Source organism: Thioalkalivibrio sp. ALE23, assembly GCF_000378545.1.
GTDB lineage: Bacteria > Pseudomonadota > Gammaproteobacteria > Ectothiorhodospirales > Ectothiorhodospiraceae > Thioalkalivibrio.
This window is the reverse complement of record NZ_KB900033.1, coordinates 340,820-449,267: the sequence shown is the minus strand read 5'-3', so window position 1 is coordinate 449,267 and position 108,448 is coordinate 340,820. Positions and strand designations below refer to the sequence as shown.

The 108,448-nt window shown below is 68.1% G+C and carries 89 protein-coding genes, 2 tRNA genes and 1 pseudogene; 64 read left to right on the top strand and 28 right to left on the bottom strand.

Annotated features, from left to right (window positions below):
• From F573_RS0108795 to F573_RS0108780, 4 genes and pseudogenes are all read right to left on the bottom strand, one after another.
• Window positions 1-500, bottom strand: a pseudogene (locus F573_RS0108795) (hypothetical protein); the annotation flags it as partial.
• The gene (locus F573_RS0108790; protein ID WP_019022267.1) at window positions 497-3,139 is read right to left on the bottom strand and encodes an McrB family protein; all 2,643 of its coding nucleotides are present in this window, start codon (window positions 3,137-3,139) and stop codon (window positions 497-499) included. The gene F573_RS0108790 and the pseudogene F573_RS0108795, both read right to left, overlap by 4 nt.
• Before the next feature lie 179 nt (window positions 3,140-3,318).
• A complete protein-coding gene (locus tag F573_RS0108785) occupies window positions 3,319-4,050 on the bottom strand; it encodes a DUF3320 domain-containing protein (RefSeq protein ID WP_026300867.1) in 732 nt (243 codons plus the stop codon).
• Window positions 4,051-4,055: 5 nt separating this feature from the next.
• Window positions 4,056-5,051 (bottom strand): hypothetical protein, encoded by a 996-nt coding sequence (locus F573_RS0108780; RefSeq protein WP_019022265.1) that lies wholly within the window; start codon window positions 5,049-5,051, stop codon window positions 4,056-4,058.
• 146 nt (window positions 5,052-5,197) lie between these two features.
• On the opposite strand from F573_RS0108780, the gene recA reads away from it, so the two are divergent.
• The 6 genes from recA to F573_RS0108750 all read left to right on the top strand — a co-directional run bounded on the left by recA (window position 5,198) and on the right by F573_RS0108750 (window position 11,317).
• Window positions 5,198-6,247, top strand: a complete 1,050-nt coding sequence (gene recA, locus F573_RS0108775; RefSeq protein WP_019022264.1) for a recombinase RecA — start codon at window positions 5,198-5,200, stop codon at window positions 6,245-6,247.
• Entirely contained in the window at window positions 6,228-6,722 is a 495-nt protein-coding gene (locus tag F573_RS0108770; RefSeq protein ID WP_019022263.1) for a regulatory protein RecX, read from the top strand. The genes recA and F573_RS0108770 overlap by 20 nt, the downstream gene beginning before the upstream one ends.
• A 169-nt stretch (window positions 6,723-6,891) precedes the next feature.
• Window positions 6,892-9,507, top strand: coding sequence for an alanine--tRNA ligase (gene alaS, locus F573_RS0108765; protein ID WP_019022262.1), 2,616 nt, complete (start codon window positions 6,892-6,894; stop codon window positions 9,505-9,507).
• A 91-nt stretch (window positions 9,508-9,598) separates the two neighbouring features.
• The gene (locus F573_RS0108760) at window positions 9,599-10,849 is read left to right on the top strand and encodes an aspartate kinase (RefSeq protein ID WP_018871231.1); all 1,251 of its coding nucleotides are present in this window, start codon (window positions 9,599-9,601) and stop codon (window positions 10,847-10,849) included.
• Between the two features lie 62 nt (window positions 10,850-10,911).
• Entirely contained in the window at window positions 10,912-11,115 is a 204-nt protein-coding gene (gene csrA / locus F573_RS0108755; RefSeq protein ID WP_019022261.1) for a carbon storage regulator CsrA, read from the top strand.
• Between the two features lie 111 nt (window positions 11,116-11,226).
• Window positions 11,227-11,317: transfer RNA gene (locus F573_RS0108750), tRNA-Ser, on the top strand.
• A gap of 71 nt (window positions 11,318-11,388) precedes the next feature.
• On the opposite strand, the gene F573_RS0108745 is transcribed toward F573_RS0108750, so the two are convergent.
• The 4 genes from F573_RS0108745 to flgA all read right to left on the bottom strand — a co-directional run bounded on the left by F573_RS0108745 (window position 11,389) and on the right by flgA (window position 13,751).
• Window positions 11,389-12,105 (bottom strand): flagellar brake protein, encoded by a 717-nt coding sequence (locus F573_RS0108745; protein WP_019022260.1) that lies wholly within the window; start codon window positions 12,103-12,105, stop codon window positions 11,389-11,391.
• 80 nt (window positions 12,106-12,185) lie between these two features.
• A complete protein-coding gene (locus tag F573_RS0108740) occupies window positions 12,186-12,668 on the bottom strand; it encodes a flagella synthesis protein FlgN (RefSeq protein WP_019022259.1) in 483 nt (160 codons plus the stop codon).
• A 4-nt stretch (window positions 12,669-12,672) separates the two neighbouring features.
• Window positions 12,673-12,990, bottom strand: a complete 318-nt coding sequence (flgM, locus tag F573_RS0108735) for a flagellar biosynthesis anti-sigma factor FlgM (RefSeq protein ID WP_019022258.1) — start codon at window positions 12,988-12,990, stop codon at window positions 12,673-12,675.
• A 92-nt stretch (window positions 12,991-13,082) separates the two neighbouring features.
• A complete protein-coding gene (gene flgA / locus F573_RS0108730; protein WP_019022257.1) occupies window positions 13,083-13,751 on the bottom strand; it encodes a flagellar basal body P-ring formation chaperone FlgA in 669 nt (222 codons plus the stop codon).
• Between the two features lie 235 nt (window positions 13,752-13,986).
• Between flgA and F573_RS0108725 the strand changes: the two genes are divergently transcribed.
• The 14 genes from F573_RS0108725 (at window position 13,987) to F573_RS0108660 (ending at window position 27,648) form a co-directional block, all read left to right on the top strand.
• Window positions 13,987-14,916 carry a chemotaxis protein gene (locus tag F573_RS0108725; RefSeq protein ID WP_018871225.1) on the top strand — a complete coding sequence of 310 codons (930 nt, stop codon included), beginning with the start codon at window positions 13,987-13,989 and terminating at the stop codon, window positions 14,914-14,916.
• A gap of 195 nt (window positions 14,917-15,111) precedes the next feature.
• The gene (locus tag F573_RS0108720; RefSeq protein WP_019022256.1) at window positions 15,112-15,927 is read left to right on the top strand and encodes a protein-glutamate O-methyltransferase CheR; all 816 of its coding nucleotides are present in this window, start codon (window positions 15,112-15,114) and stop codon (window positions 15,925-15,927) included.
• Window positions 15,928-16,115: 188 nt separating this feature from the next.
• A complete protein-coding gene (gene flgB / locus F573_RS0108715) occupies window positions 16,116-16,523 on the top strand; it encodes a flagellar basal body rod protein FlgB (protein WP_019022255.1) in 408 nt (135 codons plus the stop codon).
• Window positions 16,524-16,544: 21 nt separating this feature from the next.
• Window positions 16,545-16,967 (top strand): flagellar basal body rod protein FlgC, encoded by a 423-nt coding sequence (flgC, locus tag F573_RS0108710; RefSeq protein ID WP_019022254.1) that lies wholly within the window; start codon window positions 16,545-16,547, stop codon window positions 16,965-16,967.
• 10 nt (window positions 16,968-16,977) lie between these two features.
• Window positions 16,978-17,673 carry a flagellar hook assembly protein FlgD gene (locus tag F573_RS0108705; protein ID WP_019022253.1) on the top strand — a complete coding sequence of 232 codons (696 nt, stop codon included), beginning with the start codon at window positions 16,978-16,980 and terminating at the stop codon, window positions 17,671-17,673.
• A gap of 34 nt (window positions 17,674-17,707) precedes the next feature.
• Window positions 17,708-18,964, top strand: coding sequence for a flagellar hook protein FlgE (gene flgE / locus F573_RS0108700; protein ID WP_019022252.1), 1,257 nt, complete (start codon window positions 17,708-17,710; stop codon window positions 18,962-18,964).
• Between the two features lie 35 nt (window positions 18,965-18,999).
• Window positions 19,000-19,740 carry a flagellar basal-body rod protein FlgF gene (gene flgF, locus F573_RS0108695; protein ID WP_019022251.1) on the top strand — a complete coding sequence of 247 codons (741 nt, stop codon included), beginning with the start codon at window positions 19,000-19,002 and terminating at the stop codon, window positions 19,738-19,740.
• A 43-nt stretch (window positions 19,741-19,783) separates the two neighbouring features.
• Complete coding sequence (flgG, locus tag F573_RS0108690; RefSeq protein WP_019022250.1) at window positions 19,784-20,572, top strand: flagellar basal-body rod protein FlgG; 789 nt, start codon at window positions 19,784-19,786, stop codon at window positions 20,570-20,572.
• A 4-nt stretch (window positions 20,573-20,576) separates the two neighbouring features.
• Window positions 20,577-21,278, top strand: a complete 702-nt coding sequence (gene flgH / locus F573_RS0108685; protein ID WP_019022249.1) for a flagellar basal body L-ring protein FlgH — start codon at window positions 20,577-20,579, stop codon at window positions 21,276-21,278.
• A gap of 60 nt (window positions 21,279-21,338) precedes the next feature.
• Complete coding sequence (locus tag F573_RS0108680; protein WP_026300866.1) at window positions 21,339-22,514, top strand: flagellar basal body P-ring protein FlgI; 1,176 nt, start codon at window positions 21,339-21,341, stop codon at window positions 22,512-22,514.
• Window positions 22,514-23,599, top strand: a complete 1,086-nt coding sequence (gene flgJ / locus F573_RS0108675; RefSeq protein WP_019022247.1) for a flagellar assembly peptidoglycan hydrolase FlgJ — start codon at window positions 22,514-22,516, stop codon at window positions 23,597-23,599. The genes F573_RS0108680 and flgJ overlap by 1 nt, the downstream gene beginning before the upstream one ends.
• Before the next feature lie 59 nt (window positions 23,600-23,658).
• Entirely contained in the window at window positions 23,659-25,584 is a 1,926-nt protein-coding gene (flgK, locus tag F573_RS0108670) for a flagellar hook-associated protein FlgK (protein WP_019022246.1), read from the top strand.
• Between the two features lie 66 nt (window positions 25,585-25,650).
• On the top strand, window positions 25,651-26,895 hold the full coding sequence (gene flgL / locus F573_RS0108665) for a flagellar hook-associated protein FlgL (protein WP_019022245.1): 1,245 nt from the start codon (window positions 25,651-25,653) through the stop codon (window positions 26,893-26,895).
• 54 nt (window positions 26,896-26,949) lie between these two features.
• Window positions 26,950-27,648 carry a hypothetical protein gene (locus F573_RS0108660; protein ID WP_019022244.1) on the top strand — a complete coding sequence of 233 codons (699 nt, stop codon included), beginning with the start codon at window positions 26,950-26,952 and terminating at the stop codon, window positions 27,646-27,648.
• A gap of 34 nt (window positions 27,649-27,682) precedes the next feature.
• Here the strand turns inward: F573_RS0108660 and F573_RS0108655 are convergent, their stop codons facing one another.
• Window positions 27,683-29,317, bottom strand: a complete 1,635-nt coding sequence (locus F573_RS0108655; protein ID WP_019022243.1) for an alpha-D-glucose phosphate-specific phosphoglucomutase — start codon at window positions 29,315-29,317, stop codon at window positions 27,683-27,685.
• Window positions 29,318-29,432: 115 nt separating this feature from the next.
• On the opposite strand from F573_RS0108655, the gene F573_RS0108650 reads away from it, so the two are divergent.
• On the top strand, window positions 29,433-29,936 hold the full coding sequence (locus F573_RS0108650; protein WP_018871210.1) for a DUF1249 domain-containing protein: 504 nt from the start codon (window positions 29,433-29,435) through the stop codon (window positions 29,934-29,936).
• 12 nt (window positions 29,937-29,948) lie between these two features.
• On the opposite strand, the gene F573_RS0108645 is transcribed toward F573_RS0108650, so the two are convergent.
• A complete protein-coding gene (locus tag F573_RS0108645; protein WP_019022242.1) occupies window positions 29,949-30,440 on the bottom strand; it encodes an Lrp/AsnC family transcriptional regulator in 492 nt (163 codons plus the stop codon).
• Window positions 30,441-30,594: 154 nt separating this feature from the next.
• Here F573_RS0108645 and F573_RS0108640 point away from each other — a divergent pair, with 154 nt between their 5' ends.
• From F573_RS0108640 to F573_RS0108625, 4 genes are all read left to right on the top strand, one after another.
• Window positions 30,595-32,295: a 2-isopropylmalate synthase gene (locus F573_RS0108640; protein WP_019022241.1), complete on the top strand. Its 1,701-nt coding sequence runs from the start codon at window positions 30,595-30,597 to the stop codon at window positions 32,293-32,295.
• Between the two features lie 174 nt (window positions 32,296-32,469).
• Window positions 32,470-32,994 carry a DUF302 domain-containing protein gene (locus F573_RS0108635; RefSeq protein ID WP_019022240.1) on the top strand — a complete coding sequence of 175 codons (525 nt, stop codon included), beginning with the start codon at window positions 32,470-32,472 and terminating at the stop codon, window positions 32,992-32,994.
• A gap of 388 nt (window positions 32,995-33,382) precedes the next feature.
• Window positions 33,383-34,618, top strand: coding sequence for an organoarsenical effux MFS transporter ArsJ (arsJ, locus tag F573_RS0108630; protein WP_026300865.1), 1,236 nt, complete (start codon window positions 33,383-33,385; stop codon window positions 34,616-34,618).
• Window positions 34,619-34,710: 92 nt separating this feature from the next.
• A complete protein-coding gene (locus F573_RS0108625) occupies window positions 34,711-35,877 on the top strand; it encodes a GGDEF domain-containing protein (RefSeq protein ID WP_019022238.1) in 1,167 nt (388 codons plus the stop codon).
• Between the two features lie 314 nt (window positions 35,878-36,191).
• Here the strand turns inward: F573_RS0108625 and F573_RS0108620 are convergent, their stop codons facing one another.
• Complete coding sequence (locus tag F573_RS0108620) at window positions 36,192-37,079, bottom strand: LysR family transcriptional regulator (protein ID WP_019022237.1); 888 nt, start codon at window positions 37,077-37,079, stop codon at window positions 36,192-36,194.
• Between the two features lie 417 nt (window positions 37,080-37,496).
• On the opposite strand from F573_RS0108620, the gene leuC reads away from it, so the two are divergent.
• The 17 genes from leuC (at window position 37,497) to iscR (ending at window position 55,339) form a co-directional block, all read left to right on the top strand.
• A complete protein-coding gene (leuC, locus tag F573_RS0108615; protein WP_019022236.1) occupies window positions 37,497-38,906 on the top strand; it encodes a 3-isopropylmalate dehydratase large subunit in 1,410 nt (469 codons plus the stop codon).
• 3 nt (window positions 38,907-38,909) lie between these two features.
• Window positions 38,910-39,548, top strand: coding sequence for a 3-isopropylmalate dehydratase small subunit (gene leuD / locus F573_RS0108610; RefSeq protein WP_019022235.1), 639 nt, complete (start codon window positions 38,910-38,912; stop codon window positions 39,546-39,548).
• A 150-nt stretch (window positions 39,549-39,698) separates the two neighbouring features.
• Window positions 39,699-40,775: a 3-isopropylmalate dehydrogenase gene (gene leuB, locus F573_RS0108605; RefSeq protein ID WP_196801795.1), complete on the top strand. Its 1,077-nt coding sequence runs from the start codon at window positions 39,699-39,701 to the stop codon at window positions 40,773-40,775.
• A gap of 30 nt (window positions 40,776-40,805) precedes the next feature.
• The gene (locus F573_RS0108600) at window positions 40,806-41,831 is read left to right on the top strand and encodes an aspartate-semialdehyde dehydrogenase (RefSeq protein ID WP_018870826.1); all 1,026 of its coding nucleotides are present in this window, start codon (window positions 40,806-40,808) and stop codon (window positions 41,829-41,831) included.
• A gap of 155 nt (window positions 41,832-41,986) precedes the next feature.
• Window positions 41,987-44,470 carry a FimV/HubP family polar landmark protein gene (locus F573_RS0108595; protein WP_026300864.1) on the top strand — a complete coding sequence of 828 codons (2,484 nt, stop codon included), beginning with the start codon at window positions 41,987-41,989 and terminating at the stop codon, window positions 44,468-44,470.
• Window positions 44,471-44,559: 89 nt separating this feature from the next.
• Window positions 44,560-45,234, top strand: a complete 675-nt coding sequence (locus F573_RS0108590) for a hypothetical protein (RefSeq protein WP_019022232.1) — start codon at window positions 44,560-44,562, stop codon at window positions 45,232-45,234.
• Window positions 45,235-45,271: 37 nt separating this feature from the next.
• Complete coding sequence (truA, locus tag F573_RS0108585) at window positions 45,272-46,099, top strand: tRNA pseudouridine(38-40) synthase TruA (RefSeq protein WP_026300863.1); 828 nt, start codon at window positions 45,272-45,274, stop codon at window positions 46,097-46,099.
• A 57-nt stretch (window positions 46,100-46,156) separates the two neighbouring features.
• Window positions 46,157-46,792, top strand: coding sequence for a phosphoribosylanthranilate isomerase (locus F573_RS0108580; RefSeq protein ID WP_019022230.1), 636 nt, complete (start codon window positions 46,157-46,159; stop codon window positions 46,790-46,792).
• On the top strand, window positions 46,785-47,996 hold the full coding sequence (trpB, locus tag F573_RS0108575) for a tryptophan synthase subunit beta (RefSeq protein WP_018870831.1): 1,212 nt from the start codon (window positions 46,785-46,787) through the stop codon (window positions 47,994-47,996). The genes F573_RS0108580 and trpB overlap by 8 nt, the downstream gene beginning before the upstream one ends.
• Window positions 47,993-48,826, top strand: a complete 834-nt coding sequence (gene trpA, locus F573_RS0108570) for a tryptophan synthase subunit alpha (protein ID WP_018870832.1) — start codon at window positions 47,993-47,995, stop codon at window positions 48,824-48,826. Before trpB ends, trpA begins: the two co-directional genes overlap by 4 nt.
• A gap of 32 nt (window positions 48,827-48,858) precedes the next feature.
• Window positions 48,859-49,824 carry an acetyl-CoA carboxylase, carboxyltransferase subunit beta gene (accD, locus tag F573_RS0108565; protein ID WP_018945734.1) on the top strand — a complete coding sequence of 322 codons (966 nt, stop codon included), beginning with the start codon at window positions 48,859-48,861 and terminating at the stop codon, window positions 49,822-49,824.
• Between the two features lie 4 nt (window positions 49,825-49,828).
• The gene (locus tag F573_RS0108560; protein WP_019022229.1) at window positions 49,829-51,187 is read left to right on the top strand and encodes a folylpolyglutamate synthase/dihydrofolate synthase family protein; all 1,359 of its coding nucleotides are present in this window, start codon (window positions 49,829-49,831) and stop codon (window positions 51,185-51,187) included.
• Window positions 51,163-51,786: an SPOR domain-containing protein gene (locus F573_RS0108555; protein ID WP_019022228.1), complete on the top strand. Its 624-nt coding sequence runs from the start codon at window positions 51,163-51,165 to the stop codon at window positions 51,784-51,786. Before F573_RS0108560 ends, F573_RS0108555 begins: the two co-directional genes overlap by 25 nt.
• A 54-nt stretch (window positions 51,787-51,840) precedes the next feature.
• Window positions 51,841-52,431 carry a CvpA family protein gene (locus tag F573_RS0108550; RefSeq protein WP_019022227.1) on the top strand — a complete coding sequence of 197 codons (591 nt, stop codon included), beginning with the start codon at window positions 51,841-51,843 and terminating at the stop codon, window positions 52,429-52,431.
• Window positions 52,432-52,518: 87 nt separating this feature from the next.
• Window positions 52,519-54,030, top strand: coding sequence for an amidophosphoribosyltransferase (purF, locus tag F573_RS0108545; RefSeq protein WP_019022226.1), 1,512 nt, complete (start codon window positions 52,519-52,521; stop codon window positions 54,028-54,030).
• A gap of 5 nt (window positions 54,031-54,035) precedes the next feature.
• Window positions 54,036-54,611 carry a L,D-transpeptidase gene (locus F573_RS0108540; RefSeq protein ID WP_019022225.1) on the top strand — a complete coding sequence of 192 codons (576 nt, stop codon included), beginning with the start codon at window positions 54,036-54,038 and terminating at the stop codon, window positions 54,609-54,611.
• Window positions 54,612-54,859: 248 nt separating this feature from the next.
• The gene (gene iscR / locus F573_RS0108535) at window positions 54,860-55,339 is read left to right on the top strand and encodes a Fe-S cluster assembly transcriptional regulator IscR (protein ID WP_018936055.1); all 480 of its coding nucleotides are present in this window, start codon (window positions 54,860-54,862) and stop codon (window positions 55,337-55,339) included.
• Between the two features lie 111 nt (window positions 55,340-55,450).
• Here the strand turns inward: iscR and F573_RS0108525 are convergent, their stop codons facing one another.
• Entirely contained in the window at window positions 55,451-56,266 is an 816-nt protein-coding gene (locus F573_RS0108525) for a TIGR01458 family HAD-type hydrolase (protein ID WP_019022223.1), read from the bottom strand.
• A gap of 30 nt (window positions 56,267-56,296) precedes the next feature.
• Complete coding sequence (locus F573_RS0108520) at window positions 56,297-56,908, bottom strand: methyltransferase domain-containing protein (RefSeq protein WP_019022222.1); 612 nt, start codon at window positions 56,906-56,908, stop codon at window positions 56,297-56,299.
• Window positions 56,909-57,018: 110 nt separating this feature from the next.
• Here F573_RS0108520 and F573_RS0108515 point away from each other — a divergent pair, with 110 nt between their 5' ends.
• The 3 genes from F573_RS0108515 (at window position 57,019) to F573_RS0108505 (ending at window position 58,416) form a co-directional block, all read left to right on the top strand.
• Window positions 57,019-57,732: an MBL fold metallo-hydrolase gene (locus tag F573_RS0108515; RefSeq protein WP_019022221.1), complete on the top strand. Its 714-nt coding sequence runs from the start codon at window positions 57,019-57,021 to the stop codon at window positions 57,730-57,732.
• Between the two features lie 64 nt (window positions 57,733-57,796).
• Window positions 57,797-57,873: transfer RNA gene (locus F573_RS0108510), tRNA-Arg, on the top strand.
• 198 nt (window positions 57,874-58,071) lie between these two features.
• Window positions 58,072-58,416 carry a hypothetical protein gene (locus tag F573_RS0108505; protein WP_019022220.1) on the top strand — a complete coding sequence of 115 codons (345 nt, stop codon included), beginning with the start codon at window positions 58,072-58,074 and terminating at the stop codon, window positions 58,414-58,416.
• A 16-nt stretch (window positions 58,417-58,432) separates the two neighbouring features.
• Here F573_RS0108505 and F573_RS0108500 read toward each other — a convergent pair whose 3' ends face one another.
• From F573_RS0108500 to F573_RS0108475, 6 genes are all read right to left on the bottom strand, one after another.
• Window positions 58,433-58,954: an MOSC domain-containing protein gene (locus F573_RS0108500; protein WP_019022219.1), complete on the bottom strand. Its 522-nt coding sequence runs from the start codon at window positions 58,952-58,954 to the stop codon at window positions 58,433-58,435.
• 68 nt (window positions 58,955-59,022) lie between these two features.
• A complete protein-coding gene (locus tag F573_RS0108495) occupies window positions 59,023-59,229 on the bottom strand; it encodes a hypothetical protein (RefSeq protein ID WP_019022218.1) in 207 nt (68 codons plus the stop codon).
• 92 nt (window positions 59,230-59,321) lie between these two features.
• On the bottom strand, window positions 59,322-60,062 hold the full coding sequence (locus F573_RS0108490) for a bifunctional 2-polyprenyl-6-hydroxyphenol methylase/3-demethylubiquinol 3-O-methyltransferase UbiG (RefSeq protein ID WP_019022217.1): 741 nt from the start codon (window positions 60,060-60,062) through the stop codon (window positions 59,322-59,324).
• Between the two features lie 105 nt (window positions 60,063-60,167).
• A complete protein-coding gene (gene treZ, locus F573_RS0108485) occupies window positions 60,168-61,922 on the bottom strand; it encodes a malto-oligosyltrehalose trehalohydrolase (protein WP_019022216.1) in 1,755 nt (584 codons plus the stop codon).
• Window positions 61,919-64,576 (bottom strand): malto-oligosyltrehalose synthase, encoded by a 2,658-nt coding sequence (gene treY, locus F573_RS0108480; RefSeq protein WP_019022215.1) that lies wholly within the window; start codon window positions 64,574-64,576, stop codon window positions 61,919-61,921. Before treY ends, treZ begins: the two co-directional genes overlap by 4 nt.
• A gap of 58 nt (window positions 64,577-64,634) precedes the next feature.
• Window positions 64,635-66,437 carry a glycoside hydrolase family 15 protein gene (locus F573_RS0108475; protein WP_019022214.1) on the bottom strand — a complete coding sequence of 601 codons (1,803 nt, stop codon included), beginning with the start codon at window positions 66,435-66,437 and terminating at the stop codon, window positions 64,635-64,637.
• A gap of 127 nt (window positions 66,438-66,564) precedes the next feature.
• Here F573_RS0108475 and F573_RS0108470 point away from each other — a divergent pair, with 127 nt between their 5' ends.
• From F573_RS0108470 to F573_RS0108445, 6 genes are all read left to right on the top strand, one after another.
• Window positions 66,565-69,210: an AMP-binding protein gene (locus tag F573_RS0108470; RefSeq protein WP_019022213.1), complete on the top strand. Its 2,646-nt coding sequence runs from the start codon at window positions 66,565-66,567 to the stop codon at window positions 69,208-69,210.
• Between the two features lie 205 nt (window positions 69,211-69,415).
• Entirely contained in the window at window positions 69,416-69,988 is a 573-nt protein-coding gene (locus F573_RS0108465; protein ID WP_019022212.1) for a hypothetical protein, read from the top strand.
• 233 nt (window positions 69,989-70,221) lie between these two features.
• Window positions 70,222-71,322: an acyltransferase family protein gene (locus F573_RS0108460; protein WP_019022211.1), complete on the top strand. Its 1,101-nt coding sequence runs from the start codon at window positions 70,222-70,224 to the stop codon at window positions 71,320-71,322.
• Between the two features lie 113 nt (window positions 71,323-71,435).
• Window positions 71,436-73,961 (top strand): VWA domain-containing protein, encoded by a 2,526-nt coding sequence (locus F573_RS0108455; protein WP_019022210.1) that lies wholly within the window; start codon window positions 71,436-71,438, stop codon window positions 73,959-73,961.
• 221 nt (window positions 73,962-74,182) lie between these two features.
• Window positions 74,183-75,184 (top strand): diguanylate cyclase domain-containing protein, encoded by a 1,002-nt coding sequence (locus tag F573_RS0108450; RefSeq protein WP_026300862.1) that lies wholly within the window; start codon window positions 74,183-74,185, stop codon window positions 75,182-75,184.
• 118 nt (window positions 75,185-75,302) lie between these two features.
• Window positions 75,303-77,192, top strand: a complete 1,890-nt coding sequence (locus tag F573_RS0108445; RefSeq protein ID WP_019022208.1) for a DEAD/DEAH box helicase — start codon at window positions 75,303-75,305, stop codon at window positions 77,190-77,192.
• Window positions 77,193-77,241: 49 nt separating this feature from the next.
• Here F573_RS0108445 and F573_RS0108440 read toward each other — a convergent pair whose 3' ends face one another.
• Entirely contained in the window at window positions 77,242-80,811 is a 3,570-nt protein-coding gene (locus tag F573_RS0108440) for a hypothetical protein (RefSeq protein WP_019022207.1), read from the bottom strand.
• Entirely contained in the window at window positions 80,808-82,130 is a 1,323-nt protein-coding gene (locus F573_RS0108435; protein ID WP_019022206.1) for a DNA repair exonuclease, read from the bottom strand. Before F573_RS0108435 ends, F573_RS0108440 begins: the two co-directional genes overlap by 4 nt.
• 152 nt (window positions 82,131-82,282) lie before the next feature.
• Here F573_RS0108435 and F573_RS0108430 point away from each other — a divergent pair, with 152 nt between their 5' ends.
• The 6 genes from F573_RS0108430 to F573_RS0108405 all read left to right on the top strand — a co-directional run bounded on the left by F573_RS0108430 (window position 82,283) and on the right by F573_RS0108405 (window position 89,584).
• On the top strand, window positions 82,283-83,374 hold the full coding sequence (locus F573_RS0108430) for a hypothetical protein (protein ID WP_019022205.1): 1,092 nt from the start codon (window positions 82,283-82,285) through the stop codon (window positions 83,372-83,374).
• A gap of 69 nt (window positions 83,375-83,443) precedes the next feature.
• Entirely contained in the window at window positions 83,444-85,843 is a 2,400-nt protein-coding gene (locus F573_RS0108425; protein ID WP_019022204.1) for a DEAD/DEAH box helicase, read from the top strand.
• Entirely contained in the window at window positions 85,840-87,348 is a 1,509-nt protein-coding gene (locus F573_RS0108420; RefSeq protein WP_019022203.1) for a ribonuclease H-like domain-containing protein, read from the top strand. Before F573_RS0108425 ends, F573_RS0108420 begins: the two co-directional genes overlap by 4 nt.
• A gap of 85 nt (window positions 87,349-87,433) precedes the next feature.
• Window positions 87,434-87,733 (top strand): nucleotidyltransferase domain-containing protein, encoded by a 300-nt coding sequence (locus F573_RS0108415; RefSeq protein WP_018945842.1) that lies wholly within the window; start codon window positions 87,434-87,436, stop codon window positions 87,731-87,733.
• Window positions 87,730-88,251 (top strand): hypothetical protein, encoded by a 522-nt coding sequence (locus F573_RS0108410; RefSeq protein WP_019022201.1) that lies wholly within the window; start codon window positions 87,730-87,732, stop codon window positions 88,249-88,251. Before F573_RS0108415 ends, F573_RS0108410 begins: the two co-directional genes overlap by 4 nt.
• A gap of 7 nt (window positions 88,252-88,258) precedes the next feature.
• Window positions 88,259-89,584 carry an MFS transporter gene (locus F573_RS0108405; protein ID WP_019022200.1) on the top strand — a complete coding sequence of 442 codons (1,326 nt, stop codon included), beginning with the start codon at window positions 88,259-88,261 and terminating at the stop codon, window positions 89,582-89,584.
• Between the two features lie 38 nt (window positions 89,585-89,622).
• On the opposite strand, the gene F573_RS0108400 is transcribed toward F573_RS0108405, so the two are convergent.
• The 6 genes from F573_RS0108400 to F573_RS0108375 all read right to left on the bottom strand — a co-directional run bounded on the left by F573_RS0108400 (window position 89,623) and on the right by F573_RS0108375 (window position 94,878).
• Window positions 89,623-89,889: a hypothetical protein gene (locus F573_RS0108400; RefSeq protein WP_019022199.1), complete on the bottom strand. Its 267-nt coding sequence runs from the start codon at window positions 89,887-89,889 to the stop codon at window positions 89,623-89,625.
• Window positions 89,890-90,013: 124 nt separating this feature from the next.
• Window positions 90,014-90,601 carry a Fic family protein gene (locus F573_RS0108395; RefSeq protein WP_019022198.1) on the bottom strand — a complete coding sequence of 196 codons (588 nt, stop codon included), beginning with the start codon at window positions 90,599-90,601 and terminating at the stop codon, window positions 90,014-90,016.
• The gene (locus F573_RS0108390) at window positions 90,585-90,731 is read right to left on the bottom strand and encodes a hypothetical protein (RefSeq protein WP_231364979.1); all 147 of its coding nucleotides are present in this window, start codon (window positions 90,729-90,731) and stop codon (window positions 90,585-90,587) included. The genes F573_RS0108395 and F573_RS0108390 overlap by 17 nt, the downstream gene beginning before the upstream one ends.
• A gap of 151 nt (window positions 90,732-90,882) precedes the next feature.
• Window positions 90,883-92,307, bottom strand: a complete 1,425-nt coding sequence (locus tag F573_RS0108385; RefSeq protein WP_019022197.1) for a deoxyribodipyrimidine photo-lyase — start codon at window positions 92,305-92,307, stop codon at window positions 90,883-90,885.
• Complete coding sequence (locus tag F573_RS0108380; protein WP_019022196.1) at window positions 92,304-93,860, bottom strand: cryptochrome/photolyase family protein; 1,557 nt, start codon at window positions 93,858-93,860, stop codon at window positions 92,304-92,306. The genes F573_RS0108385 and F573_RS0108380 overlap by 4 nt, the downstream gene beginning before the upstream one ends.
• Window positions 93,861-93,882: 22 nt before the next feature.
• Entirely contained in the window at window positions 93,883-94,878 is a 996-nt protein-coding gene (locus F573_RS0108375) for a MerR family transcriptional regulator (RefSeq protein ID WP_019022195.1), read from the bottom strand.
• 131 nt (window positions 94,879-95,009) lie between these two features.
• Between F573_RS0108375 and F573_RS0108370 the strand changes: the two genes are divergently transcribed.
• The 7 genes from F573_RS0108370 (at window position 95,010) to F573_RS0108335 (ending at window position 107,016) form a co-directional block, all read left to right on the top strand.
• Window positions 95,010-96,938, top strand: coding sequence for a thioredoxin domain-containing protein (locus F573_RS0108370; protein WP_019022194.1), 1,929 nt, complete (start codon window positions 95,010-95,012; stop codon window positions 96,936-96,938).
• Window positions 96,939-97,059: 121 nt separating this feature from the next.
• On the top strand, window positions 97,060-99,582 hold the full coding sequence (locus F573_RS14225) for a type VI secretion system Vgr family protein (protein WP_019022193.1): 2,523 nt from the start codon (window positions 97,060-97,062) through the stop codon (window positions 99,580-99,582).
• Window positions 99,572-100,045 carry a hypothetical protein gene (locus tag F573_RS0108360; RefSeq protein ID WP_231384400.1) on the top strand — a complete coding sequence of 158 codons (474 nt, stop codon included), beginning with the start codon at window positions 99,572-99,574 and terminating at the stop codon, window positions 100,043-100,045. The genes F573_RS14225 and F573_RS0108360 overlap by 11 nt, the downstream gene beginning before the upstream one ends.
• Window positions 100,046-100,158: 113 nt before the next feature.
• Complete coding sequence (locus F573_RS0108355) at window positions 100,159-103,524, top strand: toxin VasX (RefSeq protein ID WP_019022191.1); 3,366 nt, start codon at window positions 100,159-100,161, stop codon at window positions 103,522-103,524.
• Window positions 103,521-104,606, top strand: a complete 1,086-nt coding sequence (locus F573_RS0108350) for a hypothetical protein (protein WP_019022190.1) — start codon at window positions 103,521-103,523, stop codon at window positions 104,604-104,606. Before F573_RS0108355 ends, F573_RS0108350 begins: the two co-directional genes overlap by 4 nt.
• A 97-nt stretch (window positions 104,607-104,703) precedes the next feature.
• Complete coding sequence (locus F573_RS0108340) at window positions 104,704-105,789, top strand: hypothetical protein (RefSeq protein ID WP_019022188.1); 1,086 nt, start codon at window positions 104,704-104,706, stop codon at window positions 105,787-105,789.
• A gap of 240 nt (window positions 105,790-106,029) precedes the next feature.
• Window positions 106,030-107,016: a succinylglutamate desuccinylase/aspartoacylase family protein gene (locus tag F573_RS0108335; RefSeq protein ID WP_019022187.1), complete on the top strand. Its 987-nt coding sequence runs from the start codon at window positions 106,030-106,032 to the stop codon at window positions 107,014-107,016.
• 31 nt (window positions 107,017-107,047) lie between these two features.
• Here F573_RS0108335 and F573_RS0108330 read toward each other — a convergent pair whose 3' ends face one another.
• Window positions 107,048-108,154: a GTP-binding protein gene (locus F573_RS0108330; protein WP_019022186.1), complete on the bottom strand. Its 1,107-nt coding sequence runs from the start codon at window positions 108,152-108,154 to the stop codon at window positions 107,048-107,050.
• Window positions 108,155-108,448 lie beyond the last annotated feature (294 nt).

Below are 108,448 nucleotides of genomic sequence, written 5' to 3'. Positions count from 1 at the left end.
AACCGGCAGGCGATGCGTTGTGGGTGGGTGAGGTTCTCGCGTTGTTGACGCACCATGTCGATACGCCCGCGGACCATGCCCAGGTTGTCCTCGACGTCCCGGTAGTCCTGCAGCATGCCATGGCGAAGTTGGTGATCGAGGAGTTCGGCAAAATGCCGGATGAAGATGTCGAGCAGGAGCGTTTCGCTGTGTGCCAGGCTCGCGGTGCCCATATCCAGCGCATTGAGTTCGCTTCCCCGGCTCAGCAGGGTTAGCAGTGTCGTGCGCTGGTGCGCGGCCGACTGATAGGAGGAAAGCTTGGGCAGGACTTCGATCTGGACATTGTCGAGGCGGACGACGCCACAGAACTGGCGAAACTTGACGCGCTGATGTCCCCATTCGAGGCAGCGCCCAGGCAACTGTGGCTCGGCCTCGGCCAGCAGGTCGGCCTCCCTGCGGTACAAGTCGCCGTGTTCGCCAATCGCGAGCCAGCCGTGTTCGCGGGCGAGAACCTGCCTCATTCGTCCACGTCGTCCACGTTCTCGTAAATCTTGCGGATGGCATCCGGCGCAATGTCCCCGGGCGCCTTGACGTGATAGTCGGGCTTCTCGGGCCCGGGGGCGCCGTCGCCGAACAGATGTAGCGGGTCCAGCGTTGTTCGGGTAATGATCTGGTATTCCTCGGAGACTCCTTCGTCACTCAGCACACGGCGAATTTGTGCCCAGTCGTCGTAGAAGTACTCGGCGAGCATCGGGATGATGTCGTACACCAGTACGTCACGCAGGCCGTCCAGATGCTTGACCTCCGTGAAGTAGGCATGACCGAACGCCTGGTCGCGGTGGAGCAGGTAGCGCAGGCGCCGGTTGATGGTGTCCAGCAGGCGGCGCAGATCCAGTTGCCCGCCTTCATCGTCGGGAATCCGCCCGTCCTGCTGCCCCGCGATGGCCTGCGGTTTCGGCAACATCTCGCGGAAGCGGAACCGGCGGCGCAGGGCTGCATCCATCAGCGCAATGGAACGGTCCGCAGTGTTCATGGTGGCGTAGATGTCGAGATTCTTGGGAACACCGAACCGCTCCCCGGAATACGGCAAGATGACTTCCACGCCCTCGACCCTTTGGCCGTCGCTGTCCCACCAGGCGCGTTTGTCGGGTTCCACGAGCGTGATCAACTCACCGAAGATCCGCGCAATGTTGCCGCGATTGATCTCGTCGATGAACAGGGCGTAGCGGTGGTGCGGGTCCAGACGCGCGCGGTTGCACCATTCCTTGAACACCCCGGGATAGACCTCGTAGCTGATGACACCATCGGTGGTCTGTGGCCGGATGCCTTCGACGAAGTCCTCGTAGCTGTAAGACTGATGGAACGTCACCAGCTGGTGGCGTCGAACCGGAGTGGAATCCTTCCCGGGACCCTCTCTCAGGGTCTGGAGCTTTTGCCGCAGATCGGCACCGGCTTCATCCCAGTCTCCCGTGAAGAACCAGCGGCCATTACCTTTCTTGTCGAAGATCAGGGGAGAACGCCGTCCTTCGATGGACACCTTGACGGTTTCGGACTCATGTACGGCGTGGGTCTGCAGGGCGCTCCAGCAGGTGGAACGCAGGTTCGGATTCCCGATTTGACCCTGGATCCGAGCCTTGGCCTGAAAGAATCGGTTCTCGATCAGCTCGTTGACCGTGGCTTCGCCCCCAAGGTCGGCAAGAGCCAGGGCCACCGCTTCCCACCAGGGGGTGCCGGCCAGCTGTTCGACAAGCCACTCGTCCTCGCTCATGTCTTCAGAGCGGCTTTCGTAAGCCGGCATCAGGTGCTTCTGCAGGTAGTACGTCTTGCCGGTGCCGGGAGGCCCATAATAGATCGCATTCGTGGCACGCTGGATGGTGATGGCTTCCTGCTGGGGTGAGCCGGGTTCCTCGTCAGGGGCGCTGGGTTTTGGCAACTTGGCCCAGAGGGTGCCGACCTGTTTCGCCGCGGCAGGTTTGATCTCGATACCCGATTGCTGAGGGGTCCATTGCTGGTCCGTATTGATCTCGGATTCCAGGCGGTCCAGGGGAAGAATGTCGTCCGCTTTCGGGTCGCGCAGATCGGTCAGTGTGATGTCAACGAATTGGGCTTTCTCGCCTTGTTTGGCGCGCTCCGGATCCCAGTGCTCGCCTTCATACGGGGCGCTGGCGATGTTGCCCTGAGCGATCAACCCGCGCGGCTCCGTGCCCAGACGCATGATGTAGGCCGTATCCCCTTCGCCAACCTGGCCCGAGGCTGTGCTCCAGCGTTTGGTAACGCTCTCCCCCTTGACGACCCGGAGACGATCGTCGAGGAGTTCGTCCCAGGGCCATTTGTGGGGGTTCCAGGCCAGCAACCAGACCTTCTGCGAAGGCTGCCATCGTTCCTTCCAGGGGGATTCGTAAAACGCGAAGGGGTGGCCCGTTTCCTGTTCGAGGCGCTGGCGCAACTCGAACAGGCGCCTGTCGATTTCCTCGAAGGACATGTTTTTGACGCGGGCGGCGGGTAGCTCTTCAAAGTGCTGCACGATGGCCCGTTTGTCGCGCCCGGTGGTGAAATTCTCGAAGGTATCCGGGAACAGTAACCAGTTCAGCATGTGGCGCAGTTGCCGAAAGCCCTCGCGGGGTACATCGGCCAGCCAGCGGGCGAATATCCACGGATCGGCGACAACGTGCCGCCGTCCGTCCCGTGGCTGCTCTTTCATCGCCTTGGCGATGTTGATCATGTAAGCGAGTTCACGCCACCGATGCGTATTGAACGCCGTGCCGGCATGGCCAGCGCCACAAAGGACCTCATCCGTGAGGGCGGGGTGGTCCGCGGATAATGGCGTACCACCGAGTTCCCAGATCTCGAGTACCTGCTGGCGCTCGGTTTCCGGCTTGATGTTCGAGGGGAAGAGCAGGAGCACCCAGTTCAGCTCGGCCATCAGCCGAGCGGCGGTCGGTGGTACGTCGGCCAGCTGGATTTTCAGTTTTTCGGAGTAGCTCTCGCTGCCTTCCTGCGGGTTCTGGGTGAAGGCACGGTCAAGGATGGCCAGATTGTCAGCGGTCCAGAGAGTCTCGTCACCGAAGATGCTGCCGTCATCGATGAGGCAGGTGTCGCGCCACTGCTCCACGGTTTCCAGAAGGGCGGTCGTATCCGCGTGGGGGGTGTATCGGCTCATGCCTTTTCCTTGTCTGCGTCCTGTGCGTATTACTTTCCAACGAGGCCCGAAGGTGTCGCTCGTGTATCAGCCTACGGGAGGCGTTGTTGGTCCGTGAAGCCGAAAAAAGGATGTGGGCGACGGGCCGGCGCAGGCGACGGGTCGGCGCAATGGTGCTGCAAGCCACGGGTGCGGGTCGCCTACGGACCGGTTGTTCGTGGACGTCGGAAGGCGCGGAGTCCGGGCTCGAGATGGGTCTGGCCTTGTACCAGCAGTTGGCGTTTCAGTGCGTGTGACAGAGGGGCGTGGAGCCGCTCGCGGGCGTTGTCGGTGAGGCGGATGAAGCCCATGCGGTGCAGGGCGTCGTTCATGGCCGTGTCGAGGTCCAGCGTTCCGGCTTCGGCGACGGTGCGCACCAGTGAAAGCGTCAGCTCGGTGTCCGGGACGTGCTCCAGCTGTCGCAGCGCATCCGGGAGATCGCTCCAGTCGCGCAGGCATGGCACCGCGAACTGCTCTGCGCGTCCGGAGAATTCGCCATCCAGTTGAATCGCGCCCTGTGCGCCCAGTTCCGCGCGCCGTTCATGGATGCGCGCCTGGATCCGCGAGCCCGCGCGGGCAAATCCCGCGGCCTCCAGCAGCCTGCGGGTGAGTACGAAAAGGTGTACCGGCCCCTCGGTGTCCACGACCTTCAGCAGGGCCCGGTCCAGGGCTTCCTGCGGGATGTCGTCGAAGCGGTCATGTCCGGCCAGCCGCAGTTCGGGCGTGTCGGTCTCCCGGTAAGGTCGTGTGTCCCAGGTGGTGACCCATTCACAGCCGTGTTCGCGGCAGGACGCCCGCCATGCCTCGCAGGTTTCCTCCGGACCGGGGTTCCGGATCAGGTGCTGGTGCACCCGGACCAGCGCATCCAGCGGGTCTGGTGGTGTTTCACTCATCTCGCTCATCGCTCGCCCTCCAGCACCAGTTCCACATCCATGGCCTCGGCGATCAGGTCGATCATCGCTTCCTGCAGCAGGGTCTTGGGCCCGTCCCGCAGGCAGGCATCATCCAGTGCCAGGAGGGTTTCGCCCCGCCAGTCGGACGTTTCGTCCTGCGCCAGGGCCCCGGCCAGGGTCGCCACGATCCCCATGGCCGGTTCCATGTCATCGGGCGGCAGGGTGCCCAGCCAGGTCCGCCAGTGATCACCGGCCGCCTGCACATCTTCCAGCAGAGCGGTTGCGGGGGCCGAAGAAGAGCCGTCGGCTGCGACCGATTCGGGTGACTGTGCCGCACCCCGGCCGAGTGCGAGCAATGCAAAGGCGAGGGCGGCGAGCTGGTCCCGGCCCGGCCAGGTCGAGGGGTCGGCTTCGTGCCGGGCGAGCACCTGTTCTCCGCGAGGCTGCACATCATCCAGCCGGAACCGCGGGCGCGCGGCTTCTTCTTCGGCAAGCTGGCGGCGGGCCTGAGCCGCCCCGGCCATGCGCCCGATGCCGCCGAACAGTCCCGTCAGCAGTCGGAGTATGCCACTGAGCACCCAGAAAAAGCCCGCGAACAGTCCGAACAGTCCCTGAATCGCGGCCGCGTTGTGCCCGCGCACCTGCACCCCCGCGATCTTCGCCGACGAGCGGCCGGGCCGGATCCAGTTGAACGAGCCGATCGGTGTCTTCGTGGAGACGGTGACACCCGATTTCGACAGGTTGAATTTCGCTGCATCCGAACCGTAACGCCCGCGCAGGATGAAGCGGCCGTTCTGGAAGGCGACCTGGGTGTTCCGGGCCAGCCGCGTGGACACGCGCACGCCGTGATTGGTATTGCCCGTCAGATTCACCCCGGCGGCACGCGTCTGTGCCCGCAGGGACAGGCCGCCGGTGCGGCTGGCGCGCAGATAGCGACCGCTGTGCTCGATCCGTTTCTGGCGGCCGTCGCGGTCCTTTTCGCCTGCCTTGAGGAATGCCATGGATCCGAGCTTAGCATCCGCGCGTGGCACGGCTCGCCGACTCGCCGACGGATAAGGGCGAATCCCGTTGTCTTTGGGTCCGCCCCCTGCCTGTGGGATACTCCCGCACCCAACCGCCCGAGCATTATCTATTCCGGAGGCAAACCGTGGACGAGAATCGCAAGAAGGCCCTGACGGCCGCGCTGGGTCAGATCGAGAAACAGTTCGGCAAGGGTGCCGTGATGCGCATGGGGGACCGCCAGGCGGTGGATGTGCCCTCGATCTCCACCGGTTCGCTGGCGCTGGACGTGGCGCTGGGTATTGGCGGCGTGCCGCGCGGGCGCGTGGTCGAAGTCTACGGGCCGGAATCCTCGGGCAAGACGACCCTGACCCTGCAGGTGGTGGCCGAGGCGCAGAAGGCCGGCGGTACCGCTGCGTTCGTGGACGCCGAGCATGCGCTGGACCCGACCTATGCCGAGAAGCTGGGCGTGAACGTGGACGATCTGCTGGTCTCGCAGCCGGATACCGGCGAGCAGGCGCTGGAGATCGCCGACATGCTGGTGCGTTCGGGTGCGGTGGACGTGGTGATCGTCGACTCGGTGGCGGCGCTCACCCCCAAGGCCGAGATCGAGGGCGAGATGGGCGATTCGCACGTCGGTCTGCAGGCGCGCCTGATGTCGCAGGCGCTGCGCAAGCTCACGGCCAACATCAAGCGCTCGAACACGCTGGTGGTGTTCATCAACCAGATCCGCATGAAGATCGGCGTGATGTTCGGCAGCCCGGAAACCACCACCGGCGGCAACGCGCTCAAGTTCTATTCCTCGGTGCGCATGGATATCCGCCGCATCGGTGCGATCAAGAAGGGCGACGAGGTGATCGGCAACGAGACCCGCGTGAAGGTGGTGAAGAACAAGATGGCGCCGCCGTTCAAGGAGGCGCATTTCGAGATCCTGTACGGCGAGGGGATCTCGCGCGTGGGTGAGCTGATCGAGATGGGCGTGAAGGAAGGCCTGATCGACAAGGCCGGGGCCTGGTACAGCTACAACGGCGAACGTATCGGGCAGGGCAAAGAGAATGCCCGGCAGTTCCTGAAGGACAACCCGGACAAGGCCGAGGAGCTCGAACGCAACCTGCGCGAGCGTTATCTGCCGTCGGCCGGCGGCAAGGGTGCGGACGACGCCGAGGCCGCGGTCGAGGATGCCGAAAGCCCGTCGTAAGGGCGGGGCGCCGGTCGACCCGGCCGATCCCGAGGCGGCTCTGGAGGCCGGGCTCAAGCTCCTGGTGCGGCGCGAACACGCGGCACTGGAGCTGGCGCGCAAGCTGGCGGAGCGCGGCTTCGAGCGGGACGCGGTGGATGCCGCACTGGAGCGTGCGCGCGAACTGGATTACCTCAACGAGACCCGCTACGCCGAGTCCATGGCCCGCCATCGCGTCGGGCAGGGGTACGGCGAACAGCGCATCCGCGCCGAGCTCGCGCACAACGGGATCGATGGCGACACCGTGAGCCTCGCCATCGAGGCGCTGGAGGTCGACTGGGTCGAACAGGCCCGCGGCCAGCTCGAACGCCATTTCCGTCATCCCCCCGCGGCCCGCGAGGACGAGGCCCGCATGCTGCGTCATCTGGCCGGTCGCGGCTTTCCCGGCGATGTCGCCCACCGGGCGCTGGCTGCCTGGAAGGACGAGGCCCCATAGGACGCAGGACGCAGGAGGCCAGCCCTCTGGCCGATGGGGCATTATTGACGTCGAATCGGCCAGGGGGCTGGCCTCCTGCAGCATGGCCCGAAGCAGCGGGCGGCAATACGCGGGTCCGGGGCGAGCGTGATACGATTCCGCTTTTGACCCCATACCCGACCGGACACGCATGAAGAGCGCCGACATACGCCGGAGTTTCCTCGATTTCTTTGCGCAGCACGACCACACCGTGGTGCCGTCCAGCCCGCTGGTGCCTGCCAACGATCCCACCCTGTTGTTCACCAACGCGGGGATGGTCCAGTTCAAGGATGTGTTCCTCGGCCGCGAGAAGCGCCCGTACAGCCGCGCGGCGACCAGCCAGCGCTGCGTGCGCGCCGGCGGCAAGCACAACGATCTGGAGAACGTGGGCTACACCGCCCGGCACCACACGTTTTTCGAGATGCTGGGCAACTTCTCCTTTGGCGACTACTTCAAGCGCGACGCGATCCACTACGCCTGGGATTTTCTGACGGATGTCCTTGGCCTGACGCCGGAGCGGCTGTGGGTCACGGTCTACGAGACCGATGACGACGCCTATGACGTCTGGGCCAACGAGATCAAGGTCCCGGCCGAACGCATCATCCGCATCGGCGACGATCCGGACGGTGGCTCGGACAATTTCTGGCAGATGGGTGACACCGGGCCCTGCGGTCCCTGCACCGAGATCTTCTATGACCACGGTCCGGAAGTGGCGGGCGGACCGCCCGGTTCGCCGGATGAAGATGGCGATCGTTACATCGAGGTCTGGAACCTGGTGTTCATGCAGTACGACCGCGACGCGGACGGCACGCTGAACCCGCTGCCGAGCCCGTCGGTGGATACCGGCATGGGCCTGGAGCGTCTGTCGGCCGTGCTGCAGGGCGTGCATTCCAACTACGAGATCGACCTGTTCCAGGATCTGATCGCCGCGGCGCGGCGGGTGACCGGTGCGCAGGAAGCCGATTCCGCGTCGCTGCGCGTGATCGCCGACCATATCCGGTCGATCGCGTTCCTGATTACCGATGGCGTGCTGCCCTCCAACGAGGGGCGCGGCTACGTGTTGCGGCGCATCATCCGGCGCGCGGCGCGTCATGGCTTCCAGATCGGCTCCGAGGATGCGTTCCTCTACCGCCTGGTGCGCCCGCTGATCAACACCATGGGCGAGGCCTATCCCGAGCTGGTCAAGGCCGGCGAGCAGGTGGAGAAGGTCCTGGAGAAGGAGGAGCGCAAGTTCCTCGAAACCCTGGACCACGGCATGAAGATCCTCGAGGAGGACCTGAAGGATCTGCAGGGACGGGTGATCCCGGGCGAGACCATCTTCCTGCTCTACGACACCTACGGCTTCCCGGTGGACCTGACCGGCGACATCGCGCGCGAACGCGATCTGGAACTGGACATGGCCGGTTTCGAGGCGGCGATGGAGAAGCAGCGCGAACGTGCCCGCGCGGCCTCCCGCTTCAGCATGGATACCGGCAACCTGCCGGGGCTGGAAGACCACACGACCGAATTCTGCGGGTATGAATACCTGGAGGGTGAGGGCCGCGTGCTGGCGCTGTTCCGCGAGGGCGAGGCCGTGGAGCGCCTGGAGGTCGGCGAAGAGGGCATCGTGGTGCTCGACCGCACGCCGTTCTACGCCGAGTCCGGCGGCCAGGTGGGCGACATCGGCACCCTGTCGGGCTCCGGCGTGCGCTTCCAGGTGCAGGACACCCGCAAGCAGGCCGCGGCGCATCTGCACGTGGGCCAGGTCCGCGCCGGCACCCTGGAGGTCGGTCAGAGCCTGTCCGGCTCGGTGGAGGGGCCGCGGCGCGAGGCCATCAAGCGTCACCACTCCGCCACGCATCTGCTGCACAAGGCCCTGCGCGACCAGCTGGGCGATCACGTCCAGCAGAAGGGCTCGCTGGTGGACTCCGAGCGCCTGCGGTTCGACTTCACGCACATGGAGCCGCTGACCACCGAGCAGCTGAAATCGATCGAGGATCAGGTCAACGCCGAGATCCTGGCGAACGAGGCCACCGACACGCGCATCATGGACATCGACTCGGCCATGGAGTCCGGCGCCGTGGCCCTGTTCGGGGAAAAATACGGCGACGAGGTCCGGGTGCTGAAGATCGGTTCCTCGGTCGAGCTGTGCGGTGGCACCCACGTGGAGCGCACCGGCGACATCGGGTCGTTCCGGATTACGGTCGAAGGCGGGGTCGCCGCCGGGATCCGCCGGATTGAGGCGGTGGCCGGCGAGGTGGCCCTGCGCTGGATGGACCAGCAGCTGGGGCATCTGGATGCGGTGGCGGACCGCCTGCGGGCCGGCCGCGCCGACGCCCCGGACAAGGTGCGCCAGCTGCAGGAGCGCAATCGCGAGCTGGAGAAGGAGATCGAGCGCCTGAAGGGCAAGCTCGCCAGCCAGGCCGGTGACGACCTCTCCAGCCGTGCGGTGGAGGTCGACGGCCTGAAGGTGCTGGCGGCCCCGGTGGAGGGCGTGGAGCCCAAGGCCCTGCGCGACATGGTCGATCAGCTCAAGCAGAAGCTCGGCCGTGCCGTGGTGGTGCTGGGCACCGCCACCGAGGAAGGCAAGGTCTCGCTGGTCGCCGGGGTCACCAAGGAGGAAACCGGCCGGATCCGCGCCGGCGATGTCGTCGGGCGCGTGGCCGCTCAGGTCGACGGCAAGGGTGGTGGCCGGCCGGACATGGCCATGGCCGGCGGGCAGAGCCCCGAGAAACTCGAGGCGGCGCTGGCCTCGGTGGAGGACACCGTTCGCGAATTGCTGGGCTGACCAAATTCCGGATTGCAAGGGCGGGTTTGCTTTGGATGCAACCCGATTTCGTGTTTAATGCGCCGCCTTCGGGCCGGACAGGGATTCTGCAATGGCGTTGCTGGTACTGAAATTTGGCGGCACCTCGGTCGGGACGACCGAACGCATCCGGGCGGTGGCCGAACGCGCGCTGCATCTGCGCGAGGAAGGCCATCAGCTGGTGATCGTGGTGTCCGCGATGAGCGGCGAGACCGATCGCCTGCTGGGGCTGGCCAACGAGCTCAACCCGCGGGTCGACGGGCGCGAGCTGGATGTCCTGCTGTCCACCGGGGAGCAGGTCACCATCGCCCTGCTGGCGATGGCACTGGAGGCCAAGGGTTGCCCGGCGCGCTCCTATACCGGTGCTCAGGTGACCATCCGCACCGACAGCGCCTACAACAAGGCGCGGATCCGCAGTATCGACGATGCCCGCGTGCGTGACGATCTGGAGGCCGGGCGCATCGTGGTCGTGGCCGGCTTCCAGGGCGTGGACGAGGACGGGGCGATCACGACCCTGGGGCGTGGCGGCTCCGACACCACCGCCGTCGCGCTGGCCGCGGCCCTGAAAGCCGATGAATGTCGCATCTATACCGACGTGGACGGGGTGTACACCACCGATCCGCGACTGGTGCCCCAGGCCCGGCGCCTCGAACGAGTGACCTTCGAGGAGATGCTGGAGATGGCGAGCCTCGGTTCGAAGGTGCTACAGATCCGGGCAGTGGAATTTGCGGGCAAGTATAACGTCCCCTTACGTGTCCTTTCGTCGTTTGGCGAGGGACCCGGGACACTCATCACCACGGAGGAGGATGCAGCGGTGGAACAGGCGCTGGTCGCGGGAATCGCGTTCAATCAGAACGAGGCGCAGCTGACGGTGGGCGGCGTGCCGGATCAGCCCGGGGTCGCGCATCGCATCCTCGGGCCGGTGGCGGATGCCAACATCGAGGTGGACATGATCGTGCAGAACGTCGGCGAGGACGGCCGCACGACCGATTTCACCTTCACCGTGCATCGCAACGACTACGAGAAGGCGCTGGAACTGCTGCAGGGGGCAGCGGACGAACTGGGCGCCCGCGAGGTCTCGGGCGATGTCCACATCGTCAAGATCTCGGTCGTGGGTGTCGGCATGCGGTCGCATGCGGGTATTGCCAGCCGGATGTTCGAGGCCCTGTCGCGGGAAAACATCAACATCCGGATGATCTCGACGTCGGAGATCAAGATCTCGGTGGTCGTGGACGAAAAATACCTCGAACTGGCGGTGCGTGCGCTGCACGATGCCTTTGAACTCGAAGAGGAGCCCGCCGGTCTACCGAAGGAGCAGGGGTGACGACTCAATCAACGGATTCCGGGCGACCGAACTCGTCCGACACAGGTACTGTGGAGAAAAGCATGCTCATACTGACGCGTCGGGTGGGGGAGACCCTCATGATCGGCGATGACGTCTCCGTCACCGTTCTGGGTGTGAAGGGCAACCAGGTCCGGATCGGCATCAATGCGCCCCCGGACGTGGCGGTTCATCGCGAAGAGATCTTTCAGCGGATTCAGGACGAAGATTCGGAACACGGCTCCGGCGACAATCGCGGGAACGAGTGACGTCCGACGCTGCGATCTCCGCGTGGCCCGAATGAAGTTAAAATCATCAATTCGGGGCCGCGCGGGCTTTCATTCCGCAGCGTGAATCCGTATCCTCTGCACCGCAGTCACGGAGAGTTGGCCGAGTGGTTGAAGGCGCTCCCCTGCTAAGGGAGTATGGGTCAAAAGCCCATCGAGGGTTCGAATCCCTCACTCTCCGCCAGAACGCAAAAGGCCCGCACGGCAAGTGATGCTCGTGCGGGCCTTTTTTGTGGGCACGCAAGCCGGGGTCAGTCAGTTCATCGCGCGGCGGCGTTCCTCACGCTGATAGAACAGCAGGGCGACGTTGATGGCACGTTCCAGGCGGGCCGACATCTCGATGATCGCGCAGCCAGCATACGAATGGCCTTCGCGAGTGGAAGGGCGCGAGTTGGCCGGTTTGACGGCGCCGGAGACCCTTTCCTGCACGTCCGGGAGCAGCAGGTTGGTGAATTCCAGGCGGCTGCCATAGGGGATCTCCTGCAGCACTTCATTCGGCAGTTCCACGCACATGCCTTCGGCCGAAAGGTCCACCACCGATCCCTCGATCGGTTCTTCGTGCATCTCGCCCTGGATCTGCAGGGTCGGGCGGTTGCTCAGGGGGATATGAACGCGGAAGGTCTCGCGACGCTGCAGGTATTGCAGTTCGGCGGGATACGGACACTCGTAGAGGTCTCCCGGCGATTCGCTCACGTTCTGGCGGACCTCGGTGGTAAACCGCACGGCCACGCCGCGCAGGGTCGCGAAGACGCGCAGGGGCTGGCCGGGCCGGATCCGCTGGTGGAGGGAAGGGGGTTGCAGCTGGTCGAGGTAGAGACGTCGTGCGTCGGCATCCAGACGAATCAGCGCCGAGGTGTACAGCGGGCCGCTTTCTTCCAGGCGGATACTGACCAGCGTCAGGCCATGGTCCAGGTCGCGCAGTATCTGGCCGATGCGTTCCGGGGTGTCGACGGTATAGTCGTTGTCATCCATGAGGGCACGTCGCGTCCGAAGTGGGTTCGCGCATCATACACCCTGTGACGGAGTTCACGCCTTTCCGGTCCAACTCGGGCTCAGGCGCGGGTGATGGTCTGGCCGGTGGTACGGCGATGACGGGCCTTGCCGTAGGGGTCGTAGGTCGTGGCCGGTCCGTTGTCTTCGCCACGCAGGATCTGCATGGACATCTGGACCCGGCGCTGGTTGCGTTCGATCAGCCGGGCGTTGCCCTGGTTGAGTTCGTTGCAGCGTTCGATCGTCGCCCGCAGCGCCTGCCAGCGGTCGTTGAGGTGCTCCCCTCCCTCCAGACGCGCGAACAGCCGCGCTACCCCTTCCGGGGTGAACTCGGCACCGCGGGCTTCGATCCATTGCTGCTGTTTGCGGGTTTCGGTTTCCAGTGCCTGCAGCAGTTCCTGCTTGCGCTGGACCGCGGCCTGCAGCCGCTCCGGCTCCCGTGACTCGATGGCCCGAGTTTCCTCCAGCAGGATATCCTCCAGCCGTTGTCCGAGACGGATGGATTCCTCCAGGGAAGGACGGATTCCGGTTTCGTCGGTCACCACCGGATCACCGCAGCAGGCCTTCGATTTCCATCATGCGATCGGCCAGTTCCTCGTTGTCGATCGGGTAGTTCCCCTGAGCGATCGCCTCGCGGATCTCGGCCACCTTCGCCTCGTTGAACGGCGCGGCCTCGCTGGCTTCGCCGCTGCCGTTCATGGCCTGGGCGGCACCGGTCAGGGTGACGGCGTCACCGCTGGCGGCCCCGCCGTTGCCGGCGCGGTCCACCCCGTTGCTGCCGGTGCGGGCGTCGTCGTCACGGCCGCGGACCCCGCCGTTCTGGCTGTCGGGGCGCAGGCCATTGATGTTGGGGCCTTTGATATCCATGACTTTGTCCTGTCGTTTGACTGGTCTGCCTCGTGTATCGGCCGGAATGCCCGAAACTGTAGGGTCGGTTGCGGGATTTCCGTCACATTTTACTACAGGGCGACGCGAACCGTGCCCGATGGCTGGACCTCGCCCTCGATCTCGCGTCCGGAGGAGGTGTTGCGCACGCGGATCCAGTCGCCGGCCGTGGCGTCTTCCAGGGCTTCGCCCTGCATGCGGATAGTGACGCTGCCGCTGCTGGCGAGGATGGTAACGCGCTGGCCGCGCTGGATCACCTGACGTTCATTAACGTGCTGCTGGCCGATGACCTGGCCCTGGCGAATCGCGCGGCGGGTCTGCAGACCGACCACCTCGGATGCGTCCTCGAAATAATGGCTGGCCTGGCGCGACGTCTCGATGCGCTCCATGCGCAGATCGCCCGGCCCCAGGGTCTGCTGGCGCGACAGGTTGCGGCGGGCCACCACCACCTCGGCGTGGCGTTCCACGGTGGCCGGAACGTACACCGACCAGGTCACCGGCCCGGGACAGCGGATGTTGACCGCAGTATTGCCCCTCGGGCGGCCGCCGGGCGGCAGCGAGGCCTCCAGGGGTTCTTCGCAGCGCTTGAGGCGCAGGCGGTCGTCGACATGACCGAGTTGCACCTCCACATCGTCGCCGTTGTGGTCCCCAAGCTGCTGGTGCAGGAACCGTTCCGCGCTGTCACGAATGTTCTGCACCGGCTCGATCTCCGCTTGCGCGGTCGGGGCGAGGAGCGCGAGCATCAGAAGAAGCGCACCCCCGCTGCGGCCCCCGCTGCGGCCCGGGCTGCGGTACGGGAGCAAAGCCTGTAACTTGAAAAGGTGCATGTCCGGTCACCGTTGACCCTGTGTCTTCGTCACGGAATACAAGCAGATTCTGTGCCATGGCATCCGGCGCCTGTCCTGCGCGTCCGATGCGTGGTTCAAGCTCCCGCCGGCGCGGCCGTTAGCAGGGAGAACAACCCAGGGGGCGAGAACCGTGAGTCAGTTTATTGACGACGTGAACCAGCGCACGCAGATGGTCGGGCAGAACCGGATGGAGCTGCTGCTGTTCTATCTGGGCGGCACGCAGACCTTCGGGATCAACGTGTTCAAGGTGCGCGAGGTGATTCCGCTGCCGCAGTTGCGCCAGATTCCCGGGTCCGCCGGGGTGGTGCGGGGCGTCACCACCCTGCGCGACAAGACCGTGCCGATCATCGATCTGGCGCGGGCGATGGGCATGCAATCGACCCGGGCCGGGGCGGACGGGCAGCAGAAGGTTGTGATCACGGAGTTCAACCGCTCGGTGCAGGGCTTCATGGTATCGGCGGTGGATCGCATCGTGAACGTCAACTGGGACCAGGTGAAGTCGCCCCCGCGCGGCACCGGTCGCGAGTCGTTTCTGGTGGCGGTCACCGAACTCGACAACAAGCTGGTGGAGATCATCGACGTGGAGCGCGTGCTGTCGCTGGTCAATCCGCTGCCCACCGAGGTGTCGGAAAGCGTGCGTTCCGCGGTGGCCGAGCAGACACCCGAGCGTCGGGAAATCGTCATCGCCGACGACTCGGTGGTGGCCCGCCGCCAGATCGAAAGCGCCATCCAGGGGCTCGAGTGGCCCTACGTGCTGTGCAAGGACGGGCGTGAAGCCCTGGATTACCTGGAGGAGAAAGCCGCCGAGGGTCCGATCCACGACACGGTCGAGCTGGTGATCTCGGATATCGAAATGCCGCGCATGGATGGTTACACCCTGACGGCAAAGATCCGCGAGAACGAGCGCCTGCGACCGCTGCGGGTGCTGCTGCATTCCTCGCTCAGCGGCGAATTCAATACCGACATGGTGCGTCGGGCCGGTGCGGATGCGTTCCTCTCCAAGTTCAACCCGGACGAACTGGCCAGTGCGGTCCTGGAACAGATCAACAAGACCGCCTGAGATGTCGGTGGTTGCCGGGGGCGAACGGTTGCCGGCCCGGCCGGGGCGGGTGGCCGGCGCTTGCCGCCCCTTTGCAGGCTGCGGACTTCCGCAAGGTTGCCTCGAAGCCCTATACTGTGGCGGCATGGAATCATCGAACCGAACAACCAGCGGACGGCGGACGGGCCCGGCACGCGTCAAGGCGGAGATGTGTGCGTGATCGATTCCCGTGACTACGAAGAATTCGCGCGCTTTCTCTCCGAGTGCTGTGGCCTGGTGCTGGGGGACAGCCGCCAGTACCTGGTGTCCAGCCGGCTGTCCCGCCTGCTGGATGAATTTGGCTACAAGGACGTGCCGGAACTGCTGCACGCGCTGCGCAAGGCGCCCAGCCCGAAGCTGCGCACGCGCGTCATCGATGCGATGACCACCAACGAAACCTCCTGGTTTCGCGACGGTTTTCCGTTCGAGATCCTGCGCCACGTGATCCTCCCGGAGCTGGCGTCCACTCGGTCGTCGATCAAGGTCTGGTCGGCCGGGTGTTCTAGTGGCCAGGAGCCCTACAGTATCTCGATGGTGGTCTCGGAATGGGAGGCCTCGCGCCCGCGCCGGGTGGTGCCCGTCAGCATTCTCGGCACGGACCTGTCCGAGGGCGTGCTGGAAGACGCCCGCAAGGGAGTCTATGACGGTCTGAGCATCGTGCGCGGGCTGAGCGAGTCGCGGCGGTCCCGGTTCTTCCAGACCGTGCCCGAGGGGCACAAGATCATCCCCGAGGTGCAGCGCCGCTGCCGGTTCCAGAAACTCAATCTGGTCGACAGCTACGCGGCGCTGGGCAAGTTCGACATCGTGTTCTGCCGTAACGTCCTGATCTATTTCTCCGCCGAGACCAAGCGTCAGGTCCTTGACGGTATTGCGAAGCAGCTCAACCCCGGCGGCTATCTGTTTCTTGGCGCTTCCGAGACGGTCGGGCCCTACAGCAAGGCGTACGAAACCGTGCGCACCGAGTACGGCTCGGTCCTGCGGCTGAAGGGCTGAACCCCTCCACGCCGGGCCTGCAACGGGCCCGGCGCTCGTTCCCTGCGCGGTGATTCGCCGCGTGGCCGGCCGCGTGCCGGTGTCCCTCCCTATCCTTTTTCCCCTTTTGCCGGCAGCCAATGGCACGGCGATTGCATCGTCGTGGTCAGGCAACGGATGCCCGCCATGCGCGGGCCGGACGGAACGGGATGAGCATATCGCTGGACAAGGCGCTCGGGATTCTGCCGGAGTCGGTGAACCTGCGTTCGCAGCGCATGGAGGTTCTGAGCTCGAACATCGCCAATGCCGACACCCCCGGCTACAAGGCGCGCGACCTGGATTTTCGCAGCCAGCTGGAGGCGGCTTCGGGTGGTGGTGGCCAGCTTCAGCTCAGCCAGACCCGCGCGGGTCATCAGGATCCGGGGACGGCTGCCGCGGGCACCGGGGCCGAGCTCAAGTACCGCATCCCTTCGCAGCCGTCTCTGGACGGCAATACCGTGGATCCGCAGATGGAGCGGGCGGCGTTCGCCGAGAACTCGGTCAAGTACCAGAGCAGCCTCGAATTTCTCAATCGCCGGGTTTCCGGCATTCGCGATGCCTTCCGGGGCAATCGCTGAACCTGACGGGAGGCCACTGCCGTGAGTGATCTGTTCAATCTGTTCAATACCTCGGCTTCGGCGCTGACGGCACAGTCGGCGCGGCTGAATACGGTGTCTTCGAACCTGGCGAACGCCAACACGGCGGCCGGCAGCGCCGAGGAGGCCTATCGCGGGAAACACGTGCTGTTCCAGGCAGCGATGGACCAGGCCAGCCGCGACGGTACCGCGACGCCGGTGCGGGTGGCCAGGATCGAGGAGTCGGATGCCGAGCCGCAGATGCATTACGAGCCCCATCACCCGAAGGCAAACGACGATGGCTACATCTTTCGCCCGGCGGTCAGCGTGGTCGAGGAGATGGCCAACATGATGTCGGCCTCGCGCAATTACGAAGCCAACGTTGAAGTCATGGACACCACCCGCCAGTTGATGATGCGCACGCTGCAGATGGGCGGACAAGGCTAGGAGACCGGAAATGAACGGACTGACACCCGACATGCTGGAAGGGGCGGGGATTCGCACTGACCGCCAGGCCCAGCGCGACCGTCAGGAGAAGGAAGGCGGGCCGGATCAGCTGGGACAGGAGAACTTCCTCAAGCTGATGACGACCCAGCTGCAGAACCAGGACCCGTTCGAGCCGATGGAAAACGGGGACTTCATCGCGCAGATGGCGCAGTTCTCGAGCGTCACCGGGATCCAGCAGCTGAACGAGTCGTTCGAGGGCTTCGCCCAGTCGATGGGACAGAACCAGGCGGTGCAGGGCGCAAATCTGGTTGGCAAGGACGTGCTGGTGCCGGTGGAGTTCGGCCAGCTGGGCCCCGAGGGCGGCATGAGCGGCGCGTTCGAACTGGGGGCCTCGGCCGAGTCGGTGGAGGTCGAGATCATGAACGGGGCCGGCGAGCGCGTGCGGCGCATGAATCTCGGCGCGATGGGCGCCGGGCTGCAGGACTTCCAGTGGGATGGCCTGACCGACAACGGCCAGCGCGCGCCGGCCGGGGTCTACGAGGTCCGGGCGACCGCGCGCAGCGGGGAGCGCACCGAATCGCTGGAGACCTTTCTTAACCAGCGCGTGGACAGCGTCTCCATGGGCGGGGAGAAAAACGGCCTGGCACTGAATGTGCAAGGTGTGGGCGAGATCGATTTTTCGGACGTACGCCGGATTTCCGGCTGACGCCCGACACAAAAAACAACCGGAGGAACGGAACATGCCCTTCAACATCGGATTGAGCGGACTGAACTCGGCCCAGGCCGACCTGGACGTGACCGGCAACAACATCTCCAACTCGGGGACCACCGGGTTCAAGCAATCGCGTGCCGAATTCGGGGATGTCTATGCGCAGTCCTTCGGCGGGACCGCGCAGACCGCCACCGGTGCCGGGTCGCGCCTGCTGGCGGTGACCCAGCAGTTCACCCAGGGGCAGACCGAGTTCACCGAGAACGGCCTGGATCTGGCGATCGACGGGGAGGGGTTCTTCCAGCTCAATGACGGCGGCAACACGCTCTACTCGCGCGCCGGCGAGTTTCAGGTGGATCGCGAGGGCTTCCTGGTGAACAGCCAGGGCCAGAACCTGCAGGGATACATCGCCGAAGACGGTGATACCGATCCCGCCGATCTGGGTGGAACCCCGGACAACCTGCGGCTGCAGACCGGCGAGGGTTCGCCACAGGTGACTTCCCGGATCGATGCCCGGCTGAACCTGCAGTCCGATGCGCCGGTAATCGACGATGGCTTCGATACTGATGACGGCGTGGCCGTCCCCGACAGCTACAACTTTTCCACTTCGCTGACGGTGTACAACGGCCAAGGCGAGGCCCAGGACGCGGAGGTCTATTTCACCAAGACCGATGACAACGAGTGGGAGGTCAACGTCGCGGTCAACGGTGAAGTGGTCGAAGATGGGGATTTCCCCGCGCAGCTGCTTTTCGGTAGTAATGGTGAGCTGGTGGATGAAGATGGCGACCCTCCGGATGAGGAGGACGTAACCTTCTCTTTCTTTCCCGGCGGTAACTTCGAGGACGATGATGAGGTCTCTATCGTTTTCGATGGGACGACCCAGTACGGGTCCGACTTCGGTGTCAGCGATCTCAATCAGAACGGGTTTGCCCCGGGCACGCTGACCGACATCGATATCGACAACGAGGGCGTGGTGTTCGCCCGCTACAGCAACGGGCAGTCGGACGTGCTGGGCCAGGTGACGCTGGCCAACTTCGACAACCCGCAGGGCCTTGAGCAGCTGGGCAACAACAACTGGGCGGAGACCTTCGCCTCAGGCGGACCCACGGTGAACGCGCCGGGTGCGGGCGGTACCGGGCAGATCCAGGCCGGGGCCCTGGAGGCCTCCAACGTGGATATCGCGCAGGAGCTGGTGAACCTGATCACGGCCCAGCGCAACTTCCAGGCCAATTCCCAGACCATCTCCACGGCCGACACCGTGACCCAGACCATCATCAATATCCGCTAGGGCGGTAACCGGAGGATCCTGCGGGAGGCCGAACCATGGACCGTTTTCTCTACATCGCGATGTCGGGGGCCCGGGAGGTCGAGCACGCCCAGGCCGTCAACAATCACAACCTGGCGAACGCCAATACCGACGGCTTCCGGCAGGCACTTGCCACCGCGGACACCGTCCCGGTGCGCGGCCCGGTCTACGACACGCGCGATTACGTACAGGTGGGGAACGAGGCGGCCGACTTCTCTCGCGGGACGCTGCGCAGTACGGGGCGTGATCTGGACGTGGCCATCCAGGGCGAGGGCTTCATCGCCGTGCAGGGGCCGGACGGGCAGGAAGGCTACACCCGCGCCGGCAACCTGCAGGTGGACGGCTTCGGTCTGCTGCGCACCGCGGACGGGATGCAGGTGATGGGTGACGGCGGGCCGATCGCGATTCCGCCGGCGGAGAAGGTGGAGATCGGCACCGACGGGACCATCAGCGTCCGGCCCCAGGGCGCCCCGGCGGATGCCCTCGCGGCGGTGGAGCGCATCCGTCTGGTCAATCCGGATGTCGAGGATCTCGAACGGGGCGAGGACGGACTGTTCCGCCTGCCGGACGGTGAAGAGGCCGCGGCAGAAGCGGACGTGACGCTGGTATCCGGCACGCTCGAGAGCAGCAACGTGAACACCGTCGAGGCGCTGACGCGGATGATCGAGCTGTCGCGAACCTTCGAGACCCAGATCAAGATGATGGACACCGCCAACACGCTGGAACAGAGCAGCAACCGGCTGCTCGGCATGGGCTGACCGGGATGATCCCGACGCGGCCCCGACTGACAGGAGAAACGCCATGAACCAGGCACTGTGGATCGCCAAGACCGGACTCGACGCGCAGGACACGCGCATGTCGACCGTGGCCAACAACCTGGCCAACTCGAGCACCACCGGCTTCAAGAAGGACCGGGCGGTATTCGAGGACCTGATCTACCAGACCGTGCGCCAGCCGGGCGCGCAGGCGACCCAGGATCAGCAGCTGCCTTCGGGCCTGCAGATCGGCACCGGCGTGCGCACGGTCAGCACCGAAAAGATGTTCGAACAGGGCAACCTGCAGCAGACCGAGAACTCGCTGGACGTCGCCATCGAGGGCGACGGTTTCTTCCAGGTGCTGATGCCCAACGGTGACATCGGCTACACCCGCGACGGCAGCTTCCAGGTGAATTCCGACGGCCAGGTGGTGATGTCCAACGGCTATCCGCTGCAGCCGGGCCTGTTCGTGCCGGATGATGCCGAGTCGATCGACATCGGCAAGGATGGCACCGTGACCGCGCGCATTACGGGGCAGGCCGAACCGGTGGACCTGGGGCAGATCCAGCTGGCGGACTTCGTGAACCCCGCCGGCCTGGAGGCGGTGGGCGAGAACATCTTCAAGGAGACCGCGGCCTCCGGGGTGGCGCAGCAGGCCAACCCCGGGCTCAACGGCGTAGGCACGGTGATCCAGGGCTCGCTGGAGACCTCCAACGTGAATATCGCCGAGGAGCTGGTGAACATGATCGAGACCCAGCGGGCCTACGAGGTCAACTCCAAGGCCATCTCCAGCGCCGACCAGTCGCTGCAGTTCATCAACCAGACCATCGGGTGATCGCATGAACCGCGCGACGCTGTCCCTCATCCGCTGGCTGGCTCCGCTGGCCCTGGTCCTGCTCGGCGGCTGCGCCAGCATGCCGCACGACACCACCCCCGGCGATGCGCCCGAGTATCACGCCGTGCAGCCGCCGGAACCGGTCCCGCAGGCCCAGAACAACGGCAGCATCTATCATGCTTCGCATTCGCACGGCCTGTTTACCGATCCCAAGGCTGCCCGGGTCGGCGACATCCTGACCGTGGTCCTGGCAGAGAGCACCGACGCGCAGAAATCGTCGTCCACCAGCACCAGCAAGGATTCGGACCTGGATCTGGGCAATCTCGAGGCCTTTGGCGGCGAGGCGACCCGCAGCGGGCGGCCGCTGTTCGGAGTGAGCAATAACAGCTCGCGCGGCTTCGACGGCAGCGGCGATTCGAGCCAGAGCAACCAGCTGGAGGGGGAGATCACGGTGACCGTGGCCGAGGTTCTGCCCAACGGCAACCTGGTGATCCAGGGCGAGAAATGGCTGGGCATCAACCAGGGCGAGGAATACGTGCGGCTGCGCGGGATCGTGCGGCCGCAGGACGTCAATGCCGACAACACGGTGCTGTCGGGACAGGTGGCCGACGCCCGCATTTCCTATGGCGGCAGCGGGTTCATTGCGGACAGCAACACCCCCGGGTGGATCACCCGTTTCTTCAACAGCCCGCTGTGGCCCTTTTAGGACGAGGTGGACATGAACGCACAAATGCGCAACGGGTTTCGTGAGGGGATCCGCGAACGGATGCGTCAGGTCGCGTGGCTGGCGGGCTCCGCCGGTCTCCTGGTGGCCCTCGGGCTGCAGGGTGCGGCCGCGCAGACCGCGATCCAGCAGCAGGCCATGGCACAGCAGCCGAACCACGGCGGTTCGGGCATCGTCGAGCGGGTGAAGGACCTGGCCAGTGTGTCGGGCGTGCGCCAGAACCAGCTGATTGGCTACGGCCTGGTGGTGGGGCTGGACGGCACCGGTGACCAGACGACCCAGACCCCGTTCACGGTGCAGAGCCTCAACAACATGCTGACCCAGCTCGGTCTGACCCCGGACGAGGGGGCCAACCCGCAGCTGCAGAATGCCGCGTCGGTGATGGTAACCGCGGACCTCCCGCCATTCGCCAAGCCGGGCCAGGAGATCGACGTAACGGTGTCGTCCATGGGCAATGCCGATTCGCTGCGCGGGGGCACCCTGCTCATGACCCCGCTGAAGGGTGCCGATGGCGAGACCTACGGCATCGCCCAGGGCAACCTGATCGTCGGCGGGTTCGATGCCGAGGGCGGCGACGGATCGAGCATCACGGTCAACGTGCCGAGTGTCGGGCGCATCCCCAACGGGGCCACGGTGGAACGTGAGGTGCCGACCGCGTTCGCCTCCGGCGATACCGTGACCCTGGATCTCAACCGGCCCGATTTCACCACGGCCACGCGCCTGACGGAGACGGTCAACGAGACCTTCGGCGCGGGTACCGCTCGGGCGCTGGACGGTTCGTCGGTGCAGGTTCGGGCGCCGTCGGATCCCAGTCAGCGGGTCAGCTTCGTCGCGGAACTGGAAAACCTGCCGGTGGAGCGCGGCGAGGCCCCGGCCCGAGTGATCGTCAACTCGCGCACCGGCACCGTGGTGATCGGTTCCAGCGTGCAGGTATCGCCGGCGGCGGTGTCGCACGGCAGTCTCACGGTGACCATTACCGAATCGCCGGAAGTGGTGCAGCCGCTGCCGCTGGCCCCGGGCGAGACCGCGATCCAGCCGGAGACCGACATCGCGATCGAGGAGGATAACAACCCGATGTTCCTGTTCGACGCGGGGACCTCGCTGGACGAGATCGTGCGTGCGGTGAACAACGTCGGGGCGGCTCCCAGCGACCTGGTGGCCATCCTGCAGGCCCTGCGCGAGGCAGGCTCGCTGCGGGCGGAGCTGGTGGTGATCTGATGATCGGGCCGAGCGGAGAAAGCCGGATGCAGGCGCAGTCGGCGATGGCGTCCGATCCGTCGGGGCTGCACGAGCTTTCACGAGCCGCGCGCGGCGGGGGTCGCGAGGGCATGGAAGCGGTCGCGCGCGAGTTCGAGGCGATGCTGGTCGGCCAGATGCTCAAGCAGATGCGCGAGGCTTCGCTGGGCGACGGGATCTTCGAGAACGAACAGACCGAAATGTATCAGGAGATGTTCGACCAGGAGGTCGCGCGGTCGGTCAGTCAGGGTGAGGGGCTTGGCCTGCGCGAGGCGTTGATCCGTGACATGGAGCGCAATGCGCCCACCGATCCCGAGGTCCTGCACGATCCGGAACGCCAGCAGAACCTCGAGGCGCCACGGCGCAACGAGAGCCTGACCCCCATGCGGCCGCGCGGGGACGGGGAACGGCCTGCGGCACCTGCGAATGCGGCGAATGCGGCGGATGCGGTGGATGGGGCGGGCCCCGGCGGGGCGGCGGAACAGGCCGGGGCCGGCGATGCGCCGCGGTCGATGCCGGAGGCGGCCGGCGGGCCCCGGGTCGACTGGCCGCCGCGCAATCCGGACGAATTCCTGGAAAAGCTCGGGCCGGCGGCTGAACGGGCCGCGGCCGAGCTGGGTGTGGATGCATCGGTGCTGCTGGCGCAGAGCGCGCTGGAAACCGGCTGGGGGCAGCATGTGCCCAGCCGTACGGACGGCGAGCCCAGCTTCAACCTGTTCGGCATCAAGGCCGATCGTTCGTGGAGCGGGGAGTCGGTCTCGGTGGGTACCCTGGAGTACCGCGACGGTGTGGCGCAGCGCGAACAGGCGCGTTTCCGCGCCTATGACGATCCGGAACGCTCGTTCGCGGACTACGTCGACTTCATCCGCAGCAATCCGCGCTACGAACGGGCCCTGCAGGCAGGCGACGACGCGACCTACGTGCGCGAACTGCAGGCCGCGGGTTATGCCACCGATCCGCGCTATGCGGAAAAGATCCTGGATCTGCGTGACCGGGTGGCGCAGGCCCGCGAGCCGGTCCATGCTCAAGTCTCGGCCGGCGCGGCCGATAACCCGGTCGAGGGGTGAAGCATGCATAACACGGATCGCGTACAACAGGGTTCCCACCGGCCACGGAGGATGGCGTCATGAGTTCCCTCAACATCGGGACGTCGGGGCTGCTCGCGTATCAGCGGGCGATCAGCACCACCAGCAACAACATCGCCAATGCCTCCACCGAAGGCTACTCCCGGCAGTCGACCTCCCTGGCGAACCGGCCGCCGCAGTTCCTGGGCGGCAACTTCCAGGGGCAGGGGGTGCAGGTCGACAACATCCGCCGGATCTCCGACGAATTCGTGAACCGGCAGCTCACTGACGCGACTACCGCCGCCGCCGGCGCCGAGACCCGGGTGCAGATCGCCAACCGCATCGACAACCTGCTGGCGGACGAGGCCTCGGGGCTGCAGCCTGTGCTGCAGAGCTTCTTCGCCGCGGCCCAGGACGTCAGCAGCGACCCGACTTCCAGCGCCGCGCGCGAAGTGTTCCGCACCGAGGCGGAATCGCTGGTCGAACGCCTCGGATCCATCGACAGCCGCCTGCAGGAGCAGCGCGACATCGTCAACAACCAGATCGAGACCGGGGTGCAGGAGGTCAATGACCTGGCCGAGTCGCTGGCCGACGTGAACCGCGCCATCGTCTCCGGCTCCACCCAGGGATCACCCAATGATCTGCTCGACCAGCGCGACCGCCTGGTCAACCAACTGGCGGAAAAGGTGGATGTGCGCACCGTGGAGCAGGACGACGGCGCGCTGAACGTGTTTGTCGGCAATGGCCAGTCGCTGGTGCTCGGCGGGGATGCGCGCGAGCTGCGCGCCGAGCCGCTGTCGGGGGATCCCGGTCAGCTGGATATCGGCGTGCCCAGCGGCGACGGCACCGCCAGCATCTCGCGGTTCATCCAGGGCGGCGAGCTGGGTGCACTGCTGGAGACGCGCGGCGGCCTGATCGACGAGGCGCAGAACACCCTCGGCCAGATCGCGCATTCACTGGGCGACAGCTTCAACCAGCAGAACCAGCTGGGTCTGGATCTCAACGGCGAGCAGGGCGGGCCGATCTTCTCGCTGGGCGAGCCGCAGGTGTGGGGGGTGGGGGATCCCAAGCCCGGTACCAATCCCGAGGTGAGCATCGAGGACGCCTCGGCCCTGACCACCAATGACTACCGCCTGCGGCGCGACGAAAACGGGGATGAAAACGGGGGTTACGAGCTGCGTCGGCTGCCAGACAATCGGGACATTGATGATTTCGACTACAACAGCGATGAGCAAACCATCCGCGTGGATGGCATGGTCATCGACGTCGGCGAGGTCGAAAACGATGACGTCACGGGGGAGTGGCTGATTCAGCCGACCCGTAGTGGCGCCAGCCAGATGGAAGTCCTGATGCAGGACGGCGACGAGCTCGCCGCCGCGTCGGCCCTGCGGGCCCGGGAGGGCGACGGGAATCAGGGTGATGCCACGGTGACCTCGATCGCGGCTACGGATCCGGATTCCGAGGCATTCGACGAAGATTTCGCTGATGCCGGGGAAGATGGCCTGGAGATTACTTTCGATGGGGACACTTTCAGGCGCAATGGCACCGAAGTGGAGTCTGAGGAAAACGAGGGGGTTTATACTCTCAGCTTCGACGGCTGGGGAATGGAGATCCGCGGCACTCCCGAGGAAAACGACAGCTTTCAGGTGTTCACCAACGAGAACCGCGAAGGCGACAACCGCAACATGCAGGCGATGAACGCGCTGGCCGAGGAGGATATCGTCGAGGGGCGGCGCAATTTCGGCGACGCCTACAACAGCCTGATCGCCAGCGTCGGCACGCAGACCCGTCAGGCGCAGGTGGCGGAGGAATCGGCCAGTGCCCAGCTCGATCAGGCGCGCGAGCAGCGCGAGGCGGTGTCCGGCGTGAACCTGGACGAGGAGGCGGCCGACCTGCTGCGTTATCAGCAGGCCTATCAGGCGTCGGCGCAGGTGATCCAGATCGGCAACAGCCTGTTCGACAGCCTGCTGGGCGCGGTGCGTGGCTGATGCCCCCGCACGCGGGCAGCAATGACAAGAAGCGGACGGGATGCCACGGCATCCGGGGATGAAACGATGCGTGTATCGACGACCCAGATCTTCCAGACCGGAATCGACCAGATCCAGCGCAATCAGGCGGAACTCAACCGCACGTCGCTGCAGCTGGGCTCGGGGGAGCGCATCCTGACGCCCTCCGATGATCCGAGCGGGGCGACCCAGACCAACCAGTTCGAGCGGATCATCAAGGCCACCGAGCAGTACCAGCGCAACATCGACAATACCCAGCCGCGGCTGCAGCAGCAGGAATCCCTGATGCAGTCGGGAACCGATGCCCTGCAGCGGGCGCGCGAGCTGGTCATCGCCGGCAACAACGACAGCCAGACCGACGAGACGCGGCGCTACCAGGCGAACGAGCTGCGCCAGCTGCGCGACGAACTGTTCGAGATCGCCAATACCCGCGATCCCAACGGCGAGTACATCTTTGCCGGGACCAATTCGCTGGAGCAGCCGTTCAAGCAGGATGGCGAGGGGACGGTCCGCTACGAGGGTGCCGAGGGCACCGGCAGCGTGCGTGAGGTCGAGATCTCGCCGACCCGCACGGTTCCCGTCGGCGATACCGGCGCCGACGTGTTCATGAATATCCCGGAGAACGATGGTCGCACCACGGCCGATGTAACCAACCGGGAGGCGGACAGTCTGCTGATCGTCGACAAGGCCGAGGTGTACGACGTACGCGAACTGGACCGCGAGGAATACACCATCGAGTTCACGGAGAATGGCGATGGTGACATGACCTACAGCGTGCTGGATGAGAACGACGACGCCATCGAGGGCCGGGACGGGGAGCTCCTGGAAGATCAGCCGTTCGTGCCGGGTGAATCCATCGATTTCGCCGGGCGTTCGGTGACGATCAGCGGGGATCCGGTCGACGGCGACAAAGTGGTTTCGCGACCGGCCGAAAACAAGGATATCTTCTCCACCCTGGACGACATCATCGCCGCGCTGGAGGAAGGGACGGGGACCCGCGAGGCCCGGGCCAACCTGGCCACCGCCACCAATACGGCGCTGGGCGACATGGACGCCGCCATCGAGAATTTCAATGACATCCGGGCCGACGTGGGCTCGCGGCTGAAGACCATGGACGACCAGACCGAGCTCAACGAGGACCGGCTGCTGGATCTGGAGACCGCGGTTTCGGAGATCCGCGATCTCGACTATGCCGAGGCGATCAGCCGCTTCAACCAGCAGCAGGTGGCCCTGCAGGCGGCACAGCAGACCTACAGCGAGACCAGCCGGCTGTCGCTGTTTGATTTCATTTGACGCGCCGCGAGCCCGGGCCGATGATGCCGGCGGACCTTCCTCGAGATCCCTGACATGGCTCAACATGATTCCTCCGGCAAGGGTGTGGCGGGCTCCACCGGCCGCCCGCCGCGCTATCTTCTGATCCTGCTCGGCCTGGCGATCATCTGGGCGGGCTTCTGGGGCTGGGTGCAGTTGCAGTCCGGCGAGCCGAAGTCCGTGGAACTGGATGTTGTGGAGCAGGAGGCGCTGGACGAGAAGCTGGAGGCCCTGGAACGCACGCGCGAACCGGCGCGGCCGCGCCCGGATGCGGATCGCGGCGAGGCCATCGTGGACCTGGACGATCCCGATGCCGAACCGCTGGTGCCCGAACTCTATGAAGAAGAGCCGGCTGCCCGGCGCATCGCGTTCTCCGAGCGCGAACTCAACGCCCTGATCGCCCGTGATCCGGACCTGGCCAACCGGGTGTCGGTGCGGCTGACGCCGGGGCAGGTCAGCACGCGCGTGCGCGTGGATGTCCCCGCGGACGTACCGCTGCTGGGCGGGCGCACACTGAACGTCAATTCCGGCGTGCATTTCGAGACCACCGAAGACGAAGGCGTGCGTGCGCGCCTGGTCGGGGTCAGCGTGGCCGGGATCCCGCTGCCGGATGCCTGGCTGGGCGGACTGAAGGACGAGGACCTGCTGGCCCTGGAGCCGTTCCGGGGACTGGGCGCCGGGATCGAGTCGGTGGAGGTCGACGAGGGGGCGATGACCCTGCAGCTCGCCCCCTGACTCTTCCGGCCCGGACGGATCAGGCCCTGAAGAGTTAGGTAATCACGTCGGGGCGTTCGCGCCCCGTCAGCGCCGGGATGTCGCCCAGGTCGCCTGCGGCGTCGATCAGTGGCCGCAGCACCTCCTGCGGATCCAGGTCGAGCCTTGCCGGGTCGGTTTCGTGCTGTTCGATGTACAGGCGCAGTGTCGCTCCCTCGGTGCCGGTGCCCGACAGCCGTAAGACGATGCGCGCACCGCTCTCGAACATCACCCGCAGGCCCTGACCTTCGGCCACCGAGCCGTCCACCGGATCGGTGTAAGCGAAGTCGTCGGCGGCCCGGACCGTCTGTCCTGCGAGCGATTGCCCCGGCAGGGTGGCCAGCCGGTCGCGCACGCGCTCCATCACCGCCTCGGCGTGTTCACTGCGGATCCCCTCGTAATCGTGCCGAGTGTAGTAGTGCCGGCCGAAACGCTCCCAGTGCTCGTGCACGATGCTCTCGACCGACTGCCGGCGCACGGCGAGCAGGTTGAGCCAGAACAGGACCGCCCACAGGCCGTCCTTCTCGCGCACGTGGTCGGAACTGGTGCCGAAGCTCTCCTCGCCGCACAGGCGGATGCGCCCGTCGTCCAGCAGGTTGCCGAAGAACTTCCACCCGGTGGGCGTCTCGTAGCAGGGGATGCCGAGGGCCTCGGCCACGGTGTCCACCGCCTGGCTGGTGGGCATGCTGCGGGCGACGCCGCGCAGACCGTCGGCGAAGGCCGGGATATGGTGGGCATTGGCCGCCATCACTGCGAAGCTGTCGGATGGCGTGACGAAGAAATGCCGCCCGAGGATCAGGTTGCGGTCCCCGTCGCCGTCGGAGGCGGCACCGAAGTCCGGGGCGTCGCGGCCGAACATCGCCTCGCGAAGCTGGCGCGCGTGGGCCAGGTTGGGGTCGGGGTGTCCGCCGCCGAAATCGCCCAGTGGTTCTGCCCGCAGGATGCTTTCCGGGGCCGCCCCCAGGCGGTCCACGAGCAGGGTTTCCGCATACGGGCCGGTCACCGCGTGCATGGCATCGAAGCGCAGTCGGAAGTCGCCGGCCAGCAGCTCGCGAATGGCGTGGAAATCGAACAGCTCGTCCATCAGATCCGCGTAGGCGGCGACCGGATCGACCACCTCCACGTCCATGCCGTTCAGGGTGGTCGCCTGCAGATGATCCAGATCCACGTGCACCGCTTCCTTCAGGATGCGGTAGTGGGTGATGGCCTGGCTGCGGGCGTGGATGGCGTCGGTGACCGCGGGCGGAGCCGGTCCGCCCGCTGCGGTGTTGAACTTGATGCCGAAGTCGCCTTCCGGTCCCCCGGGGTTGTGCGAGGCGGACAGGATCAGGGCCCCGGTGGCACCGCGGCTGCGGATGAGGTGGCTGGCGGCCGGCGTGGACAGCAGCCCGCCGCGCCCGACCACCACCCGGCCGACGCCGTTGGCGGCGGCCATGCGCAGGATGGTCTGGATCGCCTCGCGGTTGTGGAAACGGCCGTCCCCGCCCAGCACCAGTTCGGCCCCTTCCAGCGCGGGCTGGCTGTCGAATACGGCCTGGACGAAGTTCTCCAGGTAATGCGGCTGGCGGAAGCGGCTGACGCGCTTGCGCAGACCCGACGTGCCTGGCTTCTGGTCTTCGAACGGATGGGTGGTGACGACGCTGATGTCCATGTGCTGCGTGACTCCCCTGACTTTATCCCGACGGTAGCAGAAACGTACGGGGGTGTCCGCTCTGAGCGCCGGGATGCCGGACGGTGGCGGCGCAGGGCTGTTAGACTCCGCCGCCATGTTGCTGGACAGCCGTACCCCCGCGTACCTCCAGCCGCGGCCCGTCACCTTCGCCGCGTTGATGGAGCTCTACGAGGACAACTATCTGCAGTTGCGCCGCCTGTGTCCCGATCCCGCCGCCGTGGGCGGACGGGCCGTATCGCGCGTGGACGGGGCCCTCGATCTTCATCTGGAGGTGCTGGAGCGCACCCGTTACACCACCACGCTGCGCCTGACCTACCGCTTCGGCGAAGGCGACCGGGTGCGCGAGCAGCCGGACGTGCGGGTGCGCATGTTCCACGACGCCCGCCAGGCCGAGGTGCTGGGGCGCTACTGCCGCAGCACCGGGGAAGACCGCATGATCGATACCCTCGCGGGCCAGCCGGGCCTGGGGTGTCGCTGGCGGCACAACCGTTTCCTGTACAAGTGGCTGCGCTACTGCCTGCGTCAGGGGCATCGTTTCGTGGCCGACGGCTCGGCGGCCCCGGCCGCGCCGGTCAGTGGCGAGACCCCGGAGGTCTGAGCGCCGCCCGGATCATCCCGGGGAATAGTCCAGCGGGAGCGCGGTGCGGTCCAGCACCCGGCGCAGCACGAAGCTGGAGTGCACGCTGTCCACTCCCTCCAGCCTTGTGATGCGCCGCAGCAGGAATTCCTGATAGGCATCCATGTCCGGAACCACCACCTGCAGCATGTAGTCGGCTGCCTGGCCGGTGATCAGGTAGCAGCGCTGCACCTCGGGGTAGGTGGCCACCGTTTCCTCGAAGTGGGCGAAACGTTCCGGGGTGTGCCGATCCATGCCGATATGGATCAGCGCGGTCAGCTCCAGGCCCAGACGTCTCCGGTCCAGCAGGGCCACGCGCTGCAGGATGATCCCCGCATTCTCCAGCGCGCGCACCCGGCGCAGGCAGGGCGAGGGACTGAGCCCCACGCGCTCGGCCAGCGCCTGGTTGGAGATGCCGGCGTCCTCCTGCAGGATCTCGAGGATGCGGCGGTCGTAGCGATCGAGGCGGTGCAGTTCGTTTTCCATGAGCCGAATCTTGCGTACATGGGCTGTCCGGCGCAATCCCATGGCGAAATGGAAGCGCCATGGGGGTAATTCGCAATTCCCTGCGGCGAACTCTGCGTTATTCTGTTGTCCCAACAGGAAAGCCGTAAGCATCCGTATCAGGAGACCGATCGTCATGAGCTTCGATCACACCAAGTACGCCCCCTTCCCGCCGATCGACAAGTCGGACCGGCGCTGGCCCGCGCGCCGCACCACTGCGGCCCCGCGTTTCTGCGCGGTGGACCTGCGCGACGGCAACCAGGCGCTGGTGCACCCGATGAGCGTGGAGCAGAAGATGCGCTTCTTCGAGGTGCTCGTGGACATCGGGCTCAAGGAGATCGAGATCGGCTTTCCGGCCGCCTCGCAGATCGACTTCGACTTCACCCGCCGGCTGGTGGACGAACAGCGCATCCCCGAAGGCGTGTACGTGCAGGTGCTGACGCAGGCGCGCGAGGATCTGATCGCGCGGACCTTCGAGGCCCTGGAGGGCGCGCCGCGCGCGGTGGTGCACGTTTACAACTCCACCAACCCGGCGCAGCGCGAGCAGGTGTTCCGCATGGACCGCGACGGCATCCGCGGCATCGCCGAGAACGGCGCGCGCTGGGTGCGCGACTACGCCGCGAAGTACCCGCAGACCGACTGGATCTTCCAGTACTCGCCGGAGAGCTTCTCCACCACCGAGCTGGACTACGCCGTCGAGGTGGTCGACGCGGTGACGGCGATCTGGCGACCGGATCAGGGCCAGAAGGTGGTCATCAACCTGCCGGCCACGGTGGAGTCGGCCACGCCCAACGTGTTCGCCGACCAGGTGGAGTGGTTCTGCGATCACGTGCAGCGGCGCGAGCACATCTGCGTGTCGCTGCATACGCACAACGACCGCGGCACCGGCGTGGCCGCGGCCGAACTGGGCCTGCTGGCCGGGGCTGACCGCCTGGAGGGCACGCTGTTCGGCAATGGCGAGCGCACCGGCAACATGGACCTGGTCACTGTCGGCATGAACCTGTATTCGCAGGGCATCGACCCGACCATCGACCTGTCCGACATGGAGCGGTTGATGGAGGTGTACAAGGAATGCACCGACATGCCGATCCATCCGCGCCATCCGTGGGCCGGCGAGCTCGTGTACACCGCGTTCTCCGGCAGTCACCAGGATGCGATCCGCAAGGGGCTGGCACATTACCGCGAGCATGGCGGCCACTGGAACGTGCCCTACCTGCCGATCGACCCGGGCGACCTGGGACGGCGTTACGAGGAAGTGGTGCGCATCAACTCGCAGTCCGGCAAGGGCGGGGTGACCCACGTGCTGGAGCGCGACTACGGCATCGAGCTGCCGCGCTGGCTGGCGGTGGAGTTCGCCCGCATCGTGCAGCAGGACGCCGAGGCCTCCGGCGAGGAAGTCACCTCGCAGCGCATCCACGAGCTGTTCGAGAAGCACTACCTGGCGCCGGTGCCGGGCTGGGATCTGGTGCGCTACGAAATGGAGAAGGAAGGGCCGGTGGTGCGCCTGGATGCCACCGTGGGCCCGCCCGGACAGGAGACCCGCCTGAACGGGGCCGGCCACGGCGCGGTCGAGGCGCTGGCCGAGGCGCTGCACGCCAGCCGCAGCGTGGAGGTGCGCGTCAGTCATTTCGACGAGCACGCGGTGGAGGCCGGGACCGAGGCGCGCGCGATGGCCGCGGTGGATGTCTCGGTGGACGGCGAGCGCTCGGTGGGCGTGGCCCTGGGCGAGGACACCACCGCCGCGACCCTGCAGGCGGTCCTGAACGCCGCCGGCCGGCGCCTGGGCAACGAGGCCCCGCGCATTCCGGATGCGGTGATGGCCGCGGCCAGCGCCTGACCCCCCGGCGCAGACGGCCCGAGCGATCGTGGCGCCGCGGTCGCAGGGGCTTCATGGCGGACCCCGTGTCGCACGAGCGGCACGGGGTTTTTTGGTGATCTGGCGCCTGTGTTCCGGTGAGTGGTCTACCTTCGATGAAGCGGCCGAGGGCCGCGCAACGGCGGGAGGTGGAACATGAAACGGTGGATTCTGTTTTTGCTGCTGCTGGGCTGGACTCCCGGCCTGATGGCTTCGCCACCGGATGCGACGCAGGAACCGGAGCTCGATCGCGAAACGCTTCAGCAGATGGTGCGGCACAGCGCCGAGGTGTTCCGGATCGAGGACGGGGTGAGCGTCGAGGAGGCGGTGGAGTCGATGCAGCTGCGGGCCAATCTGCGCAACTTTCAGGAAGTGGCGAACCTGCCGCTTTCCGAGCAGGTGACGGCCATGGGCGGCGAGGGCAACTACATGCGCATACTGGCGTTCTGTGATGCCCTGATCGCCAATCAAATGGTGCAGCACGACATCATCTTCGCCAGTTTCCTGCCGTGTCGCATCGCGGTGGTGGAGGACGACGAGGGCCAGGGCTGGATCGTGACCACCAACATGGACATGATGCTGCATGCCACGGATCTGCCCGAGGATCTGGAAGAGGTCGCGCGCGAGGTGAGAGACACCATCTACAGCATCGTCGAAGCCGGCCGCACCGGCGATTTCTGAGCATGAGTCGACGGCCACGGCGGGGTGCGCGTTGCCCCGCCGTGGCGTAATGCGGCGTTCATTCTTTTTCTCTACACTCCCCGCCGCGATGAGCAAGGCGGCCCCCAGGGAAACACTGATCCATGTACACGCTCGCGTTGGCACCCCGGGTTTTCCGAGACAAGGCGCGGTGCGCAGCCGGTAGTGGTTCTACCGGCAAGGGCCGCAACGCAGGATCGGGGAACCCGGGGTGCCAACCCCCACAAGTTATTGAATGCAGGGGCTCGGCCGCCCGTTGTTATCGAAAACGGGCGCGCGCACGGCGTTGCGGCTCCCTTGTGCAGAATGACTGCACGGCGGTCACCGCGTCTTGGTCGCACGCAAAAGCGACTCGAGCGCGAGCGTGTACATGAATCAGCGTTTCCCTGGTCCGGATCCTGACGCTTCGCCGGTACTCGGCGTGGGCGCCTACGCGCGCATCACCGCGAACTATTGGGCGTTCACCATCACCGACGGCGCGATCCGCATGCTGGTCGTGCTGTTCTTCCACCAGCTGGGCTACAGCCCGCTGGAGATCGCCTTCCTGTTCCTGTTCTACGAGCTGTTCGGGGTGGTCACCAACCTTACCGGCGGCTGGCTGGCCGCGCGGCTGGGGGTGAACACCACGATGATCGGCGGGACGCTGTTGCAGGTCGCCGCGCTGTTGATGCTCACGGTGCCCGAGGCGTGGCTGGGCGTGGCGTACGTGATGTTCGCGCAGGCCCTGTCGGGGATCGCCAAGGATCTGAACAAGATGAGTGCGAAATCCGGGGTGAAGCTGGTCGCCGGCGACGGCGAAGGGCGTCTGTTTCGCTGGGTCGCGGTGCTCACCGGCTCCAAGAACGCGCTGAAGGGGGTCGGTTTCTTCGTCGGTGGGGCGCTGCTGTACTCGGTCGGATTCCAGATGGCCCTGGTGGTCCTGGCCGGGATGCTCGCCGTGGTGATGCTGTTCTCGGTGGTCGGGCTGCCGCGTGGCCTTGGCAAGGTCGGCGGCAAGCCGAAGTTCACCCGGATGTTCTCGAACTCCACCGCGATCAACGTGCTCTCGGCCGCGCGCTTTTTCCTGTTTGGCGCGCGCGATGTCTGGTTCGTGGTCGCGCTGCCGGTGTTCCTGAGCGCGACCCTGGACTGGAACCACATGCAGGTGGGGGCGTTTCTGGCACTGTGGGTGATCGGTTACGGCATCGTGCAGGCGTCGGTGCCGCGCCTGCTGGGCCGCGGCGGGCTGCATCCGACCGGGCTGACCGCGCGTCTGTGGGCGTTCGTTCTCATGCTGCTGCCGCTGGCCATCGTGATCGGCCTGGAGGCCGGCCTGGATCCGGCCTGGGTGCTGATGGTCGGGCTGGGCGTGTTCGGCGTGGTGTTCGCCATCAACTCGGCCGTGCACTCGTTCCTGATCCTCGACTACGCCGAGGCCGACCGCGTGGCGATGAAGGTTGGCTTCTACTACATGGCCAATGCCGGGGGGCGTCTGGTCGGGACCGTCGCCTCCGGTGCCATCTTCATGCTCTGGGGGCTGGAGGGGGCGCTGGTGGCTTCCACCCTGTTTGTCTTTGCCGCCTGGATGATCTCCTCGGCGCTGCCGCGCGAGGCCCTGCACGCCTGAGCGAATCCCCGTGCCGGTCACGGTATGCCTCTGGTACGCTCACAGCTGTCGTGGGATCCTGCACTGTCAATATCCATTCGAAGGGGAAGCGGGTGGCCGATCGTCCCAGCTACATGCCGTATGGCGGTCTCCCGGTGTCGCTGCCGCGCCCTTCCCCGTGGACGGCCGAGTTCCCGGACCGGGAGCTGGAAGGACGTTTTCGCAGCGAGCGTTCGCGCGGGATGCGGGGGACGTTCCTGGTAGTCCTCGCGCTGATACTGGCCATGCTGGGGGCGCTGGTCTCGCTGGATCTGTCGCGCCTGGAGGCCGAATGGCTTTCGCTCGCGCTGGGGCTGCGAGGGATCTTCGCGGTGATGCTCGTGGCGGCGGCGGTGAGTGTCTGGCGCTGGCCGGAACGCTTGCTCACCGTCGCCCCGCTGACCGGCATCGGCGTGACGCTTCTGACCCTCGCGCTGACCTTTGTCTATGGACTGGAACACTCGAATCCGGCGCTGGACGTCAGCCAGTTCGCGTTTGTCGGGGTGGTGTTTGTGCTGTTGCTGCCGAACACCGGTCGCTGGCGCTGGGGACTCACCGTGGTCCTGTTACTCGCGACCTGGGGGGTGGTGCTTGGCAGTGCCGCCGGCGCCGAGGAAGCCGAGGCCCGACTGGCGGGGCTGTTTGTCTCCTTCGTGTTGCTTGCGCTGCTGGCCATCGCGCATCGCGAGGATACATTGCGCCACTGGCAGTTTGCGGCCATGGACCGGCTGGTGCGGATGTCCACCACGGATCCGCTGACCGGCGTGGCCAACCGGCGCGGATTCTTCGATGCCGCCGAGGCGGCCCGCCATCGCACGCGTCTGGAGGGGGAGCCGCTGACCGTCGTGCTGCTGGATCTGGACCACTTCAAGGGTGTGAACGATCGCCACGGTCATGCCGTCGGTGACGAGCTCCTGCGTCGGGTGGCGCGGGTGCTGATCGATGCCCTGAAGCCCGGCGAGACCCTGGCCCGGCTGGGCGGCGAGGAGTTCGGGGTTCTGCTGCCAGGCGTGCCGCTGGAACGGGCGGAGAAGCGCGCGCAGGGCCTGCGTTCCGAGGTCGAGGCCCTTTGCGTACAGAGCGGGAATGCGGTGGTGCGCATGACCGCGAGCGTGGGAGTGGCCGCCTGGATGCCGGAGGAATCGGTCGATGCCGTTCTGGCCCGGGCGGACCTGGGTATGTACGAAGCAAAGGCCGAAGGGCGCAACTGTGTGCGCGTGCAGGCCGACGACGCCGCCTGAGGGAAACACTGATCAATGTACACGTTCGCGCTCGAGTCGCTTTTGCGTGCGAACAAGGCGCGGCGACCGCCGTGCAGTCATTCTGCACAAGGGAGCCGCAACGCCGTGCGCGCGCCCGTTTTTTGATCAACAACGGGCGGCCGAGCCCCTGCATTCAATAAATTGTGGGGGTTGGCACCCCAGGTTCCCCGATCCTGCGTTGCGGCACTTGCCGGTAGAACCACTACCGGCTGCGCACCGCGCCTTGTCTCGCGGAACCTGGGGTGCCAACGCGAGCGTGTACATTGATCAGTGTTTCCCTGAGCGGCGAGAATTCAGGTCTGCGTCGCGCCCTCCAGTTCCTCGATGACGGCCTGCAGGGCACGCGAGCGGTAGCGAGCGGCGTGGCGTACCCAGCCGAGGGATCGGACAACCGGGGGCCCTGGCCAGTCGAGCACCGCGAGATCGTCGGTGGCCATGTCGCGCGGCAGAAAACCGATGCCGAGACCCGCGGCGATCATCATGCGGATCACCTCCAGATAGGGACTCTCCTGGGCGGCGGCCGGGTGCAGCTCCGCCGTGGCCAGGGCCTGTTCGATCCGCCGACGGGTGGTGGAATCCACCGGGGGAAGGATGGCCGGCCAGTCCCGCAGGCGCGCGAGGGTGTCGCCGGGCGTTCGGATGGCCTGCGTGCGGGCGATCATGGGCACCAGTTCGTCGGTCCACACGGTCCGGGCCTCGATTCCGTCGGGCAGCGACTCGGGCAGCGTGGCGAGGGCCAGATCGGCGTCGCCGTGCAGCACGGCCTGGATACCCGCCTCGGAATCCATGAATGCCAGCTCGAGTTCGAGTTCCGGGTAGCGCCCGCGCAGCGCGGCCAGCGGGTCGGGCAGGCGGTGCAGCGCGATGTGATGGGAGGTGGCCAGGCGGATGCGACCGCGTACCACGGTGTCCAGATCCGCGATCTGCTGCTCGATCGCCCGCAGCCGGGCGAGGATCTCGCGGGCCTCGGGCAGCAGGCGTTCGGCGACTTCGGTGGGGCGCACGCGGCGTCCCTGACGTTCGAACAGAGGGCGTTCCAGGGTGGCCTCGAGTGAGTGGATGCGCTTGCTGATCGCTGGCTGCGTCAGGTGCAGACGTTCGGCTGCCGCGGAGAACGCACCCGTGTCGACCACCGCGACGAAGGCCTGCAGGGACTCAACACTCAGTTGCTCCGGGCGCATGCCTGTCTCTCCGGGGGCCGCGTGCGATAATGGCCGATTCGATGGCGGAATCCGGCTCGTCTGCCGCCGATTGATAACCATATGGAATGATACGGATAAGAAATCGGATTTGAAAGAATAGAAGAGCGGCCGCAGACTCTGCTTAAACGGTTGTCCTGAAATGACGTCATTGCGCCGCGTGGCCAGTGGCACCGTCATTGCGAGGCCCCGCAGGGGCCGTGGCAACCTCCGTCCGGAACCACCGGGACCGGACACTGGCGCTCTGCCAGCTTTCGGAGGTTGCCGCGTCGCCTTCGGCTCCTCGCAATGACGGTGCGTGTTGGGGCGCTGTGCAAGGGCGGGCCTTTATGGCGCCGGTGGATCGCCGGCGGTGGGGCGCAAGAACGACAGAACGCGGCGCGGCCGCGGGAGTGAGAAATGGCAGGCAAGACCCTGTACGACAAGTTGTGGGAGGCGCATGTGGTGCGCGAAGAGCCGGACGGCTCGACGCTGCTCTACATCGATCGCCACCTGGTGCACGAGGTGACCAGTCCGCAGGCCTTCGAGGGGCTGCGTCTGGCCGGGCGCGAGCCCTGGCGCGGGGATTCCGTGCTGGCGGTGCCGGACCACAACGTGCCCACCACCAATCGTGATGCCGGGATCGAGGATCCGGTCTCGCGCACCCAGGTGGAGACGCTGGAGAGCAACGTGTCCGGTTTCGGGCTGAAGTTCTTCCCGATGGCCGACGTGCGCCAGGGCATCGTGCACGTGATCGGTCCGGAGCAGGGCGCGACCCTGCCGGGCATGACCGTGGTCTGTGGCGACTCGCACACCTCCACCCACGGTGCGCTGGGCGCGCTGGCCTTCGGCATCGGCACCTCCGAGGTGGAACACGTGCTGGCCACGCAGTGCCTGTGGCAGAAAAAGACGAAGGCCATGCAGATACGCGTGGAGGGCGAGCTGCGCCCGGGCGTGACCGCCAAGGATATCGTGCTGGCGATCATCGGCCGTATCGGCACCGCGGGCGGCACCGGCTATGCCATCGAGTTTGCCGGATCGGCGATCCGCAGCCTGTCGGTCGAGGGCCGCATGAGCATCTGCAACATGTCCATCGAGGCCGGGGCCCGCGCGGGCATGGTGGCGGTGGACGAGAAGACCATCGAGTACGTGCGCAACAAGCCGCAGGCGCCGACCGGCGAGATGTTCGAGCGGGCCGCCGAGTACTGGCGTACGCTGGTTTCCGACCCGGATGCCGAGTTCGACGCGGTGGTGGAGCTCGATGCCGCGGAGATTGCCCCGCAGGTCAGCTGGGGCACCTCGCCGGAGATGGTCGCGCCGATCGACGGCCGGGTGCCGGACCCGGCGGCCGAGTCCGATGCCGTGCGCGCCGAGGGCATGCAGCGCGCACTGGCGTACATGGACCTGCAGCCGAACACGCCGATGACCGAGATCCGGCCGGACAAGGTGTTCATCGGCTCCTGCACCAACTCGCGGATCGAGGACCTGCGCGCCGCCGCCGAGGTGGTCAAGGGTCGCAGGAAGGCCGACAACATCAAGCTGGCGATGGTGGTGCCGGGCTCCGGGCTGGTGAAGCAGCAGGCGGAGCAGGAAGGGCTGGACCGCATCTTCCTGGACGCCGGCTTCGAGTGGCGCGAGCCGGGCTGTTCGATGTGCCTGGCGATGAACGCCGACCGGCTGGAGCCGGGCGAGCGCTGCGCCTCGACCTCGAACCGCAACTTCGAGGGCCGTCAGGGGCAGGGCGGGCGTACCCATCTGGTCAGCCCCGCGCTGGCGGCCGCGGCGGCCGTTGCCGGGCATTTCATCGAACCGTCGAAGCTGGAGGGCTGAGCGATGCAGGCCTTTACCGTTCACAAGGGGATCGTTGCGCCGCTGGACCGCTCCAATGTCGATACCGACGCGATCATCCCCAAGCAGTACCTGAAGTCGGTGAAGCGCACCGGCTTCGGCCCCAACGCGTTCGACGACTGGCGCTACCTGGACCCGGGCGAGCCGGGCATGGACCACTCGCAGCGCCGGCCGGCCCCCGACTTCGTGCTCAACCGGCCGCCGTATGATCAGGCGACCATCCTGCTGGCGCGCAAGAACTTCGGCTGCGGCTCCTCGCGCGAGCACGCGGTGTGGGCGCTGACCGATTTCGGCTTTCGCGCGGTTATCGCACCGTCGTTCGCCGACATCTTCTTCTCCAACAGCTGCAAGAACGGGCTGCTGCCGGTGGTGCTGGCCGAGGACGAGGTGCAGAACCTGTTCGAGCAGGTGGAGGCGAATCCGGGTGCGCAGGTGGAGGTCAACCTGGAAGAGATGACCGTAACGGCGCCGGACGGTACGGTGTTTCGTTTCACGCTCGACGAGGACCGGCGCCACCGCCTGCTGAACGGGCTGGACGATATCGCCCTGACGTTGCAGTACGCCGATGACATCCGCGCCTATGAAGAACACCTGCGGCAGGAACGCCCGTGGATGGTGGAATAACGGTCGGATCGACCGGGCGCCAGGACGGGGTTACCCCCGTAGGAGGCCAGCCCTCTGGCCGATTGGGCGCCAGGACAGGCTCCATCGGCCAGAGGGCTGGCCTCCTACGGGTGGAAAAAATTTGATGGATCTGATGGTTAGGAGAGGTTTGTGAGCCGAATTCTGGTATTGCCCGGTGACGGGATCGGGCCCGAGATCGTGGCCGAGGCGCTGAAAGTGCTGGAACGCGTCGCCGAGATCGGCGGCCTCGAACTGGAGATCGAACAGGGTCTGATCGGGGGCGCCGCGCATGATGCGGCGGGCCACCCCTATCCCGAGGCGACGCGCGAGCAGGCGCGCCGCGCCGATGCGATCCTGCTGGGCGCGGTCGGCGGCCCGCAGTACGAATCCCTGGAACGCGATCTGCGTCCCGAGCGCGGCCTGCTGGGGATCCGTTCCGATCTGGAGCTGTTCGCCAATCTGCGCCCGGCGATCCTCTACCCGCAGCTGGCCGCGGCCTCCACCCTCAAGTCCGAGGTGGTGAGCGGGCTGGATCTGCTGATCGTGCGCGAACTGACCGGCGGGATCTATTTCAGCCAGCCGCGCGGCATCGAGCAGCGCGACGGCGAGCGCTACGGCTTCAATACCGCCGGTTATCGTGAATCCGAGATCGAGCGCATCGCGCGGGTCGGATTCGAAGCCGCGATGAAGCGCAACAAGCGCCTGTGCTCGGTGGACAAGGCCAACGTGCTGGAGGTGTCCGAACTCTGGCGCGAGGTGGTCGAGCGCGTCGGGCAGGAGTTCACCGAGGTCGAGCTGTCGCACATGTACGTGGACAACGCGGCCATGCAGCTGGTCCGCGATCCGAAGCAGTTCGACGTGATCGTGACCAGCAACATGTTCGGTGACATCCTGTCGGATGCCGCGGCGATGTTGACCGGGTCCATCGGCATGTTGCCCTCGGCCTCGCTGAACAGCGAGGGCGTCGGCCTGTACGAACCGATCCATGGCTCCGCGCCGGACATTGCCGGGCAGGGCAAGGCCAATCCGATGGCGACGGTGCTGTCGATTGCCATGATGCTGCGGCACAGCCTGAACCGCAACGATCTTGCGGAACGCCTGGAAGCCGCGGTGGGCCGGGTGCTCGATCAGGGCCTGCGCACCCCGGACATCCATGGCGACGGCATGCAGCTGGTGTCGACCCAGGGCATGGGCGATGCGCTGGTGGCTGCGCTGGATGACGCCTGACACCCCTTCTCAACGTTACAGGACCCCGACATGAGTGATCGCAAGTTCAACGTGGCCGTCGTCGGCGCCACCGGTGCCGTCGGCGAGACCCTGCTCTCCATCCTGGCCGAGCGCGACCTGCCGCTGGACCGGGTGCATGCCCTGGCCAGTGAACGCTCGGCCGGCAGCACCGTCTCCTACGGGAACCGCGAGCTGATCGTGGAAGACCTCGCGCAGTTCGATTTTTCGCAGGTGGATATCGGGCTGTTCTCGCCGGGAGCGTCGGTGTCGAAGGAATACGCGCCGAAGGCGGCCGCGGCCGGATGCGTGGTGATCGACAACACCTCGCAGTTCCGTTATGACCCCGAGATCCCGCTGGTGATTCCGGAGGTGAATCCGGATGCGGTGGGCGACTACGAGCGCCACGGGATCATCGCCAATCCCAACTGCTCCACCATCCAGATGCTGGTCGCGCTCAAGCCGCTGCACGACGCCGTCGGCGTGGAACGCGTGAACGTGGCCACCTATCAGGCGGTTTCCGGTACCGGCAAGGACGCGATCGAGGAGCTGGCGCACCAGACTGCGGCACTGCTGAACGGTCGCCCGGTGGAATGCAGCGTCTACCCCAAGCAGATCGCGTTCAACGCGCTGCCCCACATTGATGTCTTCCAGGACAACGGCTACACCAAGGAAGAGATGAAGATGGTCTGGGAGACCCGCAAGATCATGGGTGACGAGTCCATCCAGATGAATCCCACGGCGGTGCGCATCCCGGTGTTTTACGGGCATTCTGAAGCGCTGCACATCGAAACCCGCGAGAAGATCTCGGCCGAACGCGCGCGCGAATTGCTGGCGGCCGCACCGGGCATCGAGGTGCTGGATCGCCACGAGGACGGAGGGTACCCGACCGCCGTGACCGAAAGCAGTGGCACCGATGCGGTTTACGTCGGCCGTATCCGCGAGGACATTTCGCATCCCCGCGGGCTGGATATGTGGGTGGTCTCCGATAATGTGCGCAAGGGCGCAGCCTTGAACACGATCCAGATCGCCGAGGTTTTGATCCGCGATTACCTGTGATTAAATCCCACAATATGCCGGGGATCTGGTAGCCTCATTGTTCAAGGGGCCGGGCAACAGCCCGTGTCGGCAGAGACACGGGCGGCCCCGGACAGCAACCACGCACACACAGGGGGACGTTCGTGCGCAAGTTACTATTCGGGCTCATTATTCTTTTGCTGGTCGCGCCGGCCTCTTCCAGCTCCGTGGGGCTGGGCGATCCCCAGATCCGGTCCACATTGAACCAGGCGCTGGATGTCCGGGTGGCGCTGCGCGGAGGCGCGGCGACCGATGAATCGCTGCAGGTGCGTCAGGCCTCCGAAGAACGGTACCGCCGTGCAGGACTGGACCGGGGCCGCGTGCCGGGGGACCTGCGGGTTGAACTGCGTGGCGAAGGGCAGGATCGCGAAGTCGTCCTGCGCACCCGCGAGCCCGTGCGCGAGCCCTACATCGGGGTCCTTCTGGAAGCCCGCTGGGACGGGGGGCGCAGTTACCGTGAAATCAACCTGCTGCTGGATCCTCCGGGCACGCTTCCGGATGATCGTGCGGCGGCACGCACCACCGCGGCCGCGCCCGATGATGACCGCCGGGCCCCGCAGGACACCTATCGCGTACGCTCCGGTGACACGTTGTATGCGATCGTGCAGCGGGCAGGGCTGAGCGGGGTCAGCAACGAGCAGGCCATGCTCGCGTTCCTGCGGGAAAATCCCGATGCCTTTATCGATGGCAACGTCAATGCGCTGCGTGCCGACGCGGAACTGCGCACGCCGGACCGTGCGGCGCTGGAAGCCGTCGATGCCGCCGGGGCGCGTGAAGAGATCCAGCGTCAGACCGAAGCCTGGCAGGCGCGTACGCGTCCCGAACCGGAGCCCGAGCCCGAGGTCGCCGAAGACGAGGTGACCGAGGAGACGGATCCGGACGTGGCCGAGGAAGCCGTCGAGGAAGAGGCCAGGGACGAGCCCGAGGAAGATCCCGAAGAAGTCCGTGAAGAGGAAGCCGAACGCGAAGATGACGAAGCCGTGGCGGCCGAAGACGATGCGGACGCAGTGGATGATCGTCTCGAAATCGTCACCGACGTGCTGCCGGAAGGTGAGGAAGCGGCGCTGATCGCCGAATCGCCCGAAGTCGTTCAGGAGGCCCTGATCTCGCAGCGCGCCGAAATGGACGAAATGCAGGAAGAAATCGCACGCATGCGCGAATCCCTGCAGGATCGCGAACAGGTGGCCGAGATCGCCAGCGAGGAACTGGCCACGCTGGAAGCCCAGCTCGCGGAGCTGCAGGACGAGCGGGCGGAACTGCGGGCGCGCATGGAAGAGGCCGAGGCCGAACGTGACGCTCCGCTGCACCAGCGGATCATGAACGATCCGCTGCTCATGATGATGGCCATCGCTCTGGTGGTGCTGCTGGTGCTGGTTCTGCTGGCATTTGCCCGCGGCGGTCGTGGTGGCGGCCCGGGTGGCCCGGGTGGCGACCGCAATGCCCGGGTGGACAACTCCGGCGTCAAGGCGACCCCGGATCCGCGCAGCGGTTACGAGGCCCGCGAGGAGGCGTCCGAGCCGTCCGTTTCGGGCGCCGCGGTGGCGGGTGCCACGGGGGGGGCTGCCGGAGGCGCCGTTGCCGCCTCGACTGGCGACTCCGCTGCGGAACCGCAGGACGAGGTTCCGGCCACTCCGGCGCGCCCGGGCGGTGGGGACGACACGGGCATTAGCCAGGCGGAAGAATCGGTGGGCGAGCCGACCCCGGTTGGTGAAAGCGGGGCGTCGGAAACCGGGGGTATGAGCGCCGACGACGTGCTGGCCGAGGTGGATGTCTGCCTTGCCTACGGCATGAACGATCAGGCCGTCGATACCCTGTCCTCGGCCATCGACGACGAGCCCGATAATCTCCAGTACCGCCTGAAGCTGGTGGAAGCCTTCGCGGCTCAGGAGCGCGACTCCGAGATGCGCCAGGCCGCCGCCAGCCTGCGTGAACGCCTGGGTCCGGAAGACGGCGAGATCCGCGAGAAACTCGCGGACCTGGAAGCCGGATCGGGCGACGGTTCTGCGGCCTCGGGTACGCCGTCCGCGGATACCGCAGCCAGCGATTCGGCCGACGAACCCGGGGAGTTTGACCTGTCGGGTTTTGCCGAGGAACAGGAGGGCTCGGGTGCGGGCGAGCCGGCGGCGCCGGAAAAGGCGGCCGGTGAGCTCGATTCCGGTATGGATTTCGAGGCCGATACCGGGCTCGACGAAGAGCTGGCCGCTGCCAGTCAGGGTTCGGAAGCCGGGGATGCGGCGGGGGATCTCGACGACCTCGACAATCTGTCCTTTGATATCGAGGAATCGGATCTGCCCTCTGCCGATGACAGTCAGCCTGCCGGCGGCGATGCCGGCAGCGATGTCCCGTCCATGGATCTGGACGAACTGCTGGGCGACGAAGCCGGCGGCGACGAGCCACCGGTTGCGTCCGCCGAAGCAGACGAACCGGCGGCGCTGGATTCCGCAGCTCCGGCGGCCGAAGGCGAAGATGATAACGAGACCCGGCTGAACCTGGCCCAGGCCTATGCGGACATGGGTGATCAGGAAGGCGCGCAGGACCTGATCGACGAGATCATGGCCTCGGGGTCGGATGAAGAGAAAGAGCGGGCCCGGGCGATCCAGGACCAACTGAAAGACGCCTGACGGGGTGGCCGGTCGGCGGGTTCGCCCGCGGTCCGGACCGTACCGGCGAGAGGGGCCTGCGGGCCCCTTTTCGCGTTGGGGAGGTGGTCATGCAACCGGCGATCGGGGCCCTGGGGGCCGTTCTGCTCTTGTCGGGGGGCGTGCTGACGGCATCCCCGGTGGCTGTCTCCGTGACGGTGCCGGCTCTGCTGCTGGCCCCGGGGCTGCGGGCGTTCCCGTGGGAGCGTGCGCTGCGCATGTGGTGGCGCATGAAGTGGTTCTACCTGTCGCTGGCCCTGTTCTTCGGGCTGTGGCCCGTGGATGGAGGCACCGCGGCGGGGCTGCGGGAGGCAGCTACGCGGATCGTGGCGCTGATGCTGGTGGTGCTGGCCGTGGTCTGGCTGACGGATCGGTACGCGCGCACGGAACTGGTGCCGGCCCTGGGCAGCGTGCTGGGCGGTCGGCGGGGTTCAGCGCTGGGGGCCGGACACTCTTTCGCGCGCCGGCTGTTCCTGGCGCTGGAGGCGTTCGAACGCGACCGGGCCGGAATCGAAGCTCGGCGGGGCCGGCTGTCGGGGGACCGCAGGGCGAGGGTGGATACGGTGCGTGAATGGCTGGTGCAGCGGCTGGACGCGGCCCTGGATCCGGCCGAACGGGAACAGTCCGTTCCGGGCTCCCCGATGCCGGTGCGCGAGGATCGCTGGCGCGGAGTGGAGACCGGCTGGATGGCGCTGGTGGGAATGGTCGCACTGGGGTTGCAGTGGGGCGGTTGGGTGACGGGATGAACCGGCACCGAGGAAAGACGGGGAGTACGGGCAGCGGATGGGCGAGACAAGGGAACCGGAGGCGGGCTTGCAGCGCTGGGCGGCCGGGGTCGAATACGACGGTACGCCGTGGCTGGGCTGGCAGCGGCAGAAGGACGGGCCCAGCGTGCAGGAGAAGCTGGAGAAGGCGCTGAGCTTCGTCGCGAATCACCCGCTGGAGCTGACCTGCGCCGGAAGAACCGATGCGGGGGTGCATGCCACGGCTCAGGTGGTGCATTTCGACACCGCGAGCCGGCGTGAGGCCCATGCCTGGATCCTGGGGGGCAACACCAACCTGCCGGATTCGATTGCGATTCGCTGGGCGCAGCCAGTCGCACCGGCGTTCCATGCCCGTTTCGCGGCGCGTTCCCGCCGGTATCGCTACGTGATCGCGAACCGACCCGTGCGGCCGGGTCTGGAGGCGGGCCGCGTGGCCTGGTGGCGGCGGCCGCTGGATGTCGCGCGGATGCAGGAGGCGGCGCGGCATTTTGTCGGCGAGCAGGATTTCACCAGTCTGCGCGCGGCGGCCTGTCAGGCGAAGTCGCCGGTGCGTCGCGTGCACGAAGTGACGGTCCGGCGGCGCGGTGAGTACGTGCTGGTGGACGTGCATGCCAATGCGTTTCTGCATCATATGGTGCGCAACATCGCGGGCGTACTGCTGGCGGTGGGCGACGGCCGCGCGGAGCTGGAGTGGCCCCGTGAGGTGCTGGCGGCGCGGGATCGACGCCAGTCGGGGATCACGGCGCCGGCCGGGGGGCTGTACTTCGTGCAGGTGGAATACCCGCCGGAGTTTGCGCTGCCGGATCAGGAGGCACCGGTTCTGGGACCGGTGCCGGCCAGTGTGTAAGGGTGATCCCGGGCAGGGTATCCGCGGGAATCCGGCGCGTTCTGGTAGGCTTGGCCAATGCGTTATCGGATCAAGATCTGCGGGGTCACGACCCCGGAACAGGCGCGCGCGGCGGCCGAGGCCGGGGCCGATGCCGTGGGCCTGGTGTTTCACCCGGCCAGTCGGCGTTGCGTGGGCGCGGAGCAGGCCGCAGGGATTGCCGCGGCGCTGCCGCCGCTGGTGAGTGCCGTGGGTCTGTTCGTGGATCCGGATCCCCGGCGGGTGGAGGAGGTCCTGGACGTCGTGCCGCTGGACTGCCTGCAGTTTCACGGGAACGAGGAGGCGGCGGACTGTGCGCGGTTCGGCCGGCCGTATCTGAAGGCGGTCGCGATGGCCGGCGATGTGGATCCGCGCCGGGCGATGGACGCGCACCCGCAGGCACGCGGGTTCCTGCTTGACAGCCACGGTGGCGGGCGTACCGGCGGAACCGGTCACCGCTTCGACTGGTCGCGGATTCCGGCCGATCTGCCACGGCCGTGGCTGCTGGCCGGCGGTCTGGATCCCGAGTCGGTACAGACGGCATTGAACGTAACGCGGCCCTGGGGGGTCGACGTGAGTTCCGGGGTGGAGTCCGCACCCGGGATCAAGGAACCGGAACGCATGCGCGCCTTCGTGCGCGCGGTGCGACGCAACGAGGTGACACTGAATGAGTGAAGCGATCGACTGGGGGGCGTTCCCGGATGCCCGCGGGCATTTCGGCGTGTATGGCGGGCGGTTCGTGTCGGAGACCCTGATGGGGGCGCTGGACGAACTGCAGGGCGTGTACGAACGTTACATGAAGGACCCGGCATTTCTGGCCGAGCTGGATCGCGATCTGCGGCAGTTCGTGGGGCGGCCGAATCCGCTCTATCACGCGGAGCGGCTGTCGCGCGAGCTGGGCGGCGCGCAGATCTACCTCAAGCGCGAGGATCTCAACCATACCGGCGCGCACAAGGTGAACAACACCATCGGCCAGGCACTGCTGGCGCGGCATCTCGGCAAGAAGCGCATCATCGCCGAGACCGGGGCCGGGCAGCACGGCGTGGCCACCGCCACCGTCGCGGCTCGCCTGGGCCTGGAGTGCGTAATCTACATGGGCGAGGAAGATACCCGCCGCCAGGCCCCCAACGTCTATCGCATGCGCCTGCTGGGCGCGGAGGTGGTGCCGGTGACCTCCGGGACCCGCACCCTGAAGGATGCCCTCAACGAGGCGATGCGCGACTGGGTCACCAACGTCGACGACACCTTCTACATCATCGGCACGGTCGCCGGTCCGCACCCGTATCCGGCGATGGTCCGCGACTTCCAGGCGGTGATCGGACGCGAGGCTCGCGAGCAGCACGTGGAAGCGACCGGTCGCCTGCCCGACACTCTGGTGGCCTGCGTGGGTGGCGGTTCCAATGCCATCGGACTGTTCCATCCGTTTCTTGCGGATGAGTCCGTGGAGATGGTCGGCGTGGAAGCCGGCGGCGAGGGCGTGGATACCGGGCGCCATTCCGCGCCGCTGGGCGCCGGGCGCCCCGGCGTGCTGCACGGCAACCGCACCTACCTGATGGAAGACGACAACGGCCAGATCATCGGCACGCACTCCATCTCGGCCGGGCTGGACTACCCCGGCGTGGGGCCGGAGCATGCGTGGCTGAAGGACATCGGCCGGGCGAGCTACGTGTCGGTGACCGACGATCAGGCCCTGGCCGGCTTCCATCGACTGACCCGCACCGAGGGCATCATCCCGGCGCTGGAAACCAGCCATGCGATCGCGCACGTGCTCGATCTGGCGCCCACCATGCGCCCGGACCAGAGCATCATCGTCAACCTGTCCGGCCGTGGCGACAAGGATCTCGCCACCGTGGCCGACCGCGAGGGGATTACGCTGTGAGCCGCATCCAGCAACGCTTCGAACAATGCCGTGGGGCCGGGCGTGCGGCCCTGGTGCCCTATATCACCGCCGGCGACCCGGAACCGGGCGCCACGGTCGACCTGATGCATGCGCTGGTGGAGGCCGGCGCGGACCTGGTCGAACTCGGGGTCCCGTTTTCCGACCCGATGGCCGACGGGCCGGTGATCCAGCGCGCACACGAGCGGGCCCTGCAGCATGGCACCGGGCTGCGCGACGTGCTGGAGATGGTGCGTCAGTTCCGCGAACGCGACGCGGATACCCCGGTGGTGCTGATGGGCTATCTGAACCCGGTCGAGCGCATGGGTTTCGAGACCTTCGCCACCGAGGCCGCGGCGGCCGGGCTGGACGGTCTGCTGACGGTGGACCTGCCGCCGGAGGAATGCGACGAGGTGACCGGGCTGCTCGACCGGGCGGGGATCGATCCGATCTTCCTGGTGGCCCCGACAACCTCCAGCGAACGGATCGGTCACCTGGCGCGTGCGGCACGCGGGTTTGTGTACTACGTTTCGCTCAAGGGCGTGACCGGTTCGCAGAGTCTGGACCCCTCGGCACTGAATGAACGTCTCGACGCGATCCGCCAATACACCGATCTGCCCCTGGGCGTAGGCTTCGGGATCCGCGATGCGGAATCCGCGGCGGCCGTGGCGCGGGTGGCCGACGCGGTAGTGGTTGGCAGTGCGCTGGTCAGTCTGGCGGAGGCCCATCCGGGGGATTCGGCGGGCTTCATCCGGGCGGCGGCGGACAAACTCGGTGAGATGCGTCGCGCGATGGATGCGGCACGCTCCACGAGTGCCGCCGGCTCGGTGTAGAATGCGCGTTTTGCGTCCGTGACGGAGTCGGCATGAGCTGGTTCGAAAAGTTGATGCCCTCGCGCATCCGCACCGACAACGCGAACAAGCGCGGGGTCCCGGAAGGTCTGTGGGTGCGTTGCGAAGGCTGTGACGCCACGCTCTACCGCCCCGAGGTGGAGCGCAATCTGGATGTCTGCCCCAAGTGCGGGCATCACCGGCGCATGCACGCGCGGCGGCGTCTGGAGACCTTCCTCGACGAACAGGGACGCGAGGAGATTGCGGAAAACATCGAATCCTCGGATGTCCTCAAGTTCCGCGATTCCAAGAAATACAAGGACCGCCTCGCAGCCGCGCAGAAATCCACCGGTGAGCGCGACGCCCTGGTGGTGATGGAAGGGCAGCTGCTGGGCCGGCCACTGGTGGCCTCGGCCTTCGATTTTCGTTTCATGGGCGGCTCCATGGGCTCGGCGGTCGGCGAGCGCTTCGTGCGCGGTGCGGATCGGGCGCTGGAGAAACAGATCCCGCTGGTCTGCTTCAGCGCCTCGGGCGGAGCGCGCATGCAGGAGGCGCTGTTCTCGCTGCTGCAGATGGCCAAGACCAGCGCGGTACTGGCGCGCCTGCGCGAGGAGCGCATCCCGTTCGTCTCGGTGATGACCGATCCCACCATGGGCGGGGTTTCGGCCAGTCTGGCCATGCTGGGCGATGTCAACGCGGCGGAACCCCAGGCGCTGATCGGTTTTGCCGGCCCGCGGGTGATCGAGCAGACGGTGCGAGAGACCCTGCCGGAGGGCTTTCAGCGCTCGGAATTCCTGCTGGATCACGGTGCCATCGACATGATTGTCGACCGTCGCGAGATGCGCACCCGCATGGCGTCCATCCTGGGCATGATGATGCACGCGCCGGCCCCGGGTGAGGATCCCGAGCCCGGAAGCCGCGAAGCCCATTCCGGTTCCGTGGACGCGGCCGTGCCGGCCACCGCGGGAGCGGACGAAAGCCGCGGCCGGCCGGCCGACTGAGGCCGTGCGCTTCGAACGTCTCGACGACTGGCTGAGCTGGCAGGAGACCCTGCATCCGGTCGCCATGGATCTGACCCTGGAGCGGGCGACCCTGGTCGCCGATCGCCTGGGGCTGTGCCGGCATGCGCCGCGTACGGTGCTGGTGGCCGGGACCAACGGCAAGGGCAGTGTGGCCACGCGTACCGCGGCCCTGCTGCAGGCAATGGGTCTGCGCACCGGTCTGTTCACCTCCCCCCACCTGGTTCGCTACAACGAACGCATTCGCATCAACGGCGGCGAGGCCGAGGACGATGCACTGTGCCGGGCCTTTGACGCGGTGGATCGGGCGCGGGGCGAGGACTCGCTGACCTATTTCGAATTCGCCGCGCTTGCCGCCGGCTGGCTGTTTCGCGAGGCCGCGGTGGACGTGCAGGTGCTGGAAGTGGGCCTGGGCGGGCGGCTGGACGCGACCAATATCTGGGACGCCGACATTGCGGTCATTACCGCTGTGGATCTGGACCATCAGAAATGGCTGGGCGACACCCGCGATGCGATCGGGGCCGAAAAGGCGGGGATCCTGCGCGAGGCTCGCCCGCTGATGCTGGGCGACCCGGATCCGCCCGACAGCGTGCAGGCCAGGGCTCGCCTGCTCGACGTGCCGGTACGTCGGGTGGGCGAGGACTACGACCTGCAGCCTGCAGTGGGGCGCGCGGATGCGCTGCGGTGGTGCTTCGAAGGCGAGGAGACCCTGCTGGAACTCGCGCCGGAGGTGGTCGCGAGCGTGGATGGTGCGGCACGCGTGAACCTGGCCACGGCCATGGCCGTGGTGGCGGGTCTCGGGCTGGAATACCGCCTGGACGGCGCGGTGGTCGAGGCCGCGTTGCGCAGCCAGGCGCCGGGTCGGCTGCAGCGGGTTCTGCCGGGTGGGTCCGAGCCCGAATGGTTGCTCGACGTAGCCCATAACGGGCATGCGGTCGCGGAACTGGCTCGCTGGCTGCGGGCGCGACCGGTATCGGGTCCGGTGGTGGCCGCCGTGGCGGTGATGGCCGACAAGGAGCGTGCCGCGATGTGGGCGGCCCTGGACGAGGTGGTCGACCACTGGGTGCCGCTGTCCCTGGATCTTCCGCGCGCGCTGCCGGCGGCCGATATGGCCGCGGAGCTGGCTGCAGCCGGTGTCGGCCGGGTTGAAGCCCCTGCGGCGAGCGTGGCGCAGGGGCTGGATCGGGCGCGGGAGCTGGCCGGGGCGTCGGGCCGCGTGGTGGTGTTCGGGTCGTTCCACACCGTGGCTGCCGCCGCGACCGAAGGGCCCGCGTTCCTGGCCGAGGCGGCAGCCACGGCGACGCGCCCGGTGAAGCGGGTATGCACGGCCGAGGTGTCACCGTGAGCGACGAGCCGGTTGTTCGTTATCGCCTGGTCGGCGCGGTGATCCTGATCGCGCTCGCGGTGATTTTCCTGCCATGGTTGTTCGACGGGGCGGGCTACCAGTACATGACGGATGCGGAAGACCCGGTCCCCGAGGCACCGCAGTTCGCCGAGCCGGACGTGCCGTTGCCATCGGAACGTGACACGCGCATGCGCGATGAAGCACCGGAGGACGAGATGGAAACGCCCGGCATGGATACGTCGCGCGTTGCGGAGGCGCGGAGACTGCCATCGGACCTTGACGCGGAAGACGACATGGCCGGGGACGACGCGGCGCAGGGGCCGGAACCGCTGCGGCGCGAGGGGGAACCGACGCAGGAGGTTAGCAGTGGATGGGCGGTCCAGGTCGGCAGTTACCGTGACGGGGATAATGCGCGCGAACAGGAACGGGCCCTGCGGGATGCCGGCCTGGCGGCGTTTATCGAGGACGTGACGGTGGACGGCGAGACCGTCTACCGGGTGAAGGTCGGGCCTCGGGCCGATCGCGAAGCGGCGATCCGCCTGCGCGAGGACCTGGAAGAAGAACGGGGTTTGTCCGGGATCGTGGTGACCTTCCCCTGAAGGTCGCCACGCATCGATGTACGTGTTCCAGCAAGCCTGCGATAGACTGATACCGTGAACTGGATCGACCTTGTCATTGTTGCCCTGATCGCCGTATCAGGAGTCATCAGCCTGTTCCGCGGATTCGTGCGCGAGACCTTCTCGCTGGCGACGTGGATCGTGGGCATATGGGTGGGCATCCGCTTTGCCGCCGACGTGGCCGTGGTGCTGCCGGATGCGATCCCGGACGAGACCATCCGTCTGGCGATCGGCTTCGCCGTGCTGTTCATTGCCGTGCTGATCGTGGGCGGCCTGCTGGGCGTGCTGGCGGGCAAGCTGGTGAAGGGAACCGGGCTCACCGGGACCGACCGTGCCCTGGGCGTCATCTTTGGTGCTCTGCGCGGTGTGGTGCTGGTGGCCATGCTGGTGTTCCTCGCCTCGCTGACCCTGATGCCGGAGGAGGGCTGGTGGGAGCGCAGCATGCTCATCCCGCATTTCGAGCGCGTGGTCGACTGGATGCTGGGACTGCTCCCCGAAGACTGGCAGGAACAGCTGGAGGGTCTGCTGTCCGGCGGCGAGACGGACGCGGGCGCCGGCGGAGAGGCCTCGTTCCCGTTCGAGTCCGGGGCCGAACCGGACGCCGAACCGCCGGATGCGCCGCAATAGGACGTCATCCGTAATCATTACCCGTCGAAACGAATCACCGATCCGGCCCGGTCACGCAAGGGCCATCCCGAACCCCCTGGAGTCAGTATGTGCGGAGTTGTCGGAATCGTTGGCCGTTCCCCGGTCAATCAGCCCATTTATGATGCCCTGCTGGTGCTGCAGCACCGTGGCCAGGACGCCGCGGGCATCGTGACCTGCGACGATGACGGGCGGCTGCATCTGCGCAAGGACAACGGGCTGGTGCGCGATGTGTTCAACAATCACCACATGCAGACGCTGACCGGCAACATGGGGATCGGCCATGTGCGTTATCCCACCGCCGGTTCCTCGTCTTCGGCCGAGGCCCAGCCGTTCTACGTGAATTCGCCGTTCGGCATCACGCTGGGGCACAACGGCAACCTGACCAATGCCGGGGAACTCAAGCACGAGCTGTTCGCGACCGATCGGCGCCACATCAATACGGATTCCGACTCCGAAATCCTGCTCAACGTCTTCGCCCAGGAGCTGCTCCGGTTCATCGACAACGGCCTGACGCCGGACTCTGTCTTCGATGCGGTGGAACGGGTGCACCAGCGGGCGCGCGGGGCGTACGGCGTGGTGGCCATGATCGCCGGCCGCGGGATGCTGGCGTTCCGCGACCCGCAGGGGATCCGGCCGCTGGTCTACGGCTCGCGCGAGGCCGAAGACGGTGAGGGACGGGAGTGGATGGCGGCCTCCGAGAGCGCGGCGCTGGAGTCGCTGGGCTTCGAGCTGGAGCGTGACCTGGCCCCCGGCGAGGCGCTGTTCGTTACGCCCGAGGGGGAGGTGTACACGCGCGCCTGCGCGGAGAATACGCGGCTGACGCCCTGCATGTTCGAGCATGTGTATTTTGCCCGGCCCGATTCGGTGATCGACAACGTGTTCGTCCATCGCGCGCGCATGCGCATGGGCACCGCGCTGGGCGAGAAGATCCGCCGCGAGTGGCCGGATCACGATATCGACGTGATCGTGCCCATCCCCGACACGGGTCGCACCGTCGCGCTGGAGATGGCCCACGAGCTGGATATCAAGTACCGCGAGGGCTTCATCAAGAACCGCTACATCGGCCGAACTTTCATCATGCCGGGGCAGACCAAGCGGCAGAAGTCGGTACGGCAGAAGCTCAATGCCATCTCGCTGGAGTTCCGGGGCAAGAACGTGATGCTGGTGGACGATTCCATCGTGCGCGGGACCACGTCGCGCGAGATCGTCCTGATGGCGCGCGAGGCGGGGGCGAAGAAGGTGTATTTCGCCTCCGCCGCGCCGCCGGTGCGCTATCCCAATGTCTACGGGATCGACATGCCGGCTGCACACGAGCTGATCGCCCACGGGCGCGAGGAGGACGAGGTGTGCGAGGCGATCGCGGCCGACCGCCTGATTTATCAGGACCTGGAAGACCTGAAGGCGGCGGTGTGGCGCGGTAACCGCGCGATCGACGAATTCGACTGCTCGGTGTTCACCGGTGAATACGTGACCGAGTTGCCGGATGGCTATCTGGACCAGCTGGCCGCGGCCCGCGCCGACGGCGTGAAAAACACCCCGGTCGCGGGCGAAGTCCTCGACCTGGCCAACAAGAAGTAGGCGACGTGACCTTGCCCTCGCTCGAATGGATCGAACCGGTGGTGGCCGACGCCCGTGAACGGGCGCGGGCCTCCGCCGATTTGCCGGTGGTCGTGGTCCGCGTCGACCAGCAGCGCCTCTACGTGTGGGAGGACGGCCGGGTGACCGACATCTTCGAGGTGTCCACCGCCGAGAACGGCGTGGGTAACGAGGACGGGAGCCTCAAGACCCCGCCGGGTCTCCATCGCATCGCCGAGCGCTTCGGCGAGGGGGCCCCGAAGGGCACCATCTTCCGCGCCCGGGGCAATACCGGGCAGACGGCCGAGATCCTCACCGGCCCCGATGAACGCAGTCCGCGTGACAACATCACCTCGCGGATCCTGTGGCTGGAAGGTCTGGAAGATGGCGTGAACCGTGGCGAGGGCATCGACTCGCTGCAGCGTTACATCTACATCCATGGTACCGACGAAGAGGGGCGTATCGGCCAGCCGGCCTCGCATGGTTGCGTGCGCATGCGCAATGACGAGGTCATCGAGCTGTTCCCCCGTCTCCCGGTCGGCACGCCCGTGCTGATACTGCCGGAGGCCCGGGCGGGGTCGTAGTCTGTCCGGGCCAATAGCCCCGATACCGCCACGGGAAAAAATCCCCGCGATTGTTGGAACTTTGCCCGTTCCCGAATATCCTAATGCGTACAACCGTTAGAAAAGCGTGAAATCTGTCAAAACGCTTGTTAGGATAGCGGAATTATTCCTGACCATGGTTGTCGGGAACTAGGAACGGAATCTGTTGCCATAAGGACTGGGAAAAGGAGCAAGGCGACATACCGACCACGATTTCGGAGGCGAAAGACATGAAACTCTCGACCAAGGGCCGCTATGCGGTGACAGCAATGATGGACCTGGCGATTCACGACCGGATCGGTCCGGTGACCCTCGCCGACATTTCCCAGTGCCAGGGGATCTCCCTGTCCTATCTGGAGCAGCTGTTTGCGAAGCTGCGCAAGGCGGGTCTGGTCGAAGGGGTCCGCGGTCCCGGCGGTGGTTACCGTCTGGCCAAGCGTGCTGACCAGATCAGCGTCGCCAACATCATCACCGCGGTGGATGAGTCGGTGGACGTGACCCGCTGCAAGGGCCACAAGGACTGCCAGGAGGGCGATCGCTGCCTGACCCACGAGCTGTGGGACGAGCTGAGCCAGCAGCTGTACGATTTCCTCGACGGCATCACCCTGGCGCAGTTCGCCAACCGTCCGGAAGTGCAGAAGGTGGCGCGGCAGCAGGACGAGCGTCGCGGCGCCCGGCACCACTTCATCTTCCGTAACGACGCCGCCTGATCACGATCAACGGTGCGGCCCGCTCTGGCGGGTCGTGCCGGGTTCGTGGTCCGGTACCCTATCCGCCCCGTCGGTCTTCTCCCCCCGGAAGTCCGTCGGGGCGGTCCTCATTCAGGGGCGTTCCCGCTCGGGATGGCAGGCGGGATCCAGCAGGCCGTCCACGACATCCGCCAGATCGCCCGCCAGTCCCGCGCCGGGGTGACCGCACAGGTTCTCGTCGCCGGGCTGGTACTTGCCCGTCTGCACCAGGCAGGCGGCCATGCCCGCCTCCAGTGCCCCGTCGACATCGGCGGTCACGTCATCCCCCACCATCAGGACCTCTTCCGGTTGCAGTCCCAGATCGGCCACGGCGGCGTGGAACAGGCGCGGGTCCGGCTTGCCGAAGTTTTCCGCGGTGACGTCGGCGGCGAATTCCAGCGCGCGCACGAACGGGCCCAGATCCAGCGACAGACCGTCCCCTTCGCGGAAATACCGGTTCAGTCCCATGACCCACAGGGGTGCCCCGTGCATCAGGACCCGGAACGCGCCGTTGAGATGGGCATAGTCGAAGGCCTCGCCCATGTCGCCCATGACCACGACGTCGGGATCTTCCGTCGGCAGGTCCGCGAACTCCGGTGCGAGATCCGGATTCAGCAGCAGGAGCGGCCGCCGCCCTTCGGCCTGCAGGCGGGCGTGAATGGCCGCGGGCGCGGTGGCCAGGTGCTCCGGCTGGATGCTGAAGCCCAGCGCGGCCATCTCCCGCACGATGCGGGATCGGGAATGCCGCGTGGTATTGGTGACGTAGCGCACCGGGTAGCCGGCGCTGTGCAGGCGCCGGAGGGCATCGGCCGCCCCGGGCAGTGCCTTGTCCCCGACATACAGGACACCGGAGAGATCCAGAAGCACCGCGCGGATGGCGTTGAGGCCGCTGGGGGGCTGCAGGAACATGGTCACCTCCCGGCCGCCGGGCGGCCCGTGTCAGCGCCGGATCAGCCGGCGCAGGATTTCATGCTTGCCGTTGAAGTGCTCCGTGGCCCCGGCGTCGTCGCGCCAGATCCAGTGCTCCTCGGGAAACAGTGCCTGCATGTCGGGCAGCGCGCAATGATAGGGCGGTCCGCCTTCTCGTTCGGTCTGCATGAAGCAGGCGAACAGCTCGCCACCCGGGCGCAGCCAGCGCCGCAGGCGATCGGCGTACGCCTCCCACTGCGCGGGAGGCAGGGCACACAGCGAGGTCTGCTCGTAGATGGCGTCCGCGGGCGCCTCCGGCATCCAGTCGAGCATGTCGGCCTGTACGGCTGCCGCGTGTGCCTGCAGGCCCCGGCGTTCCAGCACCGCCTGCAGATGTTCGACCGGGGTGGGCGCCACGTCCAGGCCGGTGACCCGGAAGCCGCGTTCGGCCAGCGCCGGCACCTCGTGGCCATAGCCGCAGCCCGGCACCAGCACATGGGCGCCGGGCGCGAGATCGGTGAGCGCCAGCCAGCGCTCCAGGGAAGGGCTGGGTTCGCCCCGGTCCCAGCGGGTCGAGCCCGCGTCATAACGGGCCTGCCAGTGCTGTTCGGGGGTTTCGGCTTCGGGCGCGGAACTTTGCATGACGTTTCGGGATTCCACAGGATACGGGTTTACTTCCTTATGGTAGCCGGCCCGCGTTCCGGGCCGGAATCGCGACAGCATTACCACGGACATCACCACGGAGACAGCCAATGCCCCAGTCCAGTGCGCTTCCCTATCGGATCCATCGCCAGGAACTCGGTCCCATGGAGAACTTCGTCTACCTGATCGAAGATGTCGGCAGCCGGCGCGCCGCCGTGGTCGACCCTGCCTGGGACCCCGACGCGATCCTGCGCCAGGCGCGGGAACAGGAGGTGGAGATCAGCGACATCCTGCTGACCCACAGCCATCACGACCACATCAACGGCATCGAGGCGATCCTCGAGTACAACCCCTCGGCGCGTCTGCACCTGCTCAAGCCCGAGGCGGAGTTCTGGGGCCGCGATCTGGAACAGCCGCAGCTGCACCACGGTGGCGATCGCTTCATGCTCGGCGACACCGAGATCCGCCTGCTGCACACCCCCGGCCACACCCCGGGCTCGACCTGTTTCCACATGCCGGCCGGCGACGACCTGATTACCGGGGATACCCTGTTCGTGTTCGGCTGCGGCCGTTGCGATCTGCACGGCGGCGACCCCGAGCAGATGTTCCACACCCTGAAGGGCCTGCGCGAGGGCCTGCCGGAGCACACCTGCATCCATCCCGGCCACAACTACGCGGAAAAGTCCGAATCCACTCTGGCCGAGGAAGAAGAGGGCAACCCCTTCATGCACTTCGAGGCGGTGGATGACTTCGTGCACTACCGCATGCACGAACACGACCGCGTTCGCAGCCAGCCGTATCACCCCGTGCCGCGCAAGCGCTGAAAGGATTCGGCCGGGGGGCTTGCATCACTCGGTCCGGATCCCCATAATTCGCGTTTCAGTCGACGCGCCCGTAGCTCAGCTGGATAGAGTACCTGGCTACGAACCAGGCGGTCGGAGGTTCGAATCCTCCCGGGCGCGCCATTATTTCGAGAAAGGGATCAGTGACTTACAGTCGCTGGTCCCTTTTTCATTTAGGGCTCTCCAGCCCTCTGTGCCCCGCTGGTGGCAAGTTCGGGGCATGGACCGTGCCGTCCAGTGTGATGTGCCCGGGTGCCCGTACCCATGACGGACCGGGTGCGAACGGGGTATCGTCCGGGATCGGATGCCAAGGGGACCCGCATGACCGAAATCGCTGCCCGACTGCGAAATGTCCGCGACAGTCTCGCCCGTCTCGAGGCCCTGGCGCGTGATGACCAGGCTGCCGCCCAACGGCTCGCGGCCGAGTTGACCCGCAATCTCAATCAGGCCATTGAGGCGGCCGCCGAGTTCGAAGGCCGCCAGGGCACGGGGGAATCCGAGGAGCCGCGGCCGCCGCGCGACCCGATCGAGAAATGTCCCCGCTGCACCCTGCGCGGGTTCACGTTTCAGGAGGGCACCATCCGCGAGAGCGCGACGCGAGCAGGGCACTACGAGGCGCTCTACCACTGCATGAGCTGCGGCTACGAGGCGTGGCGGCCGCTCTGAGTCCGGCCCCTCGGGTTCATCGCCCTCCGGGACCGTCCCGCGCGACTGCACGCCACTCGACGGGATCGCCGACCCACAGGGTGCTGGCCTCCAGCGGGCGCAGGCAGATGCCGCTGTCGTGGCGCAGGGCGGCCGCAAGGTTGTAGCCGACGACCTGGTTGAGCCAGCCGCAGGGCGGTCGGGGGCGTTCGATCACGAAGCGCGTTTCGCCGATACGCAGCTCGCCCTCGCGGGGACTGCGTCCCAGGCCGGATACCACCAGATTGCGACGGTGTTCGCCGGGCGCAGGCTCGGCGGGCTGGCGCAGGCGTCGCGCACGGCGACCGGCCCGTTCGAGTTCCTCGGTGCCGATCAGGGTGACGCGACAGGCCTCGACCGTGTGCCAGTGCCCGCGACCGTGCCGGTAGCGATCCCCCTGCAGGCCCGCAGGGTCGACTTCGATGCGCTCGCATGCAGTCATCGGCGCGCCGGCGTGTTCGGCGATCCAGATGGCCTCCAGCGTGCCGGTCGCGGTGCGGCGGCGGAAGAGGGGGAGCATGGTTCAGGGTGTCCCGTACACCGGCGGATGCCTCCGGCCTCCGGCGGCAGGATGACGGCGCCGGCGCGCTATTCTTCTTTGTCCTCGTCTTCCTCGCCGCTGGGGGTGATGGTGCGCCCCAGGGCGGCCGCGGTGCTGCCGGTGGCCTTGACGGTGCCGGTGGTGACGCTGACGGCGGCACTGGTGGCCGAGCTGGCCACGCTGACGGCTGCGCAGCCGCTGGCAAGCGGCAGGATGATGGCGAGGAGGAGCAGCGGGCGCGCGCAGTGATGCATTCGCATGGGAGGGGCCTTGCGGGGTGGACAGGGCTACAGTCTGGCCGGAACACCCGTGCCTTGAAAAGTACGCGGCTGGGGCGCGGGTCTCATCAACGTTGCCGGCAGACCAGGAAGACTTCTTCGACGCCGTCGGTGGCGACCATGCCGGAATGGAGTTTCAGCGGTTTCTGCAGGCGCAGGCCCAGGGGCATGAGAAAGCGGTTGTAGACCTTCATGGCTACGGGCCGGCGGCGCTCGAGGAACCACATGCCCAGGTCGTTCAGCTGCGAAGAGCGGGGTTTCATGCCGAAGATCGCGCTTTGTTCCACCTCGAGCCCGTGGCGGTCGAGCAGGTCCATGAGGTGGTCGGGTTCATAGCGGCGATAGTGGCCGACGATGTCGTCGAACGGCGTCCAGTATTCGGGGTGGAGCGGGGTGGAGAGCAGGACCTGTGCGCCGGGTTCGGCCACCCGGCTGATCTCCGCCAGTGCGGCCTCGTCGTCCTCCACGTGTTCGATGATGTCCAGGGCGCTCACCAGACCGAAGCTGTCGTCGGCGTGCGGCAGTTCGGAGACCGGCGCGGTATGCGTGATGCCGCCCTCGGCGGCGAGGGTGTCCAGCGCCGGCGGGCTGATGTCGACGAAGTGGGTGTTCTCGACGGGCAGTCGCGGGCGCATGCCGGGTCCGACCTCGAGTCGCCGGTCGTGACTCTGGGCCAGGCCGGAAACCAGGTCCCAGGTGTTGAAGCGTTCGGGGCGCACCAGCCGGCTGTCCGCCCATAGCTGGTCGTAGAAGCGCTGGTTGACGTCGCTGACCTCCGATGCCGGAGGGGTGGCTGGATCGTGCGTCATGGGGAGGGCCGGTGTTGAGCGTGGGGCCCAGTGTAGTCGCCCGGGCCGGGGGACGCAGGTGGCGGTTCCGGGTGCTACTGGCAAAAAGGGGAATGCGTCACGTTCTCAGTCCTGCGGCGCGTCCGGCCCGGCAAGCACGGCGACCGCTTCCGCGGGCAGCCGGAGCCCGGTGTGATCCAGCCGGATGTCCGGCTCGGAACGCAGGTGCAGGGACAGGTGCGAGGCCTCCGGGGGCAGGGTGAGGGTCTGCGGCCGGGCGGCGAGATTGCAGGCCACCACCAGATCCGGACGCAGCAGCAGGAGCCAGCGGCGGGATTCGTCGAATTCCACGCGCATGCGGTCGAGACGATCCTCGGCGAGGGCGGCTCGGGAATGGCGGAGCCGGATCAGGGCACGGTGCCACTCGAGGAGGTCCGCATGGGGTGCATGCAGCGGTTCATCCCAGTCGAGCCGCGAGCGCTCGAAGGTTTCGGCCGCCTGCGGGTCGGGGATGCGCGCGGGATCGTGGCCGAACCCGGCGAATTCCTCGCGGCGCCCCTGACACACCGCCGCGGCCAGATCCGCGTCGCGGTGGTCGGTGAAGTACAAAAACGGCGTGGACGCGGCCCATTCCTCGCCCTGGAACAGCAGGGGGATGAACGGCGAGGTCAGCACCAGTGCGGCCCCGACCTTGAGGAGCCCCGGCGACAGGAGATGGCTGCTGCGTTCGCCGGTCGCCCGGTTGCCGATCTGGTCGTGGTTCTGCAGGCAGCCGACGAAACGTCGCCCCGGCACGTCACTGGCCGGCCGGCCGTGCGCCCGCCGGCGGTAGCGGGAGTAGCGTCCGTCCAGGGCGAAGCCGCGGGTGAGCACGCGGGCAAATTCTTCCAGACGCCCGAAATCCGCGAAATAGCCCTGCGATTCGCCGGTCAGCAGGGCGTGCAGGGCGTGGTGAAAATCCTCGTTCCACTGCGCATCCAGGCCGTACCCGCCGACCTCGACCGGCCGGATCAGGCGCGGATCGTTCGCATCGCTTTCGGCGATCAGCGCCAGCGGTCGGCCGGTCTGCGTCTCCAGGTGCCGAACCTCGTCGGCGAGGGCCTCCAGCAGGTGGGTCGCGGAGGTGTCGACGATGGCATGGACCGCGTCCAGGCGCAGGCCGTCGAAGTGATAGTCGCGCAGCCACATAAGGGCGTTGTCGAGGAAGAAGCGTCGCACCTCGTCGCTGTCGGGGCCGTCGAGGTTGACGGCATCGCCCCAGGACGTGCTGTAGGTGTCGGTGAAATAGGGACCGAACTGACCGAGATAATTGCCGTCCGGACCCGGGTGGTTGTAAACGACATCCAGGAGCACGGCGAGGCCGTGTCGGTGGCAGGTGTTCACCAGGCGCTTCAGCCCGTCCGGGCCGCCCAGGGCGTGATGCGGGGCGAACAGGCTGGTCCCGTCGTAGCCCCAGCCGCGGTCGCCGGGGAACTCGGCCACCGGCATCAGCTCGATGTGGGTGGTGCCCAGCCGGACGAGGTGGTCCAGGCGGTCGATCACTGCATCGAAGGTGCCGGCCGGCGTGAAGGTCCCGACGTGGATCTCCATGATGAGCGCGGAGGCCAGCGGCGGGGCGCGCCATCCGGCATCGCTCCAGTGGAACCGGGAATGCTCCAGCCAGCGCGACGGCCCGTGGACGCCCTGTGGCTGCCAGGGTGAACGCGGGTCGGGGAAGGGGCCGTGATCGTCGACCCGGAAGGCGTAGTCCACGCCGTGCGTCAGGGCGGGCGCGTCCACCGCCCACCAGCCACCCTCGCGGCGCGCCATCGGGAACCGTTCGCCGGCGCATTCCAGCGTGACGTGGCCGGCGTGCGGGGCCCAGACCGTCACCCGCGTCACTGTGGCGCTCCCACCCGCTCCAGAAGGGCGACCGGGAACGCGGCCAGCAGACCCGCGAGCGGGATGTCGCCGCCTTCGAGGTCTTCCCCCGTGAGGATGTTCCGCCAGTGTCCCGGTGGCAGGGGAAGTAAGGTGTCCTGCCAGTCGTCGGCCAGTCCGAGTATCAGCCGGGGCACCACGGTCAGCACCTGGTCGCCGCGGAAAAAGGCTACGGCGTGGTCGGCCCGGGGTCCCCGCGCGGCGACTGGCTGATAGCCGCCGTTGGCCCCGAACGCCCCGGGTCGGCGCCGGCGCAGGGCCAGCGCCTCGCGCAGCAGCCACAGCTTCGGCAGGCCTTTATCGGCGTGATCCATAATCCGGGCGGGCGGCAGCACGTCCAGTCGGGTCAGCAGGTCACGACGTAGCCGAAAATCCACCGGCCGCCGGTTGTCGGGGTCCACCAGGCTGAGATCCCACAGCTCCGTCCCCTGGTAGGTGTCCGGCACCCCGGGTGCCGTGCACTTGATCAGGGTCTGCGCCAGGCTGTTGACCCGTCCGGGCGCCACTAGCGGCCGGACGAAGGCCTCGAGCGCCTCGACGAATGCTCGGTCCTCCAGCAGGCCGCGGGCGAAATCCATTACGGCCCGTTCGTAGTCCGGGTCGGTCCGGGTCCAGCGCGTGTGCTGCTTTGCCTCGCGGATGGCCTTCTCCAGGTAGGCGCAGAGGCGTTCCTGGTCGATGGGCCAGGCGCCCACCAGGGTCTGGTAGATCAGGTATTCCGTCGCGGGGTCGGGACCGGTACTCGCACGGTGACGGGCGTTGCGCTCGCGCCATTTCTCCACGGTACGGCCCCAGTCCTGCGGGATCTCCGACAACAGCAGCAGGCGGGCGCGTACGTCCTCGCTGCGCTTGGTGTCGTGGGTCGAGGTGGCGAGCATGGTGTCAGGGTGCTGCTCCAGTGCCTCGCGACAGGCGCGATGGAAATCCGCGGGGGATACCCCGAACCGGTCCGGCGCGCCGCCCACCTCGTTGAGTGCCACGAGCCGATGAAACCGGTAAAAGGCGGTGTCCTCCACGCCCTTGGCCATCGCCGGGCCGGTGAGCTGCTGAAAGCGCAGGGCCAGTTCGGCCTCCTGTTCCCCTTCCACCTCCAGCGAGAGCAGGGCGCGCAGGAAGTCCAGGAGCTCGGCATCCAGCTCCGGGGCTTCGGCATGCGCCTGTTCGATGGCGCTCCGGATGCAGCGGGCATCGGCCTCGGTCACGTCGGCGTCCCGCGCCAGGTAGGTGCGGTAGACGGGAAAGCGGGCGGCGACCTCCAGCAGCACGTGATGCAGCTGCTCGCGGGTGTAATCGCGGTGGCGGCGATGACGTTCGCAGATCAGCACGAACAGCGAGGTCAGCCGATGGAGCTCGCTGCCGAGAAGCTCGCGCAGGACCTGGCGCTTGCTCGCGACCACCACGGTGCCGAAATCCGCGGGCTCCCCGGTAAAGTTCTCGTACAGCGCGGTCATCGGGGGCTCCCCGGCGGGGTCCACGAACAGGCCCTGGACCCGGTTCAGAAAGTCGTAGCCCGTGGTCCCCGCGATCGGCCACTGTGGCGGCAGGCGCTCGCCGGGTTCCAGGATCTTCTCCGCCACGATCCAGGCCTCCGGGCAGGCCTCGCGCAGGCGCCGGAAGTATTCTTCGGGGTCCCGCATCCCGTCGGGGTGGTCGACCCGCAGACCGTCCACGGTGCCTTCGGCCGTCCAGCGCAGGGGCAGCTCATGGATCGCGTCAAAGACCACGCGTCGCTCCACGCGCAGCCCGGCCAGGTCGTTGATGTCGAAGAAGCGGCGGTAGCCCAGATCCTCTGCGGCGGTGCGCCACCAGGCAAGCCGGTAGTTCTGTTCACCGATCAGGGCGTCCAGCGCATCGGGGCTGGCGTTGATGGCATCGACCTCGGCCTGTACGGCGGCGCGGGTCCCGGCATTGTCGCGGCAGGTCTCGTCCAGCAGCCGGTGGATCACCTCCTGGTCGCGCCGGCGCCGTTCGGCCGGCTCGCCGCCGGTTACCCGCGGGCGTGGCAGGCGTGCGCAGGACTCGGCCAGAAAGCCGAGCAGCTCCGGGCCGCTGCGCCGGTAGACCCGCTGGAGCAGGTCATGCAGCGAGGAGGGGTCGACGGGGAAACGGTGTTCGTAATAGTGCAGCGTGAACCGGCCTTCGGCGAACCGCAGCTGCAGTTCGCCCGCCTCGAGGATGCGGCCGTAATGGTCGCCGAGTACCGGCAGCAATACCTTGTCGGGCCAGCGCTCTTCCGCGGCTGCCCAGTCGACGTCGAACCAGGGGGCGTGGCGGCTGGAGGGCCCGTTTTCGAGGACATCCCACCACCAGGGGTTCTGGTCGCCGGCGATCGCCATGTGATTGGGAACAATGTCCAGCACCTGTCCCATGCCGGCGCGGGCGAGGGCGACGTTCAGCCGTTCGCGCGCGGCTTCGCCGCCCAGTTCGGCATTCACGCGGCCCGGGTCGACGACACCGTAGCCATGGGTGCTGCCGGACACCGCCTGCAGGAACGGCGACAGGTAGACATGGCTGATGCCCAGATCCGCCAGATACGGCACGACCGCGGCTGCGTCATCCAGGGTGAACCCCGGATGCAGCTGGAGACGGTAGGTTGCGACGGGTCGAGCGCTCACCCCTCTCTCATAGCACGAAACCGTCAAAACCGGAACGCCCGGCCGGGTCGGATGCGGATCAGGTCCGGCCCAGGTTGATCCCGGTGGAGATCAGCCCGACGTGACTGAACGCCTGCGGGAAGTTGCCGAGAAAGGCCCCGCTGGCGGGGTCGATCTGTTCCGGCAGCAGGCCCAGCGGGCTGGCTCGGGCGCACAGCGATTCGAAGAGCTCCATCGCCGCGTCCCGTTCGCCCTGGCCCAGAAGGTTGTCGGCCAGCCAGAAGCTGCACAGCAGGAAGGCGCCCTCGTGGCCGGCCAGTCCGTCGGGGGATTCATCGGGAAGGTAGCGGAACAGCAGTCCGTCGCCGGCGCCCAGCCGACGCACCACCGCGCGAGTGGTGGCGATCATGCGCGGATGGTCGGCGGGAATCACCCGCCGCAGGGGCAGGGCAAGCAGGCTGGCGTCGATCCCGCCGCCGCCGAGGTGTTCGGTCAGGGTCTGCTGCTGCGGGTCCCAGGCCTGCTCGAGGATGGCCGTGCGGATCCGCTCGCACTCGAGTTCCCAGCGTCGGGCATCGGACTCCATGCCCATGGACCGGGCCATGCGCGCCCCCCGGTCCAGTGCCACCGCGCACAGCGCCGCGGAATAGGTGAACGGGCGCCCCGGCGTACGCACCTCCCAGATCCCGTGGTCGGGCGTCTGCCATTCCCTCGCCGCCGCTTCCACGAGGCGCCGCAGCCGGTCCCATAGCGCGGGTTCGAGTGCGCCGCCGCGACGCACCCATTGCCAGGCGCAGTCCATGATCTCGCCGAACACGTCATGCTGGCGTTGCTCGGCGGCGGCATTGCCCCACCGTACCGGTGCGGACCCGCGGTAGCCCTCGAGTCCGGGGTCATGCCATTCCGGTGGCGGAGCGTGGCCGTCCACGTCATACAGCACGCGTGGCCGCCCGGCCCGGTCCACCGCATCGAGTACCCAGCCAAGAAAACCCTCGGCCTCGTGCCCCATGCCGATCTGGGCAAGCGCATAGACCGAGAAGGCCGCGTCGCGGATCCAGGCATAGCGGTAATCCCAGTTGCGCGGTCCCCCGATCGCCTCCGGCAGCGAGGAGGTGGGCGCGGCGATCATCGCGCCGGTCGCGGTGTAATCCATCATCTTCAGGGTGATTGCGGAGCGGCGGACCAGTGCCGTCTGCGGACCCTGGTAGCGGAACGAGCGCATCCAGTCGCGCCAGACCGCGATGGTGTCCGCGAGGAGTTCTTCCGGCGGGCGGGGATGGAAGCGGTGCCCCGCGGATTCCCAGCTGAGGATGAGGTGGTGGCGTTCGCCCGCGGACAGCTCGTGGGTGGTGTCCAGCCCGGCCAGCGGGAGCGAGGAGGTCAGGTGCGGCTCGAGCTCCGGGCGACGCTGCAGGCGCAGCTGCAGGCCCGCGGCATGCGGTCGGCACTCGGTGTCACCGCGCGGTTCCAGCCGGACCCGCAGGCGCACGCGCCCCTCCACCACCTCGATCATCCGCAGGAGTTCGCCGCGCCCGGCGGGGGCATCTTCGGACAGGTCGGCGCCGGCGCGGAAGGTCAGCGCGTCGGTCACGCGGACGCGTCCCTCCGGCCCCGAAACGTCCGTTACGAGCACCCCGGTGTCCGGCTCGTAGCGCTGCGTGGCAGCGGTCAGGTTTTCCGGGGCCACCGTGAAGGAACCGCCGTTGCGATGGTCCAGCAGGCCGCAGAACAGGGCGTCGGAATCGAACCGCGGGACGCAGAGCCAGGAGATGGAGCCGTCGCGCCCCACCAGGGCCGCGGTGGTGCCGTCGCCGATCAGCCCGTGGTCCTCGATCGGGAGGTAGCCATCGCGCGGGTACGGGGGCAGCTCGGTGGCGTTCAACGGAACCCCCTGCAGTCTTGTCGTTAGCCAGAAGATTGGGGTTTCGTGACGAATCCTGTCAATGCGTATGATGGAAACCGCACTGCCCACCACGTTGCGCGGGCGCCGTCCCGCCGGAGGCCAGCGGATGAGCGTTCAGACCGTCGACGAACTCCTCGCCTCGCGTTCCCCCGAGTCGGGTCGCGAGGCGGTGGTGGCCATGACCCGCGATGGCCACGAGACCACCGAGTGGGCCGAACTGCTCGAAAGGGCCGCGAGACTGGCGGCCGGGCTGCGCGCGGCGGGCCTGGAACGCGGGGACCGCGTGGTACTGCTGGCCCCCAACAGCCCGGACTGGATCGTCTCGGCGCTGGGCGTGATGAATGCCGGCGGTAGCGTGGTGCCCCTGGATACGCAGATGCCGTCCGAGGACCTGTACCACGTCCTTGCGGACTCGGCTCCGCGCTTCGTCTTCACTACCTCGGGGCTGGAAGAGCGGCTGGCGGATGTCCCCGGTGACTGGCAGGTCCGCCTGTTCGACGCCGCAGAGGATGCCCCGAATGCCTGGGCGAGCCTGCTGCAGGCCGAGCCCGCCGGGTCGGTCGCGCAGGCCGGGGATGTGGCCGCGGTGTTCTACACCTCCGGCACCACCGGTCCGCCCAAGGGCGTGCCGCTGACCCACCGCAACCTGGCCAGCAACGTGGAGGCCCTGTGCGCCGAAGAGGTCGCGGACCATAAGGATCGAGTGCTGGTGCCGCTGCCGTTCCACCACGTGTATCCGTTCACGGTCGGCATCCTGGTGCCGCTGACCCTGGGTGCGTCCATTATCGTGCCGTTTTCGCTGGTCGGGCCACAGATCGTGCGCGGCCTGCGCGATGGCGAGGCGACCGTGATGCTGGGCGTGCCCCGGCTCTACGAGGCCGTGTGGAAGGCGCTGCAGGATCGCGTGGCCGGCCGGGGGCGGGTAGCGGCGCTGCTGTTCCGCGCGATGCTGGGGCTGTCGAAACAGGCGCGCCAGCGCTTCGGTCTGCGCCTGGGTCGTCGTCTGTTCGGAAGTCTGCACCAGCGCCTGGCGCCGCGCCTGCGCATGGTGGTGGCCGGCGGCGCGGCGCTCGACCCCGCGCTGGGCCGCAACCTGCAGGCACTGGGCTGGGAGGTGGCGACGGGCTACGGCCTCAGCGAGACGTCGCCGATCCTGACCTACAACCCGCCGGAGCGGGTGCGTCTGGACGCCGCGGGGGTGGCGCTGCCGGGGGTCGAACTGGCCATCGACGACAGCGGCTCCGGCGATGGCCGGGGCGAGGTGATGGCCCGCGGGCCGAACGTATTCGCCGGCTATCTCAATCTCCCGGAAAAGACCGCGAAGGTCCTGGACGCGGACGGCTGGTACCGTACCGGAGATACCGGCGAGATCGATGCGGATGGATTCCTTTATCTGCACGGTCGGGAATCGGCCATGATCGTGCTCTCGGGTGGCGAGAACATCGATCCGGAACGCGTGGAGGGCGCGCTGCAGTCGGCCGAAGGGATCCGCGAGGCGGGCGTGCTGGAGCATGACGACCGGCTGGCGGTCGTGGCGGTGCCGGATGCAGGCCTGATGCGTGAGGCCGCCGGCGAAGAGCTCGAACGGCGGACCCGCGAGGCCGTCAACGAAGCGGCCAAGTCGCTGCCCACCCATCACCGCCCGGGCGTGGTGCGCGTCGCGCTCGATCCCCTGCCGCGCACGCGTCTGGGCAAGCTGCGCCGGCACAAGCTGGAAGAACTGTTCGAGGAGCTGGGGCGCGAGGACGCGGTCTCGCGCGCCCGCCCGGAGCCGGTGTCGCCGGAATCCATGGCCCCGGAGGACCAGCAGCTGCTGTCCGACCCGGGCGCCGAGCGCACCTGGAACTACCTCGCCGAGCGTTTCCACGACCGGCGCCTGACCCCGGACACCGGTCTGGCCGAGGAGCTGGGCATCGATTCGCTGAGCTGGGTCGACCTGACCCTGGCGCTGCAGGATCGCGCCGGGATCGATCTGGACGACACGGCGATCGAACGGGTCGAAACGGTGCGCGATCTGCTGCAGGAGGCGGCCGCCGCGGGCGTGGCCCGCGAGGGGCAGGCCGATCTGAAGGAACAGCTCGCGGATCCGGAGTCGCTGCTGGAGGCCGACCAGCAGACCGCGCTGGAAGCGCCCGGCCCGCTGCGCCGCGCCGCGGGGATGGTGTTGCTGGCCGGCGCGCGCGTGCTCTCCCGGCTGCTGATGCGCGTGGAGGTGCACGGTCAGTTCCCCGCCAGCGCCCCGTACGTGATCGCCCCGCGCCATCTGAGCTTCGTCGATGCGCTCGCGCTGTTGCCGGCGCTGGACCGGCAGCGTCTCGAGTCGCTGTACTGGGCGGGACTGCAGGGGTACCTGTTCACCGGCCCGCTGTCGCGGGCCTTCAGCCGCACGGCGCGGATCCTGCCGGTGGACCCCGGGGCCGCACCGCGTCGCAGCCTGGCCCTTGCGGCGGCCAGTCTGCAGCGCGGTCACGGACTGATCTGGTTCCCCGAGGGCCAGCGCTCGCCGGACGGAAGCCTGCAGCCCCTGCGTCCCGGCATCGGGCTGGTGCTGGCCGCGCAGCCCGTCCCCGTCGTGCCCGTGTGGATCGAGGGCACGCGCGAGGTGATGGCCCCGGGGCAGCGTCTCCCGCGGCCGGGCAAGAAGGTGCGCATCGTGATCGGGGACCCGGTGGATCCGACGACCGCCGGCGGGGATGAACGGGCGATCGTCCGCGACCTCCAGGCGGCACTGGAGGAACTGGGGCAGAAATGACCCGGTTGCCGCATGCCGAATGCCGGAAATGATCGGCAAGGGTGCTCCGGGGACACTGGAACGATCCGGGGATGCGTGAGGATCCGGGGCGCCGCATGGAGCGGCGCGGCCGTGCTCGGGAAGATTCTGGCATGCGTTTCGCTTGGCAAGGTTGCCCCGGCTCCGTTCATTTGGAGCGGGAAAACCTTTCGAGCAGGAGCACGCCATGATCAACAGTATCGGACCCAATCCGGCCACCATGGCCCAGACGGCGGGCATGAACGGACCGAATGGCGCCGGGAATCAGGGGCCCGCGGCCGCGGCCGGGCAGAACCCGGCGGGCCAGGCGAGCGGGCAGGCCGCCGGCATGGCCGCGGCGCAGCAGGCCCAACCGGCCCAGGCGGGCGCACAGGGCGGCATGCAGGCGGCGCAGCCGGCTCAGGCCGCAGCCAGCCCGGCCATGGGACAGGCCCAGCCCGCACAGAACGCCACCCAGGCAGCCGCTACCCAGAGCCCGGCGGCTCCGACCGGTTCCACCGGCAACACCGGGAGTACCTCCGGAATTGGCGGCACCGAAGCGACGCAGTCCGCGGGCGAGATCGATACCGGACTGTCCGTCGATTCGGAGATGCAGGCGGGCGATTCCTCGACGGACACCGGCTCTGGCAACCCGGATAACGGCGCCGCGCAGGACGAACCGGGCGCCGAGGAAGAGATGGGCTCCACCTTCATGGCGGACGGCAGCCTGGCCAGCACGGGCCCGGATACCACCGGCTCCAGCGTCAACATTCAGGTCTGATCGACCCGGAGACCTGTCCGTTCCCGGAGTGGCCGGCGATTTGCTAGTCCCTCCGGCATGGACTGGACGGGGACACAACGAATCCGGATCCGGGCTCGCGGGGGGCGCCGTACGCCCGGGTGCCGCGGGTGTGGCAATGTGCCACATGGGTCGCGCCGACCTGTCGCGTTTCGACACATAACCCCGAACTTCGAGCTCGGGGCCGAAGTTGCTGGCGCGAGCAGGGTGGCCGCATGACCGCCCTCTCGGCATCGCGCCTGGAGGGCCTGGATCTGGCGCGTGCGCTGGCCGTGGCCGGCATGCTGTCGGCGCATGTCGGGCCGGTGGGCCTGGAGACGCTCGGCGGGCAGCTGTACGCGTTGCCTCAGGGTCGGGCGTCGGTGCTGTTCATGCTGCTGGCCGGGGTGGGCGTATCTTTCCTGGCCGCCTCCCGGCGTCCGCGACGCGGCGGGGCCGAGGCCCAGTTGCTGTGGCGGGCCGCGCTGCTGTTCCTGATCGGGCTCGGGCTGCAAGCCCTGGAGCCCGACGCCATCTACGTGATCCTGCCGGCCTACGCGGCTCTGTTCGTGCTGGCGATCGCCATGCTGCGCATGCCGTCACCCGGACTGCTGGCCATCGCTGCATTGATGCTGGCTCTCGGTCCGGCGATCTTTCTGCACGGGCAGCTGACTAGCCCCGAGGTGTTCGACCGTTCGCCCGTGATGCCGGGGCTTGCCGCGGGCGAGATGCTGCACCGTCTGGTGCTGTCCGGCCCGTATCCGCTGGTGACCTGGATCGTGCCGTTTGCGGTCGGGATGTGGCTGGGCCGGCTCGATCTGCGCAGTACCGCCGTGCGCCGGCGTCTGGTCGTGGTCGGGGCGGTGGGGACGGCCGGGGTGCTGCTGGCCAGCGCCGGGCTGCAGCGGGCGCTGGGAGTGGATGCCGACGACTGGGGCTGGAACCGGCTGCTGGTCACGCAGCCTCACAGTCAGATGCTGTTGTGGCTGGCCGGCTCGGTGCTGACCGCCGGCGCGGTACTGGGGCTGTGCCTGCTCCTCGCCGATCGGACGCGCCGCTGGCTGTGGCCCCTGATCGCGTCCGGGCAGCTGGCGCTGACCTTCTACGTGACCCACCTCCTGGTGCTCTGGATGCTGCGGGAGACACTCGAGAGTTCGGGCCTGGACGACCACGTGATGGACTCCCCCGCGATCGCGACCGTGGTGACCCTGCTGGCGATGGCGGCCTTCGCCGCCTTCGCGGTCCTGTGGCGTTCACGGTTCCACCGCGGTCCGCTGGAGAGCCTGCTGTTTCTGCCGTGGATCGCGCGGCGGCAGGGCCAGGACCGGCCTCGCTGAACGGGCTTTGAGCCGTGTCGCCCCCTCCTTTTGGAGGGGGCGTTCTTTTGTGCATTGCGCGATCCTCTCAAGGGGAACATCGGGCCAATCAATGGCACTGAGGGGAGCGGACAATGTACGGAAAACTCTGGCGCCGGGCCGTGGCCGGCGGTTTGCTGGCCGGCGCATTCGGCGTGGCGTCGCCGGTGATGGCCGATGATCACGTGAGCATCATGGTGTTCGATGCCTCGGGGTCCATGTGGGCGAGGATGGAAGACGACAAGTCGCGCATCGAGGTGGCGCGCGAGGTGGTCGACGAGTTCGCGGCCAGTCGCGACGCCAGCATTCCCTTCGGTGTGGTGGCCTACGGGCATACCCGCCGAGGGGACTGCGACGACATCGAGGCCGTGCTGCCGCTGGGTACCCACGAGGGTGACGAGATCGCGCGCACGATCCACGATCTCAATCCGCAGGGCATGACGCCGCTGACCGACTCCATGGCCAGGGCCCGGGAGATGATCCCGCGCACGGCCGAGTCCGCGGACATCATCCTGGTGACCGATGGCCTGGAAAACTGCGGTGGCGATCCCTGTGCGCTGGCCGCCGAGATGGCGGAGGAGGGCATCGACCTGCGCGCCCATGTGGTCGGCTTTGCGCTCGAGGAGGAAGAGGTTCAGACCCTTTCCTGTGTGCCGGAGCAGACCGGTGGCCAGCTGTTCACCACGCAATCCGGCGAGGAACTCAGTGCCGCCCTGGACGAGATCGCGGTAGCGGAACCCGAGGCGCTGCGTGTGCAGCTGCGCGCGCTGGACGAACGCAATCCCGAAGAGCACGTGCGCCGGGTGGACTGGGACGTCGCCGAGGAGGCGGGCGAGTCGATCTTCTCCGGGGAGTCGCGGGGCATCATCGACCTGGAGCTGATGCCCGGTCATTACACGGTCGAGGCCGAAGCGGAGGTCTTCGCCGGCGGGACCGAGTTCGAGATCACCCCGCAGACCGACGAGCCGGTCGACATCATGATGGCGAAGACGCAGGCCACGCTGGAGCTGAGTGCCGAGGATGCCGAAACCGGGGAAGCCCTGGACGGGGTCGACTGGGTCGCACTGAACGTGGAGACCGAGGACGCGGTCGAGGTTCGCAGCGAGGATACCGATCCGCTGGAACTCCACCTGGAGCCCGGGGAATACCGCATCACTGCGGAACGCGGTGCGACGAGCGGTGATGCGCGGGAGACGGCGACCCTCGAGGAAGACCGGGAAGTGGTCGTGACGCTCGAACAGGAGCTGCCGGACGCCGAGATCCACGCTCCGGACACCGCCGGCGTCGGTTCAATGGTCGACGTCGGCTGGGACGGGCCCGGCGAGGATCGCGACTTCATTGCCGTGGTGGAGCCGGGCGCGCCCGAGGATGATACGGGCCATTCACGCCGCGCCAGCGACCGCGTGCAGGGCGAGGAGCAGGTAACCCTGCAGATGCCGGATGCCCTCGGGCCCCACGAGCTGCGTTACGTGCATCGGGAAACGGGGGCGGTCCTGGCCACTCGTACCATCGAGCTGGAGCCGGTGGAGGCAACCGTTTTCGCATCCGAGGAGGTTTCGGCCGGGGCGCAGTTCGAGGTCGAGTGGGAAGGTCCGGTCAACCGGAACGACTACATCGCGATCGTGGAAGCCGGGGCCCCGGACGACGACACCGGGCATGGCCGGCGGGCCACTGCGCGGGTTTCGGAGGACGGCGAGCCGGTGACCATCCAGGCCCCGGATGCGCTGGGCACCTACGAGGTGCGCTACGTGCTGCGCGACAGTCGCCGGGTGCTGGCCTCCCAGGAGGTGACGCTGACCCCGGTGGAGGCGTCCGTCTCGCCACCCGAAGAGGTTCCGGCCGGGTCGCGGTTCGAGGTCGAATGGGAAGGTCCGGTCAACCGGAACGATTACATCGCGATCGTGGCGGCGGGGGCGCCGGACGATGAAACCGGGCATTCCCGCCGCGCCAACACCCGGGTTTCGGAAGACGGCGAGCCGGTGACCATCCAGGCCCCGGATGCGCTGGGTACCCACGAGGTGCGCTATGTGCTTCGCGAGAGTCGCCGGGTGCTGGCCTCGCAGGAGGTGACGCTGACCCCGGTCGAGGCGTCGCTGGAAGCGCCGGACATCGTGCTGCCGGGTGCCGATTTCGAAGTGCGGTGGGAGGGACCGGAGAATCGCAACGACTTCGTGGCCATCGTGGAGCCGGACGCGCCCGAAGGTGACAGCGGTGACAGCCGCAGCGCCAGCAGTCGTGTCTCCGGCGACACCGAGACCCTGACCGCGCCGGACGAGGAGGGCGAGTACGAGATCCGCTACGTGATCCACGAGTCCGGCCGCACCCTGGAGGCCATTCCGATTACCGTCGGCGGTACCGATGTGACCCTTTCGGCCGAAGATTCCGTGGCCGCCCGGAGTACGGTGGAGGTGAGCTTCACCGGACCGGGGCGCTTCGAGGATCTGATCGAGATCGTCAAGGCCGGCGCGGACCCGGACGACAGCGCGGTGCAGGATGCACGGGCCTCGCAGGGCAGTCCGGTGCAGCTGTTCGCGCCTTCCAGTGCGGGCAGCTACGAGATCCGCTACCGCGCTTCCGACAGCGGCGAGGTGCTCGAGAGCATCCCGCTGGAGGTGGAATAGGAGCCGGGGGCTCAGGCTTTCACCAGGGGCAGGCGCCCCTGGTCGACCCGGCGCAGGCCGTACACCAGGTCAGCGACGGGCGAGGCCGGTGCCATGTTCGGACCGGGGAGCGGACCGGGCGGAAGGATTCGCCCGTATGCCCCCGGCGGGTGCACAATATGGCCTGTTTCAGGCCTGCAGGACGCCCCGGGCAGCACCTCGTACATGGTGGATCATCGGCAATGACGGCTTTATCAACCGAAGCAGAAGTCCGGGCGGCGGTGGAGCGGTATTTCGATCGCTACTTCCGCGAGCGCGACCTCGTTGCTACATGTGAGCTGCTGAGCCCCTCCATGCACGGCATCGGGACCGGTTCCGGCGAGGTCTGCTTTACCCGGGAGGCGTCCGAGCAGCTCTACCGGCACGACATCGAGCAGGCGCCGAATCCGGTGCAATACTCCCTGCGGGATCTGCATGTGTCGCAGCCGGCGCCAGGGGTGGCGATCGCCAGCTGTGTGCTGGATCTGCACACGACCATTGCGCGTCAGGCCGTGCGCTTCAACGGAGTGCGACACAGCCTGGTGTGGAGCCGGCACGATGACGTCTGGCGCCTGGAGCACATCCACGTGTCCTTCCCCGGTGTGGAGCACGGTGACGATGAAGCCTACCCGGCCAAGGAGCTGGAAGACCGCAATGCGGTGCTGGAGCGAAGGGTGGACGAGCGCACGGCCGAGCTCCACGAGGCGCTGGCACGGATCGATCGTCTCGCTCGCACCGATTCGCTGACCGGCCTGGCCAACCGTCGCAGCATCGATGAAACCCTGCAACGGGCCCTTGCGCAGACGGGTGGCGGGGCCTCGACGCTGGCCGTGATTCTGCTGGATCTGGATCGGTTCAAGCGGATCAACGACGTGCACGGTCACCTCGAGGGAGACCGGATCCTGAAGGCGCTGTCCGGCATCCTGGCGCGGACTGTCGAGGGCGCGGGCCACGTCGGGCGCTGGGGCGGCGAGGAGTCTGTCATTATCGCGCACGAGATGGATCTGACCGTCGCCTGGCATCTTGCGGAGACCATCCGTGGCGAGATCCACGGCCTGCGCGATCCCGACGGGGTCTCCGTGACCGGCAGTCTGGGCGTGGTGGAGGCTCGTGCCGGGGATACTCATGAAACCCTGATGGCGCGTGCGGACCTGGCCCTGTATGCCGCCAAGGCCGGCGGACGCGATCGCGTGGAGCGCGGCTGACCCCCACGGCTCTCGCGTTTCGTGTATAGTGCGAAGCTGACCGTGTGGTCATTCCTTTTCGCCGGGCCCGGGGCACGCCAGTGCCGTCGCTGTTTCCGGCCCGTGTGAGTACTGTGTGATGTCCGAATCTCCCTCCTTTGACCAGCTCGGTCTGTCCGAGTCGCTGGTCCGTGCCCTGTCGAATCTGGGCTTTGCCACCCCCACCGCGGTCCAGGCCGCCTGCATCCCCGCCCTGCTGGGTGGTTGCGACGTGCTGGGCGAGGCCCAGACCGGCACCGGCAAGACCGGCGCGTTCGGCCTGCCGCTGGTGGATGGCGTGGACGCGGCCCTGAAGGCGCCGCAGGCGCTGGTGCTGGCCCCCACCCGCGAGCTGGCCGGTCAGGTGGCCGACGCCCTGAGCGGTTTCGCGGCGGGTCTGGACGGCATCGAGATCCTGCCGGTCTACGGCGGCCAGCCGATGGGTCAGCAGCTGCGTGCCCTGCGCGACGGGGCCCAGGTGGTGGTCGGTACGCCCGGCCGCGTGGCCGACCACGTCCGCCGCGGGAGCCTCGACCTGTCCAGCCTGCGCATGGTGGTGCTGGACGAGGCCGACGAGATGCTGCGCATGGGCTTCGTCGAGGAGATCGAGTGGCTGCTGGAGCAGACCCCGGCCGAGCGCCAGACCACGCTGTTCTCCGCGACCATGCCGGCGCCGATCCGGCGCATCGCGCACCGTCACATGCGCGAACCGGAAGAGATCCGCGTGGGTGCGGGCAACGAGGCCGGCGTCGACATCGACCAGAGCTACTGCCTGGTCGATCAGCGCAACAAGCTCGAGGCCCTGACCCGCCTGATGGAGACCGAGCCGGATCTGGATGCGGCGGTGGTCTTTGCCCGCACCAAGGCCGCGACGGTCGAGATCGCCGACCGGCTGGGCGCCGCCGGCGTGGCCGCCTCGGCGCTGAACGGCGACATGGAGCAGGGCGAGCGCGAGCGCGTGGTCGCCAACCTGCGCGACGGTCGTCTGGACGTGATCGTGGCCACCGACGTGGCCGCGCGCGGGATCGACGTCCCGCGCATCAGCCACGTGTTCAACTTCGATGCCCCGGGCGATGCCGAGGTCTACGTGCATCGGATCGGGCGTACCGGCCGCGCCGGGCGCAAGGGCCGGGCGATCCTGTTCCTGGAACCGCGCAAGCGGCGCATGCTGAAAGACATCGAGCGTCTGACCGGCAAGTCCGTACGTGAACAGGCCGTGCCCGACCGCGAGGCGGTTCGGGCACGGCGCGAGGATCGATTCGCCGAACGCGTGCGGGCTGCCGTGGCGGATGACGCCGGGGGCCGTCACGCGGCCCTGGTGGAACGCCTGCTGGCCGATGGCGAGACCTCGCCGCAGGATCTGGCCGGCGCCCTGGTGGCCCTGGCCACCGAGGGCTCCCCGCTGGATGCCTCCGCCACCGCCGGTGCCGACCCGCTGGCCGGTGCGGCCCGTGCCGGTCGCGACGACCGCTCCGGCGGCCGGGATCGTGGCGAGCGTACCAACAAGCGCCGCGAAGGCGGTCGTCAGGGCGATCGTGATGCGGGCCCCGAATCCGGCATGGTGCGCTACTACATGCCCGTGGGACGCACGCACGGCGTCGCGCCGGGCGCGATCGTCGGCGCGCTGGCGAACGAGGGCGGGCTCAAGGGCCGCGACATCGGCCGTATCGGGCTGCAGCAGGAGCACTCGCACGTGGACCTGCCGGAGAGCCTGGACGAGGGCGCGATCCGCAAGCTGGGCGGCATTCACGTCGCCAACCGCCGCCTCGGCCTGACGCTGGAGATCCCGGCCCCGCAGGGCCCGAGCCACGACGCGCCGGCGCGCAAGTCGAAGCCCGCATCCCGCAAGCCCGCCGGTGGCAAGCCGGCGACCGGCAAGCGCCCCGCGTATCAGGCGACGGGCAAGGGCTCCGGACGGGCTTCGGGCAAGGGCCAGAGCAAGAACAGTACCGGAACCCTGGGCATCCGCCGCAAGGCCGCCAACGGCTGACCGCGACCGCCCCATCCGGATGGCGGATGGGGCGGCGCATGGCGGGGAGTCAGTCGCCGGTTTCGTGCTCCAGGTGGTCGATCAGGCGCTGGATGTCGCCCGGGTCGGCATCCGCGGGCACGCGTTCCAGGACGTACTGGCGGCGCTGCTCCGGCGTGAGCGGGTCACGCTCGTCCAGCAGGCCGTGTTCCTTCAGCCAGGACTCCAGCTGTTCACGCTGCCTGGTCCGCAGGCGCTGCTCGGTGCCGCTGGCCATGGTGATCGGATCCTGGCGCAGGCCCTCCAGCAGCTCTACAGGGTCACCCCCCGTTTCTTCCGCACGTCGTACCACGCCCTCGAGCGTGTTGTCGGTCAGCACGCCGTCCGCGTGCGCCTGTTCCAGGATTCCCCGGTTCACCGGTTCGCCATGGCCGATCCGCCAGGCGTCCAGCCAGTGCTCCAGAGCCATGCTGCGATGGGCCAGGGTGGTGCGCCGGCGTGTCTCGGGCAGGGCGCGGGCGGCGATCCGGCTGTCCAGCAGGCTGCGCAGCGGTCCGACCCGCTCCACCCGCCAGTCCTGCATCAGGCTCCGCGCGGTGGCCGGGTCGTCGAACAGCACGTGCAGCAGATGGACCTCTTCGGCCGGAGCCGTCGGTTCCGGGCTCGGGACCCCCAGCTCGCGGGCCCAGCTGGCGATGTCCCGGTCGCCGGGTTCGGGGATGGTCGGCGCGGCGGGAAGGCGGAAACGGGCCGGAGTCCGCCCCGAGCCTTCCCCGGACTTGTCCATCGCGATGCCGCGTACGGCCTGCAGGTCGACCCGGTGAGGTGACTCGCCGGTGGCCTGCTGCCACAGCTGCACCTCGTAGTCGCTGGCCGCCAGATACAGGATCTGTCGATCCTGCGCGAGTTCGCGCAGGGTGCGGAACATCACGCCGGCGCGTTCGGGGTCGGTAGTGGCCAGGGCTTCGTCGATCAGCAGCGGCCAGCGCCGTGATCCGTCGCCGGCCTCGCGGGTCTCCACGCGGGCCAGACGCAGGGCCAGCAGCAGCTGCATGCGGGTAGCGGTGGAAAGCTCGCCGGGGGTGCGCAGGGCCCCCTGCACGCGGTCCTCGCCGAGGAAGCCGTCGTCCTCGTCGCTCAACCGCAGGGTCCACTGGTGGTGGGTGAAGCGGGCGAAGGCCTCGCGCGCGCGGCGCAGCAGCTCGGGTTCTTCCTCGCGGCGGAACTCGTCCTGGATGTCGTCCAGCAGGAACCGGCCGGCGGTGCTTTCGAGGGCCCTGGCGCGGTGCTGCTCCAGCGCCTCGCGCGCGCCCTGTTCGGCCGCCATGGCCCGTTCGCGTTCCCCCTTGAGCCCGGTCTGGCGGATGCGTTCCCGGATCTGGCTGCGTTCCTCGCGCAGTTCCTCCAGCCGTGCGGCGCGGTCGACCGCCTCGGTGTGGCGCCGGGCCAGGGTGTCGCGCTCGCCGGGGGAATCCTGCGTGCCGGCCAGGGCGAGCAGGTCCGGACGGGCCTCCAGTTCGCGCGCGAGGTCGTCGCGGCGCCGGCGCTGTTCTTCCCGCTGGTCCCGCAGTTCGCGCCACGCCTCGTGCTGCTCCAGACGCTGTTCCAGAATGCCGCGCTGATCCGGCCCCAGGCCGACCTCGGCCAGCTCGCGGGCGGTTTCCTGCTCGATCTCCTCCAGCGTGTCCCGCAGCCGCCGCGCCTCGCGTTCCTTCTCGGCGGCCTCGCGCTCGGCCTCTGCGGCCTCGTCGGCGCGCTCGCGCAGGGCGGCCACGGCAGGCGCCAGATCGACGTGGGCCGGGGATGCGTCGGGCGCGGCGTCGGTTTTGGTGCCGGGCCAGCGGGCGAGGGCTTCGCGCAGTTCCGTGGACAGGGCCCGGACGCGGCCGGCGGTGTCCGCCCGCCGGGCTTCGGCTTGCTGCAGGGCCAGCTCGGCCTGCTGCAGCTCGCGGGTGCGCTGGAGGAAATCGTCGAGCCGCCCGGCAAGCGTCGGGTCGAAGCCGGCTTCGCGTGCGAAGGCGGCCTCTTCCTGTTCCAGTTCCTGCAACTGTCGGTCCACGCTGTCGCGCTCGGACCGCAGCGTGCGGGCCTCCTCGAAACGCTGGCGGTCCAGCCGCAGTGTATCGCGGCGGCGTTCGATGGCCTCGAGACAGGCGCGCACGCCGGCCGGGTCCCACGGCGCATCGGGGGCCTTGTCCAGGCCCAGCGCCGTGAACTCCCGGGTCAGCTGGTCGCGGCGGGCGTCCGCGGCCAGCGCTTCGGCCGAGCGGCGCAGACGATCCGGCAGGATCCCGGAGATCATCCCGGGAAACCGCAGCGGCAGCAGCGCCAGCAGCATCACGCCGCCGCCCACGGCAGCCAGCCAGCCGGGGCCGACGAGGCCGCCAACCACGGCGATGATGGCGCCCAGGCCAGCCCCGAGCACGGTCGGGAGGACGGGACGCTCGCGGTCGGCCGGCGACGGCAGGGCCAGCCAGTCGTACAGCAGCCGGGCGCCGCGTTCGTGGCGTTCCAGCTCCTCTTCCGGGGAGGACTCCGGGGCACCCTGCACCCGGTTCTCGAGGACGGTGCGGCGGTCTTCCAGCTCGCGCCGGCGGCGGGCGAGATCGTGCGCCCGGTCGAGGCTGGCGTCGTCCAGTTGTGGCAGTCCGCGGGCGGAGTCCTCGCGGCCGGCGAGCCGGGCGAGGGCCCGGTCGCGCGCGGTACGCGCGTCGGCACAGGCGGTGTCGGCATCGGCCAGTGCCCGTTCCTGATGGTGCAGGGCCTCCAGACGCCCGCGCAAGCGTTCGAGTTCGGCGGGATCCGGGCGGGCGTCCTCCAGGCCGGTGCGTGCCAGCCGCTCGTCGGCCTGCCGGCGGGCCTGTTCCGTGCGGGCGAGTTCTTCGCGGGCGTGCTCGCGGCGGCGGTCCAGTGCGGCGAGGCGTTCCGGTTCGCGGCCGGTCAGGCGCTCCATGTCGGGCGGGAAGTCTTCCAGGCGTGCGGCGGTCCCGCGCAGCGCCTGTTCGGTGTCCAGCAGGCGCAGTGCGGTCTCCAGGGCCTGCTGCTCTTCCTGCGCCTCCATGGCCTGCGCGATCTCGCGGTCCAGTTCCGGCAGGCGCTGTTCCCCGGCGGCGGCCTGGCGCTGTTCTCGCTCGACCTCCTCGCGCTGCTGGCGGGCCCGTTCCAGCGCCTGACGCTCGCGGTGTCCGGCGCGCGGGGCATGCGGGAACAGCTCGTCGCGCAGTGCGGGCAGATCCAGCCCGCCGTTGAGTTCCCGGCGCAGCTGGCGGGCGAGGGCCTGCTCGCCGCTGCCCTGGATCTGCACCAGGTCCTCGACGCCGATCAGGTAGCTGTCGAGCAGATCCGGCGGGGGCGGGGCGGGCGGTTCGGTCGGGCGACCATCACACTGCCACGTTACATGCGCGCCGTTGCGGTCTACGGTCCACAGATGGCGCCCGTCGTCGAAGCCGGCGGTCAGCGACAGCTGGTGCGGGTCGCCCGGGCGATGCCCGGCCAGCAGATGGCGCAGGGCGCGGATCAGGCTGCTCTTGCCGGAAGCATTCGGCCCGGTGACGAAGTTGACCGCCGGGTCCAGGGCGTCGATGACGAAGCCCCGGTCGATGCCGGGCAGCCGGCGGATCTCGATGGATTGCAGTTTCACGCGCCGGCCTCCGTGTCGGTCTCGGCGTCGGTTTCGGCCAGCAGGCGTTCCAGCAGGCGGCTGCCGGTGTCAGTCAGGTGCTCGGCGATGGTTTCTTCATCCAGTGCCGCCGCGGGCAGGCCCTGCCAGCGGGCGTCGTCGGCGACCGGTGCCAGCTCGTCGCGTGCGCGTTCGATCAGCGCGCGGCGGTCGGGGTCGTCGGCCGGGCGGTGCAGGTCGCGCAGCCGGCGGGCCAGCAGCCCGGCGTGGTCCTGCCGGCGGGCCAGCTCGTCCAGATCGACCGGCGGCCGGGTATCGGCGAGGATGCGCTCGATGAAGGTGAAGCGCTCGGGGCTGGCGGCGATGCTTTCCTCGCGATGCCCGTCCAGCTGGTGTGCCACCTCGCCGGCGAGGGTGGTGGCCCCGGTCAGGCGCAGGCGCAGGCCCAGCGCGCGCGGCGGGACCGGGCGGGCGTCCAGTCCCGCTTCCAGCTCGCGCAACTGCTGCAGCAGGCCGGTGCGGGCCTGTTCGGCGGTCTCGAGGCCGGTCAGGTCCAGGTCGACGCGGGCCCAGTGCAACGGAGCGAGGCACTGCTGTTCGATCGCTCGGATGCGGCCCGCCGCCACGGTCAGCAGCCACGGGCCGCGCGCGCCGTGTTCGCCGGGGTGCAGGCCGGTAATGGAGCCGAGGTAACCGCCGGTGTAGCGCCCGTTCGTGCCCGCCGCGTCGAGGGCGTCCGGGCGATGGATATGCCCCAGCAGCCAGGCATCCAGTCCGGCGCCGGCCAGTTCGGCCGAGCGCACCGGGGCGTAGTGCGAGTCGCGCGCGTCGCGGTCGGCGTGCAGCAGGCCCAGCTGAACGCCGGCCGCGGCCCCTTCGTTCGCGTGGAAGTCGTGTCCGGCGAGCGGGCTGGTGGTCACCCGCCGCGACGGGAATGACCAGCCGTGCAGGGTTACGCGGTCTTCGCCGGTCCCCAGGGTGACGCTTTCCCAGGCCCCGCCACGGCCCAGCAGGTGGAAGCCCTCGAGTTCATCGGCCAGACGCGGCAGCACGGCCACGTCGTGGTTGCCGGCCACGCCCGCCACGCGGATGCCGGCCCCGGTCAGACGGTCGATGCCGGTGCGCAGCTGCCGGTAGGCCTCGAAGAAGTCGTCCTCGCGTTCGACCAGGTCCCCGGCCAGTGCCACCGCGTCCACCTGCTGTTCGATGGCCAGGCGGACACAGCGCTCCCAGGCCTCGGCCGGCCCCAGGCGCGCGCCGTCGTCGGCCAGCGCGGCCGGCAGCCGGGAGGGACGGCGGCCCAGGTGCATGTCGCCCACGGCGAGGATTCGAACGGGCATGGAGATCCCTTTCCGGTGTTCGGGGCCCTATGGTCGCACCGCCGGAGGCAGGGGAGAAGTGGGCCCGCCCCCTGTATCCGGAGGGGGACAGGAGTGTCCCCTGTGGGTGATGCTGGTGCATCACAACGGGACCTTTTCGGGGGGGCAACGCCATGAAGGACTTCAGCATGCGGGAGACCCTGGGTCTGCTGCGCAGTACCGCACCGTTTCTGGTGTTCCGTTTCGTCATCTACGTGGGGATCACGCTGGCGTACGTGATTGGCACGGGGGTCGGTGCGGGCCTCGGCTACGGGATCGGGTATATCGGCGACAACCCCGGGGTATTCGGTCTGTGGGGCGGCTTCATCGGCTTCGGCCTGGTGGGCGCGGTGGTGTACTTCTTCCGCGAATACCTGCTGTACATCGTGAAGGCCGGGCATATCGCGGTGCTGGTGGAGCGCATGGACGGGCAGGAGCTGCCGCAGGGCCGCGGCCAGATCGAGCACGCGCGCGAGGTGGTGCGCGAGCGCTTTGCCCAGGCCTCGGTGCTGTTCGCGGTGGACCAGCTGATCAAGGGCGTGCTCAAGGTCTTCAACCGAGCCTTCTTCAGCATCGCGGCGTTGATCCCGCTGCCCGGGACCAGGGGGCTGGCGAGCTTCATCAACACGGTCATCAACCTGTCGCTGACCTACCTGGACGAAGTGATCCTGGCCTACAACATCCGCACCCGGGCCGATAATCCGTGGGCGGCCAGCCGCACCGCGCTGATCCTGTACGCGCAGAACTACAAGGCGTTCCTGAAGAATGCATTCTTCCTCGCGTTCTTCATCTGGGGCATGACCTTCGTCGTGTTCCTGATCATCCTCGCACCGATCGCCGGGCTGGTGGCGCTGATCCCGGCGCTGGCCGGCCCGCTGACGGTGATCATCGCCCTGGTGCTGGCCTGGGGCGTGAAGCAGGCGGTGATCGAACCGGTGGGCATGGTCGCGCTGATGCAGGTATTCAACCGCGTGACCGAGGGCCAGGACCCCGACCCGGAATGGGAGGGGCGGCTGGAAAAACTGACCGGCAAGTTTGGCGAGATGCGCCAGAAGGCCGCCGCCTGGACCGGAGGCTCCGGGCGTTCCGATGAGGCCGATGGCATGGCGACGGCCGGTGCCGCCAGCGGTGGTAGCGAGGGGGCTGACCCTGATGCCCCGACAACGGGCTCCGGCGAGCAGGATCGGGAAGACCGTGGTCGGGACGACCCCGGATCGGGGCGTTAGGAACGCGCGGCCGTCGGTCTTCCGGATCCGGGGCAGGGACGTCCACCACGCCCGGGCGGATGCAGTAGCATGCGCCTCATGGACGCAGAGACCGATTCCGGAGTGGAGGGCGCGCGCCGGCTGGCCGAGCGGCTGAAGGCGCGCTATCGCAAGCGGATCACCGGCGAGCTGGTGATGCCCGCGCGGCCGGCCAGCACCGCGCCCATCCCCGACGACCTCGATCCGGCGATCGCCTCCGCGCTGCGGGCGCGCGGCGTCGAGCGGTTGTACAGCCACCAGCGGGCGGCCTGGGATCGGGTGCGTGCCGGGCATCACACCGTCGTGGTCACGCCCACCGCGTCGGGCAAGACCCTGTGCTACAACCTCCCGGTGCTGCAGGCGGCGCGCGAGCGCAAGGCGAAGGCGCTGTATCTGTTCCCCACCAAGGCGCTGTCGCAGGACCAGGTGGCCGAGCTGATGGAGCTCAACGAGGCCGGTGATCTGGGCGTGCGCGCCTACACCTTCGACGGTGACACCCCGGGCGATGCGCGCAAGGCGGTGCGCACGCGCGGCGACATCGTGGTGACCAACCCGGACATGCTGCATCAGGGCGTGCTGCCGCACCACACCAAGTGGGCGCAGTTCTTCGAGAGCCTGGAGTACGTGGTCATCGACGAGACCCACAGCTACCGCGGGGTGTTCGGCTCGCACGTGGCCAACGTGATGCGCCGGCTGCGCCGGGTCTGCCGCTTCTACGGCGCGGATCCGGTGTTCATCCTGAGTTCCGCGACCATCGCCAACCCGCAGGAGCTGGCGGAAGGGCTGGTGGGCGCACCGGTGGAGGCGATCACCGAGAGCGGCGCCCCGGCCGGTGAACGCCACCTGCTGCTGTGGAACCCGCCGGTGGTCAACGCCGATCTGGGCATCCGCGCCTCGGCGCGTTCGCAGGTCACGCGCATCGCGCGCATGGCGCTGCGCTCGCGGCTGTCCACCATCATCTTCGCGCGCACCCGGCTGATGGTGGAGATCATCACCCGCTACATGAAGGACGTGTTCGACAACGACCCGCGCAAGGCGGCGCGGGTGGCCGCCTATCGCGGCGGCTATCTGCCGAACGAGCGCCGCGAAACCGAGAAGGCGCTGCGCGGCGGCAACGTCGACTGCGTGATCGCCACCTCCGCGCTGGAGCTGGGCGTGGATATCGGCAGCCTGGACGTGTGCCTGCTGACGGGCTACCCCGGCACCATCGCCAGTACCTGGCAGCGTCTAGGCCGCGCCGGGCGGCGCAACCGGCCGTCGCTGGGCGTGCTGGTGGCCAGTTCCGAGCCGCTGGATCAGTACATCATCCGCAACCCGGAGTTCTTTCTCGGGCAGTCGCCGGAGCAGGCGCGCATCGCCCCGGACCAGCTACTGATCCTGCTGGACCACGTGCGCTGCGCCGCCTTCGAGCTGCCGTTCCGGCGCGGCGAGACCTTCGGCGGCGAAGATCTGGAGGCGCTGCTGAATTACCTGGAAGAGGAGGGCGTGCTGCACCGCGAGTCCGACACCTGGCACTGGACCGAGGACAGCTACCCGGCGCAGAGCGTCAGCCTGCGCTCGGTGGCCGAGGGCAACTTCGTGGTGGTGGATACCAGCGACGGGCAGCAGAAGATTATCGCCGAGGTGGATTTCTCCAGTGCCGTCGAGACCCTGTACGAGGGGGCGATCTACCTGGTGCAGGCGGTGCCCTACCAGGTCGAGCACCTCGACTGGGACGGGCGCAAGGCCTTCGTGACGCGCACGCGCGCCGACTACTACACCGACGCCATCGACTACACGCGGCTGAAGATCCTCGACGACTTCGAGCGCAGCGCGGCCGGGCAGGGGGAGGCCGCGCGCGGCGAGGTGCATATCGTCCGCCGCATCCCGGGCTACAAGAAGATCCGCTACTACACCCACGAGAACGTGGGCTACGGCAACATCAATCTGCCGGACCAGGAGATGCACACCACCTCGGTCTGGTGGCAGATGGCGCCGGAAGCGCTGGAGGAGCGTTTCGCCTCGCGCCACGAGGCGCTGGACGGCTTTCTCGGCGCGGCCTACGCGATGCATCACGTCGCCGCGCTGGTGGTGATGTCGGAACCGCAGGATCTCGGTCGTGCGGTGGGTGACGGCGACGCCCGCTGGTTTGCCACCGTGGGGGCCGGCGGCCGCGGCCAGCTGCGCACCCTGGACGGTGGCGAGCGCGACCCCGAGCAGGAGGCGCGCTTCCGCCCGGCGGTGTTCCTGTACGACAACTACCCCGGGGGCGTCGGGCTGTCGTCGCCGCTGTTCGATGCCCGGGTGCGGGTGGTCCGCGACGCCCTGGCCTTGATCCGCAACTGCGGCTGTGCCCATGGCTGTCCCGCCTGCATCGGCCCGATCCTCGCCAGCGACGAGGTGCGCGGGTTCTCGCCCAAACAGGCGGCGCTCACCGTGCTGGAGGCCCTGGACGTGGAGGTGGCGGCATGAGCCTGTCCGACCGGCTGAACACCCTGCGACGGCAGGCCGGCGTGACCCCGGAACGGCGCAACGCGGACGAGGTGGTCCGGGACGGGGCCGGGCCCTCCGGTACGGCCCCCGGGGCCGAATCCGGGCAAGAAACCGGTTCGCTGACGGACCCCTCCGCAGATCCGGAGGGTACGTCGGGAAACGACGGGTCCGTGCGCGAAGGCCGGGCGCCGGCGACCGGGCAGGGCGAAAGCCCGCAGCGTGCCCGCGCGCTGGCCGAGCTGCGCGAACGGATCCGGCGTATGGGGGCTGCGCCGAAACCGCCCAGTCCGCAGGATGCCCCGCCGTCCGCCGTACCCCCCGCAGTCGGGAAGGCAAACAGCGCGACGGCGCCCGCCATGAGTCCCAATGGCCCGCCTGTATCCGTCGATGAACTCGCCGAACGTCTCGGCGGCAGTCGCATTGGCGAACACGTGATCCTGCTGGATCGCGAGCTGCCACCGGGGCACGAACATGGCCGGCTGACTCTGGGGGAGACCCTGGGGGCGGCGTGGCCGTTCTGGGAGGCCGGCGAACGGGTGGGCTTCATCGACACCGAGACCACGGGGCTGGCCGGTGGTGCCGGGACCGTTGCGTTTCTGGTGGGCCTGGCGACCCCGAGCGGCGAGGGCCTGCGCCTGCGCCAGTGGCTGATGACCGCTTTCGCCGGCGAGGGCGCCATGCTGGAGTCGGTGGACGCCGCGCTGGCCGGCTGCGAGCGCCTGGTCAGCTACAACGGCAAGACCTTCGACCTGCCGCTGCTGCGCGACCGCCGGCGCATGCAGCGTCGAAACGATCCGGCGGACAGTGCTCACACCGACTTTCTCCATCCGGTACGCGCGCTGTATGGCCATGCCTGGCCCGACTGCCGCCTGCGCACCGCGGAAGAACGGCTTCTGGGCCTGCAGCGCCCCGATGACCTCCCCGGGTCTGACGCGCCGTGGGCGTGGCAGGCGTATCTGCGCTTCGGTCAGGCGGATTTGCTGCAGCGTGTGGTGCGGCACAATGCCGACGATATCTTCAGTCTGGCTGTTCTGGGTCCCGCGCTCGCCGGGGTGCTGGCCGACCCGCCGGCGCAGCTGGCTTCGCCCGAGGGCGCCGCGCGTCTGTTGCACCAGCTTCGGGGGCCGGTGGAAGCCCGCCGGCTGCTGCAGCAATGCGAACAACGGCTGACCCCCGCCGGGCGGTTGTGGCTCGCCCGGGAATGGCGTCGCGCTGGCGTCCGGGAACGCGCGGTCGCCCTGTGGCAGCCTCTGGCCGATCAGGGCCATCCGGAAGCCATCGAGGCCCTGGCCAAATACCACGAGCATCAGCGCCGTGACCCCGCGACCGCCCTGGAGTGGGCGCGTCGCCTGCCGGATTCTGCCGCCGCGCGTGCGCGGTGTGCCCGTCTGGTACAGCGCCTCGGCCGGGATGCAGGCCTGCTCGCCGACGCGAGCCCGGACTCGGCCCCCGATCGGCCAGAGGGCTGGCCTCCCACCGGTTGAAGCCGGGCTTGGCCCCGACCGGTCCGTTCCGGTGCCGGGGATTTGTTACGATTCCGGAATCCCTCGCCACGTCGAGTCCATGCCCATGCGCCTGTCGAACGAAACCCGCGAGACGATTCGCACCACGGTGCGGGAGGTCTTTGGCGAGGAGGCTCGCGTGCTGCTGTTCGGTTCGCGCACGGATGATGCCGCGCGCGGCGGGGACATCGACCTGCTGGTGGAGCTGCCGCAGTCGATGCCGGATCGGCGGTCGCGGGAGCTGACCCTGGTGGCGCGCCTGCAGAGGCGCCTGGGGGATCGCGAATTCGATGTGGTCACCATCGATCCCGATACGACCTGCGAGCCGATTCACCGCGAAGCCCGTCGCACGGGGGTGCCGCTGTGAACGAGGAAAGTTTGCTGCCAGTCGATCGCTTTCTGCAGACGCTGGAGATCGTGCGCCGGGAGGGAGAACATCTGGACTGGAGTCGCGGGCGGCTGGCAGCGGAATCGATCGACGCTGAATGGGTGCGAGCGCTGGGCGACGCCCCGGAGCGAGCGGAGCGCATGGAAGCATTCGTGTCCCGTTTCGGCCGCATGCAGGACACCATCGCCGACAAGCTCCTGCCACGCTGGCTTCTTGCGCTGGCGGAAACTCCGGGCAGTCAGATCGAGGTCCTCAATCGGGCGGAACGTCTGGGTGTGATCGAGGACCTGGAAGACTGGCTTGAAGTGCGGCGGCTGCGCAACCGGCTGGTGCACGAGTACATGCGCGATCCGGAGACCTTCGCCGAAGACCTTTGTCGTACCCGCGCGCACACGGATATGCTGCTGGACACCTACGAGCGGGTGCGGCGTTTCGCGGTGGAGCGCATGGGACTGGATTCCACGGCGGTGCCCGTATCGCTTGCGGGAGCGGAATAGTGCCGGCATGTCGCTGATCCGGCGCTATCCGCCCAAGGCGCCGGCGCCCCGCCGGGAGATCTTCGGCTGGGCGATGTTCGATTTCGCCAATCAGGCGTACACCCTGCTGATCATCACCGTGATCTTCGGCGATCTGTTCACCCGCGTGATCGTGGGGGACGGGCCCGATTACCGCCTCGGCAATCTGCTGTGGAGCGTGGCGCTGGCGGTGAGTTACGGGATGGTGGTGCTGCTGGCGCCGCTGGCGGGGTCGATCATGGATGCCACGGCCACGCGCAAGCGGTTCCTGCTGGGCTCATGGCTGTTGACGGTGGTGACCACAGGACTGCTGTATTTCGTCGAGCCGGGGCTGATCTGGTTCGGCATGGCGCTGATCGTTGCCTCCAACTTCGGTTACGCCATCGGCGAGTCGTTCATCGCCAGTTTCCTGCCGGACCTGGGCCCGCCGGAGCGGCTGGGCTGGATCTCGGGGCTGGGCTGGGGGCTGGGGTATCTGGGCGGGCTGGTGGCCACGGCGTTTGCGCTGGGGCTGCTGGGTGAGGTGACCGAGGAGAACTTCGACCGCATCCGCTGGGTGGGACCGTTCGCGGCGGCGTTCTTCCTGGTCTCGGCGCTGCCGACCTTTCTGTTTCTGAAGGAGCGCGGCACGCGCCGCGAGCTTGCGCGCCGGGTGCAGCTGGGGCTGGGCTGGCGGCGCGTGCTGCTGGCGCTGCAGCGCCTGAGCGAGGATCGCGCGCTGCGCAGCCTGTTCGTGTCCATCTTCTTCCTGATGGCGGGGATCTACATCATCATTGCCTTCACCTTTATCTATGGCTCGCAGGTGATCGAGTGGGATGAGTCCACGCGGGTGACGATGTTCGTGATCACCCAGATCACGGCGATCGTCGGGGCGATCGGGTTCGGCTGGCTGCAGGATCGCGCGGGGCCGGTGCGGATCTACCGTCTGACGCTGATCATGTGGTGTCTGGCGGTGCTGGCGATCTACGCCACGCCGACGGTGGCGGACGCGCTGGCCGCGCTGCTGGGCCGCCCGGTGGAGGCGCAGGAGGTGTTCCTGGTGGTGGGAGCGGTCGCCGGCCTGAGCCTGGGGGCGGCGCAGTCGGCCGGCCGCGCGCTGGTGGCGATCATGTCCCCGCCGCGCGAGGCCGGGCGCTGGTTCGGGTTCTGGGGGCTGGCGGCCAAGGCCGCGGCGATCTTCGGCCTGCTGGGGCTGGGCCTGCTGCAGACCTGGCTGGGGCTGGCCAACGCCATCCTGTTCTGTCTGGCGCTGTTCGTGATCGCCCTGATCGCGTCTGCCCCGGTGCGCATGCCCGACCACATCGCCGGCGTGTGAACCGTTGAGCCGGCCGGAGCCGGCTCGCGGTTTATGGCTCAGTGCGCGTGGTGGCCCTGGTGCAGGTATTCCACGCCGTCGAGGCTCTGGAGCTGGATCTCGCGCACCGGGATGAAACGGGCGCTGCCGGGGGTCACGATCTCTTCGGTCACGCGCACGCGGTAGGGCGGCTCGTGGTTGAGCAGCTGGCCCACGTAGCGCTTGCCTTCGGCCTCCACGCGCACCGGAGTGGTGTCTTCGTACTGGCTGAAGTTGTAGGAGACGTTGCGCGGGTACTGCAGGTTGCCTTCCGAAAAGGTGTTCATCGCCGGATTCTCGCTGTTGGGTTCATGGGATCGCGGACCATTCTACCCGCTCTGCCTGATGGTGGCGAAGGCATCGAGGGCGGCCTGGCGGCTCTGTCAGGGCCGGCAAGAGCCGCGGGCGGCGTCAGTCAACCACCCATTCCAGTATTTCGCTGAACATCCAGATTGTTGGTTCGCGGTCGCCATCGAAGGCCCGGACGGCGGTTTCGACAATTTGCCACTGCGGGACGAGACCCCAGTTTACGGAGACACCGGAAAATGCCGCCAGATCTTCGATAAAGAGCCTCTGCGTTCGTCCGTTGCCTTCCGGGAAGGGGTGCAGGCGATTGATCAGGTCGTAATAGCGAGCGAGATTCCGAGTGAATGGCTCGCGGTCCAGTCCCCGAAGAAAATCCTGTTCGGCCAGTTCCGTGTAGATCTGATGAGCGTAGTGTTCGATGGACCCGGCGGGGGTGAATTCGCAGTAACCCTTGCGGATGTCGAACGAGCGGATATGCCCCGCCCAGTCATAAAGGTCCTGAAAAATCTGGTGGTGGATGTGACACAGGTGTTCGAGGTCGAATGTGGCGGGGCGGTGGGGTCGATCCCGGTACTCTTCGATGCGGACCCAGGTGAGGGATGCTTCGGCTTCGGCAAGTTCCCGGCGGTCTTTCAGACCGAGGTGGTTGATGTAGACGTTGGTGCCGGGCCAGGTTTCAGGTTCGACCGGCATACCAGGAACGGATCTCGCCAACGGCCTTGTCGGCATTGATCTCCCCGCGAGCCATGGCTGCGACCAGGGCTTCGGTCCGCGGGTCGGCGTGCAGTCCCTCAAGGCGGATGTTGGCGCGGGATCGCCGCACGCGCTCAACCGGGTCGTGTGGCCCGAGGGGCTGCAAGCTAAGGCGCGGTCTCTTGATCGGCTTCATTTCCATTCTCAATCCAGAAAAACTCTCTAACATTCCAGTGTAGCACCGTACGTTTCGCCCGGTCTGCGATGACGACGACGGTGCCTCAACCATGGTCGGACCTCGGCGGGTTCTTGATGGTGGCGAAGGCATCGAGGGCGGCCTGGCGGCTCTGTTTCAGGTCGACCATGGGGGCGGGGTAGTCGGCGGCGAGGCCGGGGCGCAGCTGGTGGATGTCGTGGGCGGGGGCGCGGGCGAGTTCGGGGACGAAGCGCCGGATGTAGGCGGCGTCGGGGTCGAAGCGTTCGCCCTGCCGCTGCGGGTTGAAGACGCGGAAGTAGGGCGCGGCATCGGCGCCGCAGCCGCCGGCCCATTGCCAGCCGAGGGTGTTGGCGGCGAGGTCGGCGTCGACCAGGGTGTCCCAGAACCAGCGCGCCCCGGCGTGCCAGTGCAGGCGCAGGTTCTTGGTCAGGAAGGAGCCGACGGCCATGCGCATGCGGTTGTGCATCCAGCCGGTCTCCCACAGCTGGCGCATGGCGGCGTCGATCACCGGGATGCCGGTACGACCCTGCTGCCAGCGCTCCAGGTCTTGCGCCGACTCGCGCCAGGGGAAGGCCTCGAAGCGCGGGTTCAGGGGCTGCTCCGGGGTGTGCGGGAAGTGGTACAGCACGTGGTGGGCGAAGTCGCGCCAGCCGAGTTCGCGCACGAAGGGCTCGGCCGGGCCGTCGGTCGGCTCGAGCCCGGCCTGGCGCAGGGCGCGCAGGATCTGGGTCGGGCTGATCTCGCCGAAATGCAGATGCGGCGACAGCCGCGAGGTGCCATCGGTGTCGGGGCGCTCGCGGCGTTCGGCGTAGGCGCCCACGCCGTCTTCGATGAAGCCCTGCAGACGCTCCAGAGCGGCGCGCTCGCCGGGGTTCCAGGCCGCGGCCAGCCCGCTGTCCCAGAGGATGCGCGGCAGCAGCTCCAGGGCCTCCAGCGGTTCCGAGGCCGGAGGCGACGGCGGCGCGGGGATGCGGCTCGGGGCCGGCAGCGGGTCGCCTTCCAGCCCGCGCTTGCAGGCGGCGCGCCAGTACGGGGTAAAGACCCGGTAGGGCGTGCCCTGACCGGTGGCCAGTTCCCAGGGTTCGTGCAGCAGGGCGGCGGCGAAGCTGTGCACCTCCAGACCGTCCTCGCGCAGCGCGGCCTTGATGGTGGCGTCGCGCGCGGTGATCGCCGGTTCGTACAGGCGGTTCCAGTAGACCGCGCCGGCGCCGGTCTTGTGCACCAGCGCGCGGAGCTGCTCAAGGCTGGGGCCCCGGCGCAGGGTCAGCGTGGCCCCCAGGGCCTCGAGCTCGCCCCCCAGCGCCTGCAGGCTGTGATGCAGCCACCAGCGCGACGCCGCTCCGGGGGCCCAGGGCGCTTCTTCGTCCGGGGCGTGAATGTACACCGGGATCACCGGGCCGCCGCGGCTGAGGGCGGCGTGCAGCGCGGGCTGGTCGGCCAGACGCAGGTCGCGGCGCAGCCAGACGAGGGCGGGGGACGGGGTACTCACAGGCGGTCTCCTTTGCGCAGGCGCCGGCGCAGCTCGCCCGCGCGGTCGCGGATCTGCTGCAGGCGCTCGGGCTCCATGCGTTCGACGTGTTTCCACTGCAGTGCGGTGCGCGGGTGGCGGGCGAAGCGTTCGCGGTGGCGGTCGAGGAAATCCCAGTACAGGGTGGTGAACGGACAGGCGCGCTCGCCGGTGGCCTCGCCGGGATCGAAGCGGCAGTGACGGCAGTAGTTGCTCATGCGCTGGATGTAGCGCCCGGTGGCCGCGTAGGGCTTGGAAGCCATGCGCCCGCCATCGGCGTACTGCGACATGCCGAGCACGTTGGGCAGCTCCACCCATTCGACCGCGTCCACGTAGATGCCGAGATACCAGGCGTGGATCGCGCGCGGTTCCACGCCCAGCAGCTGGGCGAACAGCCCGGTCACCATCAGGCGCTGGATGTGATGGGCGTAGCCCAGCTGCAGGGTCTGGCCCACCGCCTGCGCCAGGCAGGTCATGTCGGTGTCGGCGTCCCAGTACAGCCGTGGCAGCGGTTCGTGGGCGTCCAGCGCGTTCCAGGCGTGCCAGTCGTCGCCGAAGTGGAAATACAGCCCGCGCACGTATTCGCGCCAGCCGAGGATCTGGCGGATGAAGCCCTCCACCGCCTCGATGGGCGCGTGCCCGTCGTGCCATGCGGCCTCGGCCTCGCGGATGGCCGCGCGCGGGTCCAGCAGGTGCAGGTTGAGCGCGGCGGAGATCCGCGCGTGGTAGAGCCACGGCGCATCGGTCCACATCGCATCCTGCCAGGTGCCGAAGGCGGGCAGCCGGTTCCGGATGAAATCCTCCAGCGCCGCCTGCGCCTGCTCCGGGGTGACCGGCCAGTCGAAGGCCTCCAGCTCGCCCGGCAGGTCCGGCAGGTGGGTGCGCACGTCGTCGATCGCCTCCCGGGTGATGGCATCCGGCGCGAAGCCCAGGGGCTCCGGGATCAGGCCGGGGCCCTGACGACCGAAGCTGCCCCGGTTGCTGGCGTCGAAGTTCCACGCGCCGCCGGCGGGCGCCTCGCCGTCCATGAGCACGTCGTGCTCGCGGCGCAGCTTGCGGTAGTAGTGCTCCAGGCGCAGTTCGCGGCGCGACCCGGCCCAGCGGCCGAAGGCCTCGGGGGTGTCGATGAAATGCGGGTCCTCGCGAATCTCAAGACGCAGACCGTGGCGTGCGGCGGCGTCTTCCAGATCCTGCTGCACGCGCCGTTCGCCGGGCTGCAGCACGCACAGGCGTTGTGGCTGCAGGTGCGCCAGGTCGTGTTTCAGCGTGCCGCCGAGGTCTGCCGGGCGATCGGTCGAGCCGAGCCGGCGGTAGTGCACGGTCAGCCCGGCCGCGCGGCGGCGTTCGGCGAAGTGGCGCATCGATGCGAGGAACAGCGCGGTGCGGGCCCGGTGCGAGGGGACGTGAGTGGATTCGCCGGTGACTTCGGCCATCCACAGGGCATCCTGTGCCGGGTCGAGGGTGGCGAGGACGGGGTGTTCGGGGGCCAGCTGGTCGCCGAGGACGATCAGCAGCGTGCGCAGGGGCGTCGCCATCGCCTCGGGCCCATCCGGGGGGTCAGCCGCGGCCCAGGTACTGCCAGAGCCGGTCGGCGGCTTCCAGGGGGGCGCCGGGCAGGACTTCCACCGGACGCTGGCGGTCGAGCTTTGACAGCTCGAGGGCGGCGGAGCCGGCCAGGTAGACCGGCGCTCCGGGTGCCGCCAGGATTCCCTCCACCTGATTGAGGTCCGGGCTGCGCAGCAGGCGCGACGAGCCGTGCAGAACAATCCCGCGCGCACCCAGGGTGCCGACCAGCGACTCCAGCGCGGCCGCACTGGTCGCGTCGAACAACGACAGGGTGGCGAGACCGCGCCGGGCACAGCTGACCTGGAGCAGCATGCCGCCGACCTGTTGATGACCGCCGCCGAGCACCAGGCAGGGTGCCACAGGCCCTTCGCAGGCCCGCAGGGCATTGCGCAGCTGGTCGGCCAGGGCGGCGGTGGCCCAGGCGGAGAATACTGCCAGGCGCACCTCGCCCTCCGGCGAATGGCGGGACTCCTCGCGCAACTGACGATAAACCTCGAGGAAGGCGCGTTCGTGCACCCCGTCCCATCCGTGGCGCATTACCAGCCGCGCGTAGGCGCGGTCCAGCTGCTCCACGTCCAGCGGGTCGACCGCGTGGTAGAGCGCGTCGGCGATGGGGTCGGCGGTATGCGGGGCAATCCCGGGGCCACTGATCGCCGGCCGCCGGCCGGGTGCCGGCGAGGCGGGTGCGTCGTCCGCCTCGGGGGCGGCCGATTCCTGTGCCGCGGCGTCTTCGTCGCGCTGCAGCACGCGATGGACCTGCGAGACCGGGATGCCCTGGTCCAGCAGTTCCATGATCCGACGGACCCGCCGGATGTCCTCCTCGCTGTAGAGGCGGTGCCCCTTGGGGGTGCGCATCGGGCGGATGAGCCCGTACCGACGCTCCCACGCGCGGAGGGTGACATCATTGATGCCGGTCTCCGCACAGACGTGCCGGATCGGGTACAGCCCCGCCTGCTCGTTCGAGTCGTTGTCGGTTGCGATGGCCATGCTCCGAACTATACAGGATCTGTACAGACCATGTACGAAAAAGGTGGATGCCGGCTCGGGAATTCCGCGAGGGAATGCTTGATCAACTTGAGCGGTCTTACAGACATTACACGTCCGGATTGAGGTAGGCCATGAGTTTCATGAATCCCGTGTCCGAAATGCGCCGCACGCTTGCGGTTCTGGCGGCGGGTCTGGCGCTGGTCCTGGCCGGAGCCCATCCGCTGGCGGCCGAGCCGGCGAATCCGGAGATGGCCGACAGCATCTCCCCGTATCTGCGTCTGCACGCGGAAGATCCGGTGCAGTGGCGGGCCTGGGACCGGGACCTGCTGGACGAGGCGCGCGAAAGCGGTCGGCCGCTGCTGATCTCCAGCGGTTATTTCTCCTGCCATTACTGTCACGTGATGCACGAGGAAAGCTTTCTCGACGAGGGCATCGCCGAGCGGCTCAATGAGCATTTCATCCCGGTCAAGCTGGACCGCGAGGTGCATACCGCGCTGGACACCTATCTGCTGGAGTTCCAGCGCGCCACCGGGGGCAGTGCCGGCTGGCCGCTGAACGTGGTGGTGATGCCCGAGGGCCATGCGCTGACCGGGATCGTCTATGCGCCGCGGGATGGCTTTGCCGAGTTCCTCGACGGCGTGGTGGAGCGGCTGACGGCGGATGAGGAGCGCCTGGCCGAACTGGCCGCCGCCGGCTCGCGCGAGCTGGAACAGCGTCTGCGCGACGGGGAGCAGCCCCTGTCGGCGGAGCGTGCGGCACGCCTGCCGGACGTCCTCTGGAGTCGAATGGAACGCGAAGCGGATGATCTGGGCGGGGGCTTCGGGCAGGAGACCAAGTTCCCGCATTCCCCCTATCTGGATGCACTGCTGACCGCCCACGAAGACACCCGCGCGCCGGAGTGGGTCGGGGAATTCCTGAGCATCACTCTGGAAGAGATGGCCGGATCCGGGCTGCGCGACGTGCTCGGCGGCGGCTTCTTCCGTTATTCGGAAACCCCGGACTGGGGCACGCCGCACTTCGAGATCATGCTGGAGGATCAGGCGCAGCTGGCGCGTGTCTACCTGCGTGCCGGCGAGCTCTTCGGGCGCGAGGACTGGACGCGGATCGGCCTGGAGACTCTCGATTTCGTCGGCCGCGAGATGGCCCTGCGCGATTCCGACCCCGGCGCGGCGGGCGCACCGGAGAGCGATTTCCGGGGCTTTGCCTCCAGCCTGTCGGCGCTGGACGACGAGGGCCGCGAGGGCGGTGCCTATCTGTGGCCGGGCTCGGCCCTGGATGCCGCGCTGGAGGATCACCCCGAGCCGGAGCTGGTGCGGGCGCGCTTCGGCATGGACGGCGCACCTGCGTTCAGCGCGGGGCATCTGCCGGCCGACCGGATGGACACCGCAGCCCTGGGCGAGCGCTTCGGTCTCGACGAGGAGCGGGTGCGCGACTACGTCGACCGGGGGCGCGAGGCGTTGATCGAGGCACGTCAGGAACGCGGCCTGCCGCGTGACGAGAAGGTGCTGACCGGCGCCCACGGTCTGCTGCTGTCGGCGCTGGCCGAGGCGATGCGTCAGGATCTGGGCGAGGAGTACGCGGCCATGGGCCGGGACGTGCGCCACTGGCTGGCGGCGCGGGCCGACGAGCCGGAGGATCTGCCGGCACTGCTGGGCCTGCCCGCGGAGGAGGCCGGCCCGGCCACGCTGCCGGATTACGCGTACGTGGCCCGCGGCCTGCACGACTGGGACGCCGCCACTGACAGCGGAGACGGCGAGCGGGTGCGCGCCCTGCTGCGTACCGCCTGGACGCGTTTCTCCGGCGAGGACGGTTTCCGCACCACCGAGGACCCGCCGCTGCCGGGCATGATCGCCGAGCGTTTCCATCCGGCCGTGCACCGCCCGTCGGGTACCACCGCCGTGCTGCAGCTGACGGCCGAACACGCCGCCGCGGATGCGGATCTGGAGTCCGCGCTGGCCGACTATCCGCTGGAGCCGGGGCAGGGCATCGAGAGCAATCCCCTGCACCACGCGGGCCTGATCCTGTGGCTGGAGGATCGCGGGGACAACGTTCGAAGGTGAATGGGATGGAAAGGCGAGGGATAGGATTTTGTGAAGTTATTCCCTTGATTCCCGTGTCCACATACGGGAGGGTTTTCCGACAAACTACGCCCTGACCCTGGACTGAACCACGGAGTGGTTAATGCCTTCTCGCAATGGACTGTTCTTCACCCTCGCGCGTGCGGGGGTGGACCCCGAGACCCTGCCCGCCGTTACCCGCTTCACCCTCGACGAGGCGCTGTCCCGGCCCTTCACCCTGAGCCTGGATCTGGTCCACCCCAGCCCCGATCTCGACCCCGACGACTGGATCGACCAGGACCTGGCGCTGGCCATCCACCAGGACGGCCAGGTCACCCGCCGCGTCCACGGCATCGTCACCGACTTCGAGCGCGGGCGCACCGGCGCCCGCCGCACCGCCTATCGCTTCGTCGTCCGCCCCGCGCTCTGGCGCCTTGCCCTGCGGCGCAACGCCCGCATCTTCCAGCAGGCCGACCCGCTCGACGTCATCCACACCCTGCTCGCCGAGCACGGCATCGACGACGACCCCGAGGGCGGCCACCGCCCGGTCTTCTCCGACACCCACCGCGGCCTGCTCCACCTCGGCGAGCGGCCCTGCCGCCCGCGCGCCGGTGGGCGCGCCGACGAGCGCCACATCCACCGCCTGCAGGAGACCGCGCGCCTGCGCCCGCACCGCGCCACTCTGGAGGACCGCTACTTCCGCAACCCGCGGCGCCGGCTCCTGCACGAGGAAGCACTCGACACCCCGATCGAGGCCTACGAACACTACGACTTCCCCGGTCGCTTCCAGCGCGATCCCGAGGCCACCGCGCGCACCCGCGTGCGCCTGCAGCAGCTGCGCGCCGACGCCCACACCGCCGAGATCGAGAGCGACCTGCCGGAGCTGCACCCCGGCACCCGCTTCACCCTCGACGGCCACGACAGCGGCGAACGCCGGCGCGACTGGCAGGTGGTCGGCGCCCTCCACGAGGGCCACCAGCCCCAGGCCCTGGAAGAAGACGCCGTGCTGCTCGGCGACACCGACCCGGCGGCGCGCGACGGCGTCGCCCGCCTCCACAACCACGTCACCCTCGTCCCCGCCGACCGCGACTGGCGCCCGCCGTACCACCCCGACCAGAAACCCCGCGTCGACGGCCCGCAGATCGCCCGCGTCGTCGGCCCCGAGGGCGAGGAGATCCACTGCGACGAACACGCCCGAGTAAAGCTGCGCTTCCCCTGGGACCGCTACGCCGAGGACAACGAACACGCCAGCGCCTGGATCCGCGTCGCCCAGGCCTGGGCCGGCCCCGGCTACGGCAGCGTCCTGCTCCCGCGCATCGGCCACGCCGTGATCGTCGACTTCCTCGAGGGCGACCCCGACCGCCCCGTGGTCACCGGCGCCGTCCACGACGGCGACAACCCCCCGCCGTACCCGCTGCCCGAACACAAGACCCGCTCCGTGCTGCGCACCCGCAGCCACCAGGCCGAGGGTTACAACGAACTGCGCTTCGACGACGCCCGCGACGCCGAACAGATCCACCTCCACGCCCAGCGCGACCTCGATCTGATCACCCGCAACGACCGCCGCGAGACCATCGAACGCCACAGCCATCTTGGCGTCCACGGCGACCGCCTCGCCGAGGTCCGCGGCAATGAACACCTCACCGTCCAGGGCGAACGCCGCGAACACACCGCCGCCGACCAGCACCTCACCGTCGACGGCACCCTGCACCAGCGCTTCGGCACCGCCCAGCTCGTCGAGGCCGGACGGGAGATCCACCACGCCGCCGGCACGAAGATCGTCCTCGACGCCGGCGCCGAGATCACCCTCCAGGCCGGTGGCAGCTTCATCAAGGTCGACCCCTCCGGCGTCACCCTCAGCGGCCCGAACGTCCGCCTCAACTCCGGCGGCAGCCCCGGCTCCGGCAGCCCACCGCAGGTGCAGATGCCCGAACATCCCCGCAGCGCGGACGCGAGCCCCCGCAGCCGTTCGAGCACCTCCGGACCCGCGCCCGGGGCAGGGGCCGACGCCATTCGGGAGGCCTCGATGGCCGAAGGCACCGCAGAGCGTGAGCGGGAATTGCTGGTGGATATCACCAGCGGCAGTGAAGACGGCCAGCAGGTCCGCCTGCGCCAGGGTCGGGCAGACGCGGCTGCTACACAGGCACGCACGCAAGCACGGCCCTCCGATGAGCACCAGGGCGCGGGCAGTGGACCAGATAGCACAGCTGCCGCAAAGGAGAGACCCTCAAGTGAAAAAGAAGAGGGCACTGCCGGAGCTGCAGTGGATCAGTGGAGGTTTGCCCGTGAACTGGCTGCACAAGGGCAGACCGAACGGGTGGTGTCAAACCGGAGGCTAAAAGTAGAGCTCATCAGCCACACCATCGGCCTTGATGGTGCGCATGTGGCCGTATGGGTCAATCCGCTGGACGACAGTGGAGAAGTAAAGCCGGTCGCGCGAGCACTTCCGCCCGTGGGCCGCCCCAGGGCGGAGCCCGACTTCAATGTAGGCGGGCATGTCGGTCTCGGACAATCCGTGACTCGAGTCATCGATGCCGGTTACGACTCCGAGGGAGGACACCTCTGGACTCTTGAGCTACCCAGGCAACAATCACCCCACAACAATTCGCATGGCGTTGCCGTCCGGATTTATACCCTTGTCGATTGAAATGAGCCAAAAGGTCATGAAGATTTCTGCGAACATGCTGTTTTTGGCTCTCGCCCTTTTGCTGGCGGGTTGCCCGAACACCTCTGACCGCGAGGCCTCGTATGCAGGAGAAGACCGTGGCGGCTGTATCGTGCGCTTCGACTTGACGGGTGATCTGGACACGCCCGATGCCGTAAGGCAAGTGAATGACATGATCTCGCGCACCATCGGCAGGCAGGGCCTCGCCACGCAGTATCGCATTGCCTCCGTATCGTACAACTCGCCACGTCCGGAATATGCCGTCCGTTATGTAAAGGACTGCGGCAAACGCCATGAACATACGGCAGCTCTACTGGAGCACCTTGTCCGTGAGATCGACGCGATCGAGAACTACCACATATATGAACGCGACTACGTCGACGAACATGATCTTGTCATGACGCAAGGGACGCCCTGGGGGCCACCTCCGGAACAGAGCAAATGAGCCCACCCACCGGGTTTTGAACAACGTGCCTGCCCGGAAGGCCTCGTTCCGGCCGGCTGAGAACCATTCCCGCTTTTCAGCGCGGAGCGACTTTCGAACGAGGAGCACAAGGAATGAGTGAAGGCGATCTCAAGGAACTGAACGAGGAGGCCGTGGAACTGGGCGTGCGCCGCCGCGCCGAGTACTCGGACGAGGAAGACGGCACCCTGGCGCTGGTGATCCCGAAACGCGAGGGGGGCGGCGAGATCGAGATCGCGCTGCTCGAGCATGCCCGCGCGGTCGAGGAGCGCGAGGACGGGGAACTGCAGGACAACACCCTGGTGGCCATCCGTCCGCTGGCACAACTGGTGCGGGGGCTGCCCGCCCACCTCGGGGGTGGCAGCGAGGACGCATCGGTGACATTCGGGATGCTGCGGCCAGGCTATCTGTATGTCTTTTTCCGCGATCGGCTGTGGCGCGAACTCGAGGTCGGTCCCGACGGCCGCCTCAGCGAAGTGGACCTGGCCGCCTGCCGCGAGCAGACCGACACCGGCGAACTGCCCGATGAACGCCCCGCCGAGGGGGAGTGGCTGGAACACATCCTCGCTCCCGCGATGCTGCAGGGGGAGGCCACCCTGCACAAGGTGCGTCTCGCCTACAGCGAGATCGCCTGGAGCGGCTCCTACATCCGCTGGTTGGAGGCGGACCCCGCGCGGATCAAGTCCCGCAGCGCCGCCATCAACGCGGCCGCGGCGGTGCTTGCTGACGGGGAGCGCCAGTTGTCCCTGACGCGGGGTTTCCCCGCCGGCCGCCTCGCCGACGTCCTTGCCCTGCGCCGGCGCGATCTCGGCATGGAGCTGATGCTGGAGGCCCCCGAAGCCTTCACGCCCGACTTTAATGCCCCGGCCGAGGACGAACTGTGCGCCCGTCTTCGGCACCGCTGGGCGCAGGCCGGCGAGGACGACCGGGCCGCTTCGCTGGATCTGCAGTGCGAGGATGGCGAAGACCTGCTCGACGGCCGGCGGGACAACGACGGCGTCATCGCCGTGCCGATACCGGACCCGCTGTTCGCGCTGCGTCACGCCCTGGCGCAGATCCATCTCGCCCAGCACTACCTCGACGCCCTCGATGCGGAACTGGCGGAGCAACCGCTGGGGCACTCGGCCCGGCTGATCCGCCAGGCCCTTTATGCCGCACCAGAGGACGGGGGCACCAACCCCCTCGCCGACTATCGGGACGCCCTCGACACCGAGCGGCTGGACGCGGTTCTCCAGCAACCCGAGCGCGACGCCACGGTGGCCCTGCTGAACCGGCAGCTCCACACCCTCCAGTGGCTGGCGAGCGAAGGGCAGATCACCGCCGTGCTGCGCGACTTCACCAGCCATCACGACCTCGGCCTGTGCGAAGGGTATGCCCTGTGCGCCGACCTTCTCGGTGTGCTGCAGCAACTCCCGGGCGTCCTGCACGATCACCCGGATAGCGCTCCGGCAACACGCGCGCGCAACCTTCTGCAAACCCTGCTCACGAGCGCCGACCTGCAATCGCTGTGGAATCCGTCTGCCCCCGAGCAGGCCGATGCCACCGCGCCCGGTACGGACGACGGCGATGGCGCCCCGTCGGACGCCCTCCTGCGCCGGCTGGCCGGGGACGACAGCGAGATCGACGAAGCCCGAGCCGAGGCGCTGGGTCTCGAGACGCTCGGGCTGATGGCCCGCAATCTGGCCGAACAGGAGCAGGAGCAGACAGAAGCCGTTCTCCACCTGACCAACGCCGGCAGGGTCGGGGGGCTCCTGCGTGCGGTGGTAAGCCAGTGGAGCCAGGCCGTGCTGCGCGCCGTGGAACGGGTGTCCGACGACGTGGAGGTGATCCGGCTGCAGCGCCTGTTCACCGCGGTCGAGAGCCACGCCAACCTGATCGACGGCGACCTGGGCGGCGAACTGCGCATCATGCGCCGAGGCGAAGTCGACCTGGACCGCTACACCATCCTGGGCGTACATGGCGACGGCCTCCACTGGGGTCTCACCGACCGCGACCGCGCCAGCGAGACCCTGCAGACCCGGCGGGACTACCTCTTTGCCGACCAGGTCGATGCCGACAGCAACCTCACCGGCTCCACCAGCCCGAAACGCATGAGCGCGGAGGTGGACGACGCGATCCGGCGCGTGGCGGGGCACACCCTGGTGTTCGTGCTGCCCGCGGGCCACCCCGAGGCAGCCCGGGCCGCCCAGCTCCGCCTGGCCAAGGTGGCCGGGCAGGCCCGGGTGGTGGTGGATGGGCCGGCCATCTCGCGGATGCTGGTGGGCTTTGCGATTTATAACCTCGCCCGGGAGTATGCGGCTGTTCAACAGGCCGAACGGGCAAACCGGAGTCTGTTCCAGGAAGCAAAAGCTTTCGGAGCCTTCATTGACCTGACAGCGGCCTCCATGAAACTGCATACCGCCCTTTACCCGGAACCGGTATCGCGGACGGGGCGTTTTGTGCAACGGCCCTGGTTCGACATGAAGAACTGGCCGCTGATCGGCGCCCGATTGCAGAAGGTCGGCGCCAGCACCCTGGTTCGCACCGTCGGCCTGTTCAACTTCGGTGCAGGCGTTGCCGCCGTCGGCATCAGCGCCTGGGAACTGCGCATCAGCCTGCAGCAGGGCGATCGCGGGGCCGCCGCCGCACTGTTCGTGACCGCCCCGCTGCTGACGGGCCTGTTGCTGATCCCGGGCTGGGGCTGGGCCCTGCTGGGCCTGGGGCTGGCCATCGGCGGTACCAGCTACGCCGCCATGAACCAGGACACCGACTTCGAGCAGCTGCTCCGCCAGGGCCCGCTCGGCACCCATCCCCAGGCGGAGCCGGAATCCACGGACGACACCCGCTACTACCCGCAGTTGCTCACCGCGCTCAGCCCCGTCGAGACCGAGGTGCAACGCTACGGCCGGCTCGGGGCGGACGAGCAGCAGGCCCTGCTGGCCAGCATCGGCGAGACGGCCGGGCCCGGCAACCGCGATTACGTCGTCACCGTCCGCACGCCCCTGATCAGCCGCTTCCGGATCGGCCCGGGCGAATCGTTGACCCTGGCCGTGCAGGAACTCACGCAGACCACGGCCACGACCCCCACCCGGTTCGGGGATCAATACGCCTCGACCTACATTACCGAGGCACCGGACCCCTTCGTGATCGGCCGGCGCCAACTGCTTCCGCAGGAGAGCGCCGTGCGCTTTCTGGTTCGGCGCCGGGCTGCCGAGGAACGGGTCGAGATGGGCGGCGTCTCCGTCTCGTCCAGCGCCCGCCTGCGGATCGCGCTGCAGGCTCGCATCGCGTGGGAGCGGGGCGAGATGGTCCTGCCCACCCCGGCGCTGACGCAGTACGAGCCCTACCGGGACGGCGAGCATGGCGAGCCACCGGGTCGAGCACAGCGCACGGTCAACAATCCCTTTACTGCGCTCGTCAAACAATTGGCCGGGCGCTCACAGGACCCGCTGTACTGGCACATCCAGGAGTTCGACGTATGAGCTGCCCCGATCCCTCCGGTGACTACGCCCCCGGGGCCTACCGTTCGGATGCCATCCCGCCGCTGCCGGCGCCGCCGAGGGCGCGGGACCGCTTCGGCGAGACCCTGCTGCCGTTCGGCGACTACGCCCACATCGACCCGCACCAGCAGGTACTGGAAGACGCCGAGTTCGTACAGCACCAGGAGCAGCAGGATCCGGAGTTCTACCGGTCGGACGACTGGTGGTGGGACCACGAGCGGATCCGCTTCCTGAAAAGCCAGCTGGGGCTTTCCGTGCTGATACTCGCGGTTCCGGTGGTTTATTTTTTCGCCCTGCTGGCCATTCCGCTTTTCATTACAGATCAGATACGCGACCCTCTGTTTGAGTACAACGAGTCACTAGCACCCACGGTAATCTTCTTTATTCTGGGGGCCGGCGTTCTGGGCGCTGGCATTATCGGTGCCTACACCACCCAACCCCTGATGATCGGCCTGATCCACCTCGGCGCCTTCCTGCTCAAGCCGTTCCACGGGGTCATCGCCGCCCGCAGCCAGCGCTACCTGGACAACCGCAGCAGCGAGTTCAACCTCCGCACCGGCCAGGTCCGCTTTGCCCGGGGCCGGCGCAAGCCACCGCTGGAGGCGCCGTTCGTGGAGTTCGATGCCTATCTCGAGCGGGTGGTGCAGCGGGGCGGGATCTTCTACCGGCTGATGTTCGTGCACCGCTACAGCGGCGAGCAGTTCAACCGGACCTCGCTGAGCGGGGTGGTCGATCACGATCACGAGGTGCGCGCCCTGTGGGACATGATCCAGCGCTACATGGACATCACCCAGCCCATGCCGGACGTGCCCCGCCTGGAGCCGTTCCGCGCCCGCGACCCGGTGACCGCCGAGCACGACCGCCAGACCGGCCGCGACCCGCGCTTCTGGCGCGACCTCGACCTGGAGGCCTGGAAGTCCGGCGAGGGCGCCGAACGCCGGAGGGCCCAGGCCCGCTTCCCCTGGCGCAGCCAGCGCTGCCGGCTCACCCGGCAGATCGGCCGCATCGGCATGGACGCCTACCGCCAACAGCAGACCCGGCTCCAGCCGGACCCGGCGGGCTGATGAACCCCTTCGTGATCGGCCGGCGCCAGCTGCTGCCGCGGGAGAGCGCCGTGCGCTCACAGGACCCGCTGTACTGGCACATCCAGGAGTTCGACGTATGAGCCGCCCCGACCCCTCCGGTGACTACGCCCCCGGGGCCTACCGTTCGGATGCCATCCCGCCGCTGCCGGCGCCACCGAGGGCGCGGGACCGCTTCGGCGAGACCCTGCTGCCGTTCGGCGACTACGCCCATATCGACCCCCACCAGCGGGTGCTGGAAGACGCCGAGTTCGTGCAGCACCAGGAACAGCAGGATCCGGAGTTCCACCAGTCGGACGACTGGTGGTGGGATCACGAGCGGATCCGCTTCCTCAAGAGTCAGCTGGGACTCTCTGTGCTGATACTCGCGGTTCCGGTGGTTTATTTTTTCTCCCTTTTGGCTATTCCACTTTTCATTACAGAGCAGATACGAGATCCGCTGTTTCAGTACAACGAGGCGCTCGCGCCACCGGTAATTGCTCTGATTTTGTTAAGCGGGCTTTCTATCGCAACCATACTAACTGTCTACACCACCCAACCCCTGATGATCGGCCTGATCCACCTCGGCGCCTTCCTGCTCAAGCCGTTCCACGGGGTCATCGCCGCCCGCAGCCAGCGTTACCTGGACAACCGCAGCAGCGAGTTCAACCGCCGCACCGGGCGGGTGCGCTTTGCCCGGGGCCGGCGCAAGCCACCGCTGGAGGCGCCGTTCGTGGAGTTCGATGCCTATCTCGAGCGGGTGGTGCAGCGGGGCGGGATCTTCTACCGGCTGATGTTCGTGCACCGCTACAGCGGCGAGCAGTTCAACCGGACCTCGCTGAGCGGGGTGGTCGATCACGATCACGAGGTGCGCGCCCTGTGGGACATGATCCAGCGCTACATGGACATCACCCAGCCCATGCCGGACGTGCCCCGCCTGGAGCCGTTCCGCGCCCGCGACCCGGTGACCGCCGAGCATGATCGTCAGACCGGCCGCGACCCGCGCTTCTGGCGCGATCTCGATCTGGAGGCCTGGAAGTCCGGCGAGGGCGCGGAGCGCCGAAGGGCCCAGGCCCGCTTCCCCTGGCGAAATCAACGCTGCCAACTCACCCCGCAGATCGGGCGCATCGGCATGGACGCCTACCGCCAGCAGCAGGCCCGACTCCACCCGGACCCGGCGGCATGAGCCGGGGTCGCTGTCATGACGCCTCTGGCGTGAAGCTTGGCCCGACGCAGTCCAGCGGCGGGCTAGCCGCCGACAACGACTGTCGCCTGCTGTGGCTGCCGCCTGAACGTTTTCTTGCTTGTCGGCGTTGGCGTTGGACGGGTGTGCTTGCTTTTCATAATCATCATTGTGGCCCGCGGCTGGAGGATCGCGGGGACGGTCGCTAGACTGCGCCTTTTCCACGCAAGCAGGAGTGTGCGCATGTCCGGTCAGCCCACGGCGCTGAAATCCGTCACCTTCCACGGCCTGGAGCCCGGGCCGCGCCTGATCGTGCTGGGTGCGGTGCATGGCAACGAGCTGTGCGGCACCGAGGCGACCGAGCGGCTGCAGGCGGAACTGGAATCCGGCGAACGCGAGCTGCTGCGCGGCACGCTCACGCTGGTGCCGCGCACCAACCCGCTGGCGGTGCAGCGCAACCAGCGCATGGGCGAGCGCAATCTCAATCGCAACCTGCGGGTGACCGAGGATCCGCAGGATTTCGAGGATCGTATCGCCAACCGGCTGTGTCCGCTGCTGGCGGCGCACGACGTGCTGCTGGACCTCCACTCGTTCCACACCGGCGGGCAGCCGTTCATCATGCTCGGCCCGCGTGACAACGATGGCGATCTGGAGCCGTTTGCGCAGGCGGCCGAGGAACAGGCGCTGGCGGCCTGCCTGGGACCGCGGCGCATGGTGGAGGGCTGGCTGGACACCTATGCGCGCGGGGTGGAGAAGCGCATGAAGAACCCCAACGCGAGCCACCGGACGCAGATCCTGTCCACCGATCCGAGCTACGGCATCGGCACCACCGAGTACATGCGCAGCCAGGGCGGCTACGGGGTGACCCTGGAATGCGGCCAGCACGACGACCCGCAGGCGCCGGAGGTGGCGTACAACGCCATCATCAACGCGCTGGCCCAGCTGGCGATGCTGCCGCAGCACGCCACGCCCGGGCAGGCCGACCCCGAGGTGCTGCGCCTGGTGGAGGTCATCGACCGCGACCACCCGGATGATGCCTTCGCCCGCGAGTGGAAGAGTTTCGATCCGTTGACCCGGGGTGATCTGATCGGCGTGCGCGCCGACGGGACCGAGGTGCGCGCGCCGGAGGACGGTTTCATCGTGTTCCCCAACCCCAACAGCCTGCCGGGGAACGAGTGGTTCTACCGCGCGGAGTTCAGCGACCGCGAGGTGCCGCCCGGTCCGCAGTAGGCCCCGGGGCCTGATTGGGGGCGTTGGCGGCTCAGTCGTCGTCCGCGGGCAGTCGGGCGGCGCGCCGCAGGGCGCGGTCCACGGCGTTGAGCGCCTCGAGCTCCTCGCGGCCGCCGCGGTCGCCGCTTTCGGCACGGATCAGCTCCAGGCGGGGCGGGGTGGTGTCCGGGGGCGTCGTCAGGGCTTCCAGGCCGCCATCGCGCTCCACCCGGTTGATCTGCTGCCAGCCGCGTTCGGTCTGCAGCACTCCCTTGAGGCGGTCCGCGTCCTGTTCCTGGATCAGGGCCTCCAGCGCCGCGTGATCGAACACGGTGGACGTCGGGAAGCGCCATGAACGGCCGACGAACCCGTCGCCGCGATTGTCGATCACGACCCAGTCGCCGGGGTCGGAATCGGCGCCGTGTTCATGTTCGTGGTGGTGCTCATGGTCATGGTCGTGGTCATGGCCATGATCGTGGCCGGTGTCCGCGGTCGCAGCCAGGAACGCCCGGGCCTCCGGGAACAGGGCGCCACCGTGCTCCAGGCGCGGGGCGTCCAGCAGCGCCGCATCGATGTGCCCCTTACGGGTCTCGATCACCTGCGGGCGCGGAGCTGGCAGGCTGGCCACGAACGCATGCAGGGCCTCGCGGTCGGCCTCGCTCCAGGCATCGGCCTTGTTCGCGATCAGCACGTCGGCCACCGCGATCTGGTCGTTCCAGTTGGGGTGCTCGCGGTGGCGCGGCGAGGCGAGGTGGCGTGCGTCCATCACCGTGACGGTCGCGCGCAGATCCAGCGCGGTGTCGTAGGGCGGGGCGGTCAGGGTGCGGATGATCTCGGCCGGATGCCCGAGGCCGGTGGGCTCGATCAGGATGCGGTCGGGCTGCTGCTGGCGGATCAGACGGTTGAGGCCCACGGTGAACATCTGCGCGGAGACGCAGCACAGGCAGCCGCCGGGGATCTCCTCGGTGCGCACGCCGGTGTCGGCCAGCAGGCCGCCGTCCACGCCGATCTCGCCGAACTCGTTGACCAGTACCGCCCAGCGCTCGTCCTGCGGGCGCTGGGCCAGCAGGGCGCGGATGGTGGTGGTCTTGCCGACCCCGAGGAAGCCGGTGACAAGGTTGACCGGGATGTCCCGGTGGGCGGGTTCTGTGCGGCTCATGGCGGTCTCCGTGGTGCGACGGTGAAACATGATAACAGTGGTGGTTCGCGGATCCCGCGGTGACCGGACCCGGCGCGATCGTTTGATTCGTACCCGCACCCGCACCGGTTCGCGAACCCGTTTACGCACCCGCCCCCGTTCATGTTCGCGCGACGCCATTCGCGTCCCCGTCATCGCGATTCGCATGGCCCTCCTTTTCCCCGTCATCGCGAGTCGCGCAGTGACGTGGCGATCTCCATCCGAAGCCGCCTGTGCCAGGGTGCAGGCATCTTTGGCCGATTGCCGCGTCGCCTT

Excerpts from the sequence above, each read along its gene's own strand:
- alaS (WP_019022262.1), top strand. The coding sequence starts at position 6,892 with ATGAAGAGCGCCGACATACGCCGGAGTTTCCTCGATTTCTTTGCGCAG.
- F573_RS0108780 (WP_019022265.1), bottom strand. The coding sequence starts at position 5,051 with ATGGCATTCCTCAAGGCAGGCGAAAAGGACCGCGACGGCCGCCAGAAA.
- F573_RS0108745 (WP_019022260.1), bottom strand. The coding sequence starts at position 12,105 with ATGGATGACAACGACTATACCGTCGACACCCCGGAACGCATCGGCCAG.
- iscR (WP_018936055.1), top strand. The coding sequence starts at position 54,860 with ATGAAACTCTCGACCAAGGGCCGCTATGCGGTGACAGCAATGATGGAC.
- F573_RS0108380 (WP_019022196.1), bottom strand. The coding sequence starts at position 93,860 with ATGGCGACGCCCCTGCGCACGCTGCTGATCGTCCTCGGCGACCAGCTG.
- F573_RS0108640 (WP_019022241.1), top strand. The coding sequence starts at position 30,595 with ATGAGCTTCGATCACACCAAGTACGCCCCCTTCCCGCCGATCGACAAG.
- F573_RS0108555 (WP_019022228.1), top strand. The coding sequence starts at position 51,163 with ATGCACGGCCGAGGTGTCACCGTGAGCGACGAGCCGGTTGTTCGTTAT.
- leuC (WP_019022236.1), top strand. The coding sequence starts at position 37,497 with ATGGCAGGCAAGACCCTGTACGACAAGTTGTGGGAGGCGCATGTGGTG.
- F573_RS0108330 (WP_019022186.1), bottom strand. The coding sequence starts at position 108,154 with ATGAGCCGCACAGAACCCGCCCACCGGGACATCCCGGTCAACCTTGTC.
- F573_RS0108785 (WP_026300867.1), bottom strand. The coding sequence starts at position 4,050 with ATGAGTGAAACACCACCAGACCCGCTGGATGCGCTGGTCCGGGTGCAC.
- leuD (WP_019022235.1), top strand. The coding sequence starts at position 38,910 with ATGCAGGCCTTTACCGTTCACAAGGGGATCGTTGCGCCGCTGGACCGC.
- F573_RS0108395 (WP_019022198.1), bottom strand. The coding sequence starts at position 90,601 with ATGCCGGTCGAACCTGAAACCTGGCCCGGCACCAACGTCTACATCAAC.
- flgL (WP_019022245.1), top strand. The coding sequence starts at position 25,651 with ATGCGTGTATCGACGACCCAGATCTTCCAGACCGGAATCGACCAGATC.
- csrA (WP_019022261.1), top strand. The coding sequence starts at position 10,912 with ATGCTCATACTGACGCGTCGGGTGGGGGAGACCCTCATGATCGGCGAT.
- F573_RS0108650 (WP_018871210.1), top strand. The coding sequence starts at position 29,433 with ATGTTGCTGGACAGCCGTACCCCCGCGTACCTCCAGCCGCGGCCCGTC.
- F573_RS0108355 (WP_019022191.1), top strand. The coding sequence starts at position 100,159 with ATGAGTGAAGGCGATCTCAAGGAACTGAACGAGGAGGCCGTGGAACTG.
- F573_RS0108505 (WP_019022220.1), top strand. The coding sequence starts at position 58,072 with ATGACCGAAATCGCTGCCCGACTGCGAAATGTCCGCGACAGTCTCGCC.
- truA (WP_026300863.1), top strand. The coding sequence starts at position 45,272 with ATGGGCGAGACAAGGGAACCGGAGGCGGGCTTGCAGCGCTGGGCGGCC.
- F573_RS0108415 (WP_018945842.1), top strand. The coding sequence starts at position 87,434 with ATGCGCCTGTCGAACGAAACCCGCGAGACGATTCGCACCACGGTGCGG.
- flgH (WP_019022249.1), top strand. The coding sequence starts at position 20,577 with ATGAACCGCGCGACGCTGTCCCTCATCCGCTGGCTGGCTCCGCTGGCC.
- flgJ (WP_019022247.1), top strand. The coding sequence starts at position 22,514 with ATGATCGGGCCGAGCGGAGAAAGCCGGATGCAGGCGCAGTCGGCGATG.
- arsJ (WP_026300865.1), top strand. The coding sequence starts at position 33,383 with ATGAATCAGCGTTTCCCTGGTCCGGATCCTGACGCTTCGCCGGTACTC.
- accD (WP_018945734.1), top strand. The coding sequence starts at position 48,859 with ATGAGCTGGTTCGAAAAGTTGATGCCCTCGCGCATCCGCACCGACAAC.
- F573_RS0108425 (WP_019022204.1), top strand. The coding sequence starts at position 83,444 with ATGCGCCTCATGGACGCAGAGACCGATTCCGGAGTGGAGGGCGCGCGC.
- F573_RS0108495 (WP_019022218.1), bottom strand. The coding sequence starts at position 59,229 with ATGCATCACTGCGCGCGCCCGCTGCTCCTCCTCGCCATCATCCTGCCG.
- F573_RS0108435 (WP_019022206.1), bottom strand. The coding sequence starts at position 82,130 with ATGCCCGTTCGAATCCTCGCCGTGGGCGACATGCACCTGGGCCGCCGT.
- F573_RS0108430 (WP_019022205.1), top strand. The coding sequence starts at position 82,283 with ATGAAGGACTTCAGCATGCGGGAGACCCTGGGTCTGCTGCGCAGTACC.
- flgG (WP_019022250.1), top strand. The coding sequence starts at position 19,784 with ATGAACCAGGCACTGTGGATCGCCAAGACCGGACTCGACGCGCAGGAC.
- flgB (WP_019022255.1), top strand. The coding sequence starts at position 16,116 with ATGAGCATATCGCTGGACAAGGCGCTCGGGATTCTGCCGGAGTCGGTG.
- F573_RS0108420 (WP_019022203.1), top strand. The coding sequence starts at position 85,840 with ATGAGCCTGTCCGACCGGCTGAACACCCTGCGACGGCAGGCCGGCGTG.
- F573_RS0108680 (WP_026300866.1), top strand. The coding sequence starts at position 21,339 with ATGCGTCAGGTCGCGTGGCTGGCGGGCTCCGCCGGTCTCCTGGTGGCC.
- F573_RS0108635 (WP_019022240.1), top strand. The coding sequence starts at position 32,470 with ATGAAACGGTGGATTCTGTTTTTGCTGCTGCTGGGCTGGACTCCCGGC.
- F573_RS0108600 (WP_018870826.1), top strand. The coding sequence starts at position 40,806 with ATGAGTGATCGCAAGTTCAACGTGGCCGTCGTCGGCGCCACCGGTGCC.
- F573_RS0108620 (WP_019022237.1), bottom strand. The coding sequence starts at position 37,079 with ATGCGCCCGGAGCAACTGAGTGTTGAGTCCCTGCAGGCCTTCGTCGCG.
- F573_RS0108770 (WP_019022263.1), top strand. The coding sequence starts at position 6,228 with ATGCCGAAAGCCCGTCGTAAGGGCGGGGCGCCGGTCGACCCGGCCGAT.
- F573_RS0108655 (WP_019022243.1), bottom strand. The coding sequence starts at position 29,317 with ATGGACATCAGCGTCGTCACCACCCATCCGTTCGAAGACCAGAAGCCA.
- F573_RS0108490 (WP_019022217.1), bottom strand. The coding sequence starts at position 60,062 with ATGACGCACGATCCAGCCACCCCTCCGGCATCGGAGGTCAGCGACGTC.
- F573_RS0108375 (WP_019022195.1), bottom strand. The coding sequence starts at position 94,878 with ATGGCCATCGCAACCGACAACGACTCGAACGAGCAGGCGGGGCTGTAC.
- flgM (WP_019022258.1), bottom strand. The coding sequence starts at position 12,990 with ATGGATATCAAAGGCCCCAACATCAATGGCCTGCGCCCCGACAGCCAG.
- F573_RS0108370 (WP_019022194.1), top strand. The coding sequence starts at position 95,010 with ATGAGTTTCATGAATCCCGTGTCCGAAATGCGCCGCACGCTTGCGGTT.
- F573_RS0108645 (WP_019022242.1), bottom strand. The coding sequence starts at position 30,440 with ATGGAAAACGAACTGCACCGCCTCGATCGCTACGACCGCCGCATCCTC.
- F573_RS0108470 (WP_019022213.1), top strand. The coding sequence starts at position 66,565 with ATGAGCGTTCAGACCGTCGACGAACTCCTCGCCTCGCGTTCCCCCGAG.
- F573_RS0108460 (WP_019022211.1), top strand. The coding sequence starts at position 70,222 with ATGACCGCCCTCTCGGCATCGCGCCTGGAGGGCCTGGATCTGGCGCGT.
- F573_RS0108705 (WP_019022253.1), top strand. The coding sequence starts at position 16,978 with ATGAACGGACTGACACCCGACATGCTGGAAGGGGCGGGGATTCGCACT.
- flgE (WP_019022252.1), top strand. The coding sequence starts at position 17,708 with ATGCCCTTCAACATCGGATTGAGCGGACTGAACTCGGCCCAGGCCGAC.
- F573_RS14225 (WP_019022193.1), top strand. The coding sequence starts at position 97,060 with ATGCCTTCTCGCAATGGACTGTTCTTCACCCTCGCGCGTGCGGGGGTG.
- F573_RS0108790 (WP_019022267.1), bottom strand. The coding sequence starts at position 3,139 with ATGAGCCGATACACCCCCCACGCGGATACGACCGCCCTTCTGGAAACC.
- F573_RS0108500 (WP_019022219.1), bottom strand. The coding sequence starts at position 58,954 with ATGCTCCCCCTCTTCCGCCGCCGCACCGCGACCGGCACGCTGGAGGCC.
- purF (WP_019022226.1), top strand. The coding sequence starts at position 52,519 with ATGTGCGGAGTTGTCGGAATCGTTGGCCGTTCCCCGGTCAATCAGCCC.
- F573_RS0108450 (WP_026300862.1), top strand. The coding sequence starts at position 74,183 with ATGACGGCTTTATCAACCGAAGCAGAAGTCCGGGCGGCGGTGGAGCGG.
- F573_RS0108520 (WP_019022222.1), bottom strand. The coding sequence starts at position 56,908 with ATGCAAAGTTCCGCGCCCGAAGCCGAAACCCCCGAACAGCACTGGCAG.
- F573_RS0108525 (WP_019022223.1), bottom strand. The coding sequence starts at position 56,266 with ATGTTCCTGCAGCCCCCCAGCGGCCTCAACGCCATCCGCGCGGTGCTT.
- F573_RS0108590 (WP_019022232.1), top strand. The coding sequence starts at position 44,560 with ATGCAACCGGCGATCGGGGCCCTGGGGGCCGTTCTGCTCTTGTCGGGG.
- F573_RS0108335 (WP_019022187.1), top strand. The coding sequence starts at position 106,030 with ATGTCCGGTCAGCCCACGGCGCTGAAATCCGTCACCTTCCACGGCCTG.
- F573_RS0108455 (WP_019022210.1), top strand. The coding sequence starts at position 71,436 with ATGTACGGAAAACTCTGGCGCCGGGCCGTGGCCGGCGGTTTGCTGGCC.
- F573_RS0108405 (WP_019022200.1), top strand. The coding sequence starts at position 88,259 with ATGTCGCTGATCCGGCGCTATCCGCCCAAGGCGCCGGCGCCCCGCCGG.
- F573_RS0108580 (WP_019022230.1), top strand. The coding sequence starts at position 46,157 with ATGCGTTATCGGATCAAGATCTGCGGGGTCACGACCCCGGAACAGGCG.
- F573_RS0108340 (WP_019022188.1), top strand. The coding sequence starts at position 104,704 with ATGAGCCGCCCCGACCCCTCCGGTGACTACGCCCCCGGGGCCTACCGT.
- F573_RS0108445 (WP_019022208.1), top strand. The coding sequence starts at position 75,303 with ATGTCCGAATCTCCCTCCTTTGACCAGCTCGGTCTGTCCGAGTCGCTG.
- flgK (WP_019022246.1), top strand. The coding sequence starts at position 23,659 with ATGAGTTCCCTCAACATCGGGACGTCGGGGCTGCTCGCGTATCAGCGG.
- F573_RS0108465 (WP_019022212.1), top strand. The coding sequence starts at position 69,416 with ATGATCAACAGTATCGGACCCAATCCGGCCACCATGGCCCAGACGGCG.
- flgA (WP_019022257.1), bottom strand. The coding sequence starts at position 13,751 with ATGCTCGCGCTCCTCGCCCCGACCGCGCAAGCGGAGATCGAGCCGGTG.
- F573_RS0108350 (WP_019022190.1), top strand. The coding sequence starts at position 103,521 with ATGAGCTGCCCCGATCCCTCCGGTGACTACGCCCCCGGGGCCTACCGT.
- flgF (WP_019022251.1), top strand. The coding sequence starts at position 19,000 with ATGGACCGTTTTCTCTACATCGCGATGTCGGGGGCCCGGGAGGTCGAG.
- trpB (WP_018870831.1), top strand. The coding sequence starts at position 46,785 with ATGAGTGAAGCGATCGACTGGGGGGCGTTCCCGGATGCCCGCGGGCAT.
- F573_RS0108515 (WP_019022221.1), top strand. The coding sequence starts at position 57,019 with ATGCCCCAGTCCAGTGCGCTTCCCTATCGGATCCATCGCCAGGAACTC.
- F573_RS0108760 (WP_018871231.1), top strand. The coding sequence starts at position 9,599 with ATGGCGTTGCTGGTACTGAAATTTGGCGGCACCTCGGTCGGGACGACC.
- F573_RS0108660 (WP_019022244.1), top strand. The coding sequence starts at position 26,950 with ATGGCTCAACATGATTCCTCCGGCAAGGGTGTGGCGGGCTCCACCGGC.
- F573_RS0108400 (WP_019022199.1), bottom strand. The coding sequence starts at position 89,889 with ATGAACACCTTTTCGGAAGGCAACCTGCAGTACCCGCGCAACGTCTCC.